This is a genomic window from Massilia sp. ST3, assembly GCF_018119405.1.
Lineage (GTDB): Bacteria > Pseudomonadota > Gammaproteobacteria > Burkholderiales > Burkholderiaceae_D > Telluria.
The window spans coordinates 1-91,407 of sequence record NZ_JAGPWC010000014.1 but is presented as its reverse complement, the minus strand read 5'-3'; the positions used below and the strand labels follow the sequence as shown (position 1 = coordinate 91,407).

Genomic DNA, 91,407 nt, shown 5'->3' with positions numbered 1-91,407 from the left:
CGGCGCACCGGCCGTCCGGACGCCGGCCGGTGCGCCTGCGCTGGTGGGCGCTGGCCCTGGGCGTGCTGTGGCTGGTCTGGCTGGTCGCCAAGCCCTCCAAGGCCCTGATCGAGCGCCGCATGGACAAGGCGGTGGCGCTGGCCAAGGAGTGCAAGGCGCGCGAAGCCCAGGACGAGCTGATCGCGCTGCGCGATACGCGCGCGACGGCCGAACAGCTGGCCCAGGTGCAAAAGGGGCTGAACGCCGCCGCCGCGGCCTGCACGCGCGCCGAGCAGCGGCGCGAGGACTGGTTCGAGGCGCGCGGCGCGGTCGAGAAGCTGCTCAAGGCCTCGTCCTACGACAAGGCGCGCACGCGGCTGGCCGCTTTCACGCGGCGCTGGGGCGAGGACGAGCAGACCCGCGCGCTGAAGCGCCGCATCGACGAGGGCAAGCGCGAGCATCCGCTGGCCGACCCGGCGCGCGGCGGACGCTGAGCCGGCGCGGCGCCGGCGGCGGGTGTATGCTGGAGTTCAGGTTTTTTGCGAGGAGAGGAACATGAAGACGACCATGGTGGGCACGCTGCTGGCGCTGGCTGTGTCGGCCGCGCTGGCCGGCTGCGGCCGCGGCGAAGACGACATCGGTCCGGCGCAGAAGGCCGGCAAGGCGCTGGACGAGGCCGGCGCGCGGGTATCGGATACGGTGCAGGACGAACTGGAGAAGGCCGACCGCGCGGCCGAGGAAGCGCGCGAAAAGGTCGAGGACGCGACGCGCGACGCCAGCCGCGGGCTGGACCGGGCAAAGGACCAGATCGGCAAGAAGGTCGAGAAGGCGGGGGAGAAGCTGCAGGACAAGTAGGGTGGGCGGGTCTCCCGCCCACGCGGGGATAGGTAGCGGTTCCGTTATCGCGTACGGTCCGGTAGGCACCGGTCGAACGCGTCGGCGGCGCAGCCCCCGCCCCTACGTTGCATGCCCATCACGCGCTGGCGATCCGCAATTCCTTCCACTCCCCCAGCACCACCGACAGATCGACCTGTCCGGCGCGCCAGGCGCGCTCGAGGTTCTGCTCGATCTCGTCGATGCAGGCCTTTTCCGGATCGGCGAAGCCGCGCACGCCGTAGGCGCGGTTGCGGCCATGCGACTTGGCCAGGTACAGCGCCATGTCCACCAGGTTCACCGCCCGCTCCCAGGGCAGCACCTGGCCGCCGACCATGATCGGGTAGGGCGCATAGCCGATCGAGACGTTCACCGCCAGCTCGCCGTCGCCGTAGGGCACGCGGATCGAGGCAATGCCGTTGAGGATGCGTTGCGCCACCTCGTCCAGGCCGCCGCGCGGGATGATCGGCAGGTAGGCCAGGAATTCCTCGCCGCCCCAGCGCACGATCATGTCGGTCTCGCGCAGGATCTCGCGCAGGCCGGCCGCGATCGCGCCCAGCACCGCGTCGCCGGCCGCATGGCCGTGGCTGTCGTTGATGTGCTTGAAGTGGTCGACGTCGAGCAGGAACAGCGCGCCGGTCTGCTCCTCGCCCAGGTCGCCCGGGCCGCCCGGCAGGCCGCGCATGAATTCCAGGAAGTGGCGGCGGTTGTACAGGGCGGTCAGCGGATCGCGCACGCTTTGCTGCTTGAGTTCGCGGTTCTTTTCGTGCAGCGCCGCATTGGCGTGCCGCACCTTGCGGTACAGCAGGCCGACCACGGCCGAGGCCAGCGCGAACACCACGGCCAGCAGCCACCAGACGCGCTGCTGCAGGCGGCGGTTGTCGAGTTCCGCCGACTTGGTCTGGTTTTCGCTGCGCAGCAGCTCGATCTGGCGCTGCTTCTTGTCGGCTTCGTACTTTTCCTGCAGGTCGATCACGGCCTGCTGGCGGCGCTTCTCGAACAGCTCGTTCGAGATCTTGCGCTCGCGGTGGTAGGCGTGCAGCGCGCCCGCCAGGTCGCCGGCGCGTTCCAGCGCCGCGCCGTATTCGACCAGCACCACCTGCAGTTCCGGCTTGTCGCCCAGGTCTTCGTAGCCTGCCAGTCCGGCCTCGATGTGGCGCTTGCCCTCGAGCAGGCGGCCCAGGGCCATGTAGGCCTGGCCCAGGTTCAGGCGCGCCGTGATCTCCAGGCCGCGGTCGTTCAGCTTGCGCGCCGCCTCGATGGTCTGCTCGGCGTAGTTGGCCGCGTTACGGTAGTCGTGCAGCTTCAGGTAGCAGTCCGACAGGTTCACCAGCGAATAGGCGACCATCGAGTGGGCGCCGATCTTGCGTTCGAGCGCGATCGCCTCCTGCAGCGCCTTGAGCGCGCGCTGGTATTGGCGAGCCTCGATCGCCAGGCCGTATTCCGTGTCCTTGAGCGTGGCCATGCGGCCAGGGGAATTCGTCTTCAGCGCCGCCGCGGTGGCTTCTTCCAGCACCTTCAGGCCCGCTTCCGGATCGCGCAGCATGCCATAGAGGCTGGCGAGCGAATTCAGCGCCATCACGATCTGCACCGGGTCGCCGCCCTGGCGCGCCAGCGCCGCCGCCGTCTGCAGGCGGTCGAGCGCGGTCGGCAGGTTGCCTTCCTCGCCATAGGTCTCGCCCGAGGAGATGATGGTGCGCAGGCGCAGGTCGAAGTCCTTGGTGGTCTTGGCCAGCTGCTCCGCTTCGCGGATCAGGCGGTGCGATTCGGCCAGGCGGTGCTCGCCCGACTCGATATACCCCATGCGCAGCAGGCCCTTGGCCAGGGCCACGGTGTCCTTCTGGGCGCGGCCGAGCGCGATCAGCTCGTTGGTGGTGGCCAGCGCGGCCTCGTTGTGGCCCAGCACGTATTGGGCGGAGGCGAGCTGGTTCAGGAATTCGGCGCGCTCGGCCAGCGGCGCGGCGCGGCCTTCGGCCTCGATCGCCTGCAGCATCGGCAAGGCGCGCTCGGGGACGAAGCGGTTGACTTCACGAATGTCGGCCAGGCGCTCGCCCAGCGGCGTGCCGTCGGCGGCGCCGGCAAGCGCCGACGCGGCGCACAGCGCCGCAGCCAGCGCGAAGCTTCGGGGACGCGCGAATGCGCGGTGCAGGGCAGCGAACATGGATCAGGTCTCGTGGCGCCGGGAGGATTCCGACGAGTTTGGTTCAAAATATTATAGGCCTGTTGCAGAGGAGAAATTCCGATTTCTCATTAATTGTCACAAAAATGACACATGCATGGCGTCCGCCACGCGCATCCGGCCGGCGCCGCCGCTCGGACCGCGTTTTCGACCGTCCATCACAAAGGCCGGGCGGCGCGAAGTTGCTTGATTTACAGTGTTTCCATCTTAGACACGGTGAGGTGGACATGCTGGAACTGCGCGCGGTAGCAAAGACCTTCGGCAAGGGCGTGAAGGCGGTGGACGGGGTGAGCCTGCGGCTGGAAAAGGGCGTGGTCGGCCTGATCGGCCATAACGGCGCGGGCAAGACCACCCTGATGCAGATGATCGCCACCCTGACCCGCCCGAGCAGCGGCCAGATCCTGTGGAAGGGCGCCGACATCGCGCGCACGCCCGACGCCATCCGCCGCACCCTGGGCTACTTGCCGCAGGACTTCGGCGTCTACCCGAACCTGAGCGCCCTCGAATTCATGCAGTATTTCGCGGCGCTGAAGGGCGTGCGCGACGGCGCGCGCATCCGCCACCTGCTCGAACTGGTCAACCTGCACGACCAGGCGCACCGTCCGGCGGCCTCGTTCTCGGGCGGCATGCGGCGCCGGCTCGGGATCGCCCAGGCGCTGCTGAACGACCCCGACATCCTGGTGGTCGACGAGCCCACCGCCGGCCTCGATCCGGAGGAGCGCATGCGCTTTCGCAACCTGCTGGCGGAATTCGGCTTCGGCAAGCTGGTGATCATCTCCACCCACATCGTTTCGGACGTCGAAAGCATCGCCGGCGAGCTGGCGATCATGCGGTCCGGCCGCCTGGTCGCGCACGAGACCCCCGACGCGATCCTGGCGCGCGCCCGCGGCCAGGTCTGGAGCGCCAGCGTCGCCGCTCTTGACTACGAGGCCCTGCGCGGACGCGTGCACGTGCTGCAGGCCCAGCGCCAGGGCGAGCGGGTCGCGCTGCGCATCGCCCACCCCGAGCTGCCCTGCGCCGGCGCGCATGCGGCCGAACCGAGCCTGGAAGAAGCGCTGATGGCGCAGCGCTACGCCTTGCAAACCGAGGCCGAGGCGGAGGCGGCATGAGCGCCTACCTGGTCTGTACGCTGGCCGCCTGCGAAGCGCGCCTGCGGCTGCGCCGCCTGTCGACCCTGGCGGCGCTGCTGGCCGTGATGGCGGTGAGCTGGGCCATGATCGAGGATCCCGCCGGCGGCAAGGTCCTGATCGCGCTGGACGGCGCGCGCGTGCTGTACACCAGTTCCGCGCTGGCGATGGGCAGCGCTACCCTGGCCGGCGTGCTGTTCGGCCTGGCCGGCTTCTATCTGCTGCGCGGACGCAGCGCCGAAGACCTGCGCAGCGGCATCGGCGGCGTGATCGGCGCCACCCCGGCCGGCAACGCGGCCCTGCTGGCCGGACGCTGGCTGGGCGGCGTCGCCTACCTCGGCATCCTGGTGTTCGCCTTCATGCTCACCATCCTGGCCTGCCACCTGCTGCGCGGCGACGGTCCGATCCAGCTCGCGGTCTACCTGCAGACCTATGTGCTGGTGCTGGGCCCCATGGTGCTGTTCGCCGCCAGCTGCGCGCTGCTGTTCGACAGCTGGGCGCCGCTGATGGGCAAGGCGGGCGACCTGCTCTACTTCTTCATCTGGGTCGCCACGATCGCGACGGGCCCGCAGATGATCGAGGAAGGCAAGGCCGCCGCGCAGGTGCTGCCGCTGGCCATGGCCTTCGACTTCATGGGCATGGGCCACGCCATGGCCGCCCTGTCGCAGTACGCGGACACGAGCGCGATGGCGATCGGCAGCATGCCCTACGACCCGAAGCTGCCGGTGCGCGAGTTCCCGCAATGGCTGTGGTACGACGGGCTGGTGCGCAGCCGCGCCCTGTCGGCCCTGGCCGCCATGCTGCCGCTGCTGCCGGCCCTGCCGCTGTTCCACCGCTTCTCGCCGGACCGCGTCAAGGCCGGCAAGGCGCGCGAGCGGCGCACGCCGCTGGCGGTCCTGAATGCCTGGCTGCGTCCGCTGTCGCGCCTGGTCCAGCCCTTGTTCGGCCTGGCCGCGCGCCTGCCCGACGCGGCGGGACAGGCCCTGGCCGACGTCGCCCTGGCGCTGGCTACGGCGCCGGCCGCGATCGCGGCGCTGGGAGCGGCCCTGGCGGCGGGCCTGGTGCTGCCGGCCGACACGCTGCCCGGCCTGGTGCTGGCCTGCGTCGCGTTCTGGGGCGTGTTCGTCAGCGACACCGCCACGCGCGACTTCAGCGCCGGCTGCGACGACCTGGGCGCGGCCGTGCCGGGCGGCGCGAACCGCCGCTTCCTGCGCCAGTTCCTGGCTTCCATCCTGCTGGGCTGGATGTTCATGGGCATCCCGGCGCTGCGCTGGCTGGCGGACTCGCCGGAACGCGCCGCGGCCGTGGTGGGCGGCGTGGTGGCGCTGGCCGCCTTCGCCGCGCTGCTGGGCCAGCTGAGCCGCACACCGCGCCTGTTCCTGGGCCTGTTCCTGTTCGGCCTGTACGTGGCGGTGAACGCACGTGACAAGCCCATGCTGGACATGGTCGGCTTCAACGGCGCCGCCACCGCGCAGTCGGTCACCACCCTGCTTGCCGCCGGACTGGCCGCGCTGGCCGCGGGCTACGCCTGGAGCCGGCGCCGCTGACGGTCCTGTCGCCAAGGCGGCGTCGCCGCCTTGGTGCGCGTCCTATACTGCCTCCTCGCGCACGATCGAAGAGGGGATGCGATGTGGAAATCGAGCTGGGCAAGATGGGCGGCCGCGCTGGGCTTCGCGCTCGGCGGCTTCTTCGACGGCATCCTGCTGCACCAGGTCCTGCAGTGGCATCACCTGCTCAGCCTGGTGCGCGGGATCGATGACCTGCGCACCCAGGTGCTGTGGGACGGCTACTTCCACCTCCTGATGTACGCGGTCGCGCTGGCCGCCCTGTGGGGGCTGTGGCGCGCCCGCCAGGGCGCCGGCGTGGCCTGGGGCTGGCCGCTGGTAGGCGCGGTGCTGGTCGGCTTCGGCGGCTGGCATGCGCTCGACGCCGTGCTCTCGCACTGGGTGCTCGGCATCCACCGCATCCGCATCGATAGCGATGCGCCCTTGCTGTGGGACCTGGCCTGGCTGGTCCTCTTCGGCCTGCTGCCGCTGGTGGCCGGCTGGAAGCTGATGCGCCGCGGCGGACCGGAACTGCGCGGTTCGGCCGCCGCCATGCTGCTGGTGAGTGTGGCCACCGGCGCGGCGTGCGCCTGGGCCGCGCTGCCGCCCGCCCTCGATTCGCAAGTCGCCACGGTCGTGTTCCGGCCCGGCGCGGCCCCGCGCGATGTCTTCGCCGCACTCGACGCGGTCGACGGCCGGCTGGTGTGGAGCGACCGCGCAATGGGCGTGATCGTGGCGGCGGTGCCGCCGGCGCGGCGCTGGGAACTCTACCGCCACGGCGCGCTGCTGGTGGGCGGGACCGCCGCGCCGGCAGGCTGCGTAGGGTGGACGGCTTTGCCGTCCACGCGGTGATAGGTAGAGGCTCCGCTTTCGTGCGGGATGATCTTGCCGCAAACTATCACCGCGTGGACGTTTGTAATTCAGGCCACTGGCCTGAATTACCCCGTCCACCCTACGCGCCAACAATCCGCTCAGGTGAGATCGGGCACGCCGCATTCCTCGCGCCATTGGCGCAGCAGTTCGTGGCGCGGGGTCGGATAGCGATCGGCGCTCGATTCGGCCTGCACGATGCGGTCGACGCGGAAGTGGCGGATGGCGCCGCGCAGCTCGCACCAGGCGGCCAGCACGCGCCGTCCCTGGAAGAAGGCCAGCGCAAACGGCCATACCAGGCGCTCGGAAGGCTTGTGCTGCTCGTCGCGGTAGGCGATGCGCAGCTTGCACTGGCTGCGGATCGCTTCCCGCGCCGGCTGCATGAACAGGTCGGGCAGCGCTTCGGCGGGCGTGACCGGCACCCACAGGCTGGTCTCGGCCATGTGGTCGCGCAGGTCGCGCGGCGTGGCGGTGGCGATCTTGGCCAGGGCCCGCTCGGCGGCCGTGCTTAGCGCGGCGTCGCCCTGGTGGCGCACCCAGCGCGCGCCCAGCACCAGCGCTTCCAGCTCGTCCTTGTCGAACATCAGCGGCGGCAGGAAGAAGCCGGTGCGCAGCATGTAGCCGACGCCGGCCGAGCCGTCGATCGGCGCGCCCAGCTGGGCCAGGGCCTGGATGTCGCGGTAGATGGTGCGCTCGGAAACGCCGAGCCGCTCGGCCAGTGTGCTGGCGGTCACCGGGCGGCGGTTGCCGCGCAGCGCGTCCATCAGCTGGAACAGGCGTCCGGTGCGGCTCATGGACGCGCCGCCAGGTGGCGGTCGATGAGCGGCGCCACCACGCCTGCAAAGGCGCAGCCGAGATCGTGGCCGCCGCCGGGAATCACTTCCAGGCTGGCGCGCGGCAGCAGCGCGGCCAGGCGCCGGCCGGCGGCGACGGGACTGACCGGGTCCGCATCTCCCCACAGCAGCAGGGTCGGGATGCGCAGCGCGGCCAGCCTGGGCGTGAGGTCCTCCTGGTAGCTGGTGAACCAGTCCGGCAAATCCGGATGGGCGGCTCGGATCGCGGGGCGCCAGTCCTGCGCGCCGAAGCTGGAGGGCGGCATGCCGCCCGAGGTCGCGGACAGCACCAGATGGGTGAAGCGCTCGGGCTGGCGCAGCGCGGCCAGCAGCGCGACCACGCCGCCCATCGACTGGGCGACCAGCGCGCTCGGCCGCTCGACCTCGGCGAGCAGCCGGGTGGCCAGGTCGTCCAGGCCGCGGATGCCGGGCTGCGGCGCGGCGCCGCCGAAGCCGGGCCAGGCCACATGCACCTGCGCGGCGGGGCAGGCCAGCAGGGCGGCGGCCGGACGCCAGAATGCGGCGTTGCCCAGCGCGCCGGGGAGAAAGAACAGTTGGCTCGGTGTGTGCATGCGCAGGATCATCAAGGGGCGGGCGTGGATCACCCCCTAGTGTAATTGCCGCGCGGCCGGGCCGCAAAACGCCACTTGGGGGAGAGCGTCCCCGGCGCGTGGCTTCAGCCTGCGGGCGTCAGCGCCAGAGCGCCTTCCACCAGCTGGTCTTGCCGCGCAAGTCCTTCAGCGCCGCGAAGGGGATGGCGTCGAACATCGCGTCGTCGTCGTCGTGCCGGAAGCCGCCGTATTCCTTGGCCAGGATCAGCGGGATGTCCATGTGAAAGTGGCCCTCGAAATGCTCGCTGTCCATCGCTTCGACCGTGGCCAGCAGCTCATGCAGGCGCCCGGGGACCTCGCCCTTGTAGAAGACGCTCTCGGGGTCGTCGTCGCTGTCGTAGGTCACGGCCCACAGCTGGCGGCCGTCGCGCCACAATGCGCAGGCCGCATAGCCCACGTGTTCCTCGACGTCGCAGGATAGCGCCTGGCAGCCGATCGACAGCCTGGCCATGCTGTCGGCGGCCAGGATGCGGTGTTCGCTGCCGCGCGCCGCCACCAGGAAGGCCTGCTGCGGCAAGGGGTGGGCGACGATGCCCTCGAAGGGATAGCTGCGCTCCTCGTCCGTCTGCGCCAGTTCCAGCCTGGACAGGATCTCTTCCGGCGCCAGGCCCTTGACGCTCACCCATGACAAGGCGATGCCCATCACGCGGACCTTTCCTGAAGGTGGCGGCGCCGCTTCCCGGTGGCGAGGAAGGCGGCCGCGAAGCCGATGCCGGCCAGGCCCCAGACCACCGAGGCGCTGATGTCGAAGGTGGTGCGCAGTGCGGGATGATTGATTGCCAGCGGCACGACGACAAGCGCCCGCAGCAGGCACAGCGCGGCGATCCCCGCCAGGACCGGCCGCAGCAGGGGCAGGCGGCGCAGCAGGCCGAGGGCCGAGCAGGCGTAGGCGGCGCACACGCCCATCAGGGCGGCGATCCCCACTGTGCTGGTGGGCGCGAGCCAGGTGCCGGCCCGGGCGGAGGCGACGATCTGCGGCGGCGCGCCGAAGAAGGCGTACCAGGCCGGCCCACCCGCGATCGTGGCCAGGTGAATAGCCACGCCGAAGACTGAAATCGCCGCCGCCAGGCGGATCCACCATTGAGATGTCGTGTTCATGACGACAGCATAGCGAATCCCGTGCGCTGGAAATGCGCGGTTTGTCACATGCACAAGGTCCGCTGCCTCACTGGGCCGCGATCTGCTGCAGCAGGTAGAGGCGCTGGTACAGCCCGCCCTCGATGCGCATCAGCTCCTCGTGCGCGCCGGCTTCGGTGATCCGGCCGTGGTTCAGCACGATAATGCGGTCGGCGTCGCGGATGGTCGAGAGCCGGTGCGCGATGGCGATGATGGTCACCTGGCCGCGCAGTTCCTCCAGCGCCTGCTGGACGATCTGCTCGGTGGCGCTGTCGATGCGCGAGGTTGCCTCGTCCAGCAGCAGGATGCGCGGTTCGCCGGCCAGGGCGCGGGCGATCGCCACCAGCTGCTTCTGGCCCGAGGACAGGCGCGAGCCGCCTTCGCCCAACTGGGTCTCGTAGCCGTGTTCCAGGGCGGCGATGAAGCCGTGGGCGTGCGCCGCGCGCGCCGCGGCCTCGATGCGATCGAGCGGCAGGCCGCGGCCCATGTCGATGTTCTCGCGCGCGCTGGCCGCCAGGATGAAGGGATCCTGCGGCACCAGCCCGACCTCGTTGCGGAAGCGCTCGTTGCCGATGGACGCCAGCGGCAGGCCGCCGATCTCGATGCTGCCCTGGTCCGCCGTGTAGTAGCGCAGCAGCAGCGAGAGCAGGGTCGACTTGCCGCTGCCGGTATGGCCGACGATGCCGAAGAAGGCGCCTTGCGGGATGTCGAGCGAGAGGTCGTGCAGCACCGGCTGGCCCGGCACGTAGGCGAAGCCCAGGTGGCGCACCCGCACCGCCGGTGCATGCGGATCGGCCGCGGCGCCGGGACCGGCGCGCCCGGGCGCGTGTTCCGGCGCACCTTCCTCGTCGAGCAGGGCGGCCACGCGCGAGGTGGCCACCACCGCCTGCTGCAGGCCGCTGAACTGCATGGTGATCTGGATCAGCGGCTCGACCACGCGCGCGATGTAGCTGATGAAGGCGTACAGCACGCCCACTTCCACCGCGTTCATCTGGCGCTGGCCGAAGCCGTAGATGACCACCGCCAGCAGCACCACGTTGAGCAGGTCGAGTGCGGGGCGCAGCAGCAGGGCGTTGGCGCGCAGTTCGGCTAGGCGCGCGGTGTAGTGTGAGCGGTTGGTGTGCAGGAAGCGCTCCCCGAAGCGCAGTTCCGCGTTGCTGGCCTGCAGGACGCTCATGCCGCCGATCGACTCGGCCATCTGCCCGTTGATGTCGCTGCGCAGGGCGCGCGCCTTCGTTACCGCCGGCGCCGACAGGCGCTGGTAGAGCCAGACGATGCCCAGCACCGCCGGCACCAGGGCCAGCACGATCAGCATCAGGCGCCAGTCCAGCCAGGCCATGGCGATCATGGTGCCGACCAGGACGATGCTGCTGTCGAGGATAACGAACAGCACCTGGATGTAGAGGGTCTTGACGGCCTCGGTGTCGTTGGTCACGCGGCTCACGAGCTGGCCGGTGATGGCGCGATCAAAAAAAGCCATGGGCAGGCGTAGCACGTGGCCGTAGACCCATTCGCGCAGGCGCTGCACCGAGCGCATCGCCACGCCGGACAGGCGCACCAGCTGCAGGTAGCGGATCCAGGACGACAGCCAGCCGGTCACCACCAGCCCGCCCAGCAGCAGGGCCATGCGCGGCCAGTCGAGGGCGCGCGGCAGCAGGTGGTCGTCGATCAGGGCCTTGCCCATGATCGGGCCGACCACTTCGAGCAGGGCGGCCACGCTCAGCCACAGCACCGCCCACCAGACGTGGCGGCGTTCGGGATCGGCGGCGCGGCGCAGCAGGCCGAGCGCCCGCTTCGCCTGGATGCGCATGTCGGCCGCGGGCATGTCAGCTGGCTTCAAGGCTGGCCTCCAGTTGCTGGTAGCGCCACTGGCTGGCGTACCAGCCGTCGAGCATCAATAGTTCGTCGTGGGTCCCGGACTCGACGATGCGGCCGTCGCGCAGGACGACGATGCGGTCGGCCCCGGCCACGGCCGACAGGCGGTGGCTGGCGATGATCGCCGCACGTTCCGGCCGGGCCTGGCGCAGCGCTTCCAGGTGTTCGAGGATGCGGGTTTCGGTGCCGGTGTCGACCGCCGACAGGGCGTCGTCGAGCAGCAGCAGGGCGCTGTCGGCCAGCAGCGAGCGCGCGATCGCCACCCGCTGGCGCTGGCCGCCCGACAGGGTGATGCCTTTTTCGCCGACCGGCGTGTCGTAGCCGTGCGGGAAGCGCAGGATGTCGTCGTGGATCGCGGCCATCTTCGCGGCCTGCTCGATCTCCGCGCGCGAGGCGCCGGGACGGGCCAGGGCGATGTTCTCGGCGATCGAGGCCGAGAACAGGAAGGATTCCTGCGGCACCCAGCTGGTCGCCGCGCGCAGCGCAGTCAGGCGATACGCTTCCAGGGGCTGGCCGGCCCACACGACGCGGCCCGCCTGCGGCGTGGCCTGGCGCAGGAGCACGCGCAGCAGGGTCGACTTGCCGGAGCCGGTCGGGCCCACCAGGCCCAGGGTCTGGCCCGGCTGCAAGCTGACCGAGACATGGTCCAGCGCCGGCTTTTCCTGTTCAGGGTAGGCGAAGACGACGTCCTCTAATTTCAGGGGACCCTTGCCGACCGCATCCAATGTGCCTTTGTCCTCGACGGTGAGCGGCGCGTCGAGCAGGGGCTGCAGGCGCGCCAGGCCGGCGCGGCCGCGCTCGACCAGCGACAGCACCCAGCCGGCCGCGAACATCGGCCAGATCAGCTGGCCCAGGTACATCGAGAAGCTGGTAAGGGCGCCCACCGTGAGTTCGTTGTTCCACACCAGGTAGCCGCCCAGGCCCAGGGTCAGGCCGGTGGCGGCGGTCAGGGTCAGGCCGACCGCCGGTTCGTAGGCCGCTTCCCACTTCTTGGCGTCCAGGCTGGCGCGCGAGGCGTGGCCTGCCAGCTCGGCGAACTGCGCGGCGCTGCGTGCCTCGAGGCCGAGGGCGCGCAGGGTGCGCACGCCGGACAGCGATTCCTGCACGTGGTCGTTGAGCGCGGAGAAGCGCTTGAGGGCGTCGGCCTCGGCAGTGTGGATGTGGCTCGAGATGCGCCAGAAGGCCAGCGCCATCAGCGGGAAGGGCAGCAGGGCGATCGTGGCCAGGCGCCAGTCCACGCCGAGGGTCATGATCCCCAGCACCATCACCAGGGTCAGGGTGCCGTCGAAGCCGGCCAGCATCGCTTCGCCGGCCGCCATCTCGATGGCGTCGATGTCGTTGGTGGCCAGGGCCATCAGGTCGCCGGTGCGCTGGCGCTGGTAGAAGGCCGGACCCTGGTTCGACAGGCGCGCGTACAGGCGCGTGCGCAGCTCGACGCCCAGGTTGTAGGCGGCCGAATACAGGCGGATGCGCCAGCCCACGCGCAGGACGTAGATCGCCACGCCCAGGCCGAGCAGCTGCGCCAGGCCGACCAGCAGCGCGCGCTGGTCGAGGCTGTGCGCGGCCAGGCCGTCGATCAGGGCGCCGACCTTGCGGGGAATCAGGACCGTGCACAGGGCCACCCCTGCCAGCATCACGGCCGACGAGGCATAGGATTGCCAGTGCCGGCGCACGAAGTCGCCGATCAGCCTTGCCAGACTCATTGAAATTCCTTGAATGCTGCCCGAAAAACAAAAGCGGGCCGAAGCCCGCTAGTGTAGTAGGTTTGCAAGTCCGGCGCAGCGCCGCTTGCCAGCCGCTTATTTCCTGCGCTTGTTGCCCTGCACCTGTGCCGGTTCGATCTTCGGCAGCGCCACGGCCTCGGTCCCGGGGACCGGCGCCGACAGCGGATGCGGCACCACGGCGGCCTTTGGCAAGCCCTTGCCGGCGGCCTTGGCGATCGGCTTCGGTGCGGCCACCGGGGCCGGCTCGTCGACCGCGAAGATGGGCTCGGCCACCACGGCCGGTTCCTTCGATTCGACGTGTTCCTGGACGTAGGCGGCCAGCTGTTCGTTTTCGTCTTTTACCTGTTCCACGACGGCGTCGGCCACTGGCTGCTCGGCCGCGGCGACGAATTCAGGGCTGACAGCGGCAGGCTCGGCCTGCGGCGCCGGCAGCGCGGCCGGGGCCGGCGACGAAGGCACCAGGTAGGCTGGTGGAACCTGCGTACCGCTGGCAATGCTGAACAGTTCGCGGCCATAGGCGAACAGGCTGCGGAACTGTTCCTCCGCGTGGCTGCGCAGGGCCAGGATGTCCTGCGGGCCGGTGGCGCTGAACAGTTCGCGCACGGCTTGCGAGGAGCGCTCGACCGAGTCGCGCGAGGTGGAGAGGTTCAGGGCGAGCACCCGGCCGGCGTTGTCGAGCGCCTGCCTGGTAACGGAACGGAACAGGGAGAATTGCGCCTCCAGCTGGGCGGTGCGTGCTGCGGTCAATTGCTCGGGAAGTGAAGTCATGTGATTTCCTTGTCGGTCAAATTATGGCGCACTGCAATATAACTAGTGTATCCACGATTTGCCGGTGTTGCAACGCACAATCGCAAACCATTTTACGTGGGTAATATTGCGCAGCAGCATCAGTTTTCGCTGTGCATGATTTCAAGTTCAGCTCTGCTGCAAAATCGCTACAATCGACTATCCCAAGAGAGGGCTATCCCAAGAGAAGGAGTGCGCATGGATCTCGTGATTCGCAACGCTACTTTGCCGGACGGCAGGACCGGCATCGACATCGGCATCGACGCCGGCCGCATCGCCGCCCTCGAGGAACGGCTTGCCGCCCATGGCGCGCAGGAGATCGACGCCGAAGGCGACCTGGTCAGCCCGCCCTTCGTCGACGCCCACTTCCACATGGACGCCGTGCTCAGCTACGGCCTGCCGCGCGTCAACCGCAGCGGCACCCTGCTCGAAGGAATCGCACTGTGGGGCGAACTCAAGCCGCAGCTGACCCAGGACGCCCTGGTCGAGCGCGCCATGCGCTATTGCGACTGGGCGGTGGCGCGCGGGCTGCTGGCGATCCGCACCCACGTCGACATCTGCGACGACCGCCTGCTGGCGGTGGAAGCCCTGCTCGAGGTGCGCCGCCGGGTTGCGCCCTATCTCGACCTGCAGCTGGTGGCTTTTCCCCAGGACGGCATCCTGCGCAGCCCGGGCGCCTTCGACAACCTGCGGCGCGCCATCGCCATGGGCGTGGACGTGGTGGGCGGCATCCCGCACTTCGAGCGCACCATGGCGCAAGGGGCGGAGTCGGTGCGCCTGCTGTGCGAGTTCGCGGCCGGGCAGGGCCTGCGCGTGGACATGCACTGCGACGAGAGCGACGACCCACTGTCGCGCCACATCGAGACCCTGGCGTATGAAACCCAGCGCCTGGGCCTGCAGGGCAGGGTGGCGGGTTCACACCTGACCTCGATGCACTCGATGGACAACTACTACGTGAGCAAGCTGCTGCCGCTGATCGCGGAAAGCGGCGTGGCGGCGATCGCCAATCCGCTCATCAATATCACCCTGCAGGGACGCCACGACACCTATCCCAAAAGAAGGGGGATGACGCGGGTGCCGGAACTGCTGGCGGCCGGGGTCGACGTTGCCTTCGGTCACGATTGCGTGCTCGACCCCTGGTATGGTATGGGCTCGGGCGACATGCTGGAGGTGGCCCACATGGGCCTGCACGTGGCCCAGATGACGGGGCTGGACGCCATGCGCCAGTGCTACCAGGCGGTGACGGAGACCCCGGCGCGCATCCTCGGCCTGGAGGGCTACGGCTTGCGGCCGGGCTGCCATGCCGACCTGGTGGTGCTCGATGCGGGCTCGGCGGTGGAAGCGATCCGGCTGCGCGCCGCGCGCCGCCTGGTGCTGCGCCGCGGCCGGGTGGTGGCCGAGGGGCCGCGTGCGCGTGCGCGCCTGATCTTGCCTGAACGCCCGGCGGCTGTCGATTTCCGCCTGGAATCACGATCTGCGCACGATAGGTGAAAATCCCGGCGGTTTGGGGCAGAATAGGCGGCTTTAGCAATTGCCAACCTTCCCCGACCGCCGTGAAAGACATCCAGATCCGTCCCGCCCAGGAAGCCGACTTCGAGGCGATGTGGAGCATCTTCTGCGCCCACGTCGCCCAAGGTGAAACCTATACATTTACGACCGCCACATCGCGCGAAGCCGGCCACAGTTACTGGCTCGGTCCAGGCGTGCGCAGCTACGTGGCTTCCCTCAACAACACCCGCCTGCTGGGCATGTACCGCCTGGTGCCGAACCAGGCGGGACGCGGCCACCACGTGGCCAACGCCTCCTTCATGGTCAGTCCTTCCGCGCAAGGCGTGGGCGTGGGCCGCATGCTGGGCCAGCACAGCATCGACGAGGCGCGCCGCCAGGGCTACCTGGCGATGCAGTTCAACCATGTGGTGAGCACCAACACCGCCGCCATCCAGCTCTGGAAGCGCCTCGGCTTTTCCATCGTCGGCACCCTGCCCAAGGCCTACCGCCACAAGCGCCTGGGCTATGTGGACGCCTACGTGATGTACCAGCTGCTGCAGGACCCGGACCACTGGCCGACGGCGGACGAATGATGGAAGTCCTGCGCACCGAACGCCTGCGCCTGCGCACCCTGCGGGAAGAGGACGCCGATTTCTACCTGGAACTGGTCAACGACCCGGCCTTCATCGAACACATCGGCGACCGCGGCCTGCGCACCGTCGAGGATGCGCGGCGCGCCCTCCGCGAGGGTCCGCTGGCCATGCACGCGCTGCGCGGCCATTCGCTCTACCTGGTCGAGCGGCTCGAGGATGGGGCGCCCGTCGGCCTCAGCGGCCTGATCAAGCGCGACAGCCTGGACGACGTCGACATCGGCTATGCCTTCCTGCCGCGCTACCGCGGCCTCGGCTATGCGCTGGAGGCGGGGCATGGCGTCGTGCGGCATGCGCGCGCGCTCGGCATCCCGCGCCTGGTCGCCATTACCACGCCAGGCAACGCGGCATCGATCGGGCTGCTGCTCAAGCTCGGCCTGCGTTTCGAGCGCCAGGCCAGCCTGGCGCCGAGCGAGCCGCCGGTCAACGTCTACCTGGCGGACCTGGCGGCCCTGGAGCGCTGACGGGTCGCGCGTCGGGCCGAAGGCGGCGATGTTAGGATGGCATCGTCGCCAACCATCGCACAATCCGATCATCCGATGCCAATAGCCGAGCTCGCTTCCAACGCGCCCTTCTTCATCGTCCTCAACGCCGGTTCCGGCCATTCCGAGACCGAGCTGCGCCGTTCGACGATCGAAGAGGTGATCCGCGGCGCCGGGCGCAGTTGCCACCTGGAGGTGGTCGAGGAACCCGAACGCCTGCAGGACATCGCGCGCGGCATGGCGGCGCGCGCCAGGGCGGATGGCGGCATCCTCGTGGCCGCGGGCGGCGACGGCACCATCAATACCGTGGCGCACGAGGCGGTATTGGCCGGCTGCCCCTTCGGCGTGCTGCCGCAAGGAACCTTCAATTATTTCGGCCGCACCCACGGCATCCCCGAAGACCTGGCCGAGGCCGTCTATTCCCTGCTGCGCGCGCGCATCGAGCCGGTGCAGATCGGCATGGTCAACAACAAGATTTTCCTCGTCAACGCCAGCGTCGGCCTGTACCCGAAGCTGCTCGAGGAACGCGAGCACGACAAGCGCCAGTACGGCCGCAGCCGGGTAGTCGCCTTCTTCTCGGCGATCAAGACGGCCCTGCGCCCGCACCGCCACCTGCGTATCGAGCTGGAGCTGGACGGCCAGGTCAAGCGCCTGCGTACCACCACCCTGTTCGTCGGCAATAACCGCTTGCAGCTGGAACAGGTGGGCATGGAGGGCTTGACCGAGGCGGTGGAGGAGGGCGAGCTGGTGGCCCTGGCGCCCAAGCCGATGGGCAAGCTGGGGTTGCTGGCCCTGCTCATCCGTGGCGTGTTCGGCAAGCTCGGCAGCGGCGACGTGGTCGCCTTCGCCTTCAAGCGCATGACGGTGCGTACGCCACGGCTGTACGGGCGCAAGCGCCTGAAGGTGGCGACCGACGGCGAAGTGAGCAAGATGCCGATGCCGCTGGAATTCCGCGCGGTCGAGGGCCAGCTGGCCCTGCTGGTGCCGGGACGGTCGCGCATGGCGGTCCGTCCCGTCGCCGGCGAGGCCGAGGCGCTCTGACGCGCCTTACCGCACCCGGGTCAGGCGCAGGCCGTGGATGTCGAAGCGGTTCGACGGGCCTTGCGTGCCCCCCGCGGCGCTGAAGCTGCTATTGCTCTCCAGGTAGCTCATGTTGTAGAAGTCGCTCAGCTCGGCCCGGTAGCTGCCGGCCGCCAGGGTCGCGGCCAGCGGCGTCGAGTACACCGCCGGGGTGTTCGCCTTGGCCAGCGGCGCATGCGGCAGCTGGATCACGCCCTGGGCCACCACCTTGCCGCGCGCATCCTTCAGGCTTAGCCACTTCACGCCGCCGCTGATGCCCAGGTTAACCTGGTTGGCGGCGTTGTGATAGCGCAGCTGGACCTGGTAGCGGCCCGGCTGCGTCACCCGGATGCGCTCGACGGCGAAGCGGTCGTCCGGCCGGCCCCAGTTGGCCAGGTGCGGTGCGGCGAAGCGCGCGTTCGGCGGGCTCGCCTTCAGGTTCGACACGATGCGCGCGTCCGGCACGGTAATCTCGATGCCGGGATCCATGCAGCGCGGCTGGCTGTGGTGGCTGGTGTTTCCGGAATCCGCGAAGCGCGCCTCGACCGCGTAGCAGGAGGTGGCGCCGGCGGCGCGGTCGGTCCAGCTGCCGGCAGGCAGATTGTCCGCTACCAGCTTGCCGTCGCGGTAGACCTTGTAGCGCACGTCGCCGCTGCCGCCGCCCTCGAACCGTAGCGTGGCGCGCCCCTTGGCGGCTTGCAGCGCCGTGATGACGGGATCGCGGGGCGCGAAGGTGGCGCTGGATTCCAGGTAGGGATCGGCGTTCACGCGGCGGATGCCGCCCCGGCTCGGCTGCAGCTGGCCCAGCACGATCTCGACCTGGTTGCTGTCCTGGAGTTCGGCCAGGCGCAGGCTTGCCGCGGCCGGCTTGCCGTTGACCAGGATGCGCTCGACCGCGTAGTAACCGTCCTCGCGGCTGGCCGCCGGCAGCCGCAGGCGTACGTCGATGCGGCGGCCGTGCAGGCGCAGGTCGTGCAGGCTGATCTCGTTCGAGGCGCTGAACATCTCGCGGCGCAGCTTGGCCGTGACGAAAGGCTGGAGCGTGAGGCCGTCGTCGGTGGCGGCGACGCCGAACACGTTCTGCACCACCATGCCCAGGTAGGCGCCGACCGACCACAGCTGGCGCCTGGAATTGATGACCGGCCCGATCAGGGACGGGTTCCTCTCGTCCAGCAGCAACGGCTGGCCGGAGAGCCATTCCAGGTTCTCCATGTTCGACATGTTCAGGGCCGCGCCGCGAGTCAAGGAATCGTAGGCCGCATCGGCCACCAGCGCGTTGCCGCCCTGGACTGCCGCGCGCAGGCCGTAGGCGGTCACGAAGGGCCACAGCGCGCGGTTGTGGTAGACCGGCATGCCTTGCTGCTGGGGCCAGATCACGGGCGGGCCCATCGGGCCGTGCGGATAGCGCGCCAGGATCGATTGGGCTCTGGCCTCGTCGGCCACGCCGCTGACGATGGCCAGGGCCTGGCCGAGCCAGTCGAACTTGTGCATCGGCGCGCCGTCGAAGTGGGCGGCGGTGAGGCTGCTGTACATGCCGGCATCGTCCAGCCACAGGCGCTCGTTGATGGCGCGCTTGAGGGCGTCGGCCCAGTCGTCGTAGCGCTGGCCGCGCGCCGCGTCATGGTGCTCGCGCGCCAGGCGCGCGGCCAGGCGCAGGGCCTGGTAGTGGCCGACATTGGTCGACAGGGCCTTGCTGCTTGCCATCGAGGCCAGGTCGCCCGGGATCCAGGCGGCATAGCTCTGGTCGCGCCAGTCGAGGAAGGATTGCTCGCCGGTGTACAGGCCGCTGGCCGCGTCGAAGGCGGCGATGCGGTCGTTTTCCAGCGTATTCACCAGGGCCTTCAGGGCTTTCCGGGCAAAGGGAGCACGTTCGGCGGCGGGCAGGGTGCGCAGCACCTCCTCGGCCGCGAAGGCCCAGGTGACGCGGTCCGTGCTGACCGGCCAGCTGCCGCCGCTGCCGGTGTCCTGCACGATCTGCAGGCCATCGATGCTGCCGGCCACCTGCGGCGCCTTGGCCACGCCGGTGCGCCAGCCGGACAGCTTGAAGTCGAGCGAGTTGCGCACCCGGCGCGGATCGAGCAGGGCCAGGCCCAGGTCGGCCGCGTAGGACAGGTCGCGCGTCCACACGTAGTGCCACTTCTCGCCGGTCTCGAAGCAGTCGCAGGGCACCGGGGCGCCGCCGTTGTAGTTGCCGTCCTTGATCTGGCTGACGGAATCCAGGCGCATCTCGGCGCCGGCCAGGGCGAACAGGGCGTCGAAGGCCAGGTTCCCGCTGCGCACGCGCGGCAGGCCGGCCTGCTCGCTGTATTCGCTGGACTGCGGGCCGGGGTCGCGCAGGCTCATGGTGGTGGAGTGCGCGTAGCGGCGCAGTTCGGCGCCGGCGTCCGGCGTCGAGAAGCGCGCCGTTTCCTGCTTGCCGTCCCAGGTGGGCCAGCTCAGGGAGGCGAGGGCTACGCGGCCCGCGTGCGGGTCGGCGGCCGGTCCGGCCTGGGCCGTCTCCAGGCGCTCCACGCGCAGCCTGGGCGCCTTGGGGTCCTTTGTATCGACGGTGAAGCGGTAGGTGCCGGTCCGGCGCACGAACAGGTAGTCTTCCGGGCCGGCTTGCGTTTCCAGCGCATAGGCCGTGCCGGGAGCGACGGTCACGCTCTTGCTGGCATCGAGCACCCATTCCGCGCTCCAGTCGCCGCTGCCGACCTTGAAGGCGTGGTTGCCGGGGCTGACCAGGATGTCGGCCTGGTAAAGCCCATCGCCCTTGTGGACCAGGGCGTTGTCGGTGCCCCAGCCGTTGAAGGCGCCGCGGATGTAGAGTTCGCGCGGCGCATCGGCCTGGGCGAACGCGCTGCCACAGGCCAGCAGGGCGGCGAATGCAAGCGCGTGGGGCTTCATGGCGCCACCTGCAATTCGAGGATGATGGCGGAGCGCGCCGGCAGGCGCAGCTCGCTGCGCAGGTCGTAGGCCTTGCCGCTCAGGACATCCCGCCCCGAGGACACGCCGCCCAGCATCTCGTGGAAGCGCTCGACGCCGAGGATCATCTCCTTCGGGTTGTTGTTGAAGGCCACCAGCACCTTGCCGCTGTCGCCGTAGCGGAAGTAGACCCAGGTGTTGTCGCGCGGACCGTAGTGCATCAGCTTGCCGTGATGGATCAGCGGCTGGCCCTTGCGCCAGTTGACCAGCTTGCGCACGAAGTCCTGCGCCTCGCGCTGGCGCGGCGTGAGGCCTTGCCCGCTGAAGGCGTCGACCTTGTCGCCCTGCCAGCCGCCGGGGAAGTCGGTACGGTAGCTGGCGTCGTTGCGCTCCTTGGTGGCGCTGGTCTTGAGGATCTCGTCGCCGGTGTAGAACTGCGGGATGCGCGGCATGGTCATGGTGAACACCAGGTCCATCTTGAACTTGTCCAGGTCTTCGCCGACCACGCTGTACAGGCGCGCCAGGTCGTGGTTACCCGCGAACAGGACCAGGTTGCCCGGCTCCGGATACAGGTAGTCGAGCGACAGCGTCTCGTAGACTTCGTTGAACACGTTGTGGCCGTCCTTGGCCGCCAGGGCGTTGCGCATGGCCTCGGCCAGCGGAAAGTCCATCAGGCTCGGGGTCGAGGCGGTGTAGCCGTCGAAGTTGGCCTTGCCGCGCTGCCAGCGCGCCACCACCGGCACCTTGGTGCTCCATTCCTCGCCCACCAGGTTCAGCTTCGGGTACTCCGCCATGATGCGCCTGGTGTACTCGCTGAGGAAGGCGCTGTCCGAGTAGCCGAAAGTGTCGATGCGCAGGCCCGCCAGGTTCGCGTACTCGATCCACCAGATGTTGTTCTGGATGAGGTAGTTGGCCACCAGGGGATTCGACTGGTTCAGGTCCGGCATGCTCTCGACGAACCAGCCGCGCGTGAAGTTGTCGGCGTCCTCCTTCGAGGCGTAGGGATCCTGGACCGCGGTGCGGTGGTGGGCGGTCGGCACGAACTTGCCGCCGTAGTTGACCCAGTCCGGCGTCGGCAGGTCCTTCATCCACCAGTGGCGGCTGCCGATGTGCGACAGCACCACGTCCTGGATCAGGCCGATGCCGCGCGCCTTCGCTTCGCGCGACAGGCGCACGAAGTCCTCGTTGCTGCCGTAGCGCGGATCGATGCGGTAATGGTCGGTGGCCGCATAGCCGTGGTAGGAGTAGGCCGGCATGTCGTTCTCGACCAGGGGCGTGGGCCAGAGCTGGGTGAAGCCGAGGCCGGCGATGTAGTCGAGTTTTCCGATCATGCCCGCGATGTCGCCGCCGTGGCGGCCGCCGCCGTTCTTGCGGTCCAGCTTGTCCGCCATGGCGGGCAGGCTGTCGTTGGAGGGATCGCCGTTGGCGAAGCGGTCGGGCATGACCTGGTAGATCGCATCCTTGCTGCCGAAGCCCTGGCGGCCGGCGGACCCTGGCGCGCGCGCCAGCAGGCGGTAGGCATGGGTGGCCGTGCGGCCGGCGCCGCTGAAGCGGATCTCGAAGCTGCCGGGCTTCGCGTCCTCGCCCACGACCAGGTCGATGAAGAGATAGTTTTTGTTCGGCACCCGGGTCACTTGGGCGATGCGCACGCCCGGATGGGCGAGGGCGGGCTCCAGTTCGGCGATGCGCTCGCCGTGGACCATCAGCTGCAATTGCTTGTTCTGCATGCCGGTCCACCAGAACGGCGGCTCCATGCGGTCGATGGCGGGCGCCTGGGCGTGGGCGGCGAAGCAAGCGCCGAGGAGGAGGGTGGCGAGGAGCTGTCTCATGATGGATGGGCCGATCCCGCCGGTTTGCCCTATCCCGTAGTCAGACTACAACCGCAGTGCAGGCAAAGATGCGGAACAGAATGCCGCGCGTTGTTGTGTTGCCATGAGAATACTATAGAAACGCGGGCGTCTCAAAACTGCAACACCGCCAGAAATCTAGTCAAAGTACATGTTAGCGAACAACAAGAAATGTTCGCTAGTTTGATGGCAAACATTTCCCTCATTTTATGCACTAAGGGAGTGCAAAAACATAACAAAGTGCAATTAAATGGCGCATTTGTAGTCGTACTACAGGCGTCGGTACACGTCCGTGTAGCCCAAATACAACGTCACGACCCCTATTTTCGGGCGAATATTGAAAAAACATGCCAATATCGTAGTGACAAGCAACTCCCGTTGACAGTGCATCTAGTTTTAATACAGAATCGTTGATAGAACGTTCAAAACCGTTTGCTTGGGCTGCCGCGCCGCTGCCTGTCGCGCTGTAGTTTCGGGAAAAAACATATCGTCTTTTAGAGGGGACACATGAACATCTTCGCAACCAAGCGCGCCGAGCCGGCCCGCCTTGCATTCCAGCTGAGCCCGGTCGCCGCCGGCTGCGCAGTCTTCCTGTCCGTGTTCGCGGGCAGCGCCTACGCGCAAGCGCAGGACACCACCAGCAACGCCGTCACGAGCGCCGCCACCCAGCCGGCATCGGCCGAGCAGGCAGCGGCTGCCGCCGAGCCGACCCCGCCAGGCGCTACCGCTTCCGGTAACGTCCCCGCGACCGTGACCGTGACCGGTATCCGCCGCGGTATCGAAGCGGCGATCTCGATCAAGAAGAATTCCAGCTCGATCGTCGAAGCCATCTCGGCCGAAGACATCGGCAAGCTGCCGGACCAGAGCGTCGCCGAATCGATCTCGCGCCTGCCGGGCGTGTCGGCCCAGCGCGGCCGCAGCTCGGGCAAGGCGTCGGACATCTCGGTGCGCGGCCTGTCGCCGAGCTTCAACGGCACCCTGCTGAACGGCCGCGAAATGGCCTCGACCGGCAATGCCCGTTCGCCCGAGTTCGACCTGTTCCCGGCCGAACTGATGGGTTCCATCGTCATCTACAAGACCCCGGACGCGAGCGTCATCGGCCAGGGCCTGGCCTCGACCATCGACCTGCGCACCGTCCAGCCGCTGGACTTCGGCAAGCGCACCGTCGCCGTCAGCTACAAGAAGAGCCGCCTGGGCGTGAAGCAGCGCGACGGCCTGCCGGAAGGCGATGGCGACCGCTACACCCTGTCCTACATCGACCAGTTCGCCAACCGCACCATCGGCGTGGCGATGGGCTTCACCCGCTACGAGGAAATGGGCGGCGGCCAGTCGAAGTTCAATTCCTGGGGCACCGCCACCATGGATTACAACGGCACCCAGGTGAAGACGCCGGGCGGTTTCGGCTACGACACCGAGGTGAGCTCGCATAACCGCGACGGCGCCTTCGCCTCGCTGCAGTTCCGTCCCAACAAGAACTTCAAGTCGACCGTCGACCTGTTCTACTCGGCCGGCGAAACCGGCCTGAAGAAGACCGGCTTCGAAGGCGGCGTCGCCTTCAATGCCGGCGGCCGCTACGAGCTGAACCACGTGCTGAGCAGCGCCACCGTGTCGAACGGCGTCGCCACCAGCGGCACCATCAGCAACTGGAAAGGCGTGGTGCGTAACCACTACGAAGGCGCGGAAGACGACCTCAAGACCATCGGCTGGAACAACGAGCTGAAGATCGGCGAGTGGACCACCGCCGCCGACCTGACCTGGTCGAAGGCCACCAAGCTGGGTTCGCGCTACGAAACCACCGCCGGTATCCCGGGCCGCGCCCAGGACACCCTGAATTACACGAACTTCGACGGCGGCAACGTCACCGAAGTGAAGTACACCCCGGGCTCGAACTACGCCGACCGCAGCGTCGCGCGCCTGACCGACGTCATGGGCTGGTCCGGCGGCGAGACCTCGCCGCAGGCCGGCTACCTGGCCCAGCCTTACGTCGAGGACCAGGTCAAGGCGATGCGCCTGACCGCCAAGCGCGACCTCGAGTGGGGCCCGCTGACCGGCGCCACCTTCGGCTTCAACCACACCTCGCGCGACAAGTCGCGCACCGGCCCTGAAGGCCGCCTGGTGATCAAGGGCGGCGACGGTCCGTACGCGGCCGTGACCATGCCGGGCAGCGACGTCGCCTTCGCCGGCGCCTCGGGCTTCCAGGTCGCTTCCTGGGATCCGCGCGGTTCGCTGGGTACGATCTACGAACTGGCCAACAAGGTCGACGCCGACATCTACAACAAGTTCTGGGATGTGCAGGAGCGCATCAACACCGGCTACGTCATGGGTAACCTGGAAGGCGAGCTGTTCGGCCTGTCCTACCGCGGCAACGCCGGCGTGCAGGCGATCCACACCCGCCAGACCGGCGGCGGCTACGTGGTCGACCGCGCCCGTTGCGTCGGCAACACCACCGACACCTGCCCGGCGCAGCGCGTCAGCGACGGCGACAGCTACTGGGATGTCCTGCCGAGCCTGAACGTGTCCTTCGACCTGGGCAACGAGCAGATGCTGCGCCTCGGCGCCGCCAAGGTGGTCTCGCGCGCCAACCTGGACGACCTGCGCGCCGGCCAGAACTTCGGCCTCGCGACCCAGGGCGTCTCGATCCTGACCGGCAGCGGCGGCAACCCGCAGCTGAAGCCGTTCCGCGCCAAGGCGCTCGACCTGTCGTACGAGAAGTACTTCGGCAACAAGGGCTATGTCAGCGCCGCGCTGTTCTACAAGAAGCTCGACACCTACATCCTGCGTGTGCCGGTCGTGTTCGACTACGCGCCGTACATCACGCCGACCACGCCGCTGCCGCAGACCGGCCCGTACGCCGGCTCGACCGTCGGCCTGTTCACCCAGCCGCTCAACGGCGACGGCGGCAACCTGAAGGGCTTCGAGCTGGCCGCGAACATCCCGTTCTCGATGCTGACCAACTACCTGGACGGCTTCGGCGTGATGGTCAACCACTCGGACACCAAGAGCAGCGTGAACCTGCCTGAGGCGGGCTTCCCGAACGTGAACGGCGATCCGGGCAGCATCCCGCTGCCGGGCCTGTCGCGCAAGGTGACCAACCTGCGCCTGTACTACGAGAAGAACGGCTTCCAGATCGCCGCCGCGGCGCGCAAGCGTTCGAGCTTCCTGGGCCAGGTGTCGGACTTCCAGGACAACGCGCAGCTCACCTTCATCAAGGGTGAGACCATCGTCGACCTGCAGGCTTCGTACGAGTTCCAGAAGGGCTGGCTGAAGGGCCTGAGCATCTTCGCCCAGGCGCAGAACTGGAACAACGCGCCGTTCCTCGAGTTCACCACCGACGAGAACAACCCGTCGAACCGCGTGGACTACGGCCGCACCTACCACTTCGGCGCAAGCTACAAGTTCTAATTGAACTGAGTAGGGCTACAATGCAACCCCTGACGCCTCGCGCTTCAGGGGTTGTTTTTCATTTTGCGACTACCAGTACGGCAGGACACAACATGCAGAACCAAGCAATCAAGGACATCGTCATCGTCGGCGGCGGCACCGCCGGCTGGATGACCGCGGCGGCGCTGTCGACCATGCTCAACGGCCGCTACAACATCCGCCTGGTGGAATCCGACGAGATCGGCATTGTCGGCGTGGGCGAGGCGACCATCCCGATGATCCAGCGCTTCAACCGCGTGGTCGGCATCGACGAGCACGAGTTCATGCGCGAGACCATGGGCAGCTTCAAGCTGGGCGTGGAATTCGTCAACTGGGGCAAGCTGGGCGAGCGCTACATGCACGGCTTCGGGCGCCTGGGCCAGGACCTGGCGACCGTGCCCTTCGACCAGTACTGGCAGAAGATGCGCCTGGCCGGCAAGGCCGCGCCGCTCGAGGAATACTCGATCACGCGCATGGCCGCCAAGGCGAACAAATTCATGCCGGCGCGCCATGACGTGCCGAACTCGCCGCTGCGCGACATCAACTACGCCTACCACTTTGACGCCGGCCTGTACGCAAAATACCTGCGCAAGCTGTCCGAGGCGCGCGGCGTGACCCGCATCGAAGGCAAGATTCAGCGCGCCACGGTGCGCGAGCCGGACGGCCACATCGACGCGGTGGTGCTGGAGAACGGCGCGCGGGTGGAAGGGGAGCTGTTCATCGACTGCTCGGGCTTCCGCGGCCTGCTGATCGAGCAGACCCTGGAAACCGGCTACGAGCACTGGAACCACTGGCTGCCGGCCGACCGGGCTCTGGCCGTGCCCTGCGAATCGGCGCCGGTGATGACACCCTACACGCGCGCGACCGCGCACGGGTCGGGCTGGCAGTGGCGCATCCCGCTGCAGCACCGCACCGGCAACGGCCACGTCTACTGCAGCCGCTTCATCAGCGACGACGAGGCGGCGGCGACCCTGCTGGCCAACCTGGACGGCAAGCCGCTGGCCGACCCGCGCTTGATCAAATTCGAAACCGGCATGCGCAAGCAGGCCTGGAACCGCAACGTGGTGGCCATCGGCCTGGCGGGCGGCTTCCTGGAGCCGATCGAATCGACCAGCATCCACCTGATCCAGTCGGCGATCCAGCGCCTGGTCGACTTCTTCCCGGACCGTGGCTGGAGCGCCGTCGACCGCGAGGAATACAACCGCCAGTCGCGCTTCGAGTACGAGCGCATCCGCGACTTCATCATCCTGCACTACCACCTGAACCAGCGCACCGATTCGGCCTACTGGACCGAGTGCGCGCACATGGCGATCCCGGACACCCTGCGCCACAAGATGGACATGTACCGCTCGCACGGGCGCGTGGTCCGGGTGGACAACGAGCTGTTCTCGGAAGTGGGATGGATCCAGGTCTTCGAAGGGCAGAACATGCCGATCGAGGGCTACCACCCGCTGGTCGACACCCAGTCCGAGGAGGACATCGCCGAGTACCTGGAAGGGGTGCGCGGGGTGATCGCGAAGTGCGTGGGGGTGATGCCGTCGCACGATGAATACGTCGCCAAGATGTGTGCGGCGAAGAAGATGTAGGCCATACCTGCATGGGTGGTTCGAACGGCCGCTTTGTGCGGCCGTTCTCTTTTGTGGTTCCTGGCTTTGCTCGAAAAATTGGGTTCCGGCCTTCGCCGGAACGACGGATTTGGGACTTGCCACCAGCTCTCGAGCCGTCGTCCCGGCGAAAGCCGGGACCCAAGTTTGCGTGCAGACCACCCGCGCCTCCACCCATGTTGCCCCAAAGCACAACCCAAATTGTCCCCGCGTCCCACCCCCGGACCGAGTAAACTACCGCTTTAGTAAAGTAATCACAGAAAGTCATCCATGTCCGACACCCCCCTCCCGACGTTTGCCGACCTGACCATCTCCGCCCCGGTGCTGAAAGCGCTGAAGGAGGTCGGCTACGAGACGCCGTCGCCGATCCAGGCCGCCACGATCCCGCTGCTGCTGGCCAACCGCGACGTGCTCGGGCAGGCCCAGACCGGCACCGGCAAGACCGCGGCCTTCGCGCTGCCGATCCTGTCGCGCATCGACATCAAGCAGGCCACCCCGCAGGCGCTGGTGCTGGCGCCCACGCGCGAGCTGGCGATCCAGGTCGCGGAAGCCTTCCAGAGCTACGCCGCCCACATCAAGGGCTTCCACGTGCTGCCGATCTACGGCGGCCAGAGCTACGGTCCGCAGCTGTCCAGCCTGCGCCGCGGCGTGCACGTCGTCGTCGGCACCCCGGGCCGCGTGATCGACCACATCGAGAAAGGCTCGCTCGACCTCTCCGCGCTCAAGACCCTGGTGCTGGACGAGGCCGACGAAATGCTGCGCATGGGCTTCATCGACGACGTCGAGCACATCCTGCAGCAGACCCCGGAAACGCGCCAGACCACGCTGTTCTCGGCCACCATGCCGCCCGCGATCAAGCGCATCGCCAAGACCTACCTGCGCGAGCCGGCGGAAGTGACCGTGGCCGCCAAGACCGGCACCGCCGAGAACATCACCCAGCGCTACTGGCTGGTGGCCGGCATGCACAAGCTCGACGCGCTGACCCGCATCCTGGAAGCCGAGCCCTTCGACGGCATGATCATCTTCGCGCGCACCAAGCTGGGCACCGAGGAGCTGGCGTCCAAGCTGCAGGCGCGCGGCTTCGCCGCCACCGCCATCAACGGCGACATGGCGCAGCAACAGCGCGAGCGCACCATCGAGCAGCTCAAGAACGGCAAGATCGACATCCTGGTCGCCACCGACGTCGCCGCGCGCGGCCTGGACGTGGAGCGCATCAGCCACGTGATCAACTACGACGTGCCGTCCGACCCGGAAAGCTATACCCACCGCATCGGCCGCACCGGCCGCGCGGGCCGCAGCGGCGACGCGATCCTGTTCATCACCCCGCGCGAACGCGGCCTGCTGAAGGCCATCGAGCGCGCCACCCGCCAGCCGGTGGCGCCGCTGGCCCTGCCAACCGTGAAGCAGGTCAACGAGGTGCGCATCGCCCGCTTCAAGGACCAGATCCGCACCACCCTGGCCGAGGGCGGCCTGGACGTGTTCCGTTCGCTGATCGAGGACATCGAGCGCGAGGACAACGTGCCGGCGGTGGATATCGCCGCCGCGCTGGCCAAGCTGGCGCGCGGCGACGAGCCGCTGCTGCTGGAAAAGCCGGACCGCGAGGCGCGGCCGCAGCAGGCGGAGCGCGCCGAACGCGAGTGGGAAGAGCGTCCCGCGCGTCCGCTGCGCGAGCCGGGTTTCAAGAAGGAGCGCGTGGCGCGCGAAGCCGAACCGGGCATGGCGACCTACCGCATCGAGGTCGGCTACGTGCACGGCGCCAAGCCGGGCAACATCGTGGGCGCGATCGCCAACGAGGCCGGCATCCCGTCGAAACTGATCGGCCGCATCGAGATCTATGACGACTACTCGACCCTGGACCTGCCGGACGACATGACGCCGGAACTGGTGCAGCACCTGAAGGGCGTGTGGGTGGCGGGCCGCCAGCTCGAGATCACGCGCGACGGCGAGGAAGCGCCGGCCGCGGCCGCGCCGAAGAAGAGCTTTGCCAAGAAGGGCGGGGACCGCCGCGTGGCGGAGAAGGCGGCGGGCAAGAAGCCGCATCGCAAGGGTGGGGCGCCGAAGGGCGAATAAGGCACTGATTGCGGCTGAAGCAGCGCTGAATAAAGCGCTGCGTATGCATTAGCGCCGCACTCAAACGACGTCATCCCGGCGAAGGCCGGAACAATGCCACTGGCATTGTTCCGTCCAAGTTTGCGTGCTCCGCCACTACCGTTAAGCGTTAGTGGCGCGCAACGAACTTGGGTTCCGGCCTTCGCCGGAACGACGTTGGTGATGCAGGCGGCTTATTTGCTGCTGGCGACCTTGGTGTCCGCCGGCGCAAACATCCACAACAGCGCCTCGCGCAGTTCACCGGCCCAGAACGCCTCGTTGTGCTCCGCCCCCGGCACGATCTTCAGCACCGTGTTGGCAGCCGGGTGCCCGCTCTTGCGCACGACATCGGCCATGCGCTTGACGTCGGACACCATCTCCCGTCCTTCCTTCCCGCCCATTAAGAGGTAAACGCGCGCATCCTTCGGCGCCGGCTTCCGCGCCACGAAGTCGAAGGATGGCCGGGCGGTCCAGTAGGCCGGCGAGAACACGCCCGCCTTGCTGAACACCTCCGGATACTGCACCAGCGCGTAGTGCGAGGCCAGGCCGCCCATCGAACTGCCCATGATCGCCGTGTTGGCGCGGTCGGGCAGGGTGCGGTATGTGGCGTCGATCAGCGGCTTGAGCGTCTTGACCACGAAGTCCGTGTATTCCTTGCCTTCCGCCGCGCCGAAGCGCGGGTTGCTCCAGGCGTTCAGCTCCGTCATGCGCTTTTCCTGGCCGTTGTCGATGCCGACCACGATCAGTTCCAGCTTGCCTTCCTTTGCCAGCGCGTCCAGCGTCTCGTCGACCTTCCATTCGCCCGCGTAGGCGGTGGCCGTGTCGAACAGGTTCTGGCCGTCGTGCATGTAAAGGACGGGGTAGCGCTTGCCGGAGGTGGCGTAGCCCGGCGGCAGGTACATGCGGATCTGGCGCTTGCGATTCAGGCCCGGCATCTCGAGCTGCTCCGGCAGCAGGCTGACGCCCGGCAGGGCGGTCGAGGCCTTGGCCGGCTCGGGTTTGTCGGCGGCGTGGACTGGCGCAAGCGCGCCGAAGGCAGCCAGGGTGGCGCAGAAACATAGCGGGATGAGATGAACGCCGAACGAACGCATGCAGTGTCTCCTTCAGGTATGGATGTTATTTGACTACACCAATGCGTTGAAGGCATGGGTGTTCAAACAATTTTACCTTACAAAGGAAGACCGTCGCGGCGGCTGATGCTGTTATTTGACTACATGCGGGATAGGGCGAGGCCGAAGCCTCGCCAAGAACGGGCTCAGGCGCGGCGGCGCAGTGCGGCCAGGCCCAGGGCGCCGAGGCCGAACAGGGCGATGCTGGCCGGTTCCGGAACTTCCGCGGCGGTGAACTGCAGGTCGTCGACCAGGTAGCCCCAGCCCTCGTCCGGCTGCAGGCCTTCGACATAGGCGATGCCGGTGCTGGCGAAGACGGCGGTGTTACGGCCGCTGGCGACGGTCAGGGATTGCAGCAGCTTGCCGGTCTTGTCGTAGGCGTTGAAGACCGGGCGCAGGCTGCCTGCGGTGTCGACCAGGAACTGCAGGCCGCTGACGGTCTTGGTGAAGTCCATCCGGATCACGTCGGCGCGGCCGTCGCAGAAGCTGGCGTAGCAGTTGCTCCACATCGGGCTGCTGCCGTAGTTGCCGATGACCGTGCCGACGGCGGCGCCGTTTTCGGTGGCCGAGAAATTCACGCCGAGGTGGCTGTACTGGCCGTTGACGACCGTGTTCTGCGACAGGTCGTTGAAGCTGATGTTGACGACGCCGGCCTGGGCCGCCGGGGCGAGGACGGCGGCGACTGCGAGTGCGGAAATCAGTTTTTTCAAGGTGTTGCTCCCTAGTTAAGTTTGATTTCGTAGGAGCAATTTCTGTGCCATGGGAAACAAATATAGAAAAATTCCCATGATTTCAGGGGCTTATGCGTCGACTGCCTGGAGGGCATTGCCCGGTCCGTAAGCCGGGTGTCAGTTTTTCCGACAGAAAGGGCGTTTTTTCACACCCAGGCAGCGTTCTACAATGCCCATGTTATTTGACTACATTTTAGCAAGCGTCCATCTGTGTGTTGTTTCATGTTCACTCTAGGGGGTGTCGATTGACACCTAGAAAGGTGCATGTTATTTTGCTACAAGTAGTCTCCGCGAAGGCGCCCGTGTTCCAGCGCGTCACCGGATACCGCACAATGCATCGAAGGATCGCCTGGCAGCGCCGCGGCGGTCGTCGACATCACGAGAGAGCCCGTTTCGTCCGGGCCAGTTTTGGGGACACACATGGACATGCAAACCAGCGTGCTCAAGCCGCGCCTGTCGTTCTGGCAGCTGTGGAACATGAGCTTCGGCTTCTTCGGCATCCAGTTCGGCTTCGCGCTGCAGAACGCCAATACCAGCCGCATCTTCGCCACGCTCGGCGCCAACCCCGACGACCTGGCCCTGTTCTGGCTCGCCGCGCCGGTCACCGGCCTGCTGGTCCAGCCCATCATCGGCTACCTCAGCGACAACACCTGGCACCCGAAGTGGGGCCGCCGCCGTCCCTTCTTCTTCATCGGCGCCGTGCTGGCCGCGATCGCCCTGTTCCTGATGCCGAACTCGGCCACCCTGTGGATGGCGGTGGCCGTGCTGTGGCTGATGGACGCCGCCATCAACGTCTCGATGGAACCCTTCCGCGCCTTCGTGGGCGACAAGCTGGACGCCTCGCAGCAGACCGCCGGCTATGCGATGCAGACCTTCTTCATCGGCTGCGGCGCGGTGATCGCCTCGCTGCTGCCGACCATCTTCGAGTCCCTGGGCGTGTCGAACGCCGCCGTGGGCGGCATGATCCCGGACACCGTGCGCTATTCGTTCTACGCGGGCGGCGTGGTGTTCTTCCTGGCCGTGACCTGGACCGTGCTCACCGCCGACGAACTGCCGCCGGCCGACCTCGACAGCTTCCGCAAGGAGCGCCAGCAAACGCGCGGCATCGGCCACGCCTTCACCGAAATCGTCGGCGGCTTCGGCAAGATGCCGCGCACCATGGTGCAGCTGGCCTTCGTGCAGTTCTTCACCTGGATCGCACTGTTCGCGATGTGGATCTACACTGGCAGCGCCATCGCCGACAACGTCTACGGCACCACCGACGCCCAGTCGACCGCCTACCAGGACGCCGGCAGCTGGGTCGGCATCATGTTCGCGGTGTACAGCGGCGTGTCGGCCCTGGCCGCCTTCATCCTGCCGGTGTTCGCCCGCGCCACCAGCCGCAAGACCGTGCACGCGGTCTGCCTGGCGATCGGCGGCCTGAGCCTGGCCAGCGTCTTCCTGATCCACGACAAGCACGCGCTGGTGATCCCGATGATCGGCGTCGGCCTGGCCTGGGCCTCGATCCTGACCATGCCCTACGCGATCCTGGCGGGTTCGCTGCCGGCCAAGCGCATGGGATATTTCATGGGCCTGTTCAACTTCTTCGTCGTGATCCCGCAGATCGTCAGCGGCCTGCTGCTGGGCTTCGTCACCAAGCATTTCTTCGCCGGCCACACGGTCAAGACCTTGATGCTGGGCGGCGCCAGCATGCTGCTGGCGGCCGTGCTGACCCTGTTCGTGACCGACAAGGCCGCGCCGGTCAAGAGCGGCGCCTAAACCCTGCGCCATCCATTTTGCTCCTGTCGTATCGTAACGTTTTATTAACATCACGCTCACTGTGATGCAACGTTTCATAGACAGGAGCAGAGCATGACCATCCAGACCGTCGCGACCACGCCGTTTGCCGGGCAGCGCCCGGGCACGTCTGGCCTGCGCAAGAAAGTGACCGAGTTCCAGCAGCCCGGTTACCTCGAGAATTTCGTCGAAGCCATCTTCCTGACCCTGGGCGAGGGCGCCGGACGCACCCTCGTGGTGGGCGGCGATGGCCGCTACTTCAACCGCCAGGCGGTCCAGACCATCCTGCGCATGGCCGCCGCGCACGGCATCGAGCGGGTGCTGGTCGGCCGCGGCGGCATCCTCTCCACGCCGGCCGTCAGCTGCGTGATCCGCAAGCGCGCCGCCTTCGGCGGCATCGTGCTCTCGGCCAGCCACAATCCCGGCGGCCCGGACGGCGACTTCGGCATCAAGTACAACATCGAGAACGGCGGTCCCGCACCCGAGAAGATCACCGAGGCGATCTTCGCCAATACGCAGATCCTCGAGGCCTACCGCATCAGCGACGCGCCCGCGGTCGACCTCGACACGCTTGGCACAACCCGCATCGAGAACATGACGGTCGAGGTGATCGACCCGGTCGCCGACTACGCCGAGCTGATGGCGCGCCTGTTCGACTTCGATGCCATCCGCGCCCTGTTCGCGCGCGGCTTCACGATGCGCTTCGACGCCATGCACGCGGTCTCGGGGCCCTACGCCCACGCCATCCTCGAAGGCATGCTGGGCGCGCCGGCGGGCACCGTCATCAACGGCGCGCCGCGCGAGGATTTCGGCGGCGGCCATCCGGACCCGAACCCGGTCAACGCGGCGGAGCTGATCGCGCTGATGGACGGCCCGGACGCGCCCGACTTCGGCGCCGCCTCGGACGGCGACGGCGACCGCAACATGATCGTCGGCCGCCGCCTGCCGGTCACGCCCTCGGACAGCCTGGCCATCATCGCCGCCAACGCCACCGTGGCGCCCGGCTACAAGGGCGGCATTGCCGGCATCGCGCGCTCGATGCCGACCTCCACCGCCGCCGACCGCGTGGCCGATGCGCTCGGCATTTCCTGCTTCGAGACGCCCACCGGCTGGAAGTACTTCGGCAACCTGATGGACGCCAACCTGGTCGCCCTGTGCGGCGAGGAGAGCTACGGCACCGGCTCGCACCACATCCGCGAGAAGGACGGCCTGTGGGCCGTGCTGTTCTGGCTCAACCTGCTGGCCGCCAGCGGCAAGAGCGTCGAGCAGATCGTGCGCGAGCACTGGGCCCGTTTCGGCCGCAACTATTATTCGCGCCACGACTACGAAGCGGTCGACGCCGGCGCCGCCGAGCAGATGATGACGGCGCTGCGCGACCAGCTGCCCGAGCTGGCCGGCCGCATGCTGGACGGCCACCACGTGGCCGAGGCCGACGACTTCGTCTACAACGACCCGGTCGACGGCTCGGTGGCCACGCGCCAGGGCATCCGCATCATCATGGGCGACGGCTCGCGCATCGTGTTCCGCCTGTCCGGCACCGGCACCGAAGGCGCCACCATCCGTCTTTACCTCGAGCGCTACGAACCCGACCCCGCGCGCCACGACCTCGATACCCAGGAAGCCCTGGGCCGCCTGGCCGCCATCGCCGACGGGATCTCCGGCCTGCGCCGGCGCACCGGCCGCGCCCAGCCGTCCGTGATCACCTGACCATCCACCCACCCACCACAGGAACCCGCATGAAACTTCCCGTCCTTGCCGCCTCCTTGCTGCTCGCCTTCGGCGCCGTCCACGCGCCGCTGGCACAGGCCCAGACCGCGCCCGCTTCCGCTGCCGCTGCCGCGCAAGCAAAGCCTTTCGTCTGGGAGAATGCGACCGTCTACTTCCTGCTGACGGACCGCTTCAACAACGGCAATCCGGCGAACGACGGGGCCTATGGCCGCAAGCAGGACGCGGCCAAGCTGCGCGGTTTCATGGGCGGCGACCTGGCCGGCGTCACGGCCAAGATCCGCGAGGGCTACTTCAGGAACCTGGGCGTGGACGCGATCTGGATCACGCCGCCGGTCGAGCAGATCCACGCCGGCACCGACGAGGGCACGGGCAAGAGCTATGGCTTCCATGGCTACTGGGCCAAGGACTTCACCGCGATCGACGCCGCGCTGGGCACCGAGGAAGACATGCGCGCCCTGGTCGACACCGCGCACGCCAGCGGCATCCGCGTGATCCTGGACGTGGTGATGAACCACACCGGCCCGGTGACGGAACAAGACCCGGTATGGCCGTCCTCGTGGGTGCGCACCGCGCCCAAGTGCACCTACAAGGATGCGCGCACCACCCAGGACTGCACCCTGGTCGACAACCTGCCGGACTTCCTCACCCACAGCAACGCCAAGGTCGCGCTGCCGCCGCAGCTGGCGGCCAAGTGGAAGAAGGAAGGGCGCTACGAGCGCGAGGTGAAGGAACTCGACGACTTCTTCAAGCGCACCGGCTACCCGCGCGCGCCGCGCTACTACCTGATCAAGTGGCACGCCGACTGGGTGCGCAAGTACGGCTTCGACGGCTTCCGCGGCGACACCGTCAAGCACACCGAGGCCGGCGTGTGGAAGGAGCTCAAGAAGGAAGCCAGCCTCGCCTACGAGGACTGGAAGAAGGCCAATCCCTCCAAGCGCCTGGGCGACCTGCCGTTCTGGATGGTGTCCGAGGTCTACAACTATTCGATCCACCACGGCCACAAGTTCGACCTGGGCGGCGGCGACATGGTCGACTACCTGGCGAACGGTTTCGACAGCATGATCAACTTCACGATGAAGTCGGACGCCGCCCAGGGCTACGAGAAGCTGTTCTCGGGCTATTCGAACATCCTGCAGGGCGACATGAAGGGCTACTCGGTGCTGAACTACCTCAGCTCGCACGACGACGGCGGCCCCTTCGATCCGCTGCGCGAACGTCCTTTCGAAAGCGCCAACAAACTGCTGCTGGCGCCGGGCGCGGCCCAGATCTACTACGGCGACGAGACCGCGCGCCTGCTCAAGATCGAGGGCGCGGTGGGCGACGCCACCCTGCGTTCCTTCATGAACTGGGACGAGCTGGCCGCCAACGCAAGGCGCGGCACCACGCGCGTGGCCGAGGTGCACGAACACTGGGCGCGCCTGGGCCGCTTCCGCGCCGCGCACCCGGCGGTGGGCGCGGGCGTGCACCAGATGATCCACCACAGCCCGTACACCTTCAAGCGCACCTGGAGCAAGGATGGGCTGAGCGACCGCGTCGTGGTCGCGCTCGACCTGCCGGGCGACAAGGCGGTGGCGATCCCGGTCGGCGGCGTCTTCAACGATGGCCAGACCGTGCGCGACGCCTACACGGGCAAGCAAGCGGTGGTGAAGGACGGCAAGGTGCAGTTCGACACGCCGGCCCCGGTCGCGCTGATCGCGCAGGACTGAGGCCGGCCCGGCAAGTCCGGCCCGGCAATCAGGCGGCGCGTTCCCGCAGTGCGCGCCGTCCCGGCGAATGCTGCTAAGCTTAGGCCAAATCAGTGTTCTCGGTTAACCATTTATCACATTGATAAATGCCATGCGGGTGGCCGGATGCGTGAAGACAGGACTACGGGAACGGCGTACAGCCGGGTTGAGGGAGCGGAAGAGGGCGCGGCGCATGGCGCTGCCGCTGCTGCCGGGCACGGCGCTGCGCCGGAGTCCGGCGCGCGCCTGCTGTATCCGCCGGTCGTCTCCAACGACGCGCTCCTGGTCGATCCGCCTGATCCCAAGCTCGATTGCATCACCCGCCTGGCGGTGATGGCGGCCGGCGCCGACATCGGCGGCATCAGCCTGATGTTCCAGTCGCAGATCTGGCTGCCATCGCGCATCGGCATGACGGCCCAGCTCATGCCGCGCTCCGGCTCCTTCTGTAGCCGCGCGGTGGAGGCGGCGGGCGGATTCTTCGAGGTCTACGACGCCCTGCAGGATCCGCGCTTCGCCGACAATCCCCTGGTCACCGCGCCACCGCATTACCGCCACTACGCGGCCGTGCTCCTGAAAGGACCCGGCAACCACCTGCGCGGCACCCTGTGGGTGATGGGCCGCACGCCGCGTACCCTCGCCATCCCCCAGGCTTCCCAACTCACGCTGCTGGCGCGCATCGCCGCCGACATGCTCGAGCTGCGCTATTGCGAGCCGACCACCGGCATGTTCAACCGCACGGTCTTCCTGCATCACCTCGGGCGCCTGATGGCGCATGGCAGCGGCACGGCCACGGTCGGCTACATCGACCTGAATGCCTTCCGCCAGGTGAACGGCATGTTCGGCCGTGCGGCCGCCGACCGCCTCTTGATGACGCTGGGCGAGCGGCTGGAAGCCTGGGACGGCGACGGCACCCTGCTGGCCCACCTGGGCGGCGACAAGTTCGCCTTCGCGCTGCCCTCGACGGCGGAACGGCACGAGGACAAGATCCGGCGCCTGTGCGCGCTCATCGACCAGCCTTTCGACCTGGGCGACGGTTATACCCAGACCATGCACGCGCGGATCGGCCTGCGGCGCCAGCTGGCGCCGTGGCAGGGCCCCGCCGCCGAGCTGCTCGACGCCGCCGACACGGCCGCCTCCTCGGCCTCGCGCAATACCGGCGCCAGCGTGGTGTGCGAATACGACAACGCCCTGGTGGCGCGCACCCGCCTGCGCTACGAGCTGCGCGAGGTGATCCGCGGCGACCGCCGCCACGGCCGCCACGGCCGCCTCGACGTCCACTACCAGCCACAGATCGACGTGGCCGCCGGGCGCCTGATCGGCATGGAGGCGCTGGTGCGCTGGCGCCATCCCGAATTCGGACTGGTCGCCCCGGGCATGTTCGTGCCGGAGGCCGAGCGCGCGGGCAGCATCGTCGACCTCGACCTGCGCGTGCTCGAGCTGGTCTGCCGCGACCTGGGCGCCTGGCGCGCCCGCGGGCTGGCGCTGGCGCCGGTGTCCCTGAATTTTTCGCGCCTGTCGCTGATGCACGCCGACATCCTGCCGCGCATGGCCGCCGTGCTGCAGGCGACCGGGGTGCCCGGTCAGCTGCTCGAACTCGAAGTCACCGAGAGCGTGCTGCTCGATACGCTGCAGCCGCTGCACGCGCGCATCGGCGAACTGCGCGGGCTCGGCGTGCGCATCGCGGTCGACGACTTTGGCATCGGCTCGTCCAACCTCGACGCGCTCGACAACTTCCATTTCGACCGCCTCAAGGCCGACCGCCAGTTCGTCCACGGCGTCGCCAGCGACTGCAAGAAAGCGGGCCTGTTCTCGCTCATCCAGGGCATCGCCGGCGTGTTCGATGCGGAGCTGGTGTGCGAGGGGCTGGAGGACGAAGCCGACATGGTCTGGCTGCTCGAACGCGGCGCGCACTGCGTGCAGGGCTGGCTGTTCAGCCGTGCGCGGCCGGCGGACGAGATCGAGCGGGTGCTGCTGCGTTTCCAGGAGGCGCGGGGCAGGACCTTGTCGGTGGAGGAGGTGAGGGGGATGCTGGGGTAAGCGCGCCGTGGGGCTGATCAAGCACACTTGGGTTCCTGCGCGTAGCCACTACCCAACCTAGCAACCCCACCGGTTTTTCAACCCCCCGATCAATGGTATCCTGTCGCGATGACCGTTGAACCCGACACCGAACTGAAACCCACCCGCGCGGCCTTTGCCGACGGCCCGCGCCTGCTGGCCGACATCGGCGCGACCCATGCGCGTTTTGGCCTCGAAACCGCACCCGGCGTGCTGAGCAAGGTCGCCGTGCTGCGCTGCGACGACTACTCGGGCATCGTCCCGCTGCTGGACGCCTACCTGGCCCAGATCCAGGGCACGCGCATCACCCACGCGGCCTTCGCGCTGGCCAACCCGATCAGTGGCGACTACATCCGCATGACCAACCGCGACTGGCAGTTCTCGACCGACGAGGTGCGCCGCGCACTGGGCCTGTCGACGCTCCTGATCGTGAACGACTTCACCGCGCTGGCGATGGCGCTGCCCGGCTTCAAGCCCGGCGACCTGCTGCAGATCGGCGGCGGCGAGCCGCAGAGCCATGCGGTGGCCGGCTTGCTCGGCCCCGGCACCGGCCTGGGCGTGTCGGGCGTGATCCCGACCATGGACGGTTTCGTCACCCTCGGTTCCGAAGGCGGCCACGTCAACTTCGCCCCGGCCGACGAGCGCGAGTTCGCGATCCTGCAATACGCCTGGCGCGAATGGCAGCACGTCTCGAACGAGCGCCTGATCTCCGGCCCCGGCATGGAAATCATCTACCGCGCGCTGGCCCAGCGCAACGGCGTCGACGCGCCGCCGCGCGACGCCGCCGCCATCGTCTCCGGCGCGCTGGAAGGCAAGGACCCGCTGTGCCTGGAAGTGCTGGAATGCTTCTGCGGCATGCTGGGCGGCGCCGCCGCCAACCTGGCGGTGACCCTGGGCGCCTTCGGCGGCATCTTCATCGGCGGCGGCATCGTGCCGCGCATCGCCGAGTGGTTCGCGACCTCGCCGTTCCGTGCGCGCTTCGAAGCCAAGGGCCGCTTCACCCAGTACCTGGCGCAGATCCCGACCTACGTCATCATGACGCCCAACCCGGCCCTGTACGGCGTGTCGGCGATCCTGTCCGAGCACCTGCGCGGCCGCAGCGGCGCCAACACCCTGATGGACCGCGTGCAGCAGCTGCGTCACGAACTCTCGCCGGCCGAGCAGCGCGTGGCCGCCCTCGTCATCGAGCATCCGCGCAAGGTGCTCTCCGAGCCGATCGCCGAGATCGCGCGCCTGGCGGATGTGAGCCAGCCGACCGTGATCCGCTTCTGCCGCTCGCTCGGCTTCCAGGGCCTGGCCGAATTCAAGCTCAAGTTCGCGGGCAGCCTGACCGGCACCATCCCGGTGCGCCACAGCCAGGTGCGCATGAGCGACAGCACCCACGACCTGTCGGCCAAGGTGATCGACAACACCGTGTCGGCGATCCTGAAGTTCCGCGACCAGCTCGACGTGCACGCGATCGACCGCGCCATCGAGATCCTGCGCCGCGCTCGCCGGGTCGAGTTCTACGCGATGGGCAATTCGCGCGTGGTGGCCCTGGACGGCCAGCACAAGTTCTTCCGCTTCCGCATCCCGGCCGCGCTGTACGGCGACTCGCATTTGCTGAACCTGGCGGCGGGCCTGCTGGGACCGGGCGACGTGGTGATCGCGATCTCCACCGCCGGCCAGCTGCCCGAGCTGCTGGAAGCGGTCGACACCGCGCGCGCCGCTGGCGCCGAGGTCATCGCCATCACCAGCAGCAAGTCGCTGCTGGCCAAGAAGGCCAACGTCTGCCTGGCGGTCGACCACAGCGAGGACAGCACCACCTTCCTGTCGATGATCTCGCGCATCCTGCAGCTGCTCCTGATCGACATCATGTCGGTCGGGATCTCGCTCGGCGCGCAAGGCGAGGGCGGCCAGGCCGATATCGAAGAGCGCAGGCTCCTGATTTCGCACCTGGACATCTAGGCCGGGCGATCCGCCACCTCCCGCCCGGCGCGTGAGGCCCGGGCGCGGCCTTTTCGGCCAATCAGCAGTCCTCTTCGATGCTGACGAATCCTTCGCCTTGCTGGTCGCGTTCGAAGGCGCTCCCCGTGGGCGCGTCGAGCAGCGAGACGATGGCGTCGTCGCAATTGAGCACGGCGCCCAGCGACACGTAGAAGACATTGTCGTCGTCATTCATGTAGTCGTCGTCCTCGTCGCCCGCCATGATGCGCCAGCCGCTGTCGTCGTCGGCGCCCGGCGCTTCGCGGAAGAAGTAGCCGATCCGCTCGCCCTCGTACAGGATCTTCCTGGTCACGAAACAGCGGCCGCTGTAGCGCGAAGGGAGAGTTTCCTCGCCGGCGCCGCCGTCCGGGGACTGGAGGGCGATGATGTGGATATCCCGGAAAGCCAGTGGGTCGCCGAGCTGGAGATCCTTGATGTGGCCAGGAACGTTGTCCAGGCGTCCGGTAAAACCGCCGGCGCCGTCCGCCGACTCGACTTCCACCCACATGCGTTCCGCCTCCGGGGCGTCCGGCTCGTCGCTGTCGAAGCGGAAGATCAGCTTCACGCTGTCGCCGGGGCCGACCCTGGCGATGCGCGCATCCGACGGGCGGTGGAAGGTGTAGCGGTAGCGGGCCGCCAGTTCGGCTCCGTTGTCGAGGCGCCATGATGGCATGGATGCTCCTTCGCTTGTTGGGCAGCCGCTATCTTACCTTCAGCGCAGGTAGGGGGCGAGGTTGCCCGCGACCCGCTCGATCTCCTCTTTCGTCAAGGGCAGCGCCGCGAATGCCGCCCACGCCTCGCGCGGCCGCATGTTGGTCGGCGTCGCCGCGTCCGACCCGAACAGCACCTTGCCGACCCCCACCTGGCGGATCCGCTGCACCATCTCGCGCGCATGCTCCGGCGTGATGGACGGCGTGGCGATCGAGGCGACGTCGAAGTAGAGCTGGCGCGTGTTCGGATCGTGCTTGGCCGCGGCCTCGGCGAACACGCGCATGACTTCGTTGGCCGGCGGGTCTTCATAGCCCGGCCCGGCGCCGGCGAAGTGCGCCACCTGCACCGGGATGTCGGCCGCCAGCGGCATCAGCTGTTCGAGGAAGGCGCGCGCCTGGGCTTCGCCATACGGGCGCTTTTGCGAGATCGAGGCCCGCAGGTGCACGGCGATCGCCATGCGGTGGCGGTTGGCGGCGCGGAAGATTTCCTTCAGCTTCGCGATGTGCTCCGCCTTCTCCAGCTGGACGTCGGAATTCCCGAAGTGCATCTTGATTCCGTAGCGCAGCTGCGGATGGGCCGCGCAGCGCTCCAGTTCGGCCAGTGCGTAATCCTTGAGGGGATTGAAGCCGCAGAAGGCGCGCAAGCGCTCCGGATACTTGGCCACCTGGGCCGCGGTCCAGTCGTTCTCGGCCTTCACCTTGCCGTATTCGTCCTCGATCACCCGCGACGGGCGGCCGTACATGTAGGCCACCGACATCACCGCCGCGCGCCGGATGCCGGCGGTGTCCAGGTAGCCTACCAGGTCGTCGGCCGAGATGGGTTGCGGCCCGGTGGGGCCGGCATTGATCAGGGCGATGATGCCGGGGCTGAACAGGTGCTGGTGGTGGTCGGCGGCGGGCTGCGCGGCGATCGCGATGCCGGCGGCGAAGGCCAGCGGCAGGGCGCAGGCAAGGCGCAAACGATGGAGCAGGGAAGGCATGGCAAATCCTGGACAAGTCGGGATGGACCAGCCTAGCGCCGGATTGCCGGACTGTCCATGACAAATGGATACATATGGTGGGCGCTGCAGCGGTGCGTCATCCGCCCAGGCCTTCTGTTAAGGTTTTGGCATGCGCACATCACCGTAGAGGAGCCGGCATGGAACGATACCTGGTCGTTTTCCGAGGGGCGACCGTCGACGAGGCGGAAGGCCCGCAACACGATACCGTCCGCTGGGACGCCTGGTTCAACGGCCTGGGCTCGGCCCTGGTCGACCGCGGCGGCCTGGCGCGCAGCAGCGTCGAGGTGCCGAGCCGCCTGCGCGGCCCGAAACTCAACAGTGCTTCGCTTTCCGGCTACGCCATCATCGCCGCGCCCGACTTCAACGAAGCGGTGCGGCTGGCCGAGGAGTGTCCGATCTTCGACGAGAAGGGATCGGTCGAGATCGCCCGGCTGATCGAGGGCCAATCGACGCCGGCCCAGGCCGACCCGGGCCGGATCCAGCCGGTCGCGCCGGGCTGAACCAACGCTCCCTTACTCCGCCACGAACACCACGGCCGTGCGCGGCGGCACGGTAAAGCTGCCGCTTGCGCTGTCGAAGCGCGCTTCCTTCGCGCGCTGGTCGGCCGCGCCCGGCGCCAGGTGCACCGGATGCAGGCGCAGGCGCTTGCCGCGCAGGGCCTCGTCCGTCACCGTGTGGGCCGCCTTGTCCACGTTCACCAGGTAGCTGAGACCGGCGAAGCGCGCGCCCGGATAGCTCTTGCCGTCCAGCCAGGCCGCCAGCACGGTGGCTTCCTGCTGCGGACCCGTGTTGAAGAAGCGCAGGCGCTGCACGATGTCGTCGCTGGTGCGCAGGCGGAACAGGGTCGAGCTGGCGCGGATCTTCAACAGGTCGCGGAAGGCGTCGCGCGCGAAGGCGATGTCGGCCGGCGAGGGCTTGATCGCGGCATTGGCCAGGTAGGGCTTGAGCAGGGCCCAGTCCTTGCCGTTGTCGTCCGCCGGCGGCAGGCCGGTGCCGAAGTAGTTGTCCTGGTAGCTCCAGTCGATGCGGTTGAACCAGTCGCCCGAGTTGAAGCTGTTGCGGTCCAGGGACTTGGAACGCAAGGTGTCGATGCCCGCGTGGTAGTAGGCCACGCCCTGGCTGAAGGCGTTGATCGCCATGCCCAGCACCTGCACGCGCGCGCGTTCCGCCGCCGGCGTGTCGCTAGGTAGCTTGAGCACGTTGATGTCGAACAGGGTCTGGTTGTCGTGGTTCTCGACGTAGTTGACCACTTCGCCCGGCTGGCTGGCATAGCCGGCCGGCTGGTTGCCGTAGGCGATCTCCTGCATCGGGCGCACCCGGTCGTCGAAGGTGCGCAGCGGGTAGGGACGCACCGAGCCGGCCAGGCCGACGCGGATCAGGTCCGCCGCGCGCAGCAGGTCGGCTTTCGGGTGCTCGGCGCCCAGCGCGTTGGGATCGTAGACCAGGCCGTTGATATAGCCCTGGCGGCGCACCATGGCCTCGCCCGAGTCGCCGGCCGAACCGCCGCGCACGGCGTCGCGCGCGCGGTCGCTGAAGGTGCCGATGCCGGAACCGTTCAGCGACAGCTGCGAGGCCTGCACGAAGCGCGCGCCGTCCGCCACCTCGCCGAAGTTCCAGCCTTCGCCGATCAGCTGCACGTGGCGCCCCGCGGCCTGGTCGACGCGCTGCTGCAGGCGTTCCATGGCCGCGCGCGGCTGGTGGCCCATCAGGTCGAAGCGGAAGGAATCGATCTTGTAGTGGCGGGTCCAGAGCACGGCGGAGTCGATCATCAGCTTGGCCATCATCGTGTTCTCGGTCGCCGTGTTGTCGCAGCAGGTCGAGCGCTCGATCGCTCCGAGAGCATTCAGGCGGTGGTAGTAGCCGGGCACGATGCGGTCCAGCACCGACTTCTCGTTCTGGCCGGCGATGAAGGTGTGGTTGTACACCACGTCCGTGCCCACGCGCAGGCCGGCCTTGTGCAGGTCCATCACCATCTGGCGGAACTCGATCACGCGGCGCGCGCCGTCGAGCGGGTCGCTGGCGTAGCTGCCTTCCGGCGCATTGTAGTGGTAAGGATCGTAGCCCCAGTTGAAGCAGTCCGTTTCGGCTGTCTTGCGCACCAGGGCCTGCTGGCTTTCGCCGTCGGGCGCGCCGGAAGGCTGCGGCACGGCGCAATCCTTTTCCGGCACGCTGCCCAGGTCGTAGACCGGCAGCAGGTGGATGTCGGTCAGGCCGGCCTTGGCCAGGGCCGCCAGGTGCCGCATGCCGTTCGACTGCGTCTCGCCGAAGGCGGTGTACTTGCCGCGCTTCGCTTCCGGCACGCTCGGGTCGTTGATCGAGAAGTCGCGCACGTGCAGCTCGTAGATGACCATGTCGGTCTGCGCCTTGACCGTGTTCGGCGCGCGCGTCTTGTCCCAGCCTTTCGGCTTGAGCTTCGGGGAAGCCAGGTCGGCGATGTAGCTGCGCTTTGAATCGGTGGTCAGGCTGACGGAATACGGGTCGGTGACGAGGTTGCGCACCACGCCCATGCCGTCGACCACGACGTCGACCGCGTACTTGTAGTAGCGGCCGGACAGGTCGCGCCCGAACTGCGCGCTCCAGGAGCCGGTGCGGGCGTCCAGTTTCATGTCCTGCACGGCGCTGGCGCGGCCCGTGGCGCTGTCGTAGGTGCAGACGGCGACCTGTTGCGCGGTCGGGGCCCACAGCTTGAATGCGGTGCGCTTGGCGGACGGCGTCGCGCCGAGGTCGGCGATCTTGTCGGCCGCGGCATACAGGTCGTCGAGGGCGCCCGCCACCTGGATGCGGGTGGCGCTGCGCACCGTGCCGTCGGGGGCTTCGTGCACCAGCACCAGCTGTTCGCGGTGCAGGGCGGGCAGCTTGCCCAGGTCGGCCTCGCGCACCGTCAGCACCGGGCCCGAGCTCACGTACTTGAAGCGCTCGGCGGCGGCCTTCGGGACCGGGATCGCGGCCACTTCCAGCTGCAGCGCGCCGGATGCCCCTTGCACCTTGGCGCCGGGCTGGGCGACGATGCTGGCCGTGAGCGAGTGGTAGAGCCGGTAGCCGCCCTTGAGCGAGGTGCCAGGCCAGCGGATCATGTGGCGGTCGAGCCAGACGGCGCGGGCGTCCAGGGTGGCGCTGGAGGCGTGCAGGACCTGCTGGAAGGAGGGGTTGTCGCAGGCTTCGAGCGGGACGGCGGCGTGGGCCGCGGAGGACAGCGCGAATGCGCAGAAGAGGGCGTAGCGAAGTTGTTGGCTCATGTAGGGTGGACGGGTCCCCCGTCCACGCGTTCAAGCGGCCGGGGCATTGCCGTCATCAGGAATGATTTGGAAGCGGGTTGAACGCGTGGACGGCAGAGCCGTCCACCCTACGGTTTACGCTGCGGCGCCGCGATAGTGGTCCACCATCTTGTACCGCGTCGCGTACCATCCGAACATCGCCGCCGCCAGCAAGGCGAAGGCGGCGAAGAAATACATCTGGAAGGCGATCACGCCCACGCCCGAATTCTCGATATGGGCGATCACCGCGTCGTTCTTGACGCCCGCGTTCACGATCAGCACCCACAGGTTGCCGACCGTGACCGCCAGGTACCACAGCGCCATGATCACGCCCTTCATCGAGGCCGGGGCCTGGCTGTACGCGAATTCCAGGCCGGTGGCCGAGACCAGCACTTCGCCCAGGGTCAGCAGGGCGTAGGGCAGGATCTGCCAGGCGATCGAGACCGGGTCGCCGGCGTCGAGCTGCACCTGCAGGTTGCCGACCACCACCCAGGCCGCCGCCGACAGGGCGATGCCGGCCGTCATGCGGCGCAGCGGGGTCGGCTCGAGGCCGATGGCGCGCAGCAGCGGGAACAGGGCGAAGTTGTTGAAGGGGATGAGCAGCATCACCAGCAGCGGGTTCAGGGCCTGCATCTGGGCCGGGATGATGGTGAAGCTGTAGCCCAGGAGGCTGACTTCGTTGCTCATGGCGTTGGCCTGCACGATCCAGGTCGAGGCCTTCTGGTCGAACAGGGACCAGAACGGCGTGACCAGGCCGAACACGATCAGGATGCGCAGCACGGCGCGCACGCCGTCCACCGCCTCGCCGGGATGCTGGCCACGGGCGCGCTCCAGCTGCATCGAGGCGCCGATGCCCACGAACGCCAGCAGGAACACCAGGGCGGTGCAGGCGGCGATCACGAAGCCCCACTTGGGCGTCATGGCCAGCGAGAACAGGGCGGCCAGCGCACCGATGGCGGCCACCACCAGGCCGGGGCGCCCCTGGCCGGGCTGCCGGGCCAGCAGGGCGGTGCGCACCACGCGCAGGAAGGAATGCGGATTGCTCGGCGCCGGCGGCACGTGCACGTACTTGCGCTTGCCGCTCCACAGGATCATGGTGGCGATGAACATCAGGATGCCCGGGATGCCGAAGGCCACCGAGGGTCCGTAGTCGCGCAGGAAGATCGGCATCAGGAGCGAGGCGAAGAAGGAGCCGAAGTTGATGATCCAGTAGAAGGCGTCGAACACGACCTTCGCCTTGTCCTTGTTGGTCTTGTCGAACTGGTCGCCCACGAAGGAGGCCACCAGGGGCTTGATGCCGCCCGAGCCGAAGGCGATCAGGAACAGGCCGAAGTAGAAACCGTTGACGCTGTCCTCGAACAGGGCCAGGCAGGCGTGGCCGGCGCAGTAGATCAGGCTGAACCAGAAGATGGTGTTGTACTTGCCGTAGTAGCGGTCGGCCAGCCAGCCGCCCAGCAGCGGGAAGAAATACACGCCCATCATGAAGGTATGGAACACGTGCTTGGCTTCGCCGGTGCGCTCGGACTCGGCCACGAACAGCAGCAGGGTCGAGATCAGGAAGGGCGTCAGGATGTTGCGCATCCCATAGAAGCTGAAGCGTTCGCAGCCTTCGTTGGCGATGATGAAGGGGATCTGGCGCGGCATGCGCCCGGCGCCGCTGATGGCGGCGGAGGTGGCTGGTGAAGTCATGGCTTCGTTTTCCCGTTGTGCGAAACAGACGCGATCCTATGCCGAGGCTGAGCTACTTTGCAATAAAAATATCTTGCCGCCATGTTGTTAGCCTGGATGTTACGTAGTTTAGTTACGAGCAAGTTGTTGCGTATATGCAAAGAAAATTTGCAAGTCTTTGAATATGAACGAATAAATGACTAAAGCGGCTCCGGATCTTGAATTGTAAAGTTTTCTTTCATCCTGTATATTGGCTAACATTTCCCACCGGACCTCAGCCATGACCCAGACTTCGCAAAGCAATCCGAACTGGTGGCGCGAAGCCATCATCTACCAGGTATATCCCCGCAGCTATCTCGACACGAATGGCGACGGCGTGGGCGACCTGGCCGGCATCACCGAGAAACTCGACTACATTGCCAGCCTGGGCGTGGACATCGTCTGGCTGTCTCCCTTCTTCAAGTCGCCGATGAAGGACTTCGGCTACGACATCGCCGACTACTGCGACGTCGATCCGCTGTTCGGCAACCTGGCCGACTTCGACCGCCTGGTGGCCAAGGCGCACAGCCTGGGCCTGAAGATCATGATCGACCAGGTGATGTCGCACACCGCCGACACGCATCCCTGGTTCGTCGAGAGCCGTTCGAGCCGCGACAATCCGAAGTCGGACTGGTACGTGTGGGCCGACCCGCTCCCGGACGGCAACCCGCCCAACAACTGGCTGTCGGTGTTCGGCGGCTCGGCCTGGCAATGGGATACCCGCCGCAAGCAGTACTACATGCACAACTTCCTGGTCAGCCAGCCGCAGCTCAACTTCCACAACCCGGCGGTGCAGCAGGCCCATCTGGACGCCCAGCGCTTCTGGCTCGAGCGCGGTGTCGACGGCGTGCGCATGGATGCCTGCGTGTTCCACTTCCACGACCGCCAGCTGCGCAGCAACCCGCCGGCCCTGGTGCGCGACACCTCGACCGTCACCGACGTCAATCCCTACGGGATGCAGGCCCATATCTACGATAAGACCCAGCCCGAGAACATTGCCTTCCTGCAGCGCGTGCGCGCCCAGCTGGACGAATTCAAGGCGGTCTCGATCGGCGAAGTCAGCTCGGACGACGCGCTCCAGCAGATGGCCGAGTACACCGAAGGCGGCGACAAACTGCACATGGCCTACAGCTTCAACCTGCTCACGCCGGTCTTCACGGCCGCGCATATCCGCAAGCAGGTCGAGGATTTCAACGAGCGAGTGAAGGATGGCTGGGCCTCCTGGTCGGTCGGCAACCACGATGCGATCCGCGTCATGACCCGCTGGGGCGGTCCCGATGCCACCCCGGCGCTGGCCAAGCTGGTGCTGGCGATGCAGCTCTCGCTCAAGGGCACGCCCTGCCTCTACCAGGGCGACGAGCTGGCGCTGCCCGAAGCCGACGTGCCCTACGAGCTGCTGCAGGACCCCTACGGCATCACCTTCTGGCCCGAGTTCAAGGGCCGCGACGGCTGCCGCACCCCGATGCCCTGGACCGCCGAGGCGCCGAACGCCGGCTTCACCAGCGGCAAGCCCTGGCTGCCGGTGGCCGAGCCGCACCGCGCGGCCAACGTCGAAGCCCAGGACAAGGACCCGGATTCGATGCTGAACTTCCAGCGCCGCTTCATCGCCTGGCGCCGCGGCATGCCGCAGCTGACCCGCGGCGAGATCGCCTTCTTCGACGCGCCCGAGCCCATCCTGGCGCTGCGCCGCGAGGTCGCAGGGATGGACAGCGTGCTGGCCGCCTTCAACCTGTCGAATCGCGAAGTCAGCTTCGACTGGCCCGAGAGCGCCCATGCCACGCTGCTGGATACCCACGGCCTGCCTGGCCAGGCCAGCGGCGGCAAGGTGACGCTGCCGCCTTACGGCGCCTGGTTCGGCGCCCTTCCGGCGAGCCGCTGATGGGCGGCCCGCCGCGCGTGGACCAGGACCCGGACAAGTTCGCCCGGGCTGCCTTCGCGGACGGTCCGCGCCTGCTGGCCGATATCGGGGCGACCCATGCGCGCTTCGCGCTGCAGACCGCGCCGGGCCAGTTCCGCGCGGTGAGCGTACTGCGCTGCGACGATTTTCCTGGCATCGTTCCGCTGCTGCGCCACTACCTGCGCGACCACGCGGAGCTGAAACTGCACCACGCCGCCTTCGCGGTGGCGAACCCCATCAGCGGCGATTTCGTGCGCATGACCAACCGCGCCTGGGAGTTCTCGACCGACGCCGTGCGCCGCGAGCTGGGGCTGCAGACCCTCCTGATCGTCAACGACTTTACCGCGCTGGCCATGGCCATCCCCGGCTTCGCGCAGGAAGACCTGATGCAGGTGGGGCAGGGCAAGCCGGCCTCGAACGCCGTGATCGGCGTGCTGGGCCCGGGCACAGGCCTGGGCGTGTCGGGCGTGATCCCGACCGCCGACGGTTTCGTCACCCTGGGCTCGGAGGGCGGCCACGTGAACTTCGCGCCGGCCGACGAGCGCGAGTTCGCGATCCTGCAATATGCGTGGCGCGAGTGGCGCCACGTCTCGAACGAGCGCCTGATCTCGGGCCCGGGCATGGAGATCATCTACCGCGCCCTGGCCCAGCGCAACGGCGTCGACGCGCCCGCGCGCGACCCGGCCGCCATCGTGGCCGGCGCGCTGGAAACCGACGATCCGCTGTGCCTGGAGGTGCTGGAATGCTTCTGCGGCATGCTGGGCGGGGCGGCGGCCAACCTGGCGGTGACCCTGGGCGCCTTTGGCGGCATCTTCATCGGCGGCGGCATCGTGCCGCGCATGGGCGAGTGGTTCCTGCGCTCGCCCTTCCGCGCGCGCTTCGAGGCCAAGGGGCGCTTCTCGACCTACCTGGCGGACATCCCGACCTACGTCATCACCACGCCCAACCCCGCCTTCCACGGCGTGGCGACCATCCTGGCCGAGCACCTGCGCGGCAGGAGCGGCGCCAACACCCTGATGGAACGCATCCAGCAGCTGCGCCACGAACTCTCGCCGGCCGAGCAGCGTGTCGCCACCCTGGTGATCGAACAGCCGCGCATGGTGCTCAACGAGCCGATCGCCGAGATCGCGCGCCTGGCCGACGTGAGCCAGCCGACCGTGATCCGCTTCTGCCGTTCGCTGGGCTTCCAGGGCCTGGCCGAGTTCAAGCTGAAGTTCGCCTCCAGCCTGACCGGCTCGATCCCCGTGCGCCACAGCCAGGTGCGCACCAGCGACAGCACCCACGACCTGTCGGCCAAGGTGATCGACAACACGGTGTCGGCCATCCTGCGCTTCCGCGACCAGCTCGACGTGCGCTCGCTCGACCGCGCGATCGAACTGGTGAGCAAGGCGCGGCGCGTCGAGTTCTACGCGGTGGGCAATGCGCGCGCGGTGGCGCTGGACGGGCAGCACAAGTTCTTCCGCTTCCGGATCCCGACGGCGCTGTATGGCGACGCGCACCTGTTCAAGCTGGCCGCCGAGCTGCTGGGGCCGGGCGACGTGGTGATCGCGGTATCAAATTCAGGGAATGTGCCCGAGCTGCTCGAGGCCGTCGACGCGGCGCGCGCGGCGGGCGCCGACGTGATCGCGATCAGCAACAGCCAGTCGCCGCTGGCGCGCAAGGCGAGCGTCTGCCTGGCGGTGGATCACGCGGAGGACAGCAGCAGCTTCCTGTCGATGATCTCGCGCATCCTGCAGTTGCTGCTGATCGACATCGTGGCGGTGGGGATTTCGGTGGATGGGCAGCATGGGCAGGGTGGGGAGCCGCACCGGCTGCTCATTTCGCACCTGGATAGCTAAGAGGTAGCGCTCGCTGTAGGGTGGGCGGGTTTCCCGCCCACGCGGTGATAGTTAGCCGTTCCGGTGTCGCGCACGGGCCGGCATACGTTGGTTGAACGCGTGGACGGCAGAGCCGTCCACCCTACAGCCACCGTTCCCGATCAATCCGCGCTCTTCAACTCCACCCGCTTGATCTTGCGCCGCCACTCCTGCAGGCTGAGCAGCTTGTCCGTCTCCACATCCTCGACCAGGATCTCATCCCCGCTCTGCGCCACCAGGAAGCTCTCGCGCCGGCGCACGTCCTCGGCGCGGTTCTCCACGAAGGTCAGCTGGTAGTATTTTTTTCCGTTGATCTCGCGTGGAATCGGATCGTCTTCGATCACCGCCCCATGCGCCTTGCCGCCGGAACGCTGCTCGATCTGGTTCGACCAGGCCTTCAGCTCGGGCAGCGCCAGCAGCGAGCCCATGGCCTGCTCCTTGGTGCGGACCACCGGCGCGGCGGGCTGCTCGGCCGCCGGCTTGGCCGGCTCCTTGCGCTCGGCGCGCTTGCAGCCGGCGACAGCGCAGGCCAGCGCCAGCGAAACGAACAGCAGGCGCAGGGAAGGAGAAACAGCGGCGGGATGGGACATGGCGGGCCTCGTGAGGTGACGCGGTCATACTAAACCAAGCGTGTTCGCCCGGCAACAGCTGAGCTCGCCGCCAGCCGGATGCACAAACAAAAAGCCCGCAAGGCGCGAACCTTGCGGGCTTTTTCGTGTGGAGGACGGCGCGGTCGCCCGCGCCAGGCCGCCGGGGGGGCAATTACATCATGCCGTCCATGCCGCCCATGCCACCCATGCCGCCCATGCCGCCCATGCCGCCGGCCGGCTTGTCTTCGACGACTTCCGAGACCATGCAGTCGGTGGTCAGCATCAGGCCGGCGATCGAGGCTGCGTTCTGCAGCGCCGAGCGGGTGACCTTGGCCGGATCCAGCACGCCCATTTCGACCATGTCGCCGTAGGTGCCGTTGGCGGCGTTGTAGCCGTAGTTGCCGGTGCCGGCGATCACGGCTGCGACCACGACCGACGGCTCATCGCCGGCGTTCTGGACGATCATGCGCAGCGGCTCTTCCATGGCGCGCAGGACGATCTTGATGCCTGCGTCCTGGTCCGGATTGTCGCCCTTGATGTCCAGCGACGAACGTGCACGCAGCAGGGCCACGCCGCCGCCCGGGACGATGCCTTCTTCCACGGCGGCGCGGGTGGCGTGCAGCGCGTCTTCCACGCGTGCCTTCTTCTCTTTCATCTCGACTTCGGTGGCTGCACCGACGCGGATCACGGCAACGCCGCCGGCCAGCTTGGCCACGCGCTCTTGCAGTTTTTCGCGGTCGTAGTCCGAGGTCGCTTCTTCGATCTGGACGCGGACCATCTTGACGCGCGCTTCGATCGCTTCAGCCGAACCTGCACCGTCGATGATGATGGTGTTTTCCTTGCCGACTTCGATGCGCTTGGCCTGGCCGAGCTCCTGCAGGGTGACCTTTTCCAGGGTCAGGCCGACTTCCTCGGCGATCACCTGGCCGCCGGTCAGGATGGCGATGTCTTCCAGCATGGCCTTGCGGCGGTCGCCGAAGCCCGGGGCCTTGACGGCGACGGTCTTCAGGATGCCACGGATGTTGTTGACCACCAGGGTCGCCAGGGCTTCGCCTTCGATGTCTTCGGCGATGATCACCAGCGGACGGCCGGCCTTGGCCACTTGCTCCAGCACCGGCAGCAGGTCGCGGATGTTCGAGATCTTCTTGTCGCACAGCAGGACGAACGGGTTCTCGTGGACGGCGACTTGCTTGTCCGGGTTGTTGATGAAGTAGGGCGACAGGTAGCCGCGGTCGAACTGCATGCCTTCCACGATGTCCAGTTCGTCGTTCAGCGACTTGCCGTCTTCGACGGTGATGACGCCTTCCTTGCCGACTTTTTCCATCGCCTCGGCGATGCGCTCGCCGATCGAGGTTTCCGAGTTGGCCGAGATGGCGCCAACCTGGGCGATTTCCTTCGAGGTGGTGGTCGGCTTGGCGATCTTCTTCAGTTCTTCGACGGTGGCTGCGACGGCCTTGTCGATGCCGCGCTTCAGGTCCATCGGGTTCATGCCGGCGGCAACGAACTTCATGCCTTCGCGGACGATGGCTTGTGCCAGCACGGTCGCGGTGGTGGTGCCGTCGCCGGCGTTGTCGCTGGTCTTCGAAGCGACTTCCTTGACCATCTGCGCGCCCATGTTCATGAGCTTGTCCTTGAGTTCGATCTCTTTGGCGACCGAGACGCCGTCCTTGGTCACGGTCGGGGCGCCGAACGAGCGCTCCAGCACGACGTTGCGGCCTTTCGGGCCCAGGGTGACCTTGACCGCGTTGGCCAGGATGTTGACGCCTTCGACCATCTTGGCGCGCGCTGCGTCGCCGAATACTACTTCTTTAGCTGCCATGTTCTGACTCTCCGAATGAATTCGTGAATATATCTAAGGGGGGAGGATTACTGGGCCACGACGGCCATGATGTCTTCTTCGCGCATCACCAGCAGCTCTTCGCCGTTGACCTTGACGGCCTGGCCGGAGTACTTGCCGAACAGCACGCGGTCGCCGACCTTCACTTCCAGCGGACGGACCTGGCCGTTATCCTGCACCTTGCCGTTACCGATGGCGAGCACCTCACCCTGGTCCGGCTTCTCGGCGGCTGCATCAGGGATGATGAGGCCGGATGCAGTTTTGGTTTCCTGGTCGAGACGCTTCACGATTACGCGATCGTGCAGAGGACGAAGGTTCATGCAAAACTCCTTATATTTCAGTGGTTTGACTAGCTATCAATTGCCGCCGCATCCAGGTTTTCCCCGGCTTGCGTCGGCTGCAAAGAGTTGTTAGCACTCTCTACTAACGAGTGCTAATTATAGGGACGATAAGTACCCATTTCAAGCCACAGTGTGGCTTGTTTAACTGATCTTTTTGCGATATCACAATTTAATGGAGGGATTGCCCCTCTGGCGGGGCAGTGGCGGCCTGACCAGCGGGGCAGGGTACACCCGCGCAGGGTTTCACGCCGCACGGGTGCCAGTTGCCATTTTCACAGCGATTCGGTTGACTGAAAATCCATCTCGGTCCTATAGTGTCGAATGATTTCCGAATTCCAAGACCTCTCAGACAAAATCGACCGGCTCGCCCAGCTGACCCAGTCGTTGCGCGCCGAGAACTACCTGCTGCGCCAGGCCAACCACTTGCTGAGCGTCGAGAACGTCTCCTTCAGGGACCGCCTGCTGGAAGCCCAGCGCCGGCTCGAGGCCCTGATCGGACAGCTGCCTCCGCCGCCCGGCGAGGACGGCGAAGGCGCCGCCGACGAGAGCGAGGCCACCCAATGATCCATCTCGACGTCACCATCATGGGCCAGCCCTACCGCCTGGCCTGCCGCGAAGGCGAGGAGCGCACCCTGCGCGAAGCGGTCCATTACCTCGACGGCAAGATGTGCGCGCTGCGCGATTCGGGCAAGGTCAAGGGCACCGACCGCATCGCGGTCATGGCGGCCTTGTCGGTCGCCGCCGAATTCCTGTCGGTGAAATCGCCCCAGGGTCCGCTGTCGGACATGTCCATCCTCGAAGTCAAGCAAAAACTGGAAGCGATGCACACGGTGCTGGATAAGGCGCTCTCGCCGCAGGAAAATCTGTCCTGATGGCCGAAACCGTTTGACATGCCGGGCCAAGGGAGTAAACTGCGCTCTACCCTGCGGTGTTCGAGATTTGCCATATATTCCTTGAACCATTCTTACGCATAGGTTGTGGAACACGTTCGATGGGCGTGAGCGTCGCTAGTCCGACGAACCCGAAATTGATCTGACCGCGACCACCTTGAACCGTTCTGGTTCGGGATGCCGGCAGAAACGGCACAGGCGGGGCACAGATACAGGCGGTTGCGCACTTCGGTTCGCAACCGTTTTTTTTTTTGCGCGCCCTCGGCGCGTTTTGTTTTGTTTGTTGTGGAGGCGCGATGCGCTATTGGCTGATGAAATCCGAACCCGACGAGGTCAGCTTCGACGACGTGCTGGCCGCGCCGCAGCGGACCGTGGCCTGGTTCGGCGTGCGCAACTACCAGGCGCGCAACTTCATGCGCGACGCCATGTCGGTTGGCGACGGCGTCCTGTTCTACCACTCCAGCTGCGCGGTCCCCGGCGTGGCCGGCATCGCCGAAGTGGCGAGCACGCCGTATCCGGACGCGAGCCAGTTCGACCCGGCCAGCAAGTACCACGATCCGAAGGCGAAGCAGGAGGAACCGCGCTGGATCTCGGTCGACGTGCGCGCGCTCGAGGCGGGACGCTACCTGCCGCTGTCCGAACTGCGCGCCCAGCCCGCGCTGGAGGACATGGTGCTGCTGCAGAAGGGCAGCCGCCTCTCGATCTCGCCGGTCACGGCGCAGGAGTGGAACACCATCGTCGCCCTGGTGCGCGGCAAGGGAGCGTGATGGACATCCCGCTGATCCTGGCCCTGCTGGCGATGGGCGCCTTCGGCGGCTTCGCCGCCGGCCTGCTCGGCATCGGCGGCGGCATGGTGCTGGTCCCCTTCATCACGATGATCTTCACGGCGCGCGGCATCGCGCCGGAGCTGGTGGTGCACATGGCGATCGCCACCTCGCTCGCCACCATCCTGTTTACCTCGCTGTCCTCGATGCGCGCGCACCAGGCCCACGGCGCGATCCTGTGGCCGGTGGTGAAGCTGCTGGCGCCCGGCATCCTGGTGGGCTCCTGGATCGGCCCCTGGATCGGCAAGCAGATGAACGCCTCGGTGCTGGCCGCCTTCTTCGGCGTGTTCGTGGCTTTCTCGGCGACGCAAATGCTGATCGGGAAAAAGCCCGCCGGGACGCGCGAGCTGCCCGGTACGCCCGGCATGTTCGCGGCGGGCGGCGTGATCGGCGTGCTGTCGGGGATCGTCGGCGCGGGCGGCGGCTTCATCTCCGTGCCCTTCATGACCTGGTGTAACGTGCGCATCCACAATGCGGTGGCGACCAGCGCGGCGCTGGGCTTCCCGATCGCGCTCTCGGGCACGCTGTCGAACATCTATTGGGGATGGGGCGAGGCGGGGCTGCCGGCGTATTCGCTCGGCTTCATCTACCTGCCGGCGCTGGCCATCATCGTGCTGGCCAGCGTGAGCATGGCGCCGCTGGGCGCGCGCACCGCGCACAGGATGCCGGTGCGCCGGCTGCAGAAGATCTTCGCGGTGATCCTGTACGCGCTGGCGGCCTATATGTTCTGGAAAGCCTGAACCGACAGGCCGGTGTCCTCAGGCGGCCTGCCTGTTCTCCGGCTTCTGGGGCACCACATCCTGGGCCACCTGCCCGTTGTGCAGCACGATCACGCGCTCCGCCATCTGGATCGTTTCCGGACGGTGCGCGACGATGATCCGGGTCAGCGGAATCCGCTGGATCGCCTGGTTGACGGCCTGTTCGTTCCACACGTCCAGGTGGCTGGTCGCTTCGTCCAGCACCAGGATCTTCGGATTCTTGTACAGCGAGCGCGCCAGCAGGATGCGCTGCTTCTGGCCGCCCGACAGGCCGGTGCCGATGTCGCCCACCAGGGTATTGAAGGCCATCGGCATGGCGGCGATCTCGGGGCCGATGGCGGCCAGCTCGGCGCACTTGTAGACGCGCTGCATGTCGATCATCGGGTCGAAGAAGGCGATGTTGTCGGCGATCGATCCGGCAAACAGGGAATCGTCCTGCATCACGGTGCCCAGCATCTCGCGGTAGTTCGCCATGCCGAGCGAGCCGAGGGGCACGTCGCCGATGCGGATTTCGCCGCTCGTCGGCGTGAGCAGGCCGAGCAGCAGTTTCATCAGGGTGGTCTTGCCGCAGCCCGAGGGGCCGGTGATCGCCACGCATTGCCCGGCCGGGATGCTGAGGTTGAGTTCACGGATGACTTCCGGTTCGCTGTCGGAATAGCGGAAGCTGAGGTTTTTGATCTCGATCGACGGCAGGATGTGGCTCGCGTCCATCTCGGCCGCGCCGTCGTCGCGTTCCGCTTCGGTCAGCACGATGTCGGCCAGGCGTTCGCCGTGCAGGCGGATCATGCGCAGTTCGAACAGCTTGTCGATCAGGCTGGCCATGCGCTGGCTGAACTGGTCCTTGTAGCTGATGAAGGCGAACAGCATGCCGACCGAGAATTCGTTGTTCAGCACGGCCAGGGCCGCGATCCAGATCACGATCACGCGCTCGCCGCTGAACAGCAGGGTGTTGGCGGTCTGGTAGGACACCGACAGCTTGGCGATGCGCAACTGGGCATTGAATTCGTCGGTCAGCGAATTCATCCAGCCCGAACGGCGCTCGTCGCTGCGTCCGAACAGGCGGATGCTTTGCATGCCGCGCACGGTTTCCATGAAATGGCTCTGCTGTTTTGCGGCGTGGATGATCTGCTCGGAATTCGCATCGCGCAGGGGGCGGAAGATCGCCCAGCGCAGCAGCGCGTAGAGCAGCACGGCGATGCAGGCCACGCCTGCCAGCGTGGGGCTGTACAACAGCATCATGACCAGTGTGCCCAGCACCAGCACGCCGTCGATGACGCCTTCGACGAACTGGGTGGTGAGGCTGGTCTGCATGCGCTGGATCGAACCGAAGCGCGACACGATGTCGCCGGTGTGGCGCTTCTCGAAATAGGGCAGCGGCAGCTTCAGCAGGTGCGAGAAGGCATTGCCCAGCCATTGCAGATTCAGGCTGGTGGCCAGCACGGTGGTGATCCAGGAGCGCACGGCGCCGATCGCGGTCTGGAGCAGGACCAGCAGCAGGAAGCCGCAGCCCAGCACCGTGATCAGGTCGCGGTCCGCGGCCAGCAGCGCTTCGTCCACCAGCCACTGCATGTAGAAGGGCGCGACCAGGGCGCATACCTGCAGGGCCAGGCCCAGCGCGAGCAGCTGGAACAGGCCGCGGCGCAGGCCGACCACGCGCCCCATCAACGAGAACAGCGAGAACTGCTGGCGTTCTTCCCTGGCCTCGAACTGGGCGGTCGGCGTCAGCTCGAGGGCGATGCCGGTAAAGTGCTTGGCGAATTCCTCCATCGCCATGCGCCGTTCGCCGACCGCCGGATCGTGGATCACGACATGGCTGGACGACACCGACTTGAGCACCACGAAGTGGTTCAGGTCCCAGTGCAGGATGCAGGGCAGCTTCAGTTCGGGCAGGTGCGGCAGGTCCAGCTTGAGCGGGCGGGTCTGCAGCGACAGGCCGCCCGCCATGGCCATCAGGCCCTTCAGGTTCACGCCCTTCATCGACACCGAGAAGCGGCGGCGCATGCTCGGGATGTCGATCTGGTGCCCCCAGTAGCTGGCGACCATGGCCATGCAGGCGAGGCCGCATTCGGCGCCTTCGGTCTGCAGCATGACGGGCAGCCGGCGGCTGTTCCAGAAGGCTAACTGGGAGAGGAGAGGAAATTGCATAACTCAGTTGCGATCACGGGGTGGGCTGGCCGCGCACGGGGGCTGCGGCCGGCAGGATGGGAAGAAATGCGCGCCTGGCTTACAGGCGGCCCGAGATGCTGAAGATCGGCTCCAGCACCCATTCGTAAAGCTTGCGGCGCTCGAGCAGGACGCTGGCGTCGACCAGCATGCCGGAGCGCAGCGGCATCGGCGCGCCATAGGCCTGCACGGACTGGCGGTCGAGCTCGAGGCGGATGCGGTACACCGGCTCGGACTGGGCCACGCCCGGCATCGCCGCGGCCGAGAAGGGCAGCTCCTCGGGGCGCACCGAGGTGGTCGCCACCTCGCGCACGCGGGCCGGATGCTGGCCGAATTTCTGGTACGGGAAGGCCTGGTAGCGCAGCAGGGCCGTCATGCCGGGCTTGATGAAGCCGACCGCACGCGAAGGCACGTACATTTCGGCTTCCAGCTTGCTGCCCTCCGGCAGGATCGATGCCAGCGAGGTCGAGCCGCCCACGGTCTGGCCGAGGCTCGCCGTGATCGCCGTGACCGTGCCGCTGAGGCGTGCGCGCACCGGGATCTCGCGCCGCGCCTCGTTCTCGGTCAGATCCTGTTCGAGCGTCGAGGCGCTGCGGCGCAAGGCGTTTTCGTCGCGCAGGGCCTGCACCGCGATATCCTGTTCCTCGGCCTGGGTGCTCACGAGGTCGCGCTGGGTGGCGGAGCGGATGCGGTCGATCTCGAGCAGGCGCTGGCGCTGGTCGAGCAGTTCGCCTTCGCGCTCCTGCAGCTGGGCGGCCGAGATGTAGTTGGTCGCCTTCAGCTGGGCGAAGCGGGCCACCGTCTGCTCGGACAGGGCGATGCGCTGCTTCTGCATCAGGGCCTGGTTTTCCAGCCGCTTGATCTCGCCCTCCAGGTCGCGCGCACGCTGCTGCAGCGCGGCGCGGCGATGGCCGGCCTGCACCTTGGCCTGCTGCAGTTCGGTGTGGAAGCTGTCGCGGCGCTTGACGAGCAGATCGGAAATCAGGGCCTCGGTGGATTGCGGGTCGGACGAGCTGCGTTCGCTCGAGACGACGAACAGGACCTCGCCTTCGCGCACGAACTGGCCTTCCTTGATGTGGATTTCCTTGATCACGCCGGCCTGGCTCGGGAGGACACGGGTGACGCCCGCGCTCGGCGCCAGCATGCCCTGGACCTGCGCCTTGCGGGTGGTCTCGAAGAAGGCGAAGAAGGCGATCAAGAGCAGCGCCAGGCCGACGAACACGCCGGTCAGGATGGCATGGCTGAAGGGACGGGTCAGGATGACGGTGCCGTACTGGCGCACCGTCACGTGCTCGATGGCTTGCTGGCGAAACAGGGTGCGGGGCGCGGCTTCGGGAGGCTGGCTTGCAGGCTGATTTTCCGGTTGCTTCCGGGGCGGGTTCTCCGCCTCGTCCTGCGGGTTACTTACGGTGTCGCGCACAGCAATGTCTTTCAAAACCAGGCCTCAGGACGGCGCCGCCACATGACCCGGCGCATGCATGAGACGCGAGGGACATCGCAAGGGCCGCTGATGCGTATTAGCGATATGTGTTTTTAGTATTGCATCGCCTATTAAAGATTTGCAAGACAGAACAATCCAATACAACGGTTTCGCCGTAAGGTTATGCGGACCGGATTGCGCGGGGAATGCCGCGCGCATATATACGCGGATTCCCACCGGTTTTTACGCGGGACGGGTGCGTGTTCAGGCGTGCACCGCGCGGTTCCCGGGCTGCTTGTAGGCCCATGCCAGCATGGCCAGCGCCGCGACGATCATCGGCAGCGACAGCATCTGGCCCGAGGTGATGGGGATGCCGGCCACGCTGACTTCCCAGTCCGGCACCCGGAAGTATTCGGTGAAGAAGCGCGCGCACCCATACAGCAAGGTGAACAGCGCACCCACCGCCAGGCGCGGGCGCGCCTTGCGCGCGAACGGCCACAGGATCAGGAATACCAGCACGCCGTCGACCAGGCACTGGTAGAGCGGCGACGGATGGCGCGGGCCTTCCACGCCCGGCCACAGCATGGCCCAGGGCAGCGAAGGATCGGCCAGGCGGCCCGGCAGCTCGGCGTTGATGAAGTTGCCGATGCGGCCGGCGGCGTACCCGAGCGGCACCATTGGCGCGATGAAGTCGTACACGTCGAGCAGGTTGCGCTTGCGGCGGCGCGCCCACAGCGCCATCGCGACCAGCACGCCCAGGAAGCCGCCGTGGAAGGACATGCCGCCTTTCCAGACCATGAAGATCTCGAGCGGGTGTTCGAGGAAGTAGAGCGGCTGGTAGAACAGCACCTCGCCCAGGCGTCCGCCCAGGATCACGCCCAGCATCCCGTAGAACAGCATGTCGTCGAGATCGTCCCTGGTCCAGCCCTGGGCCGCGATGTGCGGCTGGCGGATGCGCACGCGCCCCAGCATCAGGAACTGGGCGAAGGCCACCACGTACATCAGGCCATACCAGTGGATGTCGACCGGGCCGATGGAAAACGCGATCGGGTTCGGCTGCGGATGAATCAGCATAGTCAGTCTTTCGATTCAGTCTTCAAACAAGAGGTTGAGGAAGCCCTTGAGCACAGGCGACGCATTGTCGCGGCGCCAGGCCAGGCCGGTCTCGGCCAGCGGGGCCGGATCCAGCAAAGGCCGGTATTCTACGCCCGGGCGCATCAGGTTCGATACCGATTGTGGCACAAGTGCCATGCCCATGCCGCCGGAGACCAGGCTGACGATGGTCTGCATCTGGATCGCTTCCTGCCCGATCACGGGCGTGACGCCGGCCGTGCGCAGGCAGGCCAGGATGGCGTCGTGCAGGCCTGGCGCGACCGCGCGCGGGAAGATCACCAGCGGCAGCGGCGGCAGGTCGCGCAGGCGTACCGGGCCCTCTTTACCCAAGGCCTCCAGGCCGCTGGGCGCGCACAGGATCAGCGGCTCCTCGACGATGCGGCGGTAGGCGAGCAGCTCCTGGGCCGGCAGCGGCGGGATCACGAAGCCGGCGTCGATGCGGCCGTGCAGCAGCTCCTCGAACTGCACATCGGAGGTGGCCTCCTGCAGCACCATGCGCACCGCCGGATAGGCGGCGCTGTAGCGGCGCAGGGTGGCCGGCAGCACCGACAGGCCGGCGGTGGTGACGAAGGACAGGGCCAGGCGCCCCGCCTCGCCCGAGGCCACGCGCCGCACCAGCTCGGGCAGGGCGCCCGCTTCCTCCAGGATGCGGCGCGCTTCCGGCAGCAGGGCGCTTCCGGCCGGCGTCAGGGTCACCTGGCGCCGGTTGCGCAGGAACAGGGGCGCGCCCAGCAATTCCTCCAGGCCGGCAATGCTCTGCGACAGCGGCGGCTGGGTCATGTGCAGGCGCGCGGCGGCGCGGCCGAAGTGCAGCTCTTCGGCGACGGTGACGAAATGGCGCAGCTGGCGCAGTTCGGGAGTCATCGATACGTGCGGTATATGGATTGGAACGGGTGATACAGCCTGCATATTACACGCACGCCGTCCCGTTTGACCTCGGAAGCAGGGCGAGGCATGCTGGCAGGCCTGACCCCGAAGGAGCTTCTCATGGCCGACCCAGCGCGCTACAACCGCCGTTCCCGCCACGTCACCGAAGGCGTCGCCCGCAGCCCGAACCGCTCGATGTACTACGCGATGGGCTACCGCGAGGAGGACTTCGACAAGCCGATGATCGGCGTCGCCAACGGCCACTCGACCATCACGCCCTGCAATTCCGGCCTGCAGAAGCTGGCTGACGTCGCCATCGCCACCGTCCGGGAGGCCGGCGCCAACCCGCAGGTGTTCGGCACCCCGACCATCTCGGACGGCATGTCGATGGGCACCGAGGGCATGAAGTTCTCGCTGATCTCGCGCGAGGTGATCGCCGACTGCATCGAGACCTGCGTCAACGGCCAGTGGATGGACGGCGTGGTCGTGATCGGCGGCTGCGACAAGAACATGCCGGGCGGGATGATCGCCCTGGCGCGCCTGAACGTGCCCGGCATCTACGTGTATGGCGGCACCATCAAGCCCGGCCACTGGAAGGGCAAGGACTTGACCATCGTCTCGGCCTTCGAGGCGGTGGGCGAGTTCACGGCCGGGCGCATGAGCCGCGAGGACTTCGAGGGCATCGAACGCAACGCCTGTCCCTCGTCCGGTTCCTGCGGCGGCATGTACACGGCCAACACCATGTCGTCCTCCTTCGAGGCGCTCGGCATGTCGCTGCTGTACTCCTCGACCATGGCCAACCCGGACGACGAGAAGGTCGGCTCGGCCGCGCAGTCCGCGCGCGTCTTGGTCGAGGCGGTCAAGCGCGACCTCAAGCCGCGCGACATCATCACGCGCGAGTCGATCGAGAACGCGGTGGCCCTGATCATGGCCACGGGCGGCTCCACCAACGCGGTGCTGCACTACCTGGCCATCGCCCACGCGGCCAACGTGGAATGGTCGCTCGACGATTTCGAGCGCGTGCGGCGCAAGGTCCCGGTGATTTGCAACCTCAAGCCATCGGGACAGTACGTGGCGACCGACCTGCACCAGGCCGGCGGCATTCCGCAGGTGATGAAGCTGCTGCTCGACGCCGGCCTGCTGCACGGCGGCTGCCTGACCATCACCGGGCGCACCCTGGCCGAGGAACTGGCCGATGTGCCTTCCGCGCCGCCGGCGGGGCAGGACGTGATCCGTCCGCTGGACCGGGCGCTGTACGACGAGGGCCACCTGGCCATCCTGAAGGGCAACCTGGCTCCGGACGGCGCGGTGGCCAAGATCACGGGCCTCAAGAACCCCGCCATCACGGGGCCGGCGCGGGTGTTCGACGACGAGCAGTCGGCCATGGACGTCATCCTCGCGAACGGCATCCGGCCGGGCGACGTGCTGGTGCTGCGCTACCTGGGCCCCAAGGGCGGGCCGGGCATGCCGGAGATGCTGGCGCCGACGTCGGCGCTGATCGGCAAGGGCTTGGGCGAATCGGTGGGCCTGATCACGGACGGGCGCTTCTCCGGCGGGACCTGGGGCATGGTGGTCGGGCACGTGTCGCCCGAGGCCTACGAGGGCGGGACGATCGCGCTGGTGCGCGAAGGCGATTCGGTGACGATCGACGCGCACCAGTTGTTGATCCAGCTGAACGTGCCGGAGGACGAGCTGGCGCGGAGGCGGGCGGCGTGGGTGCAGCCGGCGCCGAGGTACACGCGCGGGGTGCTGGCGAAATTTGCGAAGCTGACCTCGAGCGCCAGTAAAGGGGCGGTGACGGATTGAGGTGGTGTGCTGCGAACTTGGATCCCGGCCTTCGCCGGGATGGCGTGCTAAAGCAAACACAGCGTACTACGTTGCCACTAGCCTCAAAACCGTCGTTCCGGCGAAGGCCGGAACCCAAGTTCGTCGCGTCACCCAGCAGCGTGCATTCACCAAATAAAACGGCGGTAACCCCGCCGTTTCTCATTTGCGCTTCAAGAACGCCTGCTTCACCCTAGCCCGCCGATGCTGGTCCTGCACATCATGCGCCTTCTTCTTGTCCAGCCCCAGCATCTTCTCGATGAACTCGAACCAGATAAAAGCGAACACCATCAGCCCGACGATATACCACCAGGACAGCTCGGCAAAGCGCCACACTTCAAGCCCGCGCAGGGTCACGAGGGCGGCAATCAGGATGATCAAGGGCATGATGAAACTCCTTCTATCCCACATCTTACCGAAAAAAAGTTCCACACGGCAACCATTTGTAATTTGTTGTTGCCATATCGACCATCCCCGTTGCTTCATCGTTACAGAGTGTATCGGTTGATGAAGCCCGGACGGAAACCCTGTACTATCACTCCCGTGTTAAACCTGGAGAAACAAATGAAACGCTCCCTGATGTTGTGTGTTGTGTTGTCGGCCCTCGCGTCCACCAGCGCGTTCGCACAAGCCGACCTGGCGAAAGCCAAGAACTGCATGGCCTGCCATGCGGTGGCGAACAAGCTGGTCGGTCCATCCTACAAGGACGTTGCAGCCAAGTACGCCGGCCAGAAAGCCGCGGAAGACAAGCTGGTGCAAAAGGTCATGAAGGGCGGCGCAGGTGTCTGGGGTCCGGTGCCGATGCCGGCGAACCCGCAGGTGAGCGAAGCGGAAGCGCGCAGCCTGGTCAAGTGGGTCCTGGCGACCAAGTAAGCCGGCCCCGCAATAAGAAAGGCGCGCCTGCGTGAGCAGAGCGCGCTTTTTTGTTGGCCAAACGTTCAGCGGATCACGTCGATGCGGGTCCGCTTGCCGCCCTTGTAGGTGAACAGGGTCAGGGCGCCGTTCTGGATGTCGCCGAACCCGTCGAACTGGATGGTGCCGGTCACGCCCTCGTACTTGATCTTCTTCAGTTCCGGCAGGTACTTGGCCGGCTCAGCGGACTTCGCGTTCTGCATCGCGGCCGCCATCACCATCACCGAGTCGTACACATAGGGTGCGTACAGCTGCACGTCCAGGCCGGTCTTCTGCTTGAAGCGGGCGCGGAAGTCGGTCATCACCTGCTCCTGCGCCCCTTTCACGCCGCCCGCCTCGGCGCAGATCACCTTGCCGTCGGCCAGGGCGTTGCCCGCCAGCCGCCCCAGCGCCTCGGTACACATGCCGTCGCCGCCCATGAAGATAGCGTTGATGCCGAGCGACTTCATCTGCTTGAGCATGGGGCCGGCCACCGAATCCATGCCGCCGAAGAACACCAGGTCGGGCTTCTTGGCGCGGATCGAGGTCAGGATGGCGGCGTAGTCGGTGGCGGTGGCGCTGGTGAATTCCTTGCCCACGATGCGCACGCCCGGTCCCTTGGCGCCCTTGACGAACTCGGTCGCCACGCCCTGGCCGTAGGTGGTGCGGTCGTCGATGACGGCGATGTTCTTGGCCTTCAGGGTCTCGACCGCGTACTTGCCCAGGGCGCCGCCCAGCTTGGAATCGTTGGCCACCACGCGGAAGGCGCCCGGGAAGCCCTGCCTGGTGTACTGCGGCGCGGTGGTGGCGGGAGAAATCTGCACCAGCCCGGCGTCGTGGTAGATCCTGGAGGCCGGCACCGTGGTGCCCGAGTTCAGGTGGCCGACGATGCCGTTGACCCTGGCGTCGACCAGCTTCTGGGCCACGGCCGTGCCCTGTTTCGGGTCGCTGCCGTCGTCCTCGGCCAGCAGCTGGAACCTGATCTTCTGGCCGTTGATCGTGACGCCCTTGGCGTTGAGCTCGTCGATCGCCATGCGGGCGGCGTTCTCGTTGTCCTTGCCGAGGTGGGCGTTGGGGCCGGAAACCGGGCCCACGTGGCCGATCTTGACGACCTGCTGGGCCAGGGCGCTGGCGGCAGTCATGGCAAACGCGAGCGGAATGAGCTTGAGGCGGGCATGCATGGGTGTCTCCTTCAGGAACGACGGAATGCATGGAGATCAAATTACAGCAATTCCCGGGCCTGGAAAAGGAGAAAGCGCATGCACGGCCAAGGCTGCTAGCGCGTGATGGATCGTTTCGCAACACGCCGCAGCGGCTTGCCCAGCTCGCGGCTGCCGGCCTCGCCGATCGCGTCGAGATAGCCGCGCACCCACGCGGCTTGGCGCGGCACCTGGCCGTGACCGCTTGCGAGCTCGTCGAGCAGGCGGTCGGCCACGGCGAAGTCGTTCAGCAGGCCGAGTCGGTCCTGCAGCGCTGACAGGCAGGCGGTGTAGCGCTTGGCGCGCTTGCCGGGCAGCAGGTCGCGGAAGAATTCGGATGCATAACGCGCCTTCTTGGCGGCGATGCGCACCCTGTGGCGCGCCGGGCCATTCTGCGGATCGAGCGCCTTGATGCGCCGCGCCAGCCGCTTCTCGGCCTTGCGCAGCAAGGGCCGCATGCCGCGCTTGGCGCGCTCGGCCAAGGGCGAGCCGTCGGGCAGGGCGCCATCGGCGCGCCACTGGCGGCCGCGCAGCCAGCCATTGATCTGGAGCATCAGCACCGTATAGCGCGGCGCATGCAGCGTGTGCAGCAACTGCTTGTGCAAGGCGTTCGCCCTGTCCTGGACCGCCGTGCGCAAGGCGGCCGGATCGATGCCGCCGACGTGGTCGAGCGTGCTTCCGGCGAGCACGTCCCAGTCGCGCGCCGCGCCCAGTTCGCCGGACAGCCAGTCCAGGCCCTCGCGGATTTCACCAGGCGGCGCGGCGAGCTTCCCGAACATGTCGAGCAGCGCGCGCAGGCGGCGCAGGCCGACCCGCATCTGGTGCAGGCTCTCGGCGTCCTTGCGCAGCACGCCGGGCAGGTTGGCCTCGACCTGGCGCAGGCAGCTCAGGCCGATGCACTGGAAGACGTCTTCCAGCGTCATGTGCGCTCCCAGCCGGATGCGCTCCGCCTTGACGGCCGGCGCCGGCGCCTCCAGCAGCATGGCGTAGCCGCGCGCGGCCAGGCTGGCTCCGGCCAGTTCGAGCGGAATGTCCTGGTGCAAGGCCAGGGCCAGCGCGAACAGCTCGGCCGGATCGCCGCGCTCGAGCTCGAGTTCCAGCTCCGAGAGCTGCGCATGGCGGTCGCCGCAGGCAAGGTCGCCGGCGTCGAGGGCGCACGCAAGCCGGCGGCCATCGGGCAGGGCGATGTCCCAGGTCGTGCGGCGAATACTGCTTAGGAAGACCGGCTGCAGCCTGGCGGCGATGTCCTCGTCCGCGAGCAGGCGGGCCAATGCGGCGGGCTTGACCTGGCGCGCCAGCAGTGCTGGCTGGGGCTGGCCGCTGGGCAGGGCCGATTCCCAGGCGCCGCGCCGGTGCGGGCTCGACGGGGTACGCGCGATCTGGATCCAGCTGTCCTGCTTGTCCTTGCTGCTGCGCACGCACAAGCTGAGGCCATGCTTCCAGAGCGCGCGCTCCGGCGTGTCGTACCACGTGTCGGTCAGGTGATCCTCGCGCGGCGCGCCCCGGGCGCGCTCGGCCAGCACGGGGTGGCTGCGGATGCGCTCCAGGGCCGCCGGCGGAACCTTGAGTGTCAGCTCGGTTTCCATGGACGGTCCTTTCCCGCCTAGTGGAGCATAAGCGGGGGAGGCGTGGCGCATGGATGGGCTCCCGGCGCCCGGCTAGGCAAAACGCCGGTACCCGCGGTCCGCGAAATAGCCCGCGATCGCGTCGCAGGAGGCGGTCGGATCGCTCAGCGCCACATAGTAGTCGGGCCGCACCAGGTAGACGGCGTTGCGCTCGAAGCCGGCCTGCTCGTGCACGGCGCCCCAGGGGAAGACGTGGACCGGCAAGCCGTGGCGCAGGCACCAGTCGCGCAGCGCGGAGCGCGCCTCGCCGTAGACGTGCACCTGCCAGCCGATGCGCGCGGGCTGGGCGTAGTTGTCCCGGCCTTCGAGCATGGCCCAGGGCAGGCGGTCGCCGCCCTTGACCTTGCCGGCCGTGCCGTCGGACAGCGGGCTGTCGTGGTACTGGACGGTGGTCTGCGAGATCGTCCGGAACACGAATTCGCGCGCCGCATCGAAGCTGTAGGCGGCGTTGGCGACCGTGGGGGCGATGTGCATGCGTACGAAGTCGGCGAAGCCGCCCTCGGCCGTGATGAAGGTGAAGGCGCGGTCGGTGGTGTCGACCAGCCGGCGCGCGAAGGCCAGCCTTTCGGTCTTGTAGCTGTCGAGCAATGCGTCGCTGGCGTCGCCGCGCAGCACGTCGGCCAGCTTCCAGGCCAGGTTGATGGCGTCGCCGATGCCGGTGTTCATGCCCTGGCCGCCCGCCGGGCTGTGCACGTGGGCGGCGTCGCCGAGCAGGAAGACCTGGCCGTGCCGGTACTGGTCGGTCACGCGGTGGTGCGTGCGGTAGGTGGAGAACCAGTGGACCTGCTCGACCTTCACGCCCAGGCTTTCCATGGCCTTGTGGCTCACGTCCTCGAAGCTCAGGTCATCGGGTTGCTTGCCGGCGCCGGCGCCGGTGCGCTCATCGCGGATGGTGCCGATCAGGCGGGCGCGGCCGTCGCGGGTGTAGGGGAAGAGCAGCAGGAAGTCCGAGGTGTCGAGGGAGGCATGCACCTCGCTGCCGGTTTCCATGCCTTGGATCTGCACGTCGGCCACATAGAACAGGTGGGCGTAGGTGCCGCCGGGAAAACCAGCGCCCAGCTTGTGCCGTACGAAGGAACGGGCGCCGTCGCAGCCGGCCAGGAAGCGGGCCGTGCACTCGCGCTCGCCTTGCGGCGTGTGCAGGTGCGCCACCACTTGGCCACCGCGGTCGTCGAAATCGATCAGTTCGGTGTGGCGCTGGACATCGACCCCGGCCAGCCGCAGGCGCCGCTCGAGCAGCCGCTCATGCTTGTCTTGCGGATAGATCAGCACGAAGGGATAAGGGGTGACGTCGCCGCCGGCCGCGAGGAAGGACAGGTGCGCCTTGCGCCTGCCCCGGACCCACAGGTTGATCGCTTCGGCGGGGGCGCCCTCGGCGGCCACCTCGTCGGCGATGCCGGTCTGGCGGTAGAGTTCCAGGGTGCGCGCCTGGACCGCCATGGCGCGCGAGGTGGTGCCGGATTCGGCCGCCTTGTCCACGATGCCCACCCGGACGCCCTGGTGGGCGAGCCACAATCCAAGGGCCATCCCGGTCGGACCCGCGCCTGCGATGAGTACGTCGTAGTCTTCCATGATTTTCTCCCGGCAGCTCTCGAGTAAGAGACGCGCCGCGCGGGAGAATGTTCCGCGCCGGGCGCGGCGCCTACTCGACGACCAAGGCGAGATCGCGTCCCTGCAGGGCCACCTGGCCGGCATAGTCGGCCGCATGGATGCGCAAGGTGTAATTTCCTGGAGTCAGCGCGCCCACCTTCCAGCTCCCCGCCTCGACTTCGCCATCTTGCAGGCGGTTGTTTACAGCATAGTCGAACTGCGTGGATTTGCTGCCGTAGACCGTGATGCCGCTGGTCGGCGCATAGACGAGCTTGACCGCGTCCGGATTGCGCGGCAGGCGATCGTAGACCTGGGTGATGAGGGGCCGTTCGAAGCCCGCCACCGGCGTGCCGTCCGGCTGCAGGAGCTGGTAGCCCAGCTTGTACAGGCCGAGCTTGCGGCGCGCCAGGTTGCCGTCGACCTGGTCGTAGGCGTTGACCACGATGTGCACCTCGCCCAGGCTGCGGAGCACCCGCAGCGGCTGGCCTTTCTTGGCCGTGATGCGCTGGTTGGCGCTGTCGTAGAGGGCGATGCGCTGGATGGTCGGCGCCACGCCGTCCGAGAAGCCGACGAAGGGCAGGGTGAGCGGATTGACCACCATGCCGCCCTGGTAGTAGTCGAGGTGGACGTGGGACATGGCGTTGATGGTGCCGAGCGGGTCGCCCACCTGGAAGCGGGTGCCGCGCGGCACCCGCACGCGCTCGGCCTTGCCCTTGGCGTCCAGCAGGATCTGGAAGCGCGGGTCGAGCGGCTTGCCGCGCGTGTCGCGCCCGACCCGCATGTGGATATAGGACAGCGGACCCACGCTCAAGCCTTCGCCGAGCGCACCGAAGGCCCAGTTGGCGTAGGGATCGGTGACCTTGCCGGGCAGGACGGCCAGCACCTTCGCGCCGACGTCGGCGCGCACGTCGAGGCCGGCGTGGAAGTGGTCGCGGCTGTCGCCGTTGTAGCTGCCACGCACCTCGCCCATCACGCCCACGACTTCGTGGACCATGTCTTGCGGGCCGACCGGCCAGGGCATGGGTTCGGTACGGCGGATCAAAGGTGGGCGCGTGCGCGCCGAGATTGCCTCGCCTTGACGCGGCTGGGCCAGCCGGTGCACGCGCGGCGCGGCGGCGTCGCTGACGACCAGGCTGCCGTCGCGGTCGACCGCGATGGCGCGCGGGCCGAACAGCTGGACCGTGCCGTCGCTGCCGAAGCCGTCCGGGTCCGGCGCCAGGTCGGCGTCCTGCAGGGGGCGCAGTTCGCCGTCCGGCTTGCGCTGCAGGATGCGCCCGCCCGAGCCGGAGGCGATGTAGAGGTAGCCGTCGCGGGTCACGGCCACGCCCACGGGACGGCGCAGCACCGGGCGGCGCTCGGCTTCGAGAGGCGCGGCCACGGTGGAGACCTGGCCGTCGCGGCCGATCATGCGCACCGCGTGGTTGCCGGTGTCGGCCACGTAGAGCGTGCCGTCGAGGGCGGCGGCGATCGCGCTCGGGGTGTCGAAGCCGGCCTCCAGCGCCGGGCCGTCCAGCTTGCCGGGCTTGCCGTTGCCGGCAATGGTCGTCACGCTGCCGTCTAGCGCGATGCGGCGGATGCGGTCGTTGTAGGTGTCGGCGACGTAGACGACGCCGGCAGCGTCCACGGCGACGCCGACCGGACCGTTGAATTGGGCCGCGCGGCCGACGCCGTCGAGATAGCCGGGCGCGCCGCCGCCGGCCAGGGTGGTGACGGTGCCGTCGGGTGCGATCTTGCGGATCGCATGGTTGCCGGTGTCGGCGACAAGCAGGTTGCCCTGGTGGTCGAGGACGAGGGCGGAGGGCGTGTCGAAGGCCGCGGCGGTTCCCTTGCCGTCGGCGAAGCCTTCGCTGCCGCCGGCCAGGGTGCTGACCGTGCCGTCGGGGGCGATGACGCGGATGCGGTTGCTGTCGCCGCCATCGGCGACGTAGATGCGGCCCTGCGGGTCGATGGCAACGCCGTAGGGGTCGCTGAAGCGGCTGCTCGCGGCGGGGCCGTCGGCGATACCGGGCAGGCCGTTGCCGGCCAGGGTGCCGACGCGCGCGGGCCAGAAGGGCGTGGTCGCCGTGACGGCTGGCGTGAGCACGGCCACGCCGCCGGGGCCGCGCCCGATGAAGTCGGTGTAGTACAGGGCCGTGCCGACGGCCAGGATGGCGGCGCCTGCAAGCGCCGCGATGAGGGTGGTTCGTTTCACTGGTGCGGCCGGGTGGATTGCTCAGGCCGCAATCTTAGCCGAAGGGTGGGGAATGCGGCGTCCGGACGGGGCGGAAGGGCTGAACCGTGGGACGGCGGGGCGGCGGGTCTTCCGCCGACGCGTTCAAACTTGGCGAGATCAGCCTGCTCGCCTGCTCAAGCTTCGACTATCACCGCGTCGGCGGCAAAGCCGCCAACCCTACCTGCCCAGCGTCTGAAGATGCGAGATTTCCTGCGCCACCGCCTGGGTCACCACCTCGCCGATGGTCTGCTCCAGGTTCGCCCGGATCTGCCCGGTGAAGCCGTCGAGCGCGCCGGCGACCGCCGCGGCGATCCCATCGCGCAGGCGCTGCTCGATCACGAAATCGATCCGCCCCTGCAGCTGGGCCAGGATGCGTTCCGTCACGCGCCGCTCCAGCACGCTCCATTCCTCGCCGGTCCAGCGCTCGACGGCGCGCCGTTCGAGCTGTTCGGCGCTGTCCTCTTGCACGGGGGGAGGGGCGGGTGCAGCGGGTTCGGCGACGACTTCGGTCAGGACCGGGATGCTCGCATCGAAAGGAGAAGGCTGGTTCATGACTGTCCTGCGACGAAGTGGGTCAGGGGATAGGACTGCTTCTTGTAGGCGACGTAGCGCTTGCGGCCCTCGGCGGCGTCCAGCTCGTCCGTCGAGATGATCTCGAACACGCGCGCGAACTGATCGACCGTGCTCGGCGTGCGCTGCGTCAGGTTGACCAGCATCTCGTGGTGCGGCAGCGGCGCCGCCTCGTCGGCGGTGATGATCACCGGGGTCTGCGGCGCCAGCGGGTCGCCGGCCGGGACGTGCGGGATGAAATCGGTGTCGCCGACCATCCACAGCGCCTCGTTCAGCGCCTGCGCCTGTTCCTCGCTGTCGGCCAGCACCACGACCTTGGCGCGCGCGGCATAGGCCTTGCGCGCCAGGCGGCAGGCGTAGGCCAGCTTGTCGGGAATGTTGGTATGGAAGTCGATCCGGGTCATGTGTGTCGAAATAAAAACGGGGAGGACCAGCCTCCCCGGGTGCGTCAGGCGTTCATGCCGCTGTGGCGCAGCAGGGCGTCGATCTGCGGTTCGCGGCCGCGGAAGGCCTTGAAGGATTCCAGCGCCGGGCGTGAGCCGCCCACCGCCAGGATCTCGCGCTGGAAGCGGCGGCCGGTCTCGGCCAGGTGGTCGGCGCCGTGCTCCAGGGCTTCCTCGAAGGCCGCATAGGCGTCGGCGGACAGCACCTCGGCCCACTTGTAGCTGTAGTAGCCGGCCGCGTAGCCGCCCGCGAAGATGTGGCTGAACGAGTGCTGGAAGCGGTTGAAGGCGGGCGGGGTGATCACCGCGAACTGCTTGCGGATGCCGTCGATCAGCTCCTGCACGGTGCGCTCGCTGTTCGGGTCGAAGTCGTAGTGCAGGTGCATGTCGATCAGCGAGAACTCGACCTGGCGCAGGGTCTGCAGGCCGGCCTGGAAGTTCTTGGCCGCCATCATCTTGTCGTACAGCGCGCGCGGCAGCGGCTCGCCGGTCTTCACGTGCGCGGTCATCTGCTGCAGCTTGTCCCACTCCCAGCAGAAGTTCTCCATGAACTGCGAAGGCAGTTCCACCGCATCCCACTCCACGCCCGAGATGCCGGACACCGAAAGCTCCTCGACTTCGGTCAGCATGTGGTGCAGGCCATGGCCGAATTCATGGAACAGGGTGATGACTTCGTCGTGGGTGAACAGCGAAGGCTGGAGCTTGCCGTCGATCGTGGCGGGCGGCGTGAAGTTGCAGGTCAGGTAGGCGATCGGGGTCTGGACGATGCCGCCGGTCGCCAGGCGGCGGCCGCGCGCGTCATCCATCCAGGCGCCCGGGGCCTTGCCGGGACGGGCGTACAGGTCGAGGTAGAACTGGCCGATCAGCTGGCCGTCGCGCTCGATGCGGAAGAAGCGCACGTCCGGGTGCCATACCGGCGCCTGGTCCGGCAGGATGCGCACCGAGAACAGGTCCTGGATGACCGTGAACAGGCCTTCGACCACCTTGGGCTCGGGGAAGTATTCCTTCACTTCCTGGGCCGAGAAGGCATAGCGCTGCTCGCGCAGCTTTTCCGAGGCGAAGGTCACGTCCCAGGACTGCAGCTGGTCGATCGCCAGCTCGTCGCGGGCAAAGGCGCGCAGTTCCTCCAGGTCCTTCTCGGCGAAGGGGCGGGCGCGGCGCGCCAGGTCTTCGAGGAACTCGACCACGTGGAGCGGGCTCTCGGCCATCTTCGGCACCAGCGAGACTTCGGCGAAGTTCGCGTACTCCAGCAGCTGGGCTTCCTCGTGGCGCAGCTTGAGCAGCTGGACGATGACACCCGAGTTGTCCCACTTCTCGCGCTGGCTGAATACCACGCCTTCTTCCGACGCCTTGGTGGCGCTGGCGCGGTAGATCTTCTCGCGCAGCGCGCGGTGGTGGGCCTGCTGCAGCACCGGGAAGTAGGACGGGAAGTGCAGGGTGAACTGCCAGCCGGCCTTGCCGTCCTGCTCGGCGGAAGCGCGGGCGGCCTGCTTGACGTCCTCGGGCAGGCCGGACAGCTCGGCTTCGTGCTCGACCAGCAGCTTGAAGTCGTTGGTGGCGTCCAGCACGTTTTCCGAGAAGCGGGTCGAGAGGGCGGCCTGCTGTTCCTGGATCTCGGCGAAGCGCTGCTTCTTATCGGCCGGCAGTTCGGCGCCGCCCAGGCGGAAGTCGCGCAGGGCGTTCTCGATGATGCGCTTGCGCGCGGCGCTCAGGCCGGCGTAGTCCGGGCCGTTGCGCAGCGCCTTGTACTTGGCGAACAGCGCCTCGTTCTGGCCCAGCGCGGTCCAGAACTCGGTGACCTTGGGCTGGTTCTCGTTGTAGGCGGCGCGCAGCTCGGGCGTGTCGGCCACGTGGTTCAGGTGGTTGACCACGCCCCAGGCGCGGCCCAGGCGTTCGGTGGCTTCCTCGAGCGGGACCACGAACCCGTCCCAGGTCACCGTGTCGGTGGGGGCTTCCAGCCGCGCCACGACCGCGGCGGCTTCCTTGATCAGCTGTTCGATGGCCGGCGTGACGTGCTCCGGGCGGAACTGGTCAAAGCGCGGCAGGCCCGAAAAGTCGAGGAGGGGATTGCTGGTCTCAAGGCTCATGGTCTTCCTTCCTGAAAGTTTATGCGATGCCGGGCTTGGGCTCCATCCCTTTGGCCTGGCCAGGCGCCTGGCTGGCGGAGTGCACGCGCTCGGCGGATTCGACGGTGTTCATCAACAGCATGGTAATCGTCATCGGGCCGACGCCGCCCGGCACCGGGGTAATGTGCGCGGCCACTTCGCTGACGCCGGCGAAATCCACGTCGCCGCACAGCTTGCCGGCGTCGTCGCGGTTCATGCCGACGTCGATCACGATCGCGCCCGGCTTGACCATGTCGGCGGTCAGGGTGTTGCGGCGGCCGACGGCGGCCACGATCACGTCGGCCTGGCGGGTGTGGTAGCCCAGGTCCGGCGTGGCGCTATGGCAGATGGTGACGGTGGCGTTGGCTTGCAAGAGCAGCAAGGCCATCGGCTTGCCGACCGTGTTGCTGCGGCCGATCACGACCGCATGCTTGCCGCGCAGGTCGATGCCGGTGGTCTCGATCAGCTTCATGCAGCCGTAGGGGGTGCAGGGGCGGAAGCCCGGCAGGTTGGCGACCAGTTCGCCGGCCGACAGCACCGAGTAGCCGTCCACGTCCTTGCTGGTGGCGATGGCTTCGATGACCTTGCTCGGGTCGATGTGCCTGGGCAGGGGCATCTGCACCAGGATGCCGTGGATCGCCGGGTCGGCGTTCAGGGCCGCGATGCGCGCGAGCAGGGCTGCCTCGGTGAGGTCGGCGTCGTACTTTTCCAGCACCGAGTGGAAGCCCACGTCGCCGCAGGCCTTGACCTTGTTGCGCACGTAGACGTGGCTGGCCGGGTCTTCGCCGACCAGGATCACGGCCAGGCCGGGCTGCTTGCCGGCGGCGGTGAGCTTGGCGGCGCGTTCCTTGATATCGGCGCGCAGTTGTTGGGAAAGGAGGACTCCGTCGATCAGTTGGGCAGGCATGGGTAGGCTCGGGACTGGGCAAAAATGAAATTATAAGGCCCCCGCCCGTATCGCGCGCCGCGAGGGGGCAAGCGTTGTCATATTCATCGTTATAGCTTGCATACCAACACCGTCATCCCGGCGAAGGCCGGGATCCAAGTTACTAGCGTCTACGCAACCTGACTTGGGCTCCGGCCTTCGCCGGAGCGACGGTAGGCATATGCCAAAGGTAAGAGGACGGATAGCAGGATCTGCCAACGCACTTCGTTATACGATCGACAAGTCGGCCTTCCCTGCACGGGCGACCGAAAAATGTGCGGTCGCAGCATTCAATATCACATTATGAAACGACATATCGCAATTTGAAAAAGAAAAATACCACTGGTAGAATCCAAGGGTTTATTAATCGATATTTGAAATTTCACCACTTCGCCGCCAGCCTACATTAGGGAACGGGTGGGGCGCATACTCAAGGAGACGCATTAATGTCAGCTCAACTCGACCAGTTGACGGCACAAGCTGCCAACGACCCGGATACCCTCGAGACCCAGGAATGGCTCGACGCCCTGGAAGCGGTGATCGAACATGAAGGTACCGAACGCGCCCACTACCTGATGGAGCGCATGGTCGACCTGGCGCGCCGCCGCGGCGCCCACATCCCGTTCTCGAGCAACACCGCCTATGTGAACACGATCCCGGCGCACCTGAACCAGAACTGCCCGGGCAACCTCGAGTACGAAGAGCGCCTGCGCTCCTGGATGCGCTGGAACGCGATGGCGATGGTGGTCAAGGCCAACCGCGCCGACGGCGACCTGGGCGGCCACATCTCGTCCTTCGCCTCGCTGGCCAACATGCTGGGCATCGGCTTCAACCACTTCTGGCACGCCCCGACCGAAGAGCACGGCGGCGACCTGCTCTACATCCAGGGCCACAGCTCGCCCGGCATCTACGCGCGCGCCTACCTCGAAGGCCGCATCACCGAAGAGCAGATGCTGAACTTCCGCCGCGAAGTCGACGGCAAGGGCCTGTCGTCCTACCCGCACCCGAAACTGATGCCGGACTTCTGGCAGTTCCCGACCGTGTCGATGGGCCTGGGCCCGCTGATGGCGATCTACCAGGCGCGCTTCCTGAAGTACCTGCACGCGCGCGGCATCGCCAACACCGAAGCCCGCAAGGTCTGGGTCTTCTGCGGCGACGGCGAGATGGACGAGCCGGAATCGATGGGCGCGATCGGCATGGCCGCGCGCGAGCGCCTCGACAACCTGGTCATGGTCGTCAACTGCAACCTGCAGCGCCTGGACGGCCCGGTGCGCGGCAACGGCAAGATCATCCAGGAACTCGAAGCGGACTTCCGCGGCGCCGGCTGGAACGTGGTCAAGGTCATCTGGGGCTCGCAGTGGGACGCCCTGCTGTCGAAGGACAAGGACGGCATCCTGCAGCGCGTGATGATGGAAACCGTCGACGGCGAATACCAGAACTACAAGGCCAAGGACGGCGCCTATGTGCGCAAGCACTTCTTCGGCAAGCACCCGAAGCTGCTCGAGATGGTCGCCAACATGAGCGACGACGACATCTGGCGCCTGACCCGCGGCGGCCACGACCCGCACAAGATCTATGCCGCGTTCAAGAACGCGCAGGAGAACAAGGGTTCGCCGACCGTGCTGCTGGTGAAGACCGTCAAGGGCTTCGGCATGGGCAAGTCGGGCGAGGCGCGCAACACCGCGCACCAGACCAAGAAGCTGGACGACGAGGCGATCCGCGAGATGCGCGACCGCTTCAACATTCCCATCCCGGACGACAAGCTGGCCGAGATCCCGTTCTTCAAGCCGTCCGACGACGCGCCTGAAATGAAATACCTGCACGAGCGCCGCAAGGCCCTCGGCGGCTACCTGCCGCAGCGCCGCTCCAAGGCCGACGAAGCCCTGGTGGTGCCGAAGCTGGAAACCTTCAAGTCCGTGCTCGAGCCGACCGCGGAAGGCCGCGAGATCTCGACCACCCAATCCTATGTGCGCGTGATCACCAGCCTGCTGAAGGACCCGAGCATCGGCCAGCGCATCGTGCCGATCCTGGTCGACGAATCGCGTACCTTCGGCATGGAAGGCCTGTTCCGCCAGATCGGCATCTTCAACCAGCAGGGCCAGCTCTACGAGCCGGTCGACCGCGACCAGGTGATGTACTACCGCGAAGACAAGGCCGGCCAGATCCTGCAGGAGGGTATCAACGAAGCGGGCGGCATGAGCTCGTGGATCGCCGCGGCGACCTCGTACTCGTCGAACAACCGTACGATGATCCCGTTCTACACCTTCTACTCGATGTTCGGCATGCAGCGCGTCGGCGACCTGGTGTGGCTGGCGGGCGACATCCGCGCACGCGGCTTCCTGATGGGCGGCACCGCCGGCCGCACCACCTTGAACGGCGAAGGCCTGCAGCACGAGGACGGCCACAGCCACATCATCGCCGCGACCGTGCCGAACTGCCTGCCCTACGACCCGACCTTCGGGCACGAGGTGGCGGTGATCATCCAGGACGGCCTGCGCCGCATGGTGGAAGAACAGGAAGACGTGTTCTACTACATCACCATCATGAACGAGAACTACCAGCATCCGGGCCTGAAAGCCGGCCAGGAAGAGGGCATCCTGAAGGGCATGTACCTGCTCCAGGAAGGCGAGAAAGAGGCGCAGAACCGCGTGCAGCTGATCGGCTGCGGCACCATCCTGCGCGAGTCTATCTTTGCTAGCGAGCTGCTGAAGAACGACTGGGGCGTGGCCGCCGACGTCTGGTCGGCCCCGTCGCTGACCCTGCTGGCCCGCGACGGCCAGGACGCCGAGCGCTGGAACATGGTGAACCCGGATGCGGAGCAGCGCGTGCCTTACGTCACCTCGCTGATGCAGAACACCACTGGCCCGATCGTCGCGACCACCGACTACATGCGCCTGTTCGCCGAGCAGATCCGCGCCTTCATGCCGAAGGACCGCACCTACAAGGTGCTGGGCACCGACGGCTTCGGCCGCTCGGACTCGCGCGTCAAGCTGCGCGAGTTCTTCGAGGTGAACCGCTACTACATCACCGTGGCTTCGCTGCGCGCGCTGGCCGACGAAGGCAAGATCGAGCGCTCGGTCGTGGCCCAGGCGATCGCCAAGTACGGCATCGATCCGAACAAGCCGAATCCTGTGACCCAGTAAATGCTCACGGCCCGTCGTCCCGGCCTTCGCCGGGATGACGGGTTGAAGCTAACTCGAAAAATAATTGGAGCTAACACTATGAGCATTGTGGAAGTCAAAGTCCCCGACATCGGCGACTTCAAGGAAGTCGAAGTGATCGAGCTGATGGTCAAGCCGGGCGACACCATTAAGGTCGACCAGTCGCTGGTCACCGTCGAATCGGACAAGGCCAGCATGGAGATCCCGTCCAGCCATGCGGGCGTCGTGAAGGAAATCAAAGTGAAGGTCGGCGACAAGGTCGCCGAAGGCTCGCTCGTGCTGCTGCTCGAGGAGTCCGCCGGCGCCGCTGCGCCCGCACCTGCCGCCGCGGCTCCGGCTCCGGCAGCCGCACCTGCGCCGGCCGCCCAAGCTGCGCCCGCCGCCGCGCCAGCCGCATCGGGCGGCATCGTCGAAGTCAAGGTCCCGGACATCGGCGACTTCAAGGAAGTCGAAGTCATCGAGCTGATGGTCAAGCCGGGCGACACCGTCAAGGTCGACCAGTCCCTGATCACCGTCGAATCGGACAAGGCCAGCATGGAGATCCCGTCGAGCCATGCCGGCGTGGTCAAGGAAATCAAGGTCAAGGTCGGCGACAAGGTGGCCGAAGGTTCGCTCGTGCTGATGCTCGAAGCCAGCGGCGGCGCACCTGCCGCGGCAGCTCCGGCCGCAGCGCCCGCACCGGCAGCCGCTCCGGCTCCGGCTGCAGCCTCACCGGCCCCTGCCGCAGCGCCCGCGCCGGCCGCAGCGCAGGCCGTGGCACCTTCGCAAGGCGTCTCCGGCTCGAAAGCCCACGCCTCGCCGTCGATCCGCAAGTTCGCCCGCGAACTGGGCGTGGACCTGGCGCGCGTGCCGGGCACCGGTCCGAAGGGCCGCATCACCCAGCAGGACGTGCAGAACTTCGTCAAGGGCGTGATGGCCGCCGGCCCGACCGCAGCGGCCCCGGCCAAGACCGGTGGCGGCGGAGGCATGGACGTGCTGCCATGGCCGTCGCTGGACTTCTCGAAGTTCGGCCCGACCGAAACCGTGGCCCTGCCGCGCATCAAGAAGATCTCGGGTCCGAACCTGCACCGCAACTGGGTCATGATCCCGCACGTGACCCACTTCGAAGATGCCGACGTGACCGACCTGGAACAGTTCCGCGTCGATTCCAACGCCGCGCTGGCCAAGCAGAAGTCCACCGTCAAGCTGACCATGCTGGCCTTCGTCATCAAGGCGTCGGTCGCCGCACTCAAGAAGTTCCCGCAATTTAATTCGTCGCTGTCGGAAGACGGCGCCAGCCTGATCGTCAAGCAGTACTACAACATCGGCTTCGCGGCCGACACCCCGAACGGCCTGGTGGTCCCGGTCGTGAAGGATGCCGACAAGAAGACCATCTCGCAGATCGCCGTCGAGATGGGCGAGCTGTCCGCGCAGGCGCGCGACGGCAAGCTCAGCCCCGCCGCGATGCAGGGCGCGACCTTCACCATCTCGTCGCTGGGCGGTATCGGCGGCACCGCGTTCACCCCGATCATCAACGCGCCGGAAGTGGCCATCCTGGGCCTGTCCAAGTCGGCGATGAAGCCGGTGTGGGACGGCTCGAGCTTCCAGCCGCGCCTGATGCTGCCGCTGTCGCTGTCCTACGACCACCGCGTGATCGACGGCGCCGGCGCCGCACGCTTTGCCGCGTACCTGGCCGAGGTGCTGGCCGACCTGCGCAAGACCCTTCTGTGATTGGAGCGCGTTCATGAGCACTGTTGAAGTAAAAGTCCCGAACATCGGCGACTTCAAGGATGTGGAAGTGATCGAGCTGCTGGTCAAGGCGGGCGATACCATCAAGGTCGACCAGTCCCTGATCACCGTCGAATCCGACAAGGCCAGCATGGAAATCCCGTCGACCCACGCTGGTGTCGTGAAGGAACTGAAGGTCAAGGTCGGCGACAAGGTCAACGAAGGCTCGATGCTGCTGGTGCTGGACGAATCGGGCGCAGCGGCAGCGGCAGCTGCACCTGCACCAGCCGCGGCCGCCGCACCTGCCGCCGCTCCGGCGCAGGCGCCGGCCAACAAGCCGGCCGATTCGTACGCGCCGGCCCACCCGACCCCGTCGGCCCCCGCGGCTCCGGCGCCGGGCGCGGCCAGCTACAGCGGCCCGGTCGACATCGAGTGCGAGATGATGGTGCTGGGCGCGGGCCCGGGCGGCTACTCGGCCGCCTTCCGCGCCGCCGACCTCGGCATGAACACCGTGCTGATCGAGCGCTACGCGACCCTGGGCGGCGTCTGCCTGAACGTGGGCTGCATCCCGTCCAAGGCGCTGCTGCACGTGGCCCATGTGATCGACGAGACCGCCCACATGGGCGACGTCGGCGTTTCCTTCGCCAAGCCGGAAGTCGATATCGACAAGCTGCGCGCCTTCAAGGACGGCGTGGTCAAGAAGATGACCGGCGGCCTGAACTTCATGGCCAAGTCGCGCAAGGTCAACGTGGTGCAGGGCGTGGGCCAGTTCCTGAGCCCCAACCACGTCGAAGTGACGACGCCTGACGGCGGCAAGAAGATCATCAAGTTCCAGAAGGGCATCATCGCCGCCGGTTCGTCGGTGGTGAAGCTGCCCTTCGTGCCGGAAGACCCGCGCATCGTCGATTCGACCGGCGCGCTGGAGCTGCGCCAGGTGCCCAAGCGCATGCTGGTCATCGGCGGCGGCATCATCGGCCTGGAGATGGCGACCGTGTACTCCACGCTGGGCGCGCGCATCGACGTGGTCGAGATGATGGACGGCCTGATGCAGGGCGCGGACCGCGATGCGGTGCGTGTCTGGCAGAAGCACAACGCCCACCGCTTCGACAACATCATGTTGAAGACCAAGACCGTCGGCGTGGAAGCGCTGCCGGAAGGGATCAAGGTCAGCTTCGAAGCGGCGGAAGCCGGCGCCACCGCGCCCGAGCCGCAGCTCTACGACCTGGTGCTGGTGGCCGTGGGCCGCAGCCCGAACGGCAAGAAGGTCGGCGCCGACAAGGCTGGCGTGGCGGTGAGCGACCGCGGCTTCATCCCGGTCGACAGCCAGATGCGCACCAACGTGCCGCACATCTTCGCGATCGGCGACCTGGTCGGCCAGCCGATGCTGGCCCACAAGGCGGTGCACGAGGCGCACGTGGCGGCGGAAGCGGCCCACGGCGAGAAGGCGCACTTCGACGTCAAGGTGATTCCGTCGGTGGCCTACACCGATCCGGAAGTGGCCTGGGTCGGCATCACGGAAGAGGAAGCCAAGGCCAAGGGCATCAAGGTCGAGAAGGGCCACTTCCCGTGGTCCGCCAGCGGCCGCGCCGTGGCCAACGGCCGCGACGAAGGCTTCACCAAGCTGCTGTTCGATGCGGAGACCCACCGCATCATCGGCGGCACCATCGTCGGCACCAGCGCGGGCGACATGATCGGCGAAGTGGCGCTGGCGATCGAGATGGGCGCGGATGGGGTGGACATCGGCAAGACCATTCACCCGCATCCGACCTTGGGCGAGTCGATCGGCATGGCGGCGGAGGCGTATGAAGGGACGTGTACCGACCTGCCGCCGCCGCGCAAGCGTTGATGGTTTGTTGAGCGTGTGAAAACGGGACCTTTCAAGGTCCCGTTTTTTATGTACTGAGTTGCGGCGCTGCGAACTTGGGTCCCCGCCTTCGCGGGGGTGACGTGCTTACGCAGGTGGCAGGAATAAACTTAAGTAGCAACTCTAAAACGTCATCCCCGCGAAGGCGGGGACCCAATTCCCAAGCGCAGCGAAAACAGAAACGCCAGCTACATCTGCCTGAACAACTCCACATAATTCCTGCTCACCACCAGCTGCTCATCCCGCCCCTTGAGCCTGACCAGCAACCTCCCGCGAAAATCCGTCCTGGTCCCCGCCACGTGCTTCGCCGCGACGATCACCCCGCGATGGATCTGCCAGAACTGCCGCGCATCCAGCTGCTCCCTCAGCTTGCTGAGCGGCGTACGGATCAGGCTTTCCCCATCCGCCAGGAACACGCTGGTGTACTTGTCGTTGCTCTGGAAGTAGATCACCTCGTCGATGGCAATCAGCCGCGTTTCCTGCCCATGCGCCGCGCGGATCCACTGCAGGGGCGCCGGTGCGGGCGCCGCCCCGAACTGCTGCAGCAGGGCCTGCAGCGCATCCGCGGCCGGCGCGGGAACGGACAAGGTCCGCTTGAGCCGCTCCACGGTCCGCGTCAGCCGCTCCATCCCGATCGGCTTGAGCAGGTAGTCGAAAGCCGCATGCTCGAAGGCCTGCAGGGTGTAGTGGTCATAGGCCGTGGTGAACACCACGCGCGGCGGCTTCGATCCTTCGCACAGCCGCGCCGCCAGTTCGATGCCGGTCAGCCCCGGCATCTGGATGTCGAGGAACACCACGTCCGGCGCCAATTCGTCGATCAGCGCCAGCGCCTGCACGCCGTTGGCCGCGCGCGTGATGCGCAGTTCCGGCCAGGCGATGGCCAGCTGGGAAGCGAGATAGTCGAGCAGATGCGGTTCGTCGTCTGCGATCAGGGCGCGGGGATGGTCGATGATGGCACCGTGGAAAGAGGAAGCAGCAGGCGCGCGGTGACGCCGCCGCCAGGGTTTTCAAGAAGCTGGAGCTGGCCGGCCAGCTGGCGCAGCCGTTCGCGCAGGTTGGCCAGGCCGACCCCGCCGCCGGGACGCGGCGCGGCCGCGCGCAAGCCATTGCCGCTGTCGCAGACCTCGACGCACAGCTTGGCGCCGTCCAGGCGCGCGCGCAGCACGATCTCGCCGCCCTCCAGCTTGGGCTCGATGCCGTGCATGATCGCGTTCTCCACCAGCGGCTGCAGCAGCATCGGCGTCATCGGCAGGGTGCGCAGCGCGCTCTCCGCCTCGGTGCGCCAGCGCAGGCGCTCGCCCAGGCGCACGCCCAGCACGTCGAGATAGGCGCCGGCCAGGTCGAGCTCGCTTCCCAGGGTCGCATGCTCGGCGCGGCTGGCGGCCAGGCTGGCGCGCAGGTAGTCGATGAAGCGCTCCAGCATGCGGCGCGCCGTGGCCGGCTGGCTGTCGATCAGGCTGACGACATTGGCCAGCGTGTTGTACAGGAAGTGCGGTTCGATCTGGGCCTGCAGCGCGCGCAGGCGCGCCTCGGCGATCAGCTGGCCGGCGGCGGCGATCTGTTCCTGCTGGCGCGCATGCTCGGCCGCGCGCCGCAGGCGCCGTTCGCCGGCCGCCAGCACCATGACCATCAGGACCGCCGTCATCAGCGCGAAGGCCAGCAGGAAGGTGAGGGTGGCGCTGTACTGGAAAAAGCGCAGCGGACTCTTGCCGACCACCAGCGCATTGCCGAGGGGGATGCCGATCACGCTGGCCAGGGCGATCGCCAGTACCTGGGCGGCGCGGAAGCGCCATGGCTTCCCGCGCGGGAAATACCGCTCCAGCAGCTCCAGCATGGCGTGGATCATGAAGCCGATCAGGTTGCTGATCACGAGGGTGGCGAACAGCAGCCGCGTGAAGGACATGCTTGAACGGCCCATCAGCTTTTGCACGATGGTCAGCCCCAGCGCGAGCAGGCTGCTCCAGACCGCCGTGTAGAGCAGGTTACGCAGGAGCGAGGGAGGCCAGCGCCGGAACAGAGGAATCAGTTCCAGGGGATGGTGGCCGCGCGCGCGGGCCAGGCTGGGGGCAAGGGATTCGTGGGAAGTGATCATGCGAGCAAGAAATTACCATGAAAGCAGTGCGGTGTGCGATAGGGGAGCCGGGCCAGCGCCAGCGGCCCGGCGCTCACCCGCCCGGCATCGAACACGGTCATCACGGTCACCTCTTTGCGCAGGTCCTGCGCGACGCCGACCAGGTAGCCGTCGGTTTCCGAGCGTGCATGGCGGCGTGGCACCAGCACATGCTCCTCGACTTGCCAGCCGGCGCCGAAGCGGTAGCTGTCCACCTTGCCGGTGTCCGTATCCACCAGGTTCACGCTCGACAGCACGGCCTCGTCCTCGTTGCCGAGCAAGACCAGGCGGCGGTGGCGGCTGCCGACGACCTGGGGCGCGACGCGCGGAAACTCGCTGGCGCCGAACAAGCGGCTGACGCGGGCCTGGCCGCTTGCATAGTCGAGGCAGATTTGCACCGCTTCGCTGCGCCCGTGCGGGCCGGCGGGCCGCTCGCCGGCCATCAGCCCGCCCAGCTCGCCGATCGCGTCACCCTGGTGGAGCACCGCGTCGAAGCGGGTGCAGGCGCCGTCTTCCCAGGCGTTCCCGAAGTGGAACACCATCGCGGGCGACAGTTCGAACACCTGGCGCACGGCCAGCGTGTCCTTCGCCACCACCACTACGCGCAGCGGGCGCGCGGCCGGGCCGTCGCCGGCCCACTTGTGGCGTTCGGCGAAACTCAGGCTTGCGCCGGGCCGCAGGTCGTAGGGCGGAAGGAGAAAGACCAGGTGTTTCGCGCTGACCGCGAAGTCGTGCACCATGGCCTGCTGTGGCGCCTCGACCACTCCGGTGCGCAACACCTGGCCGCCGGCGCCGATCTGGTACACGGCGATGCGGCCCGAGCCGGGCAGGGCGCCGAAATTCCACATGCCGCCTTGCGGGTCGAGCTTGGGGTGGGCCGAGAAGGGCATCGCGCGCAAGTCCTCGCGCCAGGTCTTGGCGCCCATGGTCGCCAGCGTGTCCGGATCGAGTTCGGTGGCGGAACCGCCCTCCCACAGCGCGTACAGGCGGCCGTCGAAGGGCAGCAGGTTGGTGTTGGCGGCGTTCAGGGTGTCGTTGTCGCGAAAACCCCGGCGCGCCACGTGGGTGCCGAAGGAGGGATACAGGAACCGGCCGGCATCCGATTCGTCCAGGAAGCGGCGCGTTTCCACGAAGCGGCCGTGGTGGTGTACCTTGCCGTCCCGGATCCGCCAGCACTGGGCATAGCCGTCGCCGTCGAACCAGTGGTGATGGCGTTCGCCGCCGAGCTCGAAGCGCCCAGGACCGTTGCGGTAGAAGCTGCCCTGCAGGTCGGCGGGCAGGCGCCCGCTGAGGCGCGCCGCGCCGGCCTGGCTGCCGGCGACGCCGGCATACACCGCCAGCGACGGGTCGTGCGCCAGGGCCGCGTGGAAGCGGCGGTAGGTGGCCTGGTCGGCGCGGGCACCGCCGGTCAGGGCGAGGAGGCCCGCGCCGAGGCCGGCGTCGAGGAAGCGGCGGCGGTCCATGCCGCTCTCAGCGCAGGCTGACGGTGGCGCTGGCGCCGCCGGCGGCGACCGAAAACCTGGTCTGCTCGAAGGAGGGCGGGCCCATGTGGCCGAACGCGTTGTTGCTGAATGCGTGCGCTTCGGACGGGATGCCCATCAGGTTGCGGTCCATCTTGCCGTTGCCGTTGGCGTCGTGGAAGAGGGCGAAGCCGTAGTCGCCCGCCGGCAGGTCCTTGATCAGCACGTCCACCGCGCCGGCGCTGGCCGGCACCCGCGCCACCTTGGCCGGGCGCTTGAGGAAGCTGTCGGCGGAATCGTAGACCGCCACCATGATGCTGCCTTCGGAGGATTTGACGTCGTCGACGCGGATCGCGAGGTCGCCCGCATGGGCGGCGGCGCAGGAAAGGAGGAGGGCGAGGCAGCTTGCGTGAGGGAACAGTTTCATGGTGGTCTCCAGTCGGTTGGGATGGAGGCACTGTAGCGGGCGGCCCGGCCGCGGATGCCGGCTTGCGACGGGGCGCCGCCCTGGCGGCGCGAATTGCACGCCGGCGGCGCGAAATGCGGCGGCCCAAGCGTGCGCCGGTTGCCGCCGGCTGGCGAAACGCTATCATGGCGGCATGAGGCGGCAATCCTCTTGCCGCGGTCGCGTCTGGCTCAGGAGGCTGACATGGACGAACACGGCAATGACTACATCGGCACGGTCTTCGTGCTGCCCGAATCGCGCTGCTTCGAACTCAAGACCACGATCCGCGGCGAACCCGCGACCGTGACCGGGACCATTTCGCAGCAGCTGGCGGCGAAATTCGAGGACCACGGCCGGGATGGCATCGACCCGCGCCAGGTGGCGCTGGCCCCGCGCAGGGTGCAAGTGGTGACCCGCGAGATCCACGAACGGCACCGCGCATCGCGCACGGTGCACTGCCTGACGCGGGTCTACGACCTGGAAGACCTGGGCGCGGCGAAGCCGGTGCCGGTGGCGACGATCTAGCGGGCTGTACCCGGCAAAAAAAAACCGCCCGGCAAACCGGACGGTCTTTTTGCGGCCCGCTACTGCTCAGCCGAAACTGACGAAGCGTTGCGGAATATCGATCGTCCCCGCCTGCGCCGCGGCGGCGTAGGCACGCATTTCGGCAACGACCGCTTCGAGCTGTTCGTTGCCGGGGTTTTCAATGAAGCATTTCATGCGTTCTTGCAGCGACGCCTGCTGGTCACGCCATTCGTAACGGGACGACTTGCTCATACTGCCTCCTCGCGGTGCGCCGCTGTTGTGTTCTTGGTATCCATGACACCCTCCTGGTAAAGGCGTTCAGGCTCTCACGGAAGGCAGAGGCGGGTCGGTGCGATGACGCACAGAGTCTTGCCTCAAGGATGCTTGAGGACACTTCGGTAGAACAGCTCCATGCGCTGCGCCAGCAGGCGCTCGGCTTCCTCGCCGCAAGGTTCCTGGTCGGGGAACAGGAAGCGTCCGAGGGGATCGCCATTGATGCAGGAGATCAGGTAAGGCGGCAGCTGGTCGAAGGGCAGGTCCTCGCGCAGCTGGGCGCGCACGTCGGCGCGGGCGAAGAAACGGTCCAGCATCTCGCGCGTCATGCGCGGCCCGGCCTCGTAGAAGGTGTCCGCCAGTTCCGGGTTGCTGCCCGACTCGGCAATCACGACGCGCTGCAGGGCCACGGCGTCGGACTCGCACAGCAGGGCATAGAACACGCGCGCGAAATCGTCCAGGATGGCGCGCAGCGGGCGGGTGTCTTCTTCCATGCTGCCGGCCGGGAAGAAGCGCTCGCGGCGCGCGACCAGGGCCGCCTTCAGCAGGCCGGCCTTGCCGCCGAACTTCACATAGATGGTCCGCACCGCGACCCGCGCCTCGCGCGCGATGGCCTCCAGGCTGACCTTGGTATAGCCGTGCTTCAGGAACAGGCCGCCCGCGACATGGATCAGTTCCTGGGTGCGCGCCTCGACCTCGGAAGCCTTGGGGCGGCCGGCCGACTTGACGCAAGAAGACATGGGTTTGCTCATGCTTCAAACTTTAGAGCAAAGTCAAATGAAATGCAACCGTTTCATTTCTTGACTTTGCCCGGATCTTGGAAAATAATGCGCCTAAACCATTTCATTTCTTCGGAGTACTCCCATGGCAGAAGCGCATACCCCGGCCGAGCACAAGCCCGCCGCCACTACCCAGGCCGGCGCCCCCATCCAGGGCGCCGCCCAAGGCAAGGCGCCGCCCAACAAGCGCGTGCTGGCCGTGGTCGGACTGATCGCGCTGGCCGCCATCGGCGCGGGCGGGCGCATGTGGTACAAGAGCCATCATTACGTGGAAACCGAGAATGCCTACGTCACCGGGCGCGTGCACCCGGTGTCGGCGCGCGTGGCCGGCGTGGTCACCCGCGTGCTGGTCGACGACAACCAGATGGTCAAGGCGGGCGACGTGATCGCCGAGCTGGACCCGGCCGACCACGCCGTGCGCGTCGAGCAGATCGAGGCCCAGATCGCCAGCGTGCAGCAGCAGATCGGGCAGGCCGGCGCCCAGGTGGCCCAGGTGCGCGCCCAGGCGGCCGCCGCCGGCGCCCAGGTCAGGCAGGCCGAGGCCCAGCTGGTGCGTGCGCGCCAGGACGCCGAGCGCTTCGGCCAGCTGTACAGCGAGACCATGAAGGCGGTCTCGAAGGCCGAGGTGGACGCTTCCAGCGCGGCCCGCGCCGGGGCCGTGGCCGACGTGGCGGCGCGCCGCGAGAGCGCCAGCGCGGCCCAGGCCCAGGTGACGGCCGCCGACGCCGCGCGCGACGTGCTCAAGGCCCAGGTCAAGGTGCTGCAGGCCCAGCTGAAGGACGCCAGCCAGCAGCTGGCCTATAACCGCATCGTGGCGCCGGTGGCGGGCCGCGTCGGCAAGCGCAGCATCGAAGTGGGCGCCCGCGTGCAGCCGGGCCAGCAGTTGCTGGCGGTGGTGGAAGACAATGTGTGGGTGGTCGCCAACTTCAAGGAAACCCAGCTCGCCAGGCTCGAGCCGGGCCAGCAGGTGCACCTGGAAGTCGACGCCCTGCCGGGCAAGGACCTGGTCGGCCGCGTGGACAGCTTCTCGCCGGCCTCGGGCAACCAGTTCGCGCTGCTGCCGGCCGATAACGCGACCGGTAACTTCACCAAGATCGTGCAGCGCGTGCCGGTCAAGATCACCCTCGATCCGCAGGACGTGAAGAAGTACGCCGGCCGCCTGGTGCCGGGCATGTCGGTGGTGGCCGAGGTCGCGCTCGACCAGAAAGTCGCGCATACCCAGACCGCCTCTGCGGCCCAGGCCCACTAAGGAAGCCCCATGAGCTCCCTGAGCAAGCCCGCCGTCGCGGGCGCGCCCGCCACGCCTTATTCGCCGCCGCTCGGCGCGCGCGTCGACGCACGCACCTGGGTCGCGGTCGCCGCCGGCATGCTGGGCGCCTTCATGGCGGTGCTCGACATCCAGATCACCAACTCCTCGCTGCGCGACATCCTCGGCACCCTGTCGGCCACGCAGGAAGAGGGCTCCTGGATCTCCACCGCCTACCTGTGCGCCGAGATCGTCGTGATCCCGATGACCGCGCTGCTGACCCGCGCCTTCGGTGTGCGCAACTACATGATGGGCACCACCGCCCTGTTCCTGCTGTTCTCGACCCTGTGCGGCGCGGCCTGGAACCTCGAGAGCATGATCGTGTTCCGCATGCTGCAGGGCTTCACCGGCGGCGCCCTGATCCCGATGGCGATGACGCTCGTGATCACTCGCCTGCCCGCCAACAAGCGCGCGGCCGGCATGGCGATCTTCGGCCTGACCGCCACCCTGGCGCCGGCCATGGGCCCGACCCTGGGCGGCTATTTGTCCGAGCTGTACGGCTGGCCTTCGATCTTCTACATCAACTGGGTGCCGGGCGTGCTGCTGATCGCCGGCATCATGTATGGCCTGGACAAGGAAAAGGCCAATCTCAAGACCCTGGTCAACGCCGACTGGCTCGGCATCGGCCTGATGGCGATGGGCCTGGCCTGCCTGACCATCTTCCTGGAAGAGGGCAATTCGAAGGACTGGTTCGAGTCCGAGTTCATCGTGACTTTCGCCGCGCTGTCCCTGACCGGCATCCTGGGCTGGGTGGTGGTGAGCTTCTCGCGTCCCGATCCTTTCGTGAACCTGGCCCTGTACGGCCAGCGCAACTTCCTGGTCGCGACCATGCTGTCGGCGGTGACCGGCATGGGCTTGTACGGGTCCTCGTTCCTGCTGCCGCTCTACCTGGGCCAGATCGCCGGCTATACCCCGATGCAGATCGGCGAGGTGATCGCCTGGGTCGGCCTGCCGCAGCTGTTCGTGATGCCTTTCGCGGCCGCGCTGTCGTCCAAGGTCGACAACCGCATCCTGTGCTCCTTCGGCCTGCTGCTGTTCGGCGGCTCCTGCGTGATGAACGCCTTCATGGATGCGAGCACCGGCTACGACCAGCTGATGCTGACCCAGATCGTGCGCGCGATCGGCCAGCCCTTCGTGATGCTGACCCTGTCGAACTTCGCGATGTCCGGCCTGCCGCCGCGCGACATGCCTTCGGCCTCGAGCCTGTTCAACATGACCCGCAACCTGGGCGGCTCGATCGGCATCGCGCTGCTGGCCACCTCGCTGACGAACCGCGAGCACTTCCACTCGGCGCGCCTGGGCGAAGCCGTGTCGAACTACGCGCCGGCCACCCAGCAGCGCCTGGACCAGCTGACCCAGGGCTTCATCGCCAACGGCATGGACCCGGCCACGGCCGCGAACCAGGCGCTCGCCGTCATCGACCGCATCGTGCGGCGCGAATCCTATGTGATGGCCTACAACGACGGCTTCCTGATCATCGGCCTGGTGCTGATCGGCTGCATCGCGGCGATCTGGATGGCCGACAAGGTGAAGTCGCCGGGCGGCGCCTCGGGCGCACATTGAATACGAAAGCAGAGAACATGAAGAAGCCATTCGCACTGACCCTGATCGCCGCCTCGCTGGCGCTCGCAGGCTGCACCACCGTCGGTCCCGACTTCCAGGCACCGGCGGCGCCGACCGGGTCGGCCTTCCGCCACGCTGCCAACGGCGACACCGCGCGCCTGCCCGCCAGCTGGTGGACCGTGTTCGCCGATCCCACCCTCGACAGCCTGGAGCAGCGCGCCCTGCGCGACAACCCGGGCGTGCAGGCCGCCGCCCAGCGCCTGCTGCAGGCCCAGGCCCAGCTGGGCGTGGTGCGCGCCGGCCAGCTGCCGAGCGTCGCGGTCGGCGCCGGCATCTCGAATTCGCGCACCTCGAGCGAGACCTCGCAGGGCATCGCCCTGGGCCGCCGCTCGATCGAGGGCAACAACTTCAACGTCGGCGCTTCGCTGTCTTACGAGCTGGACCTGTGGGGCCGCGTGCGCCGCGTGGTCGAGGCGGCCGACGCGCAGGCGCTGGCCGCCCAGGATGACCGCGATGGGGTGATCCTGCTGCTCTCGAGCCAGGTGGCGTCCTCGTACTGGCAGCTGCGCGGCCTGGACGCCGAGCTGGCGATCCTGCGCGGCGCGCTCGACACCCGGCGCGAGGCGCAGGAGCTGGTCGAGGCGCGCTTCAAGGCCGGCCTGTCGAACGAACTGGATGTCTCGCGCGCCCGTATCGAGCGCGCCAACGCCGAAGCCGACCTGCACGAGGTGCAGCGCCAGCGCAACCTGGTCGAGCACGCGCTGGCGACCCTGGTCGGCGCCTCGCCGAGCGCGCCGCTGATGGCGGCGTCAAACAGCGCGCTGCCGCAGCCGCCGGCCATTCCGGTCGGCCTGCCGGCCAGCCTGATGGGGCAGCGTCCCGACCTGGCGGCCAGCGTGGCCCAGCTGCGCGCGGCGAACGCCCAGGTGGGCGTGGCCGAAGGCGCGTTCTACCCCTCGCTGTCGCTGACCGGTAACTTCGGCTTCGCCTCCGAGCACCTGCGCGACCTGGCCAGCGGCGGCGCGCGCCAGTTCTCGATCGGCCCGCTGGCGCTGTCGCTGCCGGTGTTCGACGCGGGCCGCAACCGCTCCAACCTGGCGCTGTCGAAGGCGCGCTACGAGGAAGCGGTGGCGAATCACCAAGGCAGGCTCCTGACGGCGCTGCGCGAAGTCGAGGATGCGCTGTCGGATGTGGAGCAGCGCCAGAAGCAGGGCGAGGTGCAGGCGCAGTCGCAGCAGGCCGCCAGCCGCGCCTTGCTGGTGGCGCAGGCGCGCTACGAGCGCGGCGTCTCGACCTACCTGGACGTGACCGACGCCCAGCGCAGCGCGCTGGCGGCGGACCGGGCGGCGGCGCAGATCCGCACCCAGCGCCTGCTGGCCACCGTGGCCGTGGCGCGCGCCATCGGCGGCGGGTGGGAGCAGGGGCCGGCGCTGGCGACGGTGCGTTGACGCGGGG

The 91,407-nt window shown here is 67.5% G+C and carries 70 protein-coding genes, 1 other RNA gene and 1 pseudogene; 34 read left to right on the top strand and 38 right to left on the bottom strand.

What is annotated here, in order from left to right; genetic code table 11:
• Both KBW98_RS06990 and KBW98_RS06985 read left to right on the top strand, forming a co-directional pair.
• A partial coding sequence (locus KBW98_RS06990) for a hypothetical protein (protein ID WP_211519404.1) occupies positions 1 to 473 on the top strand: 473 nt, incomplete at its 5' end.
• A 61-nt stretch (positions 474 to 534) separates the two neighbouring features.
• The gene (locus tag KBW98_RS06985; protein WP_229429030.1) at positions 535 to 834 is read left to right on the top strand and encodes a hypothetical protein; all 300 of its coding nucleotides are present in this window, start codon (positions 535 to 537) and stop codon (positions 832 to 834) included.
• A 118-nt stretch (positions 835 to 952) separates the two neighbouring features.
• Here the strand turns inward: KBW98_RS06985 and KBW98_RS06980 are convergent, their stop codons facing one another.
• Entirely contained in the window at positions 953 to 3,013 is a 2,061-nt protein-coding gene (locus KBW98_RS06980; RefSeq protein ID WP_211519403.1) for a diguanylate cyclase, read from the bottom strand.
• Positions 3,014 to 3,258: 245 nt separating this feature from the next.
• Here KBW98_RS06980 and KBW98_RS06975 point away from each other — a divergent pair, with 245 nt between their 5' ends.
• The 3 genes from KBW98_RS06975 (at position 3,259) to KBW98_RS06965 (ending at position 6,554) form a co-directional block, all read left to right on the top strand.
• The gene (locus tag KBW98_RS06975) at positions 3,259 to 4,140 is read left to right on the top strand and encodes an ABC transporter ATP-binding protein (RefSeq protein ID WP_211519402.1); all 882 of its coding nucleotides are present in this window, start codon (positions 3,259 to 3,261) and stop codon (positions 4,138 to 4,140) included.
• Entirely contained in the window at positions 4,137 to 5,705 is a 1,569-nt protein-coding gene (locus tag KBW98_RS06970; RefSeq protein ID WP_211519401.1) for a hypothetical protein, read from the top strand. Before KBW98_RS06975 ends, KBW98_RS06970 begins: the two co-directional genes overlap by 4 nt.
• Before the next feature lie 81 nt (positions 5,706 to 5,786).
• Complete coding sequence (locus KBW98_RS06965; protein ID WP_211519400.1) at positions 5,787 to 6,554, top strand: DUF2243 domain-containing protein; 768 nt, start codon at positions 5,787 to 5,789, stop codon at positions 6,552 to 6,554.
• Positions 6,555 to 6,673: 119 nt separating this feature from the next.
• Here the strand turns inward: KBW98_RS06965 and KBW98_RS06960 are convergent, their stop codons facing one another.
• The 7 genes from KBW98_RS06960 to KBW98_RS06930 all read right to left on the bottom strand — a co-directional run bounded on the left by KBW98_RS06960 (position 6,674) and on the right by KBW98_RS06930 (position 13,499).
• Complete coding sequence (locus KBW98_RS06960) at positions 6,674 to 7,366, bottom strand: YafY family protein (protein WP_211519399.1); 693 nt, start codon at positions 7,364 to 7,366, stop codon at positions 6,674 to 6,676.
• Positions 7,363 to 7,977 carry an alpha/beta fold hydrolase gene (locus KBW98_RS06955; RefSeq protein ID WP_211519398.1) on the bottom strand — a complete coding sequence of 205 codons (615 nt, stop codon included), beginning with the start codon at positions 7,975 to 7,977 and terminating at the stop codon, positions 7,363 to 7,365. The genes KBW98_RS06960 and KBW98_RS06955 overlap by 4 nt, the downstream gene beginning before the upstream one ends.
• 118 nt (positions 7,978 to 8,095) lie before the next feature.
• Positions 8,096 to 8,662 (bottom strand): hypothetical protein, encoded by a 567-nt coding sequence (locus tag KBW98_RS06950; protein ID WP_211519397.1) that lies wholly within the window; start codon positions 8,660 to 8,662, stop codon positions 8,096 to 8,098.
• Positions 8,659 to 9,114, bottom strand: coding sequence for a hypothetical protein (locus KBW98_RS06945; RefSeq protein ID WP_211519396.1), 456 nt, complete (start codon positions 9,112 to 9,114; stop codon positions 8,659 to 8,661). The genes KBW98_RS06950 and KBW98_RS06945 overlap by 4 nt, the downstream gene beginning before the upstream one ends.
• 67 nt (positions 9,115 to 9,181) lie before the next feature.
• Positions 9,182 to 10,957: an ABC transporter ATP-binding protein gene (locus KBW98_RS06940; RefSeq protein ID WP_211519408.1), complete on the bottom strand. Its 1,776-nt coding sequence runs from the start codon at positions 10,955 to 10,957 to the stop codon at positions 9,182 to 9,184.
• 1 nt (position 10,958) lies between these two features.
• Positions 10,959 to 12,710: an ABC transporter ATP-binding protein gene (locus tag KBW98_RS06935; protein WP_211519395.1), complete on the bottom strand. Its 1,752-nt coding sequence runs from the start codon at positions 12,708 to 12,710 to the stop codon at positions 10,959 to 10,961.
• Positions 12,711 to 12,806: 96 nt separating this feature from the next.
• On the bottom strand, positions 12,807 to 13,499 hold the full coding sequence (locus tag KBW98_RS06930) for a phasin family protein (protein WP_211519394.1): 693 nt from the start codon (positions 13,497 to 13,499) through the stop codon (positions 12,807 to 12,809).
• A gap of 216 nt (positions 13,500 to 13,715) precedes the next feature.
• Between KBW98_RS06930 and KBW98_RS06925 the strand changes: the two genes are divergently transcribed.
• The 4 genes from KBW98_RS06925 (at position 13,716) to KBW98_RS06910 (ending at position 17,178) form a co-directional block, all read left to right on the top strand.
• Complete coding sequence (locus tag KBW98_RS06925) at positions 13,716 to 15,008, top strand: amidohydrolase family protein (protein ID WP_211519393.1); 1,293 nt, start codon at positions 13,716 to 13,718, stop codon at positions 15,006 to 15,008.
• Between the two features lie 62 nt (positions 15,009 to 15,070).
• Positions 15,071 to 15,598, top strand: a complete 528-nt coding sequence (locus tag KBW98_RS06920; RefSeq protein ID WP_373888916.1) for an N-acetyltransferase family protein — start codon at positions 15,071 to 15,073, stop codon at positions 15,596 to 15,598.
• Positions 15,595 to 16,119 carry a GNAT family N-acetyltransferase gene (locus KBW98_RS06915; protein WP_211519392.1) on the top strand — a complete coding sequence of 175 codons (525 nt, stop codon included), beginning with the start codon at positions 15,595 to 15,597 and terminating at the stop codon, positions 16,117 to 16,119. Before KBW98_RS06920 ends, KBW98_RS06915 begins: the two co-directional genes overlap by 4 nt.
• A 75-nt stretch (positions 16,120 to 16,194) precedes the next feature.
• Positions 16,195 to 17,178 carry a diacylglycerol kinase family protein gene (locus KBW98_RS06910; RefSeq protein WP_211519391.1) on the top strand — a complete coding sequence of 328 codons (984 nt, stop codon included), beginning with the start codon at positions 16,195 to 16,197 and terminating at the stop codon, positions 17,176 to 17,178.
• 6 nt (positions 17,179 to 17,184) lie between these two features.
• Here KBW98_RS06910 and KBW98_RS06905 read toward each other — a convergent pair whose 3' ends face one another.
• Complete coding sequence (locus KBW98_RS06905; RefSeq protein ID WP_211519390.1) at positions 17,185 to 20,082, bottom strand: esterase; 2,898 nt, start codon at positions 20,080 to 20,082, stop codon at positions 17,185 to 17,187.
• The gene (locus KBW98_RS06900; RefSeq protein WP_211519389.1) at positions 20,079 to 21,929 is read right to left on the bottom strand and encodes a glycoside hydrolase family 13 protein; all 1,851 of its coding nucleotides are present in this window, start codon (positions 21,927 to 21,929) and stop codon (positions 20,079 to 20,081) included. Before KBW98_RS06900 ends, KBW98_RS06905 begins: the two co-directional genes overlap by 4 nt.
• A gap of 525 nt (positions 21,930 to 22,454) precedes the next feature.
• Here KBW98_RS06900 and KBW98_RS06895 point away from each other — a divergent pair.
• The 3 genes from KBW98_RS06895 (at position 22,455) to KBW98_RS06885 (ending at position 29,041) form a co-directional block, all read left to right on the top strand.
• A complete protein-coding gene (locus tag KBW98_RS06895; RefSeq protein ID WP_211519388.1) occupies positions 22,455 to 25,349 on the top strand; it encodes a TonB-dependent receptor in 2,895 nt (964 codons plus the stop codon).
• Between the two features lie 92 nt (positions 25,350 to 25,441).
• Positions 25,442 to 26,953 (top strand): tryptophan halogenase family protein, encoded by a 1,512-nt coding sequence (locus KBW98_RS06890; RefSeq protein WP_211519387.1) that lies wholly within the window; start codon positions 25,442 to 25,444, stop codon positions 26,951 to 26,953.
• A 288-nt stretch (positions 26,954 to 27,241) separates the two neighbouring features.
• Positions 27,242 to 29,041: a DEAD/DEAH box helicase gene (locus KBW98_RS06885; RefSeq protein WP_211519386.1), complete on the top strand. Its 1,800-nt coding sequence runs from the start codon at positions 27,242 to 27,244 to the stop codon at positions 29,039 to 29,041.
• Between the two features lie 212 nt (positions 29,042 to 29,253).
• Here KBW98_RS06885 and KBW98_RS06880 read toward each other — a convergent pair whose 3' ends face one another.
• Positions 29,254 to 30,150 (bottom strand): alpha/beta hydrolase, encoded by an 897-nt coding sequence (locus KBW98_RS06880; RefSeq protein ID WP_211519385.1) that lies wholly within the window; start codon positions 30,148 to 30,150, stop codon positions 29,254 to 29,256.
• A 164-nt stretch (positions 30,151 to 30,314) separates the two neighbouring features.
• Positions 30,315 to 30,878, bottom strand: coding sequence for a PEP-CTERM sorting domain-containing protein (locus KBW98_RS06875; protein WP_211519384.1), 564 nt, complete (start codon positions 30,876 to 30,878; stop codon positions 30,315 to 30,317).
• Between the two features lie 441 nt (positions 30,879 to 31,319).
• Here KBW98_RS06875 and KBW98_RS06870 point away from each other — a divergent pair, with 441 nt between their 5' ends.
• The 5 genes from KBW98_RS06870 (at position 31,320) to KBW98_RS06850 (ending at position 40,129) form a co-directional block, all read left to right on the top strand.
• The gene (locus KBW98_RS06870) at positions 31,320 to 32,657 is read left to right on the top strand and encodes an MFS transporter (protein WP_211519383.1); all 1,338 of its coding nucleotides are present in this window, start codon (positions 31,320 to 31,322) and stop codon (positions 32,655 to 32,657) included.
• A gap of 93 nt (positions 32,658 to 32,750) precedes the next feature.
• Entirely contained in the window at positions 32,751 to 34,382 is a 1,632-nt protein-coding gene (locus tag KBW98_RS06865; RefSeq protein ID WP_211519382.1) for an alpha-D-glucose phosphate-specific phosphoglucomutase, read from the top strand.
• A gap of 29 nt (positions 34,383 to 34,411) precedes the next feature.
• Complete coding sequence (locus KBW98_RS06860) at positions 34,412 to 36,109, top strand: alpha-amylase family glycosyl hydrolase (RefSeq protein ID WP_211519381.1); 1,698 nt, start codon at positions 34,412 to 34,414, stop codon at positions 36,107 to 36,109.
• 144 nt (positions 36,110 to 36,253) lie between these two features.
• A complete protein-coding gene (locus KBW98_RS06855) occupies positions 36,254 to 38,164 on the top strand; it encodes a bifunctional diguanylate cyclase/phosphodiesterase (protein ID WP_211519380.1) in 1,911 nt (636 codons plus the stop codon).
• 108 nt (positions 38,165 to 38,272) lie between these two features.
• Positions 38,273 to 40,129 (top strand): glucokinase, encoded by a 1,857-nt coding sequence (locus KBW98_RS06850; protein ID WP_211519379.1) that lies wholly within the window; start codon positions 38,273 to 38,275, stop codon positions 40,127 to 40,129.
• 61 nt (positions 40,130 to 40,190) lie between these two features.
• Here the strand turns inward: KBW98_RS06850 and KBW98_RS06845 are convergent, their stop codons facing one another.
• Together KBW98_RS06845 and KBW98_RS06840 are read right to left on the bottom strand one after the other, a co-directional pair.
• Entirely contained in the window at positions 40,191 to 40,820 is a 630-nt protein-coding gene (locus KBW98_RS06845; protein WP_211519378.1) for a DUF2185 domain-containing protein, read from the bottom strand.
• A 39-nt stretch (positions 40,821 to 40,859) separates the two neighbouring features.
• On the bottom strand, positions 40,860 to 41,837 hold the full coding sequence (locus KBW98_RS06840) for an amidohydrolase family protein (RefSeq protein ID WP_211519377.1): 978 nt from the start codon (positions 41,835 to 41,837) through the stop codon (positions 40,860 to 40,862).
• Between the two features lie 158 nt (positions 41,838 to 41,995).
• Between KBW98_RS06840 and KBW98_RS06835 the strand changes: the two genes are divergently transcribed.
• The gene (locus tag KBW98_RS06835) at positions 41,996 to 42,358 is read left to right on the top strand and encodes a hypothetical protein (RefSeq protein WP_211519376.1); all 363 of its coding nucleotides are present in this window, start codon (positions 41,996 to 41,998) and stop codon (positions 42,356 to 42,358) included.
• 12 nt (positions 42,359 to 42,370) lie between these two features.
• On the opposite strand, the gene KBW98_RS06830 is transcribed toward KBW98_RS06835, so the two are convergent.
• Together KBW98_RS06830 and KBW98_RS06825 are read right to left on the bottom strand one after the other, a co-directional pair.
• Positions 42,371 to 45,094: an alpha-1,6-glucosidase domain-containing protein gene (locus KBW98_RS06830; RefSeq protein WP_211519375.1), complete on the bottom strand. Its 2,724-nt coding sequence runs from the start codon at positions 45,092 to 45,094 to the stop codon at positions 42,371 to 42,373.
• A gap of 114 nt (positions 45,095 to 45,208) precedes the next feature.
• Positions 45,209 to 46,819, bottom strand: a pseudogene (locus tag KBW98_RS06825) (oligopeptide:H+ symporter); the annotation flags it as partial.
• A 241-nt stretch (positions 46,820 to 47,060) separates the two neighbouring features.
• Between KBW98_RS06825 and KBW98_RS06820 the strand changes: the two are divergent.
• Both KBW98_RS06820 and KBW98_RS06815 read left to right on the top strand, forming a co-directional pair.
• Positions 47,061 to 48,698 (top strand): alpha-glucosidase, encoded by a 1,638-nt coding sequence (locus KBW98_RS06820; RefSeq protein WP_211519374.1) that lies wholly within the window; start codon positions 47,061 to 47,063, stop codon positions 48,696 to 48,698.
• Positions 48,698 to 50,554 carry a glucokinase gene (locus tag KBW98_RS06815; protein WP_211519373.1) on the top strand — a complete coding sequence of 619 codons (1,857 nt, stop codon included), beginning with the start codon at positions 48,698 to 48,700 and terminating at the stop codon, positions 50,552 to 50,554. The genes KBW98_RS06820 and KBW98_RS06815 overlap by 1 nt, the downstream gene beginning before the upstream one ends.
• Positions 50,555 to 50,694: 140 nt before the next feature.
• Here the strand turns inward: KBW98_RS06815 and KBW98_RS06810 are convergent, their stop codons facing one another.
• From KBW98_RS06810 to groES, 3 genes are all read right to left on the bottom strand, one after another.
• Complete coding sequence (locus tag KBW98_RS06810; protein WP_211519372.1) at positions 50,695 to 51,162, bottom strand: hypothetical protein; 468 nt, start codon at positions 51,160 to 51,162, stop codon at positions 50,695 to 50,697.
• A gap of 172 nt (positions 51,163 to 51,334) precedes the next feature.
• Positions 51,335 to 52,981 (bottom strand): chaperonin GroEL, encoded by a 1,647-nt coding sequence (gene groL, locus KBW98_RS06805; RefSeq protein ID WP_211519371.1) that lies wholly within the window; start codon positions 52,979 to 52,981, stop codon positions 51,335 to 51,337.
• 47 nt (positions 52,982 to 53,028) lie between these two features.
• Positions 53,029 to 53,319 (bottom strand): co-chaperone GroES, encoded by a 291-nt coding sequence (gene groES, locus KBW98_RS06800; protein WP_211519370.1) that lies wholly within the window; start codon positions 53,317 to 53,319, stop codon positions 53,029 to 53,031.
• A 342-nt stretch (positions 53,320 to 53,661) separates the two neighbouring features.
• On the opposite strand from groES, the gene KBW98_RS06795 reads away from it, so the two are divergent.
• The 5 genes from KBW98_RS06795 (at position 53,662) to KBW98_RS06775 (ending at position 55,794) form a co-directional block, all read left to right on the top strand.
• Positions 53,662 to 53,904, top strand: coding sequence for a hypothetical protein (locus KBW98_RS06795; RefSeq protein ID WP_211519369.1), 243 nt, complete (start codon positions 53,662 to 53,664; stop codon positions 53,902 to 53,904).
• Complete coding sequence (locus KBW98_RS06790) at positions 53,901 to 54,212, top strand: cell division protein ZapA (protein ID WP_211519368.1); 312 nt, start codon at positions 53,901 to 53,903, stop codon at positions 54,210 to 54,212. The genes KBW98_RS06795 and KBW98_RS06790 overlap by 4 nt, the downstream gene beginning before the upstream one ends.
• A 45-nt stretch (positions 54,213 to 54,257) precedes the next feature.
• Positions 54,258 to 54,439: non-coding RNA, 6S RNA (gene ssrS / locus KBW98_RS06785), on the top strand.
• Positions 54,440 to 54,526: 87 nt separating this feature from the next.
• Positions 54,527 to 54,997 carry an EVE domain-containing protein gene (locus KBW98_RS06780; protein WP_211519367.1) on the top strand — a complete coding sequence of 157 codons (471 nt, stop codon included), beginning with the start codon at positions 54,527 to 54,529 and terminating at the stop codon, positions 54,995 to 54,997.
• Complete coding sequence (locus KBW98_RS06775; protein WP_211519366.1) at positions 54,997 to 55,794, top strand: sulfite exporter TauE/SafE family protein; 798 nt, start codon at positions 54,997 to 54,999, stop codon at positions 55,792 to 55,794. Before KBW98_RS06780 ends, KBW98_RS06775 begins: the two co-directional genes overlap by 1 nt.
• Positions 55,795 to 55,812: 18 nt before the next feature.
• Here the strand turns inward: KBW98_RS06775 and KBW98_RS06770 are convergent, their stop codons facing one another.
• The 4 genes from KBW98_RS06770 to KBW98_RS06755 all read right to left on the bottom strand — a co-directional run bounded on the left by KBW98_RS06770 (position 55,813) and on the right by KBW98_RS06755 (position 61,372).
• Positions 55,813 to 57,900, bottom strand: a complete 2,088-nt coding sequence (locus KBW98_RS06770; protein ID WP_229429028.1) for a peptidase domain-containing ABC transporter — start codon at positions 57,898 to 57,900, stop codon at positions 55,813 to 55,815.
• Between the two features lie 136 nt (positions 57,901 to 58,036).
• Positions 58,037 to 59,395 (bottom strand): HlyD family efflux transporter periplasmic adaptor subunit, encoded by a 1,359-nt coding sequence (locus KBW98_RS06765; protein WP_211519364.1) that lies wholly within the window; start codon positions 59,393 to 59,395, stop codon positions 58,037 to 58,039.
• 264 nt (positions 59,396 to 59,659) lie between these two features.
• The gene (lgt, locus tag KBW98_RS06760; protein ID WP_211519363.1) at positions 59,660 to 60,469 is read right to left on the bottom strand and encodes a prolipoprotein diacylglyceryl transferase; all 810 of its coding nucleotides are present in this window, start codon (positions 60,467 to 60,469) and stop codon (positions 59,660 to 59,662) included.
• 15 nt (positions 60,470 to 60,484) lie between these two features.
• On the bottom strand, positions 60,485 to 61,372 hold the full coding sequence (locus KBW98_RS06755; RefSeq protein WP_211519362.1) for a LysR family transcriptional regulator: 888 nt from the start codon (positions 61,370 to 61,372) through the stop codon (positions 60,485 to 60,487).
• 123 nt (positions 61,373 to 61,495) lie between these two features.
• Between KBW98_RS06755 and ilvD the strand changes: the two genes are divergently transcribed.
• Positions 61,496 to 63,181 carry a dihydroxy-acid dehydratase gene (gene ilvD / locus KBW98_RS06750; RefSeq protein WP_211519361.1) on the top strand — a complete coding sequence of 562 codons (1,686 nt, stop codon included), beginning with the start codon at positions 61,496 to 61,498 and terminating at the stop codon, positions 63,179 to 63,181.
• Between the two features lie 180 nt (positions 63,182 to 63,361).
• On the opposite strand, the gene KBW98_RS06745 is transcribed toward ilvD, so the two are convergent.
• Entirely contained in the window at positions 63,362 to 63,586 is a 225-nt protein-coding gene (locus KBW98_RS06745; RefSeq protein ID WP_211519360.1) for a TIGR04438 family Trp-rich protein, read from the bottom strand.
• A gap of 177 nt (positions 63,587 to 63,763) precedes the next feature.
• On the opposite strand from KBW98_RS06745, the gene KBW98_RS06740 reads away from it, so the two are divergent.
• Positions 63,764 to 64,072 carry a c-type cytochrome gene (locus KBW98_RS06740; RefSeq protein ID WP_211519359.1) on the top strand — a complete coding sequence of 103 codons (309 nt, stop codon included), beginning with the start codon at positions 63,764 to 63,766 and terminating at the stop codon, positions 64,070 to 64,072.
• A 65-nt stretch (positions 64,073 to 64,137) separates the two neighbouring features.
• Here the strand turns inward: KBW98_RS06740 and KBW98_RS06735 are convergent, their stop codons facing one another.
• From KBW98_RS06735 to folD, 8 genes are all read right to left on the bottom strand, one after another.
• Positions 64,138 to 65,271 (bottom strand): branched-chain amino acid ABC transporter substrate-binding protein, encoded by a 1,134-nt coding sequence (locus KBW98_RS06735; protein WP_211519358.1) that lies wholly within the window; start codon positions 65,269 to 65,271, stop codon positions 64,138 to 64,140.
• Positions 65,272 to 65,366: 95 nt separating this feature from the next.
• Positions 65,367 to 66,875 (bottom strand): CHAD domain-containing protein, encoded by a 1,509-nt coding sequence (locus KBW98_RS06730; RefSeq protein ID WP_211519357.1) that lies wholly within the window; start codon positions 66,873 to 66,875, stop codon positions 65,367 to 65,369.
• Between the two features lie 72 nt (positions 66,876 to 66,947).
• Complete coding sequence (locus tag KBW98_RS06725; protein WP_211519356.1) at positions 66,948 to 68,486, bottom strand: FAD-dependent monooxygenase; 1,539 nt, start codon at positions 68,484 to 68,486, stop codon at positions 66,948 to 66,950.
• A 70-nt stretch (positions 68,487 to 68,556) separates the two neighbouring features.
• Positions 68,557 to 70,695 carry an NHL repeat-containing protein gene (locus KBW98_RS06720; RefSeq protein ID WP_211519355.1) on the bottom strand — a complete coding sequence of 713 codons (2,139 nt, stop codon included), beginning with the start codon at positions 70,693 to 70,695 and terminating at the stop codon, positions 68,557 to 68,559.
• A 198-nt stretch (positions 70,696 to 70,893) separates the two neighbouring features.
• Positions 70,894 to 71,268, bottom strand: a complete 375-nt coding sequence (locus tag KBW98_RS06715) for a hypothetical protein (RefSeq protein WP_211519354.1) — start codon at positions 71,266 to 71,268, stop codon at positions 70,894 to 70,896.
• Positions 71,265 to 71,690, bottom strand: coding sequence for a DNA polymerase III subunit chi (locus KBW98_RS06710; RefSeq protein WP_211519353.1), 426 nt, complete (start codon positions 71,688 to 71,690; stop codon positions 71,265 to 71,267). Before KBW98_RS06710 ends, KBW98_RS06715 begins: the two co-directional genes overlap by 4 nt.
• 44 nt (positions 71,691 to 71,734) lie before the next feature.
• Positions 71,735 to 73,816 carry a M3 family metallopeptidase gene (locus tag KBW98_RS06705; protein WP_211519352.1) on the bottom strand — a complete coding sequence of 694 codons (2,082 nt, stop codon included), beginning with the start codon at positions 73,814 to 73,816 and terminating at the stop codon, positions 71,735 to 71,737.
• Positions 73,817 to 73,835: 19 nt separating this feature from the next.
• Complete coding sequence (gene folD, locus KBW98_RS06700; RefSeq protein WP_211519351.1) at positions 73,836 to 74,741, bottom strand: bifunctional methylenetetrahydrofolate dehydrogenase/methenyltetrahydrofolate cyclohydrolase FolD; 906 nt, start codon at positions 74,739 to 74,741, stop codon at positions 73,836 to 73,838.
• A gap of 464 nt (positions 74,742 to 75,205) precedes the next feature.
• On the opposite strand from folD, the gene aceE reads away from it, so the two are divergent.
• From aceE to lpdA, 3 genes are all read left to right on the top strand, one after another.
• Positions 75,206 to 77,902: a pyruvate dehydrogenase (acetyl-transferring), homodimeric type gene (aceE, locus tag KBW98_RS06695; protein WP_211519350.1), complete on the top strand. Its 2,697-nt coding sequence runs from the start codon at positions 75,206 to 75,208 to the stop codon at positions 77,900 to 77,902.
• A gap of 78 nt (positions 77,903 to 77,980) precedes the next feature.
• The gene (gene aceF / locus KBW98_RS06690) at positions 77,981 to 79,630 is read left to right on the top strand and encodes a dihydrolipoyllysine-residue acetyltransferase (protein ID WP_211519349.1); all 1,650 of its coding nucleotides are present in this window, start codon (positions 77,981 to 77,983) and stop codon (positions 79,628 to 79,630) included.
• 13 nt (positions 79,631 to 79,643) lie between these two features.
• Complete coding sequence (gene lpdA, locus KBW98_RS06685) at positions 79,644 to 81,473, top strand: dihydrolipoyl dehydrogenase (RefSeq protein WP_211519348.1); 1,830 nt, start codon at positions 79,644 to 79,646, stop codon at positions 81,471 to 81,473.
• Positions 81,474 to 81,679: 206 nt separating this feature from the next.
• Here lpdA and KBW98_RS06680 read toward each other — a convergent pair whose 3' ends face one another.
• The 4 genes from KBW98_RS06680 to KBW98_RS06665 are packed head-to-tail and all read right to left on the bottom strand — an operon-like array spanning position 81,680 to position 85,488.
• Positions 81,680 to 82,399, bottom strand: a complete 720-nt coding sequence (locus KBW98_RS06680; RefSeq protein ID WP_229429031.1) for a LytTR family DNA-binding domain-containing protein — start codon at positions 82,397 to 82,399, stop codon at positions 81,680 to 81,682.
• A 20-nt stretch (positions 82,400 to 82,419) separates the two neighbouring features.
• Complete coding sequence (locus KBW98_RS06675; RefSeq protein WP_211519347.1) at positions 82,420 to 83,583, bottom strand: sensor histidine kinase; 1,164 nt, start codon at positions 83,581 to 83,583, stop codon at positions 82,420 to 82,422.
• Positions 83,580 to 85,064 (bottom strand): carotenoid oxygenase family protein, encoded by a 1,485-nt coding sequence (locus tag KBW98_RS06670; protein WP_211519346.1) that lies wholly within the window; start codon positions 85,062 to 85,064, stop codon positions 83,580 to 83,582. Before KBW98_RS06670 ends, KBW98_RS06675 begins: the two co-directional genes overlap by 4 nt.
• A gap of 7 nt (positions 85,065 to 85,071) precedes the next feature.
• Complete coding sequence (locus tag KBW98_RS06665) at positions 85,072 to 85,488, bottom strand: DUF2141 domain-containing protein (protein ID WP_211519345.1); 417 nt, start codon at positions 85,486 to 85,488, stop codon at positions 85,072 to 85,074.
• A gap of 222 nt (positions 85,489 to 85,710) precedes the next feature.
• Between KBW98_RS06665 and KBW98_RS06660 the strand changes: the two genes are divergently transcribed.
• Positions 85,711 to 86,031 carry a hypothetical protein gene (locus KBW98_RS06660; RefSeq protein ID WP_211519344.1) on the top strand — a complete coding sequence of 107 codons (321 nt, stop codon included), beginning with the start codon at positions 85,711 to 85,713 and terminating at the stop codon, positions 86,029 to 86,031.
• Positions 86,032 to 86,097: 66 nt separating this feature from the next.
• Here the strand turns inward: KBW98_RS06660 and KBW98_RS06655 are convergent, their stop codons facing one another.
• Together KBW98_RS06655 and KBW98_RS06650 are read right to left on the bottom strand one after the other, a co-directional pair.
• Positions 86,098 to 86,283 (bottom strand): hypothetical protein, encoded by a 186-nt coding sequence (locus KBW98_RS06655; protein WP_211519343.1) that lies wholly within the window; start codon positions 86,281 to 86,283, stop codon positions 86,098 to 86,100.
• Positions 86,284 to 86,405: 122 nt separating this feature from the next.
• Positions 86,406 to 87,044, bottom strand: a complete 639-nt coding sequence (locus KBW98_RS06650; protein WP_229429027.1) for a TetR/AcrR family transcriptional regulator — start codon at positions 87,042 to 87,044, stop codon at positions 86,406 to 86,408.
• Between the two features lie 124 nt (positions 87,045 to 87,168).
• On the opposite strand from KBW98_RS06650, the gene KBW98_RS06645 reads away from it, so the two are divergent.
• The 3 genes from KBW98_RS06645 to KBW98_RS06635 are packed head-to-tail and all read left to right on the top strand — an operon-like array spanning position 87,169 to position 91,400.
• Positions 87,169 to 88,332 (top strand): HlyD family secretion protein, encoded by a 1,164-nt coding sequence (locus KBW98_RS06645; RefSeq protein WP_211519341.1) that lies wholly within the window; start codon positions 87,169 to 87,171, stop codon positions 88,330 to 88,332.
• A 9-nt stretch (positions 88,333 to 88,341) separates the two neighbouring features.
• Entirely contained in the window at positions 88,342 to 89,952 is a 1,611-nt protein-coding gene (locus KBW98_RS06640) for a DHA2 family efflux MFS transporter permease subunit (protein WP_211519340.1), read from the top strand.
• A gap of 17 nt (positions 89,953 to 89,969) precedes the next feature.
• Positions 89,970 to 91,400 (top strand): efflux transporter outer membrane subunit, encoded by a 1,431-nt coding sequence (locus tag KBW98_RS06635; RefSeq protein ID WP_211519339.1) that lies wholly within the window; start codon positions 89,970 to 89,972, stop codon positions 91,398 to 91,400.
• The last annotated feature ends 7 nt before the right edge of the window (positions 91,401 to 91,407 follow it).

Bases quoted from the DNA above. Each gene is read 5' to 3' on its own strand.
- KBW98_RS06965 (WP_211519400.1), top strand. From the start codon at position 5,787: ATGTGGAAATCGAGCTGGGCAAGATGGGCGGCCGCGCTGGGCTTCGCG.
- KBW98_RS06865 (WP_211519382.1), top strand. From the start codon at position 32,751: ATGACCATCCAGACCGTCGCGACCACGCCGTTTGCCGGGCAGCGCCCG.
- KBW98_RS06975 (WP_211519402.1), top strand. From the start codon at position 3,259: ATGCTGGAACTGCGCGCGGTAGCAAAGACCTTCGGCAAGGGCGTGAAG.
- KBW98_RS06925 (WP_211519393.1), top strand. From the start codon at position 13,716: ATGGATCTCGTGATTCGCAACGCTACTTTGCCGGACGGCAGGACCGGC.
- KBW98_RS06820 (WP_211519374.1), top strand. From the start codon at position 47,061: ATGACCCAGACTTCGCAAAGCAATCCGAACTGGTGGCGCGAAGCCATC.
- KBW98_RS06775 (WP_211519366.1), top strand. From the start codon at position 54,997: ATGGACATCCCGCTGATCCTGGCCCTGCTGGCGATGGGCGCCTTCGGC.
- KBW98_RS06985 (WP_229429030.1), top strand. From the start codon at position 535: ATGAAGACGACCATGGTGGGCACGCTGCTGGCGCTGGCTGTGTCGGCC.
- KBW98_RS06705 (WP_211519352.1), bottom strand. From the start codon at position 73,816: ATGAGCCTTGAGACCAGCAATCCCCTCCTCGACTTTTCGGGCCTGCCG.
- KBW98_RS06740 (WP_211519359.1), top strand. From the start codon at position 63,764: ATGAAACGCTCCCTGATGTTGTGTGTTGTGTTGTCGGCCCTCGCGTCC.
- KBW98_RS06635 (WP_211519339.1), top strand. From the start codon at position 89,970: ATGAAGAAGCCATTCGCACTGACCCTGATCGCCGCCTCGCTGGCGCTC.
- KBW98_RS06835 (WP_211519376.1), top strand. From the start codon at position 41,996: ATGGAACGATACCTGGTCGTTTTCCGAGGGGCGACCGTCGACGAGGCG.
- KBW98_RS06880 (WP_211519385.1), bottom strand. From the start codon at position 30,150: ATGCGTTCGTTCGGCGTTCATCTCATCCCGCTATGTTTCTGCGCCACC.
- KBW98_RS06840 (WP_211519377.1), bottom strand. From the start codon at position 41,837: ATGCCTTCCCTGCTCCATCGTTTGCGCCTTGCCTGCGCCCTGCCGCTG.
- KBW98_RS06650 (WP_229429027.1), bottom strand. From the start codon at position 87,044: ATGTCTTCTTGCGTCAAGTCGGCCGGCCGCCCCAAGGCTTCCGAGGTC.
- aceF (WP_211519349.1), top strand. From the start codon at position 77,981: ATGAGCATTGTGGAAGTCAAAGTCCCCGACATCGGCGACTTCAAGGAA.
- KBW98_RS06895 (WP_211519388.1), top strand. From the start codon at position 22,455: ATGAACATCTTCGCAACCAAGCGCGCCGAGCCGGCCCGCCTTGCATTC.
- KBW98_RS06770 (WP_229429028.1), bottom strand. From the start codon at position 57,900: ATGCTGCAGACCGAAGGCGCCGAATGCGGCCTCGCCTGCATGGCCATG.
- KBW98_RS06915 (WP_211519392.1), top strand. From the start codon at position 15,595: ATGATGGAAGTCCTGCGCACCGAACGCCTGCGCCTGCGCACCCTGCGG.
- KBW98_RS06730 (WP_211519357.1), bottom strand. From the start codon at position 66,875: ATGGAAACCGAGCTGACACTCAAGGTTCCGCCGGCGGCCCTGGAGCGC.
- KBW98_RS06830 (WP_211519375.1), bottom strand. From the start codon at position 45,094: ATGAGCCAACAACTTCGCTACGCCCTCTTCTGCGCATTCGCGCTGTCC.
- ilvD (WP_211519361.1), top strand. From the start codon at position 61,496: ATGGCCGACCCAGCGCGCTACAACCGCCGTTCCCGCCACGTCACCGAA.
- KBW98_RS06755 (WP_211519362.1), bottom strand. From the start codon at position 61,372: ATGACTCCCGAACTGCGCCAGCTGCGCCATTTCGTCACCGTCGCCGAA.
- KBW98_RS06790 (WP_211519368.1), top strand. From the start codon at position 53,901: ATGATCCATCTCGACGTCACCATCATGGGCCAGCCCTACCGCCTGGCC.
- KBW98_RS06815 (WP_211519373.1), top strand. From the start codon at position 48,698: ATGGGCGGCCCGCCGCGCGTGGACCAGGACCCGGACAAGTTCGCCCGG.
- KBW98_RS06885 (WP_211519386.1), top strand. From the start codon at position 27,242: ATGTCCGACACCCCCCTCCCGACGTTTGCCGACCTGACCATCTCCGCC.
- KBW98_RS06955 (WP_211519398.1), bottom strand. From the start codon at position 7,977: ATGCACACACCGAGCCAACTGTTCTTTCTCCCCGGCGCGCTGGGCAAC.
- KBW98_RS06890 (WP_211519387.1), top strand. From the start codon at position 25,442: ATGCAGAACCAAGCAATCAAGGACATCGTCATCGTCGGCGGCGGCACC.
- KBW98_RS06905 (WP_211519390.1), bottom strand. From the start codon at position 20,082: ATGAAGCCCCACGCGCTTGCATTCGCCGCCCTGCTGGCCTGTGGCAGC.
- KBW98_RS06845 (WP_211519378.1), bottom strand. From the start codon at position 40,820: ATGCCATCATGGCGCCTCGACAACGGAGCCGAACTGGCGGCCCGCTAC.
- KBW98_RS06855 (WP_211519380.1), top strand. From the start codon at position 36,254: ATGCGTGAAGACAGGACTACGGGAACGGCGTACAGCCGGGTTGAGGGA.
- KBW98_RS06960 (WP_211519399.1), bottom strand. From the start codon at position 7,366: ATGAGCCGCACCGGACGCCTGTTCCAGCTGATGGACGCGCTGCGCGGC.
- KBW98_RS06945 (WP_211519396.1), bottom strand. From the start codon at position 9,114: ATGAACACGACATCTCAATGGTGGATCCGCCTGGCGGCGGCGATTTCA.
- KBW98_RS06715 (WP_211519354.1), bottom strand. From the start codon at position 71,268: ATGAACCAGCCTTCTCCTTTCGATGCGAGCATCCCGGTCCTGACCGAA.
- KBW98_RS06935 (WP_211519395.1), bottom strand. From the start codon at position 12,710: ATGAGTCTGGCAAGGCTGATCGGCGACTTCGTGCGCCGGCACTGGCAA.
- folD (WP_211519351.1), bottom strand. From the start codon at position 74,741: ATGCCTGCCCAACTGATCGACGGAGTCCTCCTTTCCCAACAACTGCGC.
- KBW98_RS06665 (WP_211519345.1), bottom strand. From the start codon at position 85,488: ATGAAACTGTTCCCTCACGCAAGCTGCCTCGCCCTCCTCCTTTCCTGC.
- KBW98_RS06795 (WP_211519369.1), top strand. From the start codon at position 53,662: ATGATTTCCGAATTCCAAGACCTCTCAGACAAAATCGACCGGCTCGCC.
- KBW98_RS06710 (WP_211519353.1), bottom strand. From the start codon at position 71,690: ATGACCCGGATCGACTTCCATACCAACATTCCCGACAAGCTGGCCTAC.
- KBW98_RS06940 (WP_211519408.1), bottom strand. From the start codon at position 10,957: ATGCCCGCGGCCGACATGCGCATCCAGGCGAAGCGGGCGCTCGGCCTG.
- KBW98_RS06670 (WP_211519346.1), bottom strand. From the start codon at position 85,064: ATGGACCGCCGCCGCTTCCTCGACGCCGGCCTCGGCGCGGGCCTCCTC.
- KBW98_RS06930 (WP_211519394.1), bottom strand. From the start codon at position 13,499: ATGACTTCACTTCCCGAGCAATTGACCGCAGCACGCACCGCCCAGCTG.
- groL (WP_211519371.1), bottom strand. From the start codon at position 52,981: ATGGCAGCTAAAGAAGTAGTATTCGGCGACGCAGCGCGCGCCAAGATG.
- aceE (WP_211519350.1), top strand. From the start codon at position 75,206: ATGTCAGCTCAACTCGACCAGTTGACGGCACAAGCTGCCAACGACCCG.
- KBW98_RS06970 (WP_211519401.1), top strand. From the start codon at position 4,137: ATGAGCGCCTACCTGGTCTGTACGCTGGCCGCCTGCGAAGCGCGCCTG.
- lgt (WP_211519363.1), bottom strand. From the start codon at position 60,469: ATGCTGATTCATCCGCAGCCGAACCCGATCGCGTTTTCCATCGGCCCG.
- KBW98_RS06725 (WP_211519356.1), bottom strand. From the start codon at position 68,486: ATGGAAGACTACGACGTACTCATCGCAGGCGCGGGTCCGACCGGGATG.
- KBW98_RS06900 (WP_211519389.1), bottom strand. From the start codon at position 21,929: ATGAGACAGCTCCTCGCCACCCTCCTCCTCGGCGCTTGCTTCGCCGCC.
- KBW98_RS06660 (WP_211519344.1), top strand. From the start codon at position 85,711: ATGGACGAACACGGCAATGACTACATCGGCACGGTCTTCGTGCTGCCC.
- KBW98_RS06810 (WP_211519372.1), bottom strand. From the start codon at position 51,162: ATGTCCCATCCCGCCGCTGTTTCTCCTTCCCTGCGCCTGCTGTTCGTT.
- KBW98_RS06910 (WP_211519391.1), top strand. From the start codon at position 16,195: ATGCCAATAGCCGAGCTCGCTTCCAACGCGCCCTTCTTCATCGTCCTC.
- KBW98_RS06640 (WP_211519340.1), top strand. From the start codon at position 88,342: ATGAGCTCCCTGAGCAAGCCCGCCGTCGCGGGCGCGCCCGCCACGCCT.
- lpdA (WP_211519348.1), top strand. From the start codon at position 79,644: ATGAGCACTGTTGAAGTAAAAGTCCCGAACATCGGCGACTTCAAGGAT.
- KBW98_RS06675 (WP_211519347.1), bottom strand. From the start codon at position 83,583: ATGATCACTTCCCACGAATCCCTTGCCCCCAGCCTGGCCCGCGCGCGC.
- KBW98_RS06780 (WP_211519367.1), top strand. From the start codon at position 54,527: ATGCGCTATTGGCTGATGAAATCCGAACCCGACGAGGTCAGCTTCGAC.
- groES (WP_211519370.1), bottom strand. From the start codon at position 53,319: ATGAACCTTCGTCCTCTGCACGATCGCGTAATCGTGAAGCGTCTCGAC.
- KBW98_RS06980 (WP_211519403.1), bottom strand. From the start codon at position 3,013: ATGTTCGCTGCCCTGCACCGCGCATTCGCGCGTCCCCGAAGCTTCGCG.
- KBW98_RS06645 (WP_211519341.1), top strand. From the start codon at position 87,169: ATGGCAGAAGCGCATACCCCGGCCGAGCACAAGCCCGCCGCCACTACC.
- KBW98_RS06850 (WP_211519379.1), top strand. From the start codon at position 38,273: ATGACCGTTGAACCCGACACCGAACTGAAACCCACCCGCGCGGCCTTT.
- KBW98_RS06860 (WP_211519381.1), top strand. From the start codon at position 34,412: ATGAAACTTCCCGTCCTTGCCGCCTCCTTGCTGCTCGCCTTCGGCGCC.
- KBW98_RS06745 (WP_211519360.1), bottom strand. From the start codon at position 63,586: ATGCCCTTGATCATCCTGATTGCCGCCCTCGTGACCCTGCGCGGGCTT.
- KBW98_RS06655 (WP_211519343.1), bottom strand. From the start codon at position 86,283: ATGAGCAAGTCGTCCCGTTACGAATGGCGTGACCAGCAGGCGTCGCTG.
- KBW98_RS06870 (WP_211519383.1), top strand. From the start codon at position 31,320: ATGGACATGCAAACCAGCGTGCTCAAGCCGCGCCTGTCGTTCTGGCAG.
- KBW98_RS06735 (WP_211519358.1), bottom strand. From the start codon at position 65,271: ATGCATGCCCGCCTCAAGCTCATTCCGCTCGCGTTTGCCATGACTGCC.